This window comes from Achromobacter sp. HNDS-1 (assembly GCF_040084795.1).
GTDB classification, from domain to species: domain Bacteria; phylum Pseudomonadota; class Gammaproteobacteria; order Burkholderiales; family Burkholderiaceae_B; genus Achromobacter; species Achromobacter ruhlandii.
Window position 1 is genome coordinate 4,509,950 of record NZ_CP157584.1, and the last position, 113,801, is coordinate 4,623,750.

Genomic DNA, 113,801 nt, shown 5'->3' on the forward strand with positions numbered 1-113,801 from the left:
AGCATGGCGACAAAGCCGAACGGCTTGCCGAACAGCAGCAGCGCGGCCACCACGCCGATCAGGCCGAGCGGCGCGGTCAGCACCACCATCAGCACGCGGGCGAAGCTCTGCAGCTGCACCATCAGCAGCGTCAGCACCGCCACGATCATGATGGGCATCTGCGCGTTGATGGACGACTGGCCCTTGGCGCTTTCCTCGACCGGGCCGCCGACCTCGATGCGGTAGCCCACCGGCAGTTCGGCGCGCAGCGCGTCCAGCTTCTTGTCGATGGCGTGGGTCACGTCAATGCCCTGCGCGCCGGCCTTGACGTCGGCCTGCACGGTGATGGTGGGCTGGCGGTCGCGTTCCCAGATCACGCCGTATTCCAGGCCGTAGCGCACCTGGCCCAGGCTGCCCAGCGGCACCGGGCCGTTGGGCGTGGGCATGGCCAGCGTGGCCAGGCGGCCCGGATCGACGCGCTCGCTGTCGGGGGCGCGCAGGCTGACGTTGATCAGCTTGTCGCGCTCGCGGTACTGCGTCACGGTGTAGCCGGACAGCGTCATCGCCAGGAAGCTGGAGATGTCGTTGGAGCTTACGCCGACCTCGCGGGCCTTCTGCTGGTCGATGTCAAAGCGCACCGAGCGCTCGGACGGTTCGTCCCAGTCGAACTGCACGTTGACCGAGCGGCTGTCGGCGCGCACTTCGGCGGCCACCTTCTCGGCCACCTGGCGCACCTCGGGGATCTTGTCGCCGCTGACGCGGAACTGCACCTGGAAGCCCACCGGCGGGCCATTTTCCAGCCGCGACAGACGGCTGCGGATCGCCGGGAACTGCTCGCGCAGCACCGGCTCGAGCCAGTGCGCCAGCTTCTCGCGGTCTTCCACCGAGTTGGCGGTGATGACGATCTGCGCGAAATTGGGCGTGGCCAGCTGCTGGTCCAGCGGCAGGTAGAAGCGCGGCGCGCCAGTGCCGACGAAGCTCACCGAATGGGCGATCTCGGGCCGGCCGTCCAGCACTTTTTCAAGCCGTTCGACCTGGCGCAGCGTGGCCGCGAACGAGGCGCCTTCCTGCAGCCGCACGTCCACCAGCAGCTCGGTGCGGTCCGAGCTGGGGAAGAATTGCTGCGGCACCAGGCCGAAGCCGGCCATCGACAGGATGAACACCAGCACCGTTGCCAGCAGCACGCGCCAGCGGCGGTCCACGCACCACGCCACCCAGCCGCGCAGGCGCTGGTAGAAGCGGGTGTTGTAGATGTCATGCTCGTGGTCATCGGGCAGGTGCGCCTCGCGCTTGCGCTCGGGCAGCATGCGGTAGCCCAGCAGCGGGATCAGCACCACCGCGGCGAACCACGAGGTGATCAGCGCGATCGCCGACACCTGGAAGATCGAGCGGGTGTATTCGCCGGTGCTGGACTTGGCCAGCGCGATCGGCAGGAAGCCGGCGACCGTCACCAGCGTGCCGGTCAGCATCGGGAAGGCGGTGCTGGTGTAGGCGAAGGCGGCGGCGCGCGCGCGGCTCCAGCCCTGTTCCAGCTTCACCGCCATCATCTCGACCGCGATGATGGCGTCGTCCACCAGCAGGCCCAGCGCCAGCACCAGCGTGCCCAGCGAGACCTTGTGCAGGCCGATGCCGAACATGTCCATGAACAGCGCGGTCACCGCCAGCACCACCGGAATCGAGATCACCACCACCATGCCGGTGCGCAGCCCCAGCGACACCAGGCTGACGATCAGCACGATGGCCACGGCCTCGGCCACCGAGCGCAGGAATTCGTCCACCGAGAACGACACCGCCTTGGGCATGCTCGACACCTCGGTCAGCGTCAGGCCGGCCGGCAGCCGCGCCTTGAGCTCGCCGAACTTGGCCTCCAGGGCCTTGCCCAGGTGCACCACGTCCTGACCTGGCTGCATGGTGATGCCGATGCCCAGCACCGGCTGGCCGCGCGTGCGCATCTGCTCGGCCGGGGGATCGTCGTAGCCGCGATGGATGGTGGCGATGTCGCCCAGCCTGATCGACTTGCCGTTGACGCGGATCAGCGTCTCGGCCAGCGCCCGGGTGTCCTGGAACTGGCCGCTGGGACGCACGAAGATACGGTCGTCGGCGGTGGTCAGGGTGCCGGCGCTGGACACCGCGTTCTGGCTGTTGATGGCCTCGGCGATCTGCTGCGGCGACACGCCCAGGCGCGTGAGCTGCGTGTTGCTGATCTCGATGTAGACGTGCTCGGGCTGTTCGCCGAAGTAGTCGACCTTGGCCACGCCCGGCACGCGCAGCAGCACCGTGCGCAGATTGTCGGCGTAGTCGCGCAACTGCGCCGGCGAGAAACCGTCGCCGGCCAGGGTGTAGATGTTGGTGTAGACGTCGCCGAACTCGTCATTGAAGAACGGCCCCTGCACGCCTTGCGGCAGGGTGGCGCCGATGTCGCCGACCTTCTTGCGCACCTGGTACCACTCGTTGGCCACCTCGCTGGCCGGGGCCGAGTCCTTCATGGTGAAGAAGATCAGCGACTCGCCGGGGCGCGAGTAGCTGCGCAGGAAGTCGGTGGACGGCGTTTCCTGCAGCTTCTTGGCGATGCGGTCGGTGACCTGTTCCTGCACCTGCTGCGAGGTGGCGCCGGGCCACAGGGTCTTGATGACCATCACGCGGAAGGTGAAGGGCGGGTCTTCCGACTGCGCCAGGCGCGAATACGACAGCACGCCGAACAGCGTCACCAGCGTGATCAGGAAGATTACCAGCGGCTGGTGCCGCAGGGCCCAGGCCGACAGGTTGAACTTGCCTTCCTCGTGGCGGTGCGCGGCGTTCTGATTCTCGGGAACCGGCGCGCTCATGATGCGAAGTCCTCGGGGTGCAGCGGCGGCACCGCGCGGACCTTTTCGCCGGCCGACACGGCGTGCACGCCTTGCCACACCACGCGCTCGCCGGCCTGCACGCCCTGCGACAGGGTGACGCTGCGCGCGTCGTAGCGCAGCACCTGCACGCGGCGTAGCTCCAGGGTGTCTTCCTGCGGCTTGACGATCCAGACGGCGGGCTCGGTGCCGTCATGGAACAGCGCCGTCGCCGGCACCGTGTAGGTGGTGGCGCCGTTGGCCTGGCGGTTGTCGAAGCTGATGTTGGCGGTCATGCCCAGCCGCACCTCGGGCGAGGGCGACTCCAGCGTCAGCTTGGCGCGATAGGTGCGGCTCTGCGGATCGGCGGCCGGCGCGATCTCGCGCAGCACGGCGCTGAAGGTTTTGCCGGGCAGCGGCGCCAGGGTGACGGTGGCGCGCTGGCCGATGGCCAGTCCCGCCAGCACGCTTTCGGGCACGTCGCAGAGCGCGTCGACGTCGCCCGACCAGGCCAGGTTGTAGACCGCCTGGCCGGCCGCCACGTTCTGGCCGGTGTCGGCCTGTTCGGCGGTGATGACGCCGGCATGGTCGGCCACGAGGGTGGTGTAGTTGAGCTGGTCGGCCGACAGCGCGGCTTGTTGCGCCGCTTGGTCGCGTTGCGCCAGCGCCGAGGCGTAGGCGTTGCGCGTCTGTTCGAGCTGGTTGGCGGCGATCAGGTTTTCGCGGGCCTGGGCGCGGTCGCGGTCCAGTTGCTGCTTGGCGTAGTCCAGCTGGTGCTGGGCGGCCGACAGCTGGGCGCGGGCGGCGGCGGCGTTCTTGGTGGCGTCGGCGGGATCGAGCCGGGCGACCACCTGGCCGGGCTTGACCGTGTCGCCCAGGCGCACCTTGCGTTCGATGATCTTGCCGCCCACGCGGAACGACAGCGGCGTGCTGTAGCGCGCCTGCACTTCGCCCGGCAGGGTCCAGGCCGGCAGCGCGGCGTCGGCCTTGGCCGGCATGGCCACCACCGGGCGCGGCGGCGGCGCCTCGGCTTCCTTGCTGCCGCAGCCGGCCAGCGCCAGCGTCAGCGCCAGGGCGAGCGCCGGCCAGCGGCGGCGCGGGGAAAGGCGGGAAGACGCCGCGGCGGCGGCGGGATTGCGCGCGGCGACGGGCGCGCAAGAACCTGAAGAATTCACGAAACACCTCGCGACGCGGGCAGGAGGAGGGGGCGGGACGCGAGGGGGCAGGCCGTTCCAGGCCGGCGGTCACCCTGGCAATCCGATACGGGATGGATTCTAATGCGGCCATGTATTCAAATACAAGTATGAATCTGAAATCGTTCCAGATGATAGAATCGGCGCATGTCAAAAGTCCGCCTTACCCGAGAGCAAAGCCGTGACCAGACGCGCCAGCGTCTGCTCGATGCCGCGCAATCGATCTTCCTGACCAAGGGTTTCGTGGCGGCCAGCGTCGAGGACATCGCCGAGCTGGCCGGCTATACCCGCGGCGCTTTCTATTCCAATTTCGCCAGCAAGTCCGAACTCTTCCTGCAGTTGCTCAAGCGCGACCACGAAAACGTCATGGGCGATATGCGCGCCATCTTCGAGGCCGGCGAAACCCGCCAGCAGATGGAAGACAGCGTGCTGCACTACTACAGCAACCATTTCCGCGACAACGAGTGCTTCCTGCTGTGGATGGAAGCCAAGCTGCAGGCCGCCCGCGACCCCGAGTTCCGGGTCGGGTTCATTGCCTGCATGGGCGAGCTGCGCGACGCCACCACCGAATACATCCGCCAGTTTTCCGAGCGCGTCGGCACGCCACTGCCGCTGCCCGCGCGTGAACTGGCCATCGGCCTCTTGGCGCTGTCCGACGGCATGCAGTTCAGCTTCGCCTTCGACCCGCAGAACGTCAGCGCCGAGACCACCGAATCGGTGCTGGCGGGCTTTTTCCGCCGCGTGGTGTTCGGCGAACGCGACCCCGGCTAGGGCCGCCCGGCCCGACGACGACCCGCGCGGCCGGTCCGGGACCGAATGCCGGGCGCAGCGCGCTCAGGGCCATGCGGGCATTGTCGCCGCCAGCGGCGGCATGATAGTAATAACGGCGGCGCGCCGGCTGGACTGAGGGGGCCAGCGCCGTTGCCTTCGGCATCCCTCGGGCGAAAGGAGCGGCAGCATGTCTTCAGAAACCCGACCATCCACCATCAATCGTCCAGTGTTTTTCACGGCGGCGGTGTTCACACTGCTGCTGGTGGGCTTCGCGATCACCGCGCCCAAGGCCGCGCAGAGCCTGTTCGAAGCCGTCCAGGCCTGGATCCTGGGCAACGCCAGCTGGTTCTACATCCTGGTGGTCGCCATCATCCTGCTGTCGGTGGCGTTCCTGGCCATCAGCCGCTATGGCGACATCAAGCTGGGGCCCGACCACAGCGAGCCCGACTACCGCAACTTCACCTGGTTCGCCATGCTGTTCTCGGCGGGCATGGGCATCGGCCTGATGTTCTTCGGCGTGGCCGAGCCGGTCATGCACTTCATGTCGCCGCCGGTGGGCGAGGGCGCCACCGCGGCCGCCGCGCGCGAGTCCATGAAGATCACCTTCTTCCACTGGGGCCTGCACGCCTGGGCCATCTACGCGGTGGTGGCGCTGACGCTGGCTTTCTTTAGTTTCCGCCACGGCCTGCCGCTGACCCTGCGGTCGGCGTTGTATCCGCTGATCGGCAACCGCATCCACGGCCCCATCGGCCACGCGGTCGACGTGTTCGCCATCATCGGCACGGTGCTGGGCGTGGCCACCTCGCTGGGGCTGGGCGTGGCGCAGATGAATAGCGGCCTGAACCATCTGTTCGGCATTCCCGTGGGCGTGATGCCGCAGATCATCCTGATCGTCATCACCTGCGGACTGGCCACGCTGTCGGTGGCCAGCGGCCTGGACAAGGGCATCCGCATTCTGTCCGAAGCCAACATGGTGCTGGCGGTGATCCTGCTGCTGTTCGTGCTGGTGGCCGGCCCCACCGTGTTCCTGCTGCAGACCTTCGTGCAGAACACCGGCGCCTACCTGTCGGACATCGTCAACAAGACCTTCAACCTGTATGCGTATGAGCCGACCGACTGGATCGGCGGCTGGACCCTGTTCTACTGGGGCTGGTGGATCGCCTGGTCGCCGTTCGTGGGCCTGTTCATCGCCCGCATCTCGCGTGGCCGCACCATCCGCGAATTCGTCAGCGGCGTGCTGCTGGTGCCGGCCGGGTTCACGCTGTTCTGGATGACCGTATTCGGCGACACCGCCATCCACTTCATTCTGGTCGACGGCATCAAGGGGTTCGCCGACACCGTCAAGGACGACAACTCCCTGGCCCTGTTCGCGTTCTTCGAGCTGTTGCCGTGGAGCGGTGTGATATCGATCTTCGCCATTGCCATGGTGGCGGTGTTCTTCGTCACTTCGGCGGATTCGGGCGCGCTGGTGGTGGACCTGCTGGCCTCGGGCGGCGCCGACCGCACGCCCGTGTGGCAGCGCATCTTCTGGTCGCTGTCGATGGGCGCGGTGGCCATCGCGCTGCTGCTGGCCGATGGCCTGACGGCGCTGCAGACGGCCACCATCGCCAGCGCGCTGCCGTTCTCGGTCATCCTGCTGCTGTCGCTGTGGGGGTTGTTCAAGGCCCTCAAGCTCGATGCCACCAAGCGCGGCATCCGCTACCAGTCGCTGACGCTGTCGCGCCCGGCGCGCGGCGGCCAGTCGTGGGAACGGCGGCTGCGCAACATGGTCATGATGCCGCGCCGCGCCCATGTGTTGCGCTTTATCACGGACGTGGTGACCCCGGCCCTGGAAGACGTGGCCGATGAACTGCGCAAGCAGGGCTACGCGGTGGCGGTCAAGGAAGGCGACGGCGAGGGCGGCGTGGTGCTGGAAGTGAACCACGGCGAACACCTGGACTTCTTCTATTCGGTGCAGCCGCAGGCCTTCGTGCGGCCCAGCCTGACGCCCGAGGAGGCCGCCGACGAAGAGGAACGCAAGTACTTCCGCGCCGAGGTCCACCTGCGCGAGGGCGGACAGGACTACGACATCATGGGCTGGAGCCGCGACGCCGTCATCGGCGACATCCTCGACCAGTACGAGCGTCACCGCCACTACCTGCACATGGTGCGCACGTAGACATAGCGCCCGCCTGTCACGTGGCGCCGATCCCTGGCGCTGGCGGTGCGCGATACGCCGCGCCCCAGGCGCCAACCCGTTTTCCCGCAAACCGCCGGCTTTCGCCGGCGGTTTTTTTTCTTGCCCGTTTGCGTCGATAGATTTCCTCAATCCTCAACATTACTTTAGGTTTTTTGACTTCGTCTGATTTTTCTAGGATTATCCAAGCCATTCCTTTGATAAATAGCGAGAGAATCATGAAGGCGAAATCGGGTGCATGGGTCGCCGGGGTGCTGGCCCTGGCGGTGGTGGCGGGGGGTGGGCTGTACTGGAAATTCGGCGGCGCGCAGCACAAGGGCGGCTGGGCCATGGCGCCGGCCAAGGTGGCGGTGGCGCCCGTGTTGCAGGCCGACTTCCCGGCGGCGCTGTCGGGCATCGGCTCGATCGAGGCGACGCGGCAGGTGCTGGTGCCGGCCGAAGTCGATGGCAGGGTGGCGCAGATCCTGTTCACGCCTGGCGAGCGGGTACGCGCCGGGCAGTTGCTGGTGCAACTGAACGACGCGCCCGAGCAGGGCGAACTGGCGCGCCTGCAGGCCCAGGCCAGGAACGCCCGGGCGTTGCTGGAGCGCACCCGCCGCCTGGTGCCGCTGCAGGCCGCGACCCGCGAACAACTGGACCAGGCCCAGGCCGACTACGACCAGGCCGCCGGCGAAATCAAGCGCATCCAGGCGCTGATCGAACAGAAGCGCGTCAAGGCCCCGTTCGACGGCGTGCTCGGCGTGCGCCGCGTCAATCTGGGCCAGTTCGCCCGCGCCGGCGATCCGCTGGTGTCGCTGACCGACGCGGCCAGCGTCTACGCCAACCTCACCCTGCCGGAACAGGCGCTGGGCGCGCTGCGCGCCGGCCAGCCGGTGACCGTGACGGTCGACGCCCACGCCGGACGGGTTTTCGAAGGCGCCGTCACCACCATCGAGCCGCAGGTCGATCCTGGCTCGCGCACCGTGCGCGTGCAGGCCACGCTGGCCAATGCCGACGGCGCGCTGGCGGCGGGCATGTTCGCCCACGGCCAGGTGGTGCTGCCGCCGCGGCCCGGCGTGCTGACCGTGCCGGAAACCGCTGTCAGCTACAGCGCCTACGGCGACTCGGTCTATGTGGTGACGCCGCCCAAGGCCGGCGAAGCATCGGCGCCGCCGACCGTGACCCAGGCCTACGTGCAGACCGCCGAGCGCGCCAGCGGCCGGGTGGTGGTGACCAAGGGCCTCAAGCCCGGCGACCGCGTGGTGACCTCGGGCCAGTTGCGCCTGCACAACGGCGCGCCGGTCGAGATCAGCGCCCAGGACACCGTGGCGCTGGACGCCGCGTCGCACTCCGTGGCGCAAGCCCGCTGAACCCACGGAGCCGATCATGAAGTTCACCGATCTGTTCGTGCGCCGGCCGGTGCTGGCGCTGGTGGTCAGCACACTGCTGCTGCTGATGGGGCTGCGCGCCCTGAGCGGCCTGCCGATCCGCCAGTACCCGCTGACCGAAAGCACCACCATCACCATCACCACGCAGTACCCGGGCGCCTCGCCCGACCTGATGCAGGGCTTCGTCACCCAGCCCATCGCGCAATCCGTCGCCACGGTCGAGGGCATCGACTACCTGTCGTCGTCCTCGACCCAGGGCCGCAGCGTGATCACGGTACGCATGAAGCTCAACGCCGATTCCAACAAGGCCATGACCGAGGTCATGGCCAAGGTCAACGAAGTCAAATACCGCCTGCCGCAGGACGCCTACGACCCGGTGCTGGTCAAGTCCGCCGGCGAGGCGACGGCCGTGGCCTATGTGGGGTTCTCCAGCTCGACCATGTCGCTGCCGGCGCTGACCGACTACCTGTCGCGCGTGGTGCAGCCGCAGCTGTCGTCGATCGACGGCGTGGCCAGCGTGGAACTGTACGGCGGCCAGAAGCTGGCGATGCGGGTCTGGCTCGACCCCGACCGGCTGGCCGCGCGCGGCCTCTCGGCCGGCGAACTGGCCGAGGCCCTGCGCCAGAACAACGTGCAGGCCGCGCCCGGCCAGGCCAAGGGCCTGTACGTGGTGTCCAACATCAAAGTCAACACCGACCTGGTCAACGTGGCCGAGTTCCGCGACATGGTCATCAAGCGCGAGGGCGACGCCATCGTGCGCCTGGGCGACGTGGCGACCGTGGAGTTGGGCGCGGCCTCGACCGACTCCAGCGGCCTGATGGATGGCGAGCCGGCCGTGTACTTCGGCCTGAACGCCACGCCGGTCGGCAACCCGCTGGTGATCGTCAAGCGCCTGAACGAGCTGCTGCCCAACATCAAGCAGAACCTGCCGCCGGGCACCAGCGTGCAGGTGCCGTTCGAGCTGGCGCGCTTCATCAGCGCCTCGATCGACGGCGTGGTGCATACGCTGATGGAAGCCATCGTCATCGTGGTGGCGGTGATCTTCCTGTGCCTGGGCTCGCTGCGCGCGGTGCTGATCCCGGTGATCACCATTCCGCTGTCGATGCTCGGGGGCGCCGCCATCATGGCGCTGTTCGGCTTCAGCGTGAACCTGCTGACGCTGCTGGCCATGGTGCTGGCCATCGGCCTGGTGGTGGACGACGCCATCGTGGTGGTCGAGAACGTGCACCGCCACATCGAGGAAGGCAAGTCGCCGGTGCGCGCGGCCCTGATCGGCGCGCGCGAAGTGGCCGGCCCGGTCATCGCCATGACCATCACGCTGGCGGCGGTGTACGCGCCGATCGGCCTGATGGGCGGCCTGACCGGGTCGCTGTTCAAGGAATTCGCCTTCACGCTGGCGGGGGCGGTGGTGGTGTCGGGCGTCATCGCGCTGACGCTGTCGCCGGTGATGAGTTCGTTCCTGCTCAACAGCCACGTCTCCGAGGGCTGGATGGCGCGCCGCGCCGAACACTTCTTCAATCGCCTGGGCCAGGGCTACGGCCGGCTGCTGGATGTGTCGCTGCATCACCGCTGGGTCACCGGCCTGCTGGCGGTGGCGGTGATGGCCAGCCTGCCGTTCCTGTACAACGCCGCCCAGCGCGAACTGGCGCCGGTCGAGGACCAGTCCACCGTGCTCACCGCGATCAAGTCGCCGCAGCAGGCCAACATCGACTACGTCGAGAAGTTCGGCAAGAAGTGGGACGACGTGATGGCGACGCTGCCCGAGCAGAAGGGCCGCTGGCTCATCAACGGCTCGGACGGCGTCTCCAACAGCATCGGCGGCGTCAATTTCGTCGACTGGCACGAGCGCAAGCGCTCGGCCGACCAGATCCAGGCCGACATGCAGTCGATGGTCAACCAGATCGAGGGCAGCAACATCTTCGCCTTCCAGTTGCCGCCGCTGCCGGGCTCGACCGGCGGCCTGCCGGTGCAGATGGTCATCATGAGCGCGGCCGACTACCCGGTGGTGTACGAGGCCATGGAAAACCTGAAGCAGGCGGCGCGCGCCAGCGGCCTGTTCATGGTGGTCGACAGCGACCTGGACTACAACAACCCGGTGGTGCAACTGAAGGTGGACCGCGCCAAGGCCAACAGCCTGGGGGTCACCATGAAGGCGGTGGGCGACACGCTGGCGGTGCTGGTGGGCGAGAACTACGTCAACCGCTTCGGCATGGACGGCCGCTCGTACGACGTGATCCCACAGAGCCTGCGCCAGCAGCGCATCTCGCCCGAGTCGCTGGCGCGGTACTACGTCAAGAGCGCCAGCGGCGCGCAGGTGCCGCTGTCGAACTTCGTGTCGGTGTCGATGGGCGTCGAGCCCAACAAGCTGACCCAGTTCAACCAGCTCAACGCCGCCACCTTCCAGGCCATCCCGATGCCGGGCGTGACCATGGGCGACGCGGTCCAGTTCCTGACGCGCCAGGCGCAGCAGCTGCCGGCCGGCTTCAGCTACGACTGGCAATCGGACGCGCGCCAGTTCAGCCAGGAAGGCTCGGCGCTGATGATCACCTTCATCTTCGCCATCATCGTCATTTACCTGGTGCTGGCGGCGCAGTACGAAAGCCTGCGCGACCCGTTCATCATCCTGGTGAGCGTGCCGCTGTCGATCTGCGGCGCGCTGATCCCGCTGGCGCTGGGCATGGCGACCATCAACATCTACACCCAGATCGGGCTGGTGACGCTGATCGGGCTGATCAGCAAGCACGGCATCCTGATGGTGGAATTCGCCAACGAGATGCAGGTCAGCCACGGCCTGGACCGGCGCAGCGCCATGGAGCACGCCGCCCGCATCCGCCTGCGCCCGATCCTGATGACCACCGCGGCCATGGTGGTGGGCCTGATTCCGCTGCTGTTCGCCAGCGGCGCCGGCGCCCACAGCCGCTACAGCCTGGGGTTGGTGATCGTGGTCGGCATGCTGGTCGGCACGCTGTTCACGCTGTTCGTGCTGCCCACCGTTTACACCGTGCTGGCGCGCGACCACCGCGCCGCCAACGACACGCCGCGCGCTCGCGAACTGGCGCAGGCCCAGGCCGAGGACACGTTGCCGGTCGCGACCTCGCGGCCCGCCGCCACGCATTGAGGAACCATCATGAAACATCCTGACCTCTCCAAACGCCTGCGCCGCGGCGCCACGGCGCTGCTGGCCGCGCTGGCCACCGCCGGCTGCGCGGTGGGCCCCGACTATCAGAAACCCCAGGCCGCGCCAGTGGCGCTGGCCAGTCCCGAGCAGGCGCTGTTCTCCACCGACCGGCTGCAGCAGGACTGGTGGAAGCAGCTGCAGGACCCGCAGCTGGACCGGCTGATCACGCTGGCGTTGCAACGCAACCACGACATCCGCATCGCCCAGGCCCGCCTGGCCGAGTCGCGCGCGGTGCTGGACGAGAAGGAACTCGACCAGTTCCCCACCGTGACGCTGGGCGGGCGCTTCGAGCGCAGCCTGTCGCAGGCCAACCCCGGCATCGCGGGCGAGCGCAACCTCGCCAAGAGCTACCGCGCCGGCTTTGACGCCGCCTGGGAGATCGACCTGTTCGGCCGCCTGCGGCGCGCGGCCGAGGGCGCGGCGGCGCGCAGCGAGGCCCAGGCCGCCGACCTGGCGCAGGCCCGCATCGTGGTGGTGGCCGAGGTGGCGCGCAACTACTTCGAGCTGCGCGGCGCCGAACAACGCCTGGCGGTGGCGCGCGCCAACCTGGACAGCCAGCGCGACAGCCTGCGCGTGATCCAGGCCATGGTGTCGGCGGGCCGGGGCGACGAGGGCGATCTTGCCAGCGCCCGCGCCGACCTGGAAACCGTGCAGGCCAGCGTACCGCTGCAGGAAACCGCGCGGCGCCTGGCGCTGTACCGCCTGGCGGTGCTGGCAGGCCTGCGGCCGGTGGAGCTGGGCGAACTGGACGCGGCCACGCCGCGGCCGCCGCTGGCGGCGCGCCTGCCGATCGGCGACGTCGGCGCCTTGCTGTCGCGCCGTCCGGACATCCGGGCGGCCGAGCGCAACATGGCGGCGGCCAATGCCGACGTGGGCGTGGCCACCGCCGAGCTGTACCCGCGCATCGACCTGGGCGGCTTCCTCGGCTTCGTGGCCCTGCGCGGCGCCGATTTCGGCAGCGCTTCCAGCCGCGCCTTCAGCGTGGCGCCCGGCGTCAACTGGCCGGCCTTGCACCTGCCCACTGCGCTGGCGCGCAAGCGCGCCGCCCAGGCGCGTTCGCAGGGCGAGGTGGCGCGCTACGAGCAGACCGTGCTGCAGGCGGTGGAGGAACTGGAGGGCGCGCTGACGCAGTACGGCCAGACCCAGCAGCGGCTCGGCAACCTGGCGCAGGCGGCCGCCCACAGCGCCCGGGCGGCGGAACTGGCGCGCCTGCGCTACCGCGAAGGCGGCACGCCGTACCTGACGGTGCTGGACGCGCAGCGCACGCAGCTGCGGGCGCAGGACGCGGTGGCGCAGGCCGAAACGGCCTCCTACACCAGCCTGGTCGCGCTCTACAAGGCGCTGGGCGGCGGCTGGGAGGCGCCGTCGGAAACGGAGCCCCCGCGAGCGCAGTCGCTCGCGCCCGCGCCGGCCGGCTGACTGACGGGCGCGGTTCGTGGCACCATAAGGGCCTGGCGCCTTTCCGACCTTCCATGTCCGACGATACCCTGTCCCATCCCATTTCCTGGCAACCGCACCAGCCGGCGGACCGCGTGCTCATGACGCTCAAGACGCGCGGGCCGCAGTCGGTGGCGGTCATCGCCAAGGCGCTCGAGGTCACGGCCGAGGCGGTGCGCCAGCAGATGGCGCGCCTGCACGCGGACGGCCTGGTGGATTCGGAAAGCCGCAGCGCGGGGCGCGGCCGGCCCACGCAGATCTGGTTCCTGACCGACGCCGGCCAGCGCCGCTTCCCCGACACGCACGCCGACATGACGGTGCAGATGATCAACGCCGTGCGCCAGGTGTTCGGCGACGACGGCGTTGACAAGCTGATTGCGGTGCGCGAGGCCGCCATGCTGGCGACCTACCGGCAGGCGCTGGAAGGCGCCCGCGATCTGCCGCGGCGGCTCGAATGCCTGGCGCGGGTGCGTTCGGCCGAGGGCTACATGGCCGAGATGCGCCGCGACGGCGACGACTTCCTGTTCATCGAGAACCACTGTCCCATCTGTGCGGCGGCCCAGGCCTGCATGGGCTTTTGCCGCAGCGAGCTGGAACTGTTCCGACAAGTGCTGGGCGAAGGCGTGCGGGTCGAGCGCGAAGAGCACATCCTGCTGGGCGCGCGCCGCTGCGCCTACCGCGTCAGCGCGCGCGCCTGATCCTTCCCGCCGACGTACCCCGTAGCGTGAGGGCCGGGCCGCGTCAGGACGCCGGCGATGCGCCGTCGTCCCATCCCCCCAGCGCCTTGTACAGATCCACCGCATTGACCAGCCGGCGCTGCTGCAGCCGGATGTACTCCTGCTCGGATTCGAACAGGCTGCGCTGGGCCTCCAGCGTCTCCAGGTAGTTCGCCACCCCGCGCGCATAGCGCCGCTCGGCCAGCCGCTGGCGCTCGCGGTCGGCGTCGCGCACCTTGCGCTGGGCCTCGATCTGGTCGCGCAGCGCGTCGCGCGCCGACAGGGCGTCGGCCACGTCGCGGAACGCCGCCTGGATGCTGCCCTCGTACTGCGCCACCGCGATGTGCTTGCGGGTCTCGGCCAGCGACAGGTTGGCGCGGTTGCGGCCGGCGTTGAAGATCGGCAGCGTCAGGCGCGGCGCGAAGCTCCAGCCGCCGGTGCCGCCGCTGAACAGGTCCGAGAAGCGGTCGGCGGTGGTGCCGATGTCGGTGGTCAGCTGCACCGACGGGAAGAATGCCGCGCGCGCCGCGCCGATGTCGGCATTGGCCGCGCGCAGCGCCTGTTCCGCCTGGCGCAGATCGGGGCGGCGCGTCAGCAGCTCGGACGGCAGGCCGGCCGCCAGCGGCGTCAGGCTCTGGCTCTCCAGCGGCGCCGGATCGACGCCGAGCGGCAGCGCGAAATCGCCCGCCAGCAGGCCCAGCGCATGCCGCGCGAGGTTGGCCTCGCGGGTCAGCTCGGCGCGCGTGGCGCGCGAGCTTTCGACCAGCATCTGCGCGGTGCGCAGGCCGATGGCGGTCTCCAGTCCGGCGTCGTAGCGGCGCTGGGTCAGCTTGAGCGAGGTCTCGCGCAGCGCCAGCGTGTCGTCGGTCAGGCGCAGTTGCTCGGCCAGCGAACGCTGGTTGAAGTAGGCCGTCGCCGTCTCTGCCACCAGCGCCAGCGTGGCGGCGCGGTGCGCCTCCTCGCTGGCCAGGTAGCGCGCCAGCGCGGCATCCGACAGGCTCCGCACCCGGCCGAAGAAATCCAGTTCGAAGGCGGTAATGCCGACGGCGGCGCGATAACGGCTGGACACCGCCGTGCCGGACTGGCCCGGTTCGGTGGCGCGGCCGCGGCTGAATTCGCCGCTGGCGTCGATCGATGGCAGGCGTTCCGATTGCTGCACGCCGTACAGCGCGCGCGCCTCCTCGATGCGCAATGCCGCCACCCGCAGGTCGCGGTTGTTGGCCAGCGCGGCCGTGATCCAGGCCTGCAGCGCCGGGTCGTTGAAATAGGCGCGCCAGTCCTGTGGCGCGGCCGCCTGGCCGGGCTGCGCCGGCGTGTCGTATTGCGCCGGCACCGGCGCCGCGGGGCGCTCATGGGTGGGCGCCAGCGAGCAGCCGGACAGCGCCAGCGCCAGCAGGGTCATTGCCACGGGTTTCATGGCGTCGTCTCCAGCGATTCGCGGCCCTCGGGGCGCGCGGGGCGGGCGCGCATGCCGACCATGCGCCCCACGATAAGAAAGAACAGCGGCACCAGGAACACCGCCAGCACGGTCGCGGTAATGATCCCGCCCAGCACGCCGGTGCCGATGGCGGCCTGCGCGCCGGAGGCGGCGCCGCTGGCCAGCGCCAGCGGCAGCACGCCCACGCCGAAGGCCAGCGAGGTCATCACGATCGGCCGCAGCCGCAGCCGCGCGGCTTCCAGCGTGGCGGACAGGATGCCCTGGCCATCGCGCACCAGGTCCTTGGCCACTTCCACGATCAGGATCGCGTTCTTGGCCGACAGGCCGATGGTGGCGATCAGGCCGACCTTGAAGTAGATGTCATTGGGCATGCCGCGCACGGTCACGCCCAGCAGCGCGCCGATCACGCCCAGCGGCACCACCAGGATCACCGCCAGCGGAATCGACCAGCTCTCATACAGGGCCGCCAGCGCCAGGAACACGATCAGCACCGACAGCGCGAACAACACCGGCGCCTGGTTGCCGGACAGCCGCTCTTCGTATGACTGGCCCGACCAGTCGAAGCCGATGCCGCGCGGCAGCTCGGCCGCCAGCGCCTCCATGGCGCGCATGGCCTCGCCGCTGCTGTGGCCCGGCGCCGCCGAGCCGTTGATGGTGAACGACGGGAAGCCGTTGTAGCGGTTCAGCTGCGGCGGCCCCATCGACCACTTCAGCGTGGCGAACGCCGACAGCGGCACCATCTGGCCTTGCAGGTTGCGCACGTGCAGGCGCGAGATGTCATCCACGTCCACGCGGCGCTTGCCGTCGGCCTGCACCGTCACGCGCCGCACCTGGCCGTTGAGCATGAAGTCGCCGATGTAGTCCGAGCCATACATCACCGCCAGCGCGGTGTTGATCTCGTCGATCGGCACGCCCATGGCCTGCGCCTTGTCACGGTCGATGCGCAACTGCAGCTGCGGCGCCTCTTCCTGGCCGGCGAACACCACGTCCGTCAGCGCCGGATGCTCGGCCGCCGCCGCCAGCAGTTTTCGCCGCGCCTGCGTCAAGGCCTCATAGCCCAGGCCGCCGCGGTCCTGCAGCCGGAAGTCGAAGCCCGAGGTCGAGCCCAGGTCCGGCAGCGGCGGCGAGTTCAGCGCGAACACCATCAGGTTCTTGCGGTCGGCAAAGGCCTCGTTGATGCGCTTGACCACCGCATCGACGTGCAGCGAGGCATCGCGCCGCGCCTTCCAGTCCTTGAGCGTGACGAAGAACATGGCCGAGTTCGGGCCGCTGCCGTACTGGCTGAAGCCGTTGACCGAATACACGTACTGTACCGGCTCGTGTTCCATCATGTAGCGCTCGACGTCCTTGACCACGGCCATGGTCTCGGCCTGCGGCGAACCTTGCGGCAGGATCACCATGGCCATGAAGCTGCCCTGGTCCTCGTCCGGCAGGAACGACGACGGCAGGCGCGCGAACAGCAGCGCCGCCACGCCGATCACCAGCGCGTAGGCCAGCCCGAAGCGCGCCGGCCGCGCCAGCACGCCGGCCACGCGCGCCGTATAGCGCGTGGTCAGGCGCGCGAAGGCGCGGTTGAACCAGCCGAAGAAGCCGCGCTTCTCGTGGTGGCCCGCCGGGATCGGTTTCAACAGGCTGGCGCACAGCGCCGGCGTCAGCGACAGCGCCAGGAAGGCCGAGAAGGCGATCGACACCGCCAGCGTCACGGCGAACTGGCGGTAGATGTTGCCCACCGCGCCGTCGAAGAACGCCATCGGCACGAACACCGACACCAGCACCACGGTGATGCCGACGATGGCGCCGCTGATCTGGCCCATGGCCTTGACCGTGGCGTCATGCGGCGACAGGCCTTCCTCGGCCATGATGCGCTCGACGTTCTCGACCACCACGATGGCGTCGTCCACCAGGATGCCGATGGCCAGCACCATGCCGAACATCGTCAGCACGTTGATCGAATAGCCCAGTCCCAGCATCACCCCCAGCGTGCCCAGCAGCGCCACCGGCACCACCAGCGTCGGGATCAGCGTGGCGCGCAGGTTCTGCATGAACAGGTACATCACGCAGAACACCAGCGCCACCGCCTCCAGCAGCGTCATCAGCACCTTCTGGATCGAGATCTCGACGAAGGTGGAGGTCTCGTACGGGATGTCCCAGCTCACGCCCGGCGGGAAATACTGCGCCAGTTCGCGCATGGTTTCGCGGATGCGGCGGGTGGTCTCGACCGCGTTGGAGCCGGGCGCCAGCTTGATGCCCAGGCCGGTGCCCGTCATGCCGTTGACGCGCGACAGGTACATGTAGTCGGTGCCGCCCAGCTCCACCCGCGCCACGTCCTTCAGGCGCAGCGTGGCGCCGCCCGGCAGCGCCCGCAACGGGATGTTGGCGAACTGTTCCGGCGTGTGCAGCGATTCCCCCGCCACGATGCTGGCGTTCAGCGGCGCGTCCTTCGGCACGGCCTGGTTGCCCAGTTCGCCGATGGTGACGCGCGCGTTGTGGCTGCGCAGGGCCGAGACGATGTCGCCCGGCGTCAGCGACAGGGCGGTGAGCCTGGCCGGGTCCGGCCAGATGCGCATCGCCGCTTCCGCGCCGAACAACTGCACCTTGCCCACGCCCTCGACCCGCCGCAGTGCCTGCAGCACATTGGAGGCCGCCAGTTCGCCCAGCTGCATGTCATCGAGGCTGCCGTCGGACTTCAACGACACCACCAGCTGGATGTTGTCCGCCGCCTTCTCTACGCGCACGCCGTCGCGCCGCACGGATTCCGGCAGGCGCGGCTCGACCGCCTTCAGGCGGTTCTGCACTTCCACCGCCGCGATGTCGGGGTTGGTGCCTTGCTTGAAGGTCAGGTTGATGCTGGCCCAGCCGGTCGAATCGCTGCTGGACGAGGTGTACATCAGCCCCGGGGCGCCGTTCATCTCGCGTTCGATGATGGCGGTGACGGCTTCCTCGACCACCTTGGCCGAGGCGCCGGGATAGCTGGCGCCGATGTTGACGACGGGCGGAGCGATGTCCGGATACTGCGCCACCGGCAGCGCGCGGATCGACAACAGGCCGATCAGCGCGATCAGCAGCGAGATCACCCACGCGAAAACGGGGCGATCGATAAAGAAACGCGCCATGGCGGTTTACCTTTTTTCGTTATTTCCCGCGGTCGCCGCGGGTGCGGTCGCCGCGGGCGCGCTCGGCGCGGTCCGCTCGACCGGTTTGATTTTCTGGCCGGGGGCCAACTGCGCGGCGTTTTCCACCACCACGCGCTCACCGCCTTTCAGGCCTTCTGTGACGACCCAATTCGGGCCCAGCAGACGATGCGCGGCCACTGGCGCACTGCGCAGTTCGCCGTCGTCGCCAGCCACCAGCAGGTGGGCGCCGTCGGCATTGCGCAGCAGGGCGTCGCGCGGCACCAGGTAGGTGTCGCGGTTGACGGCCTGCTCCAGACGCACTCGCACATACATGCCCGGCAGCAGCGCGCGGTCCGGGTTGTCGAATAGCGCGCGCATGGTCACGTTGTCGGTGCCGGGATCGACCGCCAGGTCGGCGAACGACAGCGTGCCGTCCTGGCCGTACTCGGAACCGTCCGGCAGCAGCAGGCGCACCCGCATCTTGTCGGGCGCGACGCCTTCCACGGCCCCGGCGCGGATCTGCTTCTGCAACTGCATGACCTCAGCCGCGGGTTGGGCGAAATTGACGTAGATCGGGTCGAGCTGCTGCACCACCGTCAGCGGGGTGGCCTGGCCTTCGCCCACCAGCGCGCCCTCGGTGACCAGCGCGCGGCGCGCGCGGCCGTCGATCGGCGAGGTGACCCGGGCGTATTCCAGCCGCAGCCTGGCGCTTTGCAGGTTGGCCTTGGCCAGCGCTACTTCGGCGCGGGCCTGGCGTTCCTCGGCCACGCTTTCGGCGTGGTCGCGTTCGCTGATGGCGCGGTCGGACACCAGGTCGGCGTAGCGGCGCAGCTTGTCGGCGGCGGCGGACAGGTTGGCCTGGGCGCGCGCCAGCGAGGCGGCCTCGGAATCGTAGGCGGCCTGCAGCGGCGCCGGGTCGATCTGGAACAGCGGCGTGCCGCGCGCCACTTCCTGGCCTTCTTCATACAGGCGGCGGGTGACGATGCCGGCCACGCGGGCGCGGACCTCGGCCTCGCGGTAGGGCTCCAGCCGGCCAGGCAGTTCGCTGGCCACGGAAGTGGGCGTGGCCCGGGCCACGATGACGCCGATTTCGGCGGGGACGTTGGCGGCTGCAGGAGGCTCCTGCTTCGAGCATGCGGAAACGAGAACCAATACGGATGCGAATGCGAGCGTTCTGAAGGGAACTTGGTGCGTCATTTTCTAAAAATTATTGTTGGGCGCCCGTTGCGGGCGAGAGAGGGAAAGTCGCGGGTTTTCCCTGTGGGGTCCGCAGTCTATCATTTAATCCGTCATGCTTGATTAATTGTTTTGTTCGAAAGTATGCTGGCGGCTGCACACTTCTTCACAGTGCGCAGACGGCGGCCCCCGCAAGGCGGGCCGCCGTTTTCATATCCATCCCTTCAACCCATTTTCCACAAGGAGATCCCTGTATGGCCCGCAAGACGAAAGAAGAATCCCAACGCACCCGCGACCGCATCCTGGACGCCGCCGAACACGTGTTCCTGTCCAAGGGCGTGGCCAGCACCACCATGAGCGATATCGCCGATTTCGCGGGCGTGTCCCGGGGCGCCGTCTACGGCCATTACAAGAACAAGATCGATGTCTGCATCGCCATGTGCGACCGGGCGCTGGGCGAGGCGGTGTCGCTGACGCGGGTCTCGACCGATGGCGCGGCGCTGGAAGCGCTGTACGCCTCGATGCGTCAGTACGTGCAGATCTACGCGGAGGAAGGCTCGGTGCAGCGCGTGCTGGAAATTCTCTACCTGAAATGCGAGCGCAGCGACGAGAACGCGCCCCTCCTGCGCCGCCGCGACCTGTGGGAACGCCACGCCCTGCGCACGTCTGAAAAACTGCTGCGCGCCGCCGTCAGCCGCGAGGACCTGCCGCCCGCGCTCGACGTGCGCCTGTCCAATGTCTACCTGCACTCCCTGATCGAAGGGGTGTTCGGCACCATCTGTTGGTCCGATCGTCTCAAGGGCGATATCTGGCCGCGCGTCGAGCGCATGCTCCGTGCCGCCATCGATACCCTGCGGCTGTCGCCGCAACTGCGCTTGCCGCAGGCCGCCTGACCCCGTCGACGCGGACGCCGCCGTCACGGCCGTCCGCGTGGCCATGCCGCGCCGGGGGCGCCGCGCGCCCCTACAATCCGGGCATGACCCTCAAGCAACTCGAAGCCTTCTACTGGGCCGCCACCTGCGTCAGTTTCGCCGTGGCGGCCGAGCGCCTGCACCTGTCGGTGTCGTCGCTGTCCAAGCGCATCGCCGAACTCGAGGACGCGCTGGGCCAGCCGCTGTTCGACCGCAGCGGCCACAAGGCGGTCCTGACCGACGCCGGCCAGCGGCTGCTGCCGCAGGCGCGCGACCTGCTGGCCGCCGCCGACCGGATCCGCGCCTCGCTGGCCGAGACGCCCGGCCTGCGCGGCCGATGCCGTTTCGGCGTGGGCGAACTGACCGCGCTGACCTGGCTGCCGCGCCTGATCGGCGTGGTGCGCGCCGCCTATCCCGACCTGGTGCTGGAACCCTACGTCGATATCGGCCAGGTGCTGGAGCAGCGCGTCGCCGACGGCGAGCTGGACTTCGCGGTCATCGCCGGACGTTCATCGCGTCCCGGCATCGCCTCCGCGCCGATCGGAGAAGCCGCGTTCGCCTGGGTCGCGGCGCCGGCCGTGCTCGCGGGCGACACCCGCCTGACGCCGGCATTGCTGGCGCGGCTGCCGCTGGTGACCTTGCCCGCGGGCGCCGGCACCACCCGCATCATCGACGACTGGCTGGCCGGACGCGACGCGGCGGGCGAACGCCTGTGCTGCAACAACTGGGGCGCCATCGCCGGCCTGCTGATCGAAGGCACCGGGGTCGGGCTGCTGCCGCGCCATTGGGCCCAGGCGCTGCAGGCCGAGGGCAGCCTGCGCGTGCTGCACTGCGATCCCGAACCGGCGGCGCTGCCGTATTCCTTCCAGTACCGCCGCGACGATGCCCGGCCGCTGGTCGCCAGGCTGCGCGAGTCGGTGCGGGCGGCGGTGGATTTCTCGGCGCCGTGCCGGCTGCCCTGAGGCATTGACGGCCGGGAATGCGTTCCCGCGTCCGCAAGGCGGTCGTCTGGCGCGTGGTTCGAGCGCCTGACTGCCGCCGCTCTATACAATCGCCGCGCGCCTGGCGCAGAATCCAACAAGAACGTGCGCAACGGGGGGATGGGCCCGGCGATGCAGCACGGCTCGGGGTCTGTTCCCTCACCGCCAGGCGGCGCGCCGTCCGGCGCGGGGGGAAGCAGGCCGCCTGAATCGACGGAGATCATTCATGCGTAAACTCTGCCTCGCCATGGCCATGGCGGGAATGCTGGCCAGCGGGCTGGCCCAAGCCCAGTCGACCCTGCGGGTCGGCCTGCAGGACGACCCGGACGTGCTCGATCCGACCCGCGCCCGCACCTTTGTGGGCCGCATCGTGTTCGCCTCGCTGTGCGACAAGCTGGTCGACATCACGCCGGACCTGAAGTTCGTGCCTCAGTTGGCGCAGTCCTGGAGCACCAGCCCGGACAACAAGACGCTGACCTTCAAGCTGCGCACCGATGCCGTGTTCCATGACGGCACGCCGATCGACGCCGCCGCGGTCAAGGCCAACCTGGATCGCGCCCGCACGCTGCCCGACAGCAACCGCAAGAGCGAGCTGGCCACCGTGGCCAGCGTCGACGCGCCGGACGCCAGCACCGTGGTGCTGCACCTGTCCGAGCCCGACGCCTCGCTGCTGTCGCAGCTGTCCGACCGCGCCGGCATGATGATCTCGCCCGCCTCGTTCGACAAGGATCCCGGCGGCAAGCCGGTATGCTCGGGCCCGTACCAGTTCAAGGAACGGGTGCAGAACGACCGCATCGTGCTGGAGAAATTTCCCAAGTATTGGGACGCCGCCAACTATCACTTCGACCGTGTCGTCTTCACGCCGATCCCCGACAACACCGTGCGCCTGAATAACCTGCGCGCCGGCGACCTCGACATCATCGAGCGCGTGGCGCCCAGCGACGCCAAGGCGGTCAAGGACGACGCCAACCTGCGCCTGGCCCCCGTCACGGGCCTGGGCTTCCAGTCGATCTCGGTCAACCTGGGCAATGGCGCGCGCGCCAACAACCCGCTGGCCAAGGACAAGCGCGTGCGCCAGGCGCTCGACCTGGCCATCGACCGCGACGTGCTCAACCAGGTCATCGGCGAAGGCCAGTACCAGCCGGCCTACCAGCCGTTCCCGCCGGCCAGCTTCGCCTACAACAAGTCGTTCGAGCACGCCGGCCGCGATCCCAAGAAGGCCCAGGCCCTGCTCAAGGAAGCGGGTTTCGACCGCGTCAAGTTCGAGATCACCTTCGGCAACAACACCACCATGCAGCAGGTGTTCGAGCTGGTGCAGGCCATGGGCGCCGAAGCCGGTTTCGACATCACCCTGCGTCCGGTCGAATTCGCCTCGCTGCAATCGTCGCTGGCCCGCGGCGATTTCGAAGTCGGGCAGAGCGGCTGGTCGGGCCGGGTCGATCCCAGCGGCAACATCCACCAGTACCTGAGCTGCAAGGGCAACCTGAATGACGGCAAGTTCTGCGACGCGCAGGCCGACAAGTTGCTCGGCGAGGCTCGCGCCGAGCCGGATACCGCCAAGCGCCGCGCCCTGTACGACCAGGTGCTGTCGGTGATGCAGGAGCAGCGTCCCATCATCTACCTGTTCTACCTGCCGTGGACCTTCGGCACGCAGAAGAAACTGGAAGGCTTCGTGCCGTATCCCGATGGCCTGATCCGCCTGAAGGGCGTCAGCCTCGCCAGGAAGTAGGCATCGAGCCAGACGCGGGACCCGGTGGCGGGTCCCGTTTTTACTTGTCTCTCGCGGCCGCCGGCCTCGCGCCGTCCGCAACAGGATCGCACCATGATGTTTACGACTCGCCCGGAAATCCTCGGCACCTTCGGTGTCGTGACCTCCACCCATTGGCTGGCCAGCTCGGCCGGCATGTCGCTGCTGGAGCGCGGCGGCAACGCCTTCGACGCCTGTGTCGCCGCGGCCTTCGTGCTGCAGGTGGTCGAACCCCACCTGGTCGGCCCGGCCGGCGAAGTGCCGGCGGTGTTCTATTCCGCCCGCACCGGCCGCGTCGACGTGCTGTGCGGCCAGGGCACCACGCCCGCCGCCGCCACCCTCGAGCGCTACCGCGCCGAAGGCCTCGGTCTGATCCCTGGCAACGGTCTGCTGGCCACCGTGATCCCCGGCGCGTTCGACGCCTGGATGCAGTTGCTGCGCGACCACGGCACGATGCGCGTGCGCGACGTGCTGGAACCGGCCATTTACTACGCCGAGCACGGCCACGCGCTGATGCCGCGCATCTCCAACACCATCGCCGGCCTGAAGGACTTTTTCCAGGCCCACTGGCCCACCACCGCGCAGGTCTACCTGCCTGGCGGCAACGTGCCCGAGGCCCGCAAGCTGTTCCGCAACCCGGCGCTGGCCGCCACCTGGACCCGCGTGCTGCGGGAAGCGGAACAGGCCGGCGCCGACCGCGAGCGCCAGATCGAGGCCGCCCGCGACGCCTTCTACCGCGGCTTTGTCGCCGAGGCCATCGACAAGTTCGCGCGCGGCACCGAGGTCATGGACGAGAGCGGCCAGCGCCATCGGGGCGTGATCACCGCCGACGACCTGGCCGGCTGGTCCGCCAGCTACGACCAGCCCGCCACCTATGACTACCACGGCTACACCGTGGCCAAGGCAGGCGCCTGGAGCCAGGGGCCGGTGTTCCTGCAGACCCTGGCGCTGCTCAAGGGCATGGACCTGGCCGGCGTCGGCCCGACCAGCGCCGAGTTCGTGCACCGCGTCACCGAGGCCATGAAGCTGGCCTTCGCTGACCGCGAGGCCTACTACGGCGATCCCGCCTTCGTCGACGTGCCGCTGGCCCAATTGCTGTCGGACGACTACAACGACGCGCGCCGCGCGCTCATCGGCGAGCAGGCCTCGCAGGACCTGCGGCCCGGCGTGATTCCCGGCTTCGAGGCGCAGGTGGCGCGGGTGATGGACACGCTGCAGCGCCTGTCCAAGGTGTCGGCCCCCGGCAGCGCGACCAACGAACCGACGCTGGCCGACATGCGCGCCTCGGTCAAGCGCGGCGACACCACCCACGTCGACGTCATCGACCGCTGGGGCAACATGATCTCGGCCACGCCGTCGGGCGGCTGGTTCCAGTCCTCGCCGGTGATCCCGGAACTGGGTTTCGGCCTGAATACCCGCGCCCAGATGTTCTGGCTGGAAGAGGGCCTGCCGGGCACGCTGGCGCCGGGCAAGCGTCCACGCACCACGCTGACGCCGTCGCTGGCGCTGCGCGAGGGCCGGCCCTATCTCGCCTTCGGCACGCCGGGCGGCGACCAGCAGGAGCAATGGCAACTGCTGTTCTTCCTGCGCCACGCGCACCATGGCCTGAACCTGCAGGAAGCCATCGACCTGCCGATGTCGCACACCATGCATTTCCCCACCTCGTTCTACCCGCGCGACCGCAAGCCGGGACACCTGGCGGTGGAAAGCGGCTTCGGAGCCGACACCATTGCCGCGCTGCGCGCCCGCGGCCACCACATCGAGGAAGTGCCGCAATGGTCGGTAGGCCGCCTGACCGCCGCTTCGCGCGACGCCGACGGCCTGCTGCACGCGGCCGCCACGCCGCGCCTGATGCAGGCCTACGCGGTCGGCCGCTGAGCCGCGTGCCGGCGCGCCCGCCCGGCGCGCGCCGGCACGGTTGCGGCGATTTGCCGCCATGGGCTATCTTTTGCCCATGACGCCTATCCAGCAGAGCCCGGCGACCGGGGCTCGTCCCCTCGCGGGACACGAACCTCTCTTCATCGTCCTGAACACCGGCTCCGGGCGCGGCGACGCGCAAGTGCTGCAGGACATCATCCGCCGCGTGCTCGACGAGGCCGGCCGCCGCTTCCAGCTGATGCCGGTCGACGATCCGTCGCGCCTGGTCGCCACCGCCCGCGAGGCCGTGGCCCTGGCGCGCGAGGCCGGCGGCATCGTGGTCGCGGCCGGCGGCGACGGCACGCTCAATGCCGTCGCCGGCCAGGTGCTGGGGCAGGGCGTGCCATTCGGCATCCTGCCGCAAGGCACCTTCAATTACTTCGGCCGCCGCTACGGTATCTCGCAGGACACCGAGGCCGCGCTGCGCGGCCTGCTGGGCGGCGAGCTGCGGCAGGTGCAGGTCGGCCTGCTCAATGGCCGCCTGTTCCTGGTCAACGCCAGCCTCGGCCTCTACCCGCAGTTGCTGGAAGACCGGGAGGCCTACAAGCAACGCTTCGGCCGCAGCCGCCTGGTGGCGCTGTGGTCCGGACTGGTGACGCTGCTGCGCGCGCCGCGCCAGCTCAGCCTGCGCCTGGACTACGAAGGCCGTCCGCGCGACCTGCGTACCCCGACCCTGGTGGTGGGCAACAACCGCCTGCAGCTGGAGCACATCGGCATCGACCCCACCGAGCTCGATCGCAACCGCCTGGTGGCCATGGCCACCAGACCGGTTGGCACGCTGGCGTTGTATGGCCTGCTGCTGCGCGGCCTGTTCAGCCGCCTCGGCGATGCCGAGCACGTCGTCAGCTTCGCCTTTGATCGCCTGATGGTCTCGATTCGCGGCCGCCGCCGCGTCAAGGTTGCCATGGACGGCGAGATCTCCTGGATGGACACCCCGCTGGAATTCAAGGTGTCCGACACGTCCCTGCCGCTGGTGGTGCCGGTCGATGCCCAAGAGGAGCGCCCATGACGCGCATCCTGCAATTCTCGGACACCCACTTCGGCACCGAGCGCAAGCCGGTGGTCGAGGCCGCGCTGGACCTGGCGCGCGCGCTCGCGCCGGACCTGGTGGTGATCAGCGGCGACATCACCCAGCGCGCCCGCCGCGGCCAGTTCGCCGCCGCCCGCAAGTTCATCGAGCGCCTGTCGCTGCCGGTGCTGGCGGTCCCCGGCAACCATGACATTCCGCTGTTCAATGTGTTCGCGCGCGCACTCAACCCCTACGGCAACTACAAGCGCGCGCTCGGCGCGGTGCTCGAACCGGTCTATGAAACCGCCGGCCTGCTGGCCATCGGCGTCAACACCACGCGGCCCCGCCGCCGCAAGGATGGCGAGATCTCCGACGCCCAGATCGCGCGGGTGGCACAGCGGTTGCGCCAGGCCCGGCCCGGCCAGTTGCGAGTAGTGGTGGCGCACCATCCGGTGCGGGCCAAGGTCGAATCCGACCGCTTCAATCTGCTGATCGGGCGCGAACGGGCGCTGGCGGCCTGGGCCCAGGCCGGGGTCGACCTGATCCTCGGCGGCCACATCCATCTGCCCTACGTGTTGCCGGCCAGCGCCGATCCGGCCGTGGCGGCCGGCTGGGCAGTGCAGGCGGGCACCACCTGCTCGCGGCGGGTGCGCGGCAATATTCCCAATTCGGTCAATGTGATCACGCGCGAGGGCGAAGGCGACACCCGGGTCTGTCATGTCGAGCGCTGGGACTACGCCGCCGCCACCCACGCCTTCGCGCCGGTCGACAAGACCCTGGTCGCTGGGTAGGGCGATGCGGACAGTAAGGGAGCCTGCGCGATGACCGACGCCTGCGCGGCCTGGGTTGCTTCCCACGCGCTGCCGCTGTTCCTGTTGTTGCCGCTGTGCGCGGCGGCGCTGGCGGTGGCCCTGGCGCGCGCCTGGGCGCGCGCCACGCCGGCCTGGCGCCTGGCCGGCGTGGCCGGGAGCATGATCCTGGCTGGCGCGCTGTTCCTGGCGCTGGCCGCCGCCGTGACGCGCCCGGGGAGGGTGGTCGAGTTCGACAGCGCCCTGGCCAGCGCGCTCAGCATGTCGATGGGCGATTCCCTGTTGTGGCTGCTGTCCTGGTTCACCACATTGGGCGACCGCGACTTCCTGGCCGTGATCGCGGTGCTGATGACCGCCACGCTGCTGGCGCGGCGCCAATGGGGGCTGGCGGCCTTCTGCGCGGCCGCCACCGCGGGCGGCGGCCTGCTCAACCGTCTGCTCAAGCACGCCTTCGAGCGCGTGCGGCCCGAGCACGACCATGGTTTCGTCACCGCGCTGGGCTGGAGCTTTCCCAGCGGCCACGCGTCGGCCGCGATGGCGGTCTACGGCGCCGCCTGCTACCTGGCCTGGCGCCTGGCGCCGGCCTCGTGGCGCTTGCCCGGCGTGGCCCTGGCGGCGGCGCTGGTGATGGCGATCGGCCTGAGCCGCGTGCTGTTGCAGGTGCATTTCGCCAGCGACGTGGTGGCGGGCTTCGCCATCAGTTTCGTCTGGCTGGCGCTGTGCGTGGTCGCGGCCGAACGCCTGGGCGGCTCAGCGCGGCGCGATCAGGGCATTCAATAGCCGCGCATCCGGCCCGGCGCCGGCCATTGGCCGCAGCGGCGCGCAGGCGTAGCGTCCGCCGGCGGTGGCGATCGCCTGGTCCAGCCGGCGCGCCCGCTCGGGCGGCGGCGGCTCCAGGTCGACGATCAGCTTGCCCGCCACCGGCGCGGTGACCTCGCCGTCGCTGAAGCGCTCAAGGGTCCGGTCGATTTCGCGTTCGCGCGGCAGGGCCAGCACGATGGTGTCGGACTCCGCCAGCGCTTCGCGCGCCGAGGTTGCCAGGGTGGCGCTGCCGCGGAAGTCCTCGCAGCGGTCCGGGTCGATGTCGTAGACCGTCAGGGCGATGTCCGGCTCGGCCGCGAGCAGCCGCCGCGCCGCCTGGGTGCCGGTGCGGCCCATGCCGACGATGCTGATGCGCAGGCTCATGGCTTCGGCACCGACCAGGTGCTGACGATATGGGCCAGCGGCTCATCCGAACCCGTGGCGGTCAGGGTGACCTCGCCCGCGGACAGGCGGCCCACCTTGAGCAGCCGCGCCTCGGCGTGGATGGCGCCGGCCGGGCTCTTGCGCAGGAAGTTGATGGTCAGGCTGGCGGTCACCGCGTGGGCCTGGCCGGTGGCGCCGACCACGGCCGCGTACATGGCCAGGTCGGCCAGCCCCATCAGCATCGGGCCGGCGACGATGCCGCCGAGCCGCTGGTGGCTGTCGCGGGCGGGCAGCACGGCCAGCGCGGTGCCGCGGCCGATGCGCTCCACTTCGATTCCCAGCAGTAGCGAAAACGGATGCTGCTCGGCCAGCAGCTGGCGGAAATCGGCCAGGCTGATCAGCGGCGCGTCGGTGTCGGCGCAGGGCAGGGTCGTGGCGGTCATCGTTGTTCCAGCGCGTGGCAGTAGTGATCCAACAGGACGTCGGCCTGCTGGCCCAGGGATTTCAGGCGGCGGGTGTGCAACAGCAACAGCAGCCCGATCAGATAGGTGAAGACATTCATCTGCTCGACCCGCGCGGTCTCGGCCGTCCAGGACTTGGTGCGGACCAGGGCCTGGCCTAGCACGTCGACGCACTGCCGCAGCCGGCCGTTGAGCCGCTCGTCCATGTCGCGCCCCAGCCCGCGCGGCCCCAGCCCCTGGAACAGGTACAGCCCCAGCGAGAAATCAGTGCGGCGCTCGGCGTAGTAGCCGAAAAAGGCCAGGATGGCCTGGCGCGCGGCCGACTCGGGGGCGCCGCCCGAGGTCGCGCCCAGCAAGTGGGTGTGCAGGCGCTGCAGCGATTCGTCCAGCAAGGCGCCGTACAGCGCCTCCTTGCCCGCGAACCAGGGGTAGATCGCGCCGGTGGTGCAGCCGGCCTCCTTGGCGATGGCGCGCAGCGTGGTTTTTTCCAGCCCGTCGCGCTCGAATACCCGCTGGGCGGCGTCCAGGATCATCTGCCGGCGCAGCGCGCTCAGGCGTTCGTTGCGGTCGCTGCGAGGAGTGACGGTGACCATGGCCAGGGAAGCAAATGAGTGACTATGTTGCGAAATAATATCGCTGCTTTATTTAAATAACAACGTTATCCAGGCTGACCGGGTCAACGTGGGGAAGGGCGTCCGGACAGGCTCGGGAGCAGCCTCGTCGAGGAGGTTATTCAGTCTGGAAAGGCATATGAAAGAAACCCGGCGCCATCCCTTCAATTATTAGGGCCAGGGCTGAAAGTCGCATGGATACGTGGTCATTCGCAAAACGCAGGGTTAGCCCTATGGGGAGTTGGTCTGATGTTGCAATATCCCAACATGGCTGTCGCAAACCTGCACTTTTCTGGTGTCGACCATAGCCAGCCCCCCTGATTTTTGATGCAATAGCGTCAACTTCCCTTCGCGGAGTTAGGGGGGCGGCAGGCTGGTTTGCTGGATTGCTGCTCTTGTCACTCAAATCAACGGAGATTTCTTAAATGAAAAAGACTCTGCTCGCTGCCGCCCTGCTCGCCGGTTTCGCCGGTGTCGCCCAGGCAGAAACGTCTGTCACCCTGTACGGCATCATCGACACGGGCCTCGGCTACAACAAGATCAGCGGTGGTACCGACGCTCAGAACGGTAGCAAGTTCGGCATGATCAACGGCGTCCAGAACGGTTCGCGCTGGGGTCTGCGTGGTTCGGAAGATCTGGGTGACGGCCTGCGCGCTGTTTTCCAACTGGAATCGGGCTTTGATTCGGGTAACGGCACGTCGGCCCAAGGTGGTCGTCTGTTCGGCCGTCAAGCCACCGTCGGTCTGGCCAGCGACAGCTGGGGTCAACTGGACTTCGGTCGTCAAACCAACATCGCCTCGAAGTACTTCGGTTCGATCGACCCGTTCGGCGCTGGTTTCGGCCAAGCTAACATCGGTATGGGCCTGAGCGCCACGAACACCGTCCGCTACGACAACATGGTCCTGTACCAAACCCCGTCGTTCAGCGGCTTCCAGTTCGGCGTCGGCTACTCGTTCAACGCCAACGACACCAACGCCGCTCAAACCGGCTTCCGCACCGCTGACAACACCCGCGCCATCACGACCGGCCTGCGTTACGTCAACGGCCCGCTGAACGTCGCTCTGTCGTTCGACCAACTGAACGCCTCGAACAAGCTGGCCCAAGGTCAAATTGACGCCACCCCGCGTCAATACACCATCGGCGGTTCGTACGACTTCGAAGTCGTGAAGCTGGCTCTGGCCTACGCTCGCACGACCGACGGCTGGTTCGGTAGCCAAGACGTCAAGACCTCGGCCGGCACCGTCGGCTTCGGCACCAACGCCTTCGCTGATGGCTTCAAGGCCAACTCGTACCTGGTCGGCCTGTCGGCCCCGATCGGCGGCGCTTCGAGCCTGTTCGGTTCGTGGCAGCGCGTTTCGGCCAGCGGCACGCAGCTGACCGGCGACGACGCCACGATGAACGTGTTCAACCTGGGCTACACCTACGACCTGTCCAAGCGTACCAACCTGTACGCCTACGGTTCGTACGCCAAGAACTACGCCTTCATCGATGGTCTGAAGTCGACCGCCGTTGGCCTGGGCATCCGTCACCGCTTCTAATCGAAAGCAGGGCGCAAGTCCTGCCTAGATTTACGCAGTGCATGAGCGGGCCTCGGCTCGCTCATATAAGCCACCCTCAGGGGTGGCTTTTTTTATTTGGGATGTGTCTGTTTTCTTGATGCTGGGAATTTGGTCGCCATGTCAGGCGTGCTTGTCCGGCGATGTTCGTGGCAGGTTCTCCGCGCGATTTATTGAATGGTCTTGCGGTGGCAATCGGGGCGGATATGGCCGCTGTGTGGGCGTTTTTGCGCCTGGCGCGCATGCTTGATGAGCTGTTGCGGTAAGCTGCTCACTCCCCGTCAAAGACTGCGATTGTTCCATCAGAGAAATGCAGTCTTTCACCCGCTGTTCACGCTACAGAGTTCAGCCGGAAGTAACCGCGCGAATGCTACAATCCTAAGGTTTGCGCATTTGACGGACGCCTGAATGAACCTGCAACAGTATTTCCCCGTCCTGCTGTTTATCGTAGTGGCCACCCTTATCGGGTTCGCGCTTCTGACGGCCGGCTCCCTCCTTGGCCCGCGGCGTCCCTACGCCGAGAAGCTATCCCCCTATGAGTGCGGCTTCGAAGCATTCGAAGACGCGCGCATGAAGTTTGACGTGCGCTACTACCTGGTGGCGATTCTGTTCATTCTTTTCGACCTGGAAATCGCGTTCCTGTTCCCGTGGGCCATCGCCCAAGGTACGGTCGGGCTCGTCGGCTTCTGGACGGTCATGGTTTTCCTCGCCGTGTTGACCGTCGGCTTCATCTACGAATGGAAAAAGGGCGCGCTGGACTGGGAATAACCCGCCGGGTTATTTCATCACCGCACGCTATCAGAGACGAATATGGCTATAGACGGCATTCTCAAGCAAGGGTTCATCACAACCAGCGCCGACAAGTTCCTTAACTGGGCGAAAACCGGCTCCATGTGGCCCATGACCTTCGGCCTGGCCTGTTGCGCGGTCGAGATGATGCACGCGGGCGCGGCCCGCTACGACCTGGACCAGTTCGGCATCATCTTCCGCCCCAGCCCGCGCCAGTCCGATCTGATGATCGTCGCCGGCACGCTGTGCAACAAGATGGCGCCGGCGCTGCGCAAGGTCTACGACCAGATGCCCGAACCGCGTTGGGTGGTGTCGATGGGCTCCTGTGCCAACGGTGGCGGTTACTACCACTACTCGTATTCCGTGGTGCGCGGCTGCGATCGCATCGTACCGGTAGACGTCTACGTGCCGGGCTGCCCGCCCACGGCCGAGGCGCTGGTCTACGGCTTGCTGCAGATGCAGAACAAGATCCGTCTGACCAACACGATTGCGCGCTGAGTTTGCGCTCCGGTCCGCGGCCGCCGCAAACGCCGCCGCAGGACCCCGCGAAACAGCGTATCGGTTCACCTAAGCGTACAAGATGATGACCAGGCTCGAAACCCTGAAAAACAATTTGCAGACCACCCTCGGCGCGGACATCGCGCTGACCGAGGCGCTGGGCGAGCTGACGCTCGAAGTGCCCGCGGAGCAGTGGTTCTCCGTCTGCAACAAGCTGCGCACCGAAGCCGGCCTGCGCTTCGAAATCTGTATCGACCTCTGTGGCGTCGACTACCTCACCTGGGGCAACGGCACGCGCCAGCTGCCCGAGGAAACCAACGCCAAGGTGCACCGCGCGCGTTTCGCCGTGGTCGCGCACCTGCTGTCGGTCGAGAACAACTGGCGCCTGCGCGTGCGCACCTGGGCGCCGGACGACGAGTTCCCGATGGTCGCCTCGCTGATGGAATGCTGGCCGGCCGTGGGCTGGTTCGAGCGCGAGGCGTTCGACCTGTACGGCATCGTCTTCGAAGGCCACCCGGACCTGCGCCGCATCCTGACCGACTACGGCTTCATCGGCCACCCGTTCCGCAAGGACTTCCCGCTCTCCGGCACCGTCGAAATGCGCTACGACCCGGAACAGAAGCGCGTCATTTACCAGCCCGTCACGATCGACCCGCGCGAGATCACGCCGCGCGTGGTGCGCGAAGACACCTACGGCTTGGGACGTTGAATCATGGCAGAAATCAAGAACTACACGCTCAACTTCGGCCCGCAGCACCCGGCCGCCCACGGCGTGCTGCGCCTGGTGCTCGAGCTGGACGGCGAAGTCATCCAGCGCGCCGACCCGCACATCGGCCTGCTGCACCGCGCCACTGAAAAGCTGGCCGAGCACAAGACCTACATCCAGGCGCTGCCCTACATGGACCGCCTGGACTACGTGTCCATGATGTGCAACGAGCACGCCTACGTCATGGCCATCGAGAAGCTGCTGGGCGTCGAAGCCCCGCTGCGCGCGCAATACATCCGCGTCATGTTCGACGAGATCACGCGCCTCCTGAACCACCTGATGTCGCTGGGTTCGCACGCGCTCGACGTGGGCGCCATGGCCGTGTTCCTGTATGCCTTCCGTGAACGCGAAGACCTGATGGACTGCTATGAAGCGGTCTCGGGCGCCCGCATGCACGCGGCCTACTATCGTCCGGGCGGCGTCTACCGCGACCTGCCGGACACCATGCCGCAGTACGGCGACACCAGCAAGTATCGCGGCGAGAAGGAAGTGCGCGCCATGAACGACGCGCGTTCGGGCTCGCTGCTGGACTTCATCGAAGACTTCACCAACCGCTTCCCCGCCTGCGTCGACGAGTACGAAACCCTGCTCACCGACAACCGCATCTGGAAGCAGCGCCTGGTCGGCATCGGCGTGGTCGATCCCGACCGCGCCAAGGCGCTGGGTTTCACCGGCCCGATGCTGCGTGGCTCGGGCGTGGCCTGGGACCTGCGCAAGATGCAGCCCTACGAAGTCTACGACCTGCTCGATTTCGACATCCCCGTCGGCGTCAACGGCGACTGCTACGACCGCTACCTGGTCCGCATCGCCGAAATGCGCGAGAGCAACCGCATCATCCGCCAGTGCGTGGAATGGCTGCGCAACAACCCGGGCCCGGTCATGATCGAGAACCACAAGATCGCCCCGCCCAAGCGCACCGCCATGAAGACCAACATGGAAGAGCTGATCCATCACTTCAAGCTCTTCACCGAAGGTTTCCACGTGCCCCCGGGTGAAGCGTTCGCCTCGGTGGAGCACCCCAAGGGCGAGTTCGGCATCTACCTGGTGTCGGACGGTGCCAACAAGCCGTACCGCCTGAAGATTCGGGCCCCCGGCTTCGCCCACCTGCAATCGCTGGACGAAATGTCGCGCGGTCACATGATCGCCGACGCCGTCACCATCATTGGTACGCAGGACATCGTTTTCGGCGAGATCGATCGCTGATCCGCCCAGAACCGTCACGAGCACGCCCGCATAACCCGGATTCAAACTATGCTGCTTTCCGAACAGGCCTACCAGAAAATCGACCGAGAACTCGCCAAGTTCCCGGCCGACCAGCGGCAGTCCGCCATCATGGCCTCTCTTGCCATCGCGCAGGAAGAGAAGGGCTGGTTGGCTACCGACATCATCGAAGATGTGGCCAACTACATCGGCGTCCCGCCCATCGCGGTCCAGGAAGTCGCCACCTTCTACAACATGTTCGACGTCAAGCCCGTCGGCAAGACCAAGATCGCGGTCTGCACCAACCTGCCCTGTGCCTTGCGCGACGGCGAACGCGCCGGCGACTACCTCAAGCGCAAGCTGGGCGTGGACTACCGCGAAACCACCGCTGACGGCCAGTTCACCCTGGTCGAGGGCGAGTGCATGGGCGCCTGCGGCGATTCCCCCGTGCTGATCGTGAACAACAAGCATATGTGCGTGCGCATGACCGAAGAGAAGCTGGACGCGCTGGTCGCGGCCCTCAAGGCGCAAGGAGAGTCGGCATGAACGCGCCCGACATCTACAAGCAGTTCGCGCAGGGCCTGGAGCCCAATCCGCTGAACGACCTGTCCAACTCGATGTGCCTGCACGGCCGCCACATCAAGCCGCAGATCATGGCCGACGTCGACGGCGCCAACTGGCGCCTGGCTGACTACGTCAAGCGCGGCGGCTACGAAGCCCTGCGCAAGATCCTCACCACCGGCATGAAGCCGGAAGACGTCATCGCCGAAGTCAAAGCGTCGGGCCTACGCGGCCGCGGCGGCGCGGGCTTCCCGACCGGCCTGAAGTGGAGCTTCATGCCGCGCGCCTTCCCGGGCCAGAAGTACCTCGTCTGCAACTCGGACGAAGGCGAGCCCGGCACGTTCAAGGATCGCGACATCCTGCGCTTCAACCCGCACATCGTGATCGAAGGCATGGCGATCGCCGCCTACGCGATGGGCATCAGCGTCGGCTACAACTACATCCACGGTGAAATCTTCGAAGTCTACGAGCGCTTCGAAGAGGCCCTGGAAGAGGCGCGCGCCGCCGGCTTCCTGGGCGACAAGATCCTGGGTTCGGAATTCAACTTCCAGCTGCACGCGTTCCACGGCTACGGCGCCTACATCTGTGGCGAGGAAACCGCGCTGCTGGAATCGCTGGAAGGCAAGAAGGGCCAGCCGCGCTTCAAGCCGCCGTTCCCGGCCAGCTTCGGCCTGTACGGCAAGCCCACCACCATCAACAACACCGAAACCTTCGCGGCGGTGCCCTGGATCATCCGCAACAGCGGCCAGGCCTACCTCGAAGTCGGCAAGCCCAACAACGGCGGCACCAAGCTGTTCTCGATCACCGGCGACGTCGAGCGTCCCGGCAACTACGAGATCCCGCTGGGCACCCCGTTCTCGACCCTGCTGGAACTGGCGGGCGGCATGCGCGGCGGCAAGAAGCTCAAGGCCGTGATCCCCGGCGGTTCGAGCGCCCCGGTGCTGCCGGCCGACATCATGATGGAAACCACGATGGACTACGACGCCATCGCCAAGGCGGGTTCCATGCTGGGTTCGGGCGCGGTGATCGTCATGGACGAGACGCGCTGCATGGTCAAGTCGCTGCTGCGCCTGTCGTATTTCTATTTCGAGGAAAGCTGCGGCCAGTGCACGCCGTGCCGCGAAGGCACCGGCTGGCTGTACCGCATGGTGCATCGCATCGAAAACGGCCACGGCCGTCCGGAAGATCTGGACATGCTGGACAACGTGGCCGGCAACATCATGGGCCGCACCATCTGCGCCCTGGGTGACGCCGCCGCCATGCCCGTGCGTGGCTTCCTCAAGCATTTTCGCGACGAATTCGCGCACCACATCGAGCACAAGTCGTGTGTGGTTCCGCAATATCTGTAGGTCTCAGGAACAGCAATGGTTGAACTAACCGTCGACGGCAATACGGTAGAAGTGCCCGAGGGCAGCATGGTGATGCATGCGGCCCAGAAAGTCGGGCTTTACGTGCCGCATTTCTGCTACCACAAGAAACTGTCCATCGCGGCCAACTGCCGCATGTGCCTGGTCGAAGTGGAAAAGGCGCCCAAGGCGCTGCCCGCCTGCGCCACCCCCGTGACGAACGGCATGGTCGTGCACACCTGCTCCGAGAAGGCTCGCGCCGCTCAGAAGTCGGTGATGGAATTCTTGCTCATCAATCACCCGCTCGACTGCCCGATCTGCGATCAGGGCGGCGAATGCCAGCTGCAGGACCTGGCCGTGGGCTACGGCGGCTCTTCCTCGCGTTACCAGGAAGAAAAGCGCGTGGTGTTCCACAAGGACCTGGGCCCGCTGGTTTCCGCCGAGGAAATGAGCCGCTGCATCCACTGCACCCGCTGCGTGCGCTTCGGCCAGGAAATCGCCGGCGTCATGGAACTGGGCATGCTGGGCCGTGGCGAGCACTCCGAGATCACCTCGTTCGTGGGTCGCTCGATCGAGTCCGAGCTCTCGGGCAACATGATCGACATCTGTCCGGTGGGCGCGCTGACCTCCAAGCCCTTCCGCTACAGCGCCCGCACCTGGGAACTGGCCCGTCGCCGTTCGGTCAGCCCGCACGACAGCCTGGGCGCCAACCTGGTGGTCCAGGTCAAGGGCGACCGCGTGATGCGCGTGGTGCCGTTCGAAGACGAAGCCATCAACGAATGCTGGATCAGCGACCGCGACCGCTTCTCGTACGAAGGCCTGAACAGCGAAGACCGCCTGTCCGCCCCGATGATCAAGGGCGCCGACGGCAAGTGGCAGGAAGCCTCCTGGGCCGACGCCCTGGCCGCCGTGGCCCAAGGCCTGTCGCGCGTGCGTGACAGCTTCGGCGCCGGCCAGATCGGCGCCCTGGCGTCCGAATACGCCACCACCGAGGAATACGCGCTGCTGGGCCGCCTGGTCCGCGCGCTGGGTTCCGAGAACATCGATTTCCGCCTGCGCCAGACCGACCCGGCCTTCGACGCCGCGCTGACCGGCGCGCCGTGGCTGGGCATGCCGATCGCCGAACTCGACAACCTGGACCGCGTCCTGGTGGTCGGCTCGTTCCTGCGCAAGGACCACCCGCTGATGGCCCAGCGCCTGCGCCAGGCCGCCAAGCGCGGCACGCAGATCCTGATGGTCGACAGCGCCGCCGACGATCCCCTGATGCCGGTCGCCGGCCGCCTCACCGTGGCCCCGTCCGAGCTGCCGCGCGCCCTGGCCGAAGTGGCCGTGGCCCTGGCGCAAGCCAAGCAAGCCGCGGTGCCGGCCGAGTTCGCCTCGGTCACCCCGGGCGAGAACGCCAAGATCATCGCCGCCAGCCTGGCGTCGGGCGCCAACACCGCCGTGCTGATGGGCAACCTGGCCGTGGCCAGCGCCCAGGCCTCGACCCTGGCCGCCAACGGCCGCGCCGTGGCCGACCTGGCCGGCGGCAAGTTCGGTTTCCTGACCTCCGGCGGCAACACCGTCGGCGGTTACCTGGCCGGCGCCATCCCGGGCAAGGGCGGCAAGAACGCCGCCGCCATGCTGGCCGAGCCGCTCAAGGCCTACGTGGTGCTGCACGCCGAGCCGCTGCTGGATGCCGATAACGGCCAGCAAGCCATCGCCGCGCTGCGCGGCGCGCAATTCGCCGTGGCCCTGACGCCTTACCGTTCGGCCGCGGCCGAATGGGCCGACGTCATGCTGCCGGTGGCGCCGTTCACCGAAACCTCGGGCACCTTCGTCAACGCCCAGGGCCTGGCCCAGAGCTTCAAGGGCACGGTCGCGCCGTTCGGCCAGACCCGTCCGGCCTGGAAGGTCCTGCGCGTGCTGGGCAACGTCCTGCACCTGGCCGGCTTCGATGATGAAACCTCCGAGTCCGTGCGCGATGCCGCGCTGGCCGGCGGCGTCGAAGGCCGCCTGTCCAACGACATCAAGGCCCCGTTGGGCCTGGGCCAGCCCCTGACCGGGCTGGAGCGCGTCGCCGACGTGCCGATCTACCGTACCGACGCCATGGTGCGCCGCTCGGAGCCGCTGCAGGCCGCGCCGGCCTCGAAGCTGCCCGCCGCGCGCATGAACGGCAACACGCTGACCAGCCTCGGCCTGACGGCCGGCGTCAAGGTGCGCGTGACGGGCGGGCAGGGCGCTGTCGAGCTCGAAACCGTGCAGGACGACGCCGTGGCCGATCGCGCCGTGCGCATCGCCGCAGCCTTTGAAAATACCGCAGCCCTGGGTGGCGCATTTGGTCAACTCAGCGTGGAGCGTGCCTGATGGAATGGCTCAATGTTCTTGAAAGCCACGGAACGGCATTGCTCGGTCCGACGGTCTGGATGGTTCTCTGGACGATCATCAAGATCGTGGTCATCGCCGTGCCCATCATCCTGTGCGTCGCCTACCTGACGTACTGGGAGCGCAAGATGATCGGCGCCATGCACGTGCGCATGGGCCCGAACCGCGTCGGTTTCAAGGGGCTGCTGCAGCCGTTCGCCGACGTGTTCAAGCTGCTGACCAAGGAAGTCGTGGTCCCCAGCCAGGCCAACAAGGTGCTGTTCATCGTGGCCCCCGTGGTCACGCTGATGCCGGCGCTGGCCGCCTGGGCGGTGGTGCCGTTCGGTCCCGACGTGGTCCTGGCCAACGTCAACGCCGGCCTGCTGTACATCATGGCCATCACGTCGATCGGCGTGTACGGCGTGATCGTCGCCGGCTGGGCCTCGAACTCGAAGTACGCGTTCCTGGGCGCGCTGCGCGCCTCGGCCCAGATGCTGTCGTATGAACTGGCCATCGGCTTCGTGCTGGTGACGGTGCTGCTGGTGTCCGGCAGCCTGAACATGTCCGAGATCGTGCATGTGCAGAACCGCGGCTGGTTCGCCGACAAGGGTCTGACGTTCCTGTCCTGGAACTGGCTGCCGCTCTTGCCGCTGTTCGTGATCTACGTGATCTCGGCCGTGGCCGAAACCAACCGCCACCCGTTCGACGTGGTGGAAGGCGAATCGGAAATCGTGGCCGGCCACATGGTCGAATACTCGGGCATGGCCTTCGCGCTGTTCTTCCTGGGCGAATACGCCAACATGATCCTGCTGTCGTGCATGGCGTCGATCATGTTCCTGGGCGGCTGGGCTTCGCCGATCGACATCGCGCCGCTGACCTGGATCCCGGGTTGGATCTGGCTCGGTCTCAAGACGTTCGTCGTGGTTTCGTTGTTCGTGTGGTTCCGTGCGTCGTTCCCGCGTTACCGCTACGACCAGATCATGCGTTTGGGCTGGAAGATCTTCATCCCGCTGACCGGCGTTTGGCTGGTCGTTGTGGCGATCTGGATGCAGACGCCCTGGAACATTTGGCGCTAAGCCGCCAGGCAGAGGCAGGATATGGAAGCGATCAAAGATTTCTTCGGCAGCTTGATGCTGGCCGAACTGCTCAAGGGCATGCGCCTGACGGGCAAGTATTTCTTCAAGCGCAAGGTCACCTTGCGCTACCCGCAGGAAAAGACGCCGACCTCGGCGCGATTCCGCGGCCTGCACGCGCTGCGCCGCTACCCCAATGGGGAAGAGCGCTGCATCGCGTGCAAACTGTGTGAAGCCGTGTGCCCCGCGCTGGCCATCACCATCGAGTCGGACCAGCGTGACGACGGCACCCGCCGCACCACGCGCTACGACATCGACCTGACCAAGTGCATTTTCTGCGGCTTCTGTGAGGAAAGCTGCCCCGTGGACTCGATCGTGGAAACGCACATCCACGAATACCACGGTGAAAAGCGCGGCGACCTGTATTTCACCAAAGACATGCTGCTCGCCGTGGGCGACCGCTACGAAGCCGAAATCGCCCGCCGCCGGGCCGAAGACGCTCCCTACCGTTGAGCCCAGGGTCCTGATCCATGACTTTTACCACTGTCCTGTTTTACATACTGGCCGCCGTGCTGGTGATCGCGGCGTTCCGCGTGATCACCGCGCGCAGCCCGGTCACCGCCGTCCTGCACCTGATCCTGGCGTTCGCCAACGCGGCTATGCTGTGGATGCTGCTGGGCGCCGAGTTCCTCGCGCTGCTGCTGGTGCTGGTGTACGTGGGCGCCGTGATGGTGCTGTTCCTGTTCGTCGTCATGATGCTGGACATCCGCATGGATGCCCTGCGCCAGGGCATGAAGACCTACCTGCCGCTGGGCCTGGTGATCGGCCTGGTGATGGTGCTGGAAATGGCCTTCGTGCTGGGCTCGACCTGGTACGGCTCGGGCCCGCAAGCCCCGGTCGCCGGCGACTACAACAACGCCCGCGCGCTCGGTGAAGCGATGTACACGCACTACATCTACGCCATCGAAGTCGGCGCCGCGCTGCTGCTGGTCGGCATGGTCGCCGCCATCGCGCTGACCCTGCGCCGCCGCCGCGACGTGAAGTACAACGACCCGGTCGCCGCGGTTCGCGTGCGCGCCAAGGACCGCTTCCGCATGGTGAGCATGCCCGCCCAGAGCGAGCGCGCCCAGGCCCAGAACGGCACCGCCGCGCCCCAAGGAGAAAAACAATGACGCTGACGCTGGCCCATTATCTGATCCTGGGGGCGATCCTGTTCGCCATCGGGATCTTCGGCATCTTCCTGAACCGCCGCAACCTGATCATTCTGCTGATGTCCATCGAGCTGGTGCTCCTGGCCGTCAACATGAACTTCGTGGCGTTCTCCAGCTGGTTCGGCGACACCGCCGGCCAGGTGTTCGTGTTCTTCATCCTGACCGTGGCCGCCGCCGAAGCGGCGATCGGCCTGGCCATCCTGGTGCTGCTGTTCCGCAACCTGAACACGATCAACGTTGACGAACTCGATCGCCTGAAGGGCTGACGGGGTATTGGAAGAAAATGTCTAGCTCACCCAATCTCTACCTGCTCATCGCGCTGGCGCCGCTGGCCGGAGCAATCCTCGCGGGCCTTTTCGGCACCGGGTTCCTGGGCCGTCCGATCGGCCGCCGCGCCTCGCACGTCATCACCATCCTGGGCGTGCTCATCTCCGCCATCGGTTCGGTGGTGGTACTGGGCGACGTGCTCAACGGCCTGCGCTTTGATGGCGCGGTCTACACCTGGAGCCTGATCGGCCAGACCAAGCTGGAAATCGGCTTCCTGATCGATCCGCTGTCGGCCATGATGATGGTCGTGGTGACCTCGGTGTCGCTGATGGTGCACATCTACACCATCGGCTACATGGCCGACGATCCCGGCTACCAGCGCTTCTTCTCGTACATCTCGCTGTTCACGTTCTCCATGCTGATGCTGGTGATGTCGAACAACATGGTGCAGCTGTTCTTCGGCTGGGAAGCGGTGGGCCTGGTCTCGTACCTGCTGATCGGTTTCTGGTACACCCGCCCGACCGCGATCTTCGCCAACATGAAGGCGTTCCTGATCAACCGCGTCGGCGACTTCGGTTTCGTCCTCGGCATCGGCCTGCTGTTCGCCTACGCCGGCACCATGCACTACGGTGAAGTGTTCGCCCAGGCCGACAAGCTGTCCAAGCTGACGCTGCCCGGTTCGGACTGGATGCTGCTGACCGTGGCCTGCATCTGCCTGTTCATCGGCGCCATGGGCAAGTCGGCGCAGGTTCCCCTGCACGCCTGGCTGCCCGACTCGATGGAAGGCCCGACCCCGATCTCCGCGCTGATCCACGCCGCCACCATGGTGACGGCCGGCATCTTCATGGTCGCGCGCTTCTCGCCGCTGTTCGAGCTGTCGGACACCGCGCTGTCGTTCATCATCGTGATCGGCGCCATCGGCGCGCTGTTCCTGGGCATCCTGGGCATCATCCAGAACGACATCAAGCGCGTGGTGGCGTATTCGACGCTGTCGCAGCTGGGCTACATGACCGTCGCGCTGGGCGCCTCGGCCTACTCGGTGGCGATCTTCCACCTGATGACGCACGCGTTCTTCAAGGCGCTGCTGTTCCTGGGCGCGGGCTCGGTCATCATCGGCATGCATCACGACCAGGACATCCGCAACATGGGCGGCCTGCGCAAGTACATGCCCATCACCTGGATCACCTTCCTCCTGGGCACGCTGGCCCTGGTTGGCACGCCGTTCTTCTCGGGTTTCTACTCGAAGGAACACATCATCGAGGCCGCCGGCGCCGCCCACGTCTGGGGCGCCAGCTTCGCCTACTACGCCACGCTGATCGGCGTGTTCGTGACCTCGCTGTACTCGTTCCGCGTGTACTTCCTGGTCTTCCATGGCAAGGAACGCTTCGACACCAGCGACCACGGTCATGGCCACGGCCACGACGCGCACGGCCATGACGACCACGGTCACGACGACCATGGCCACGGCCACCACGGTGGCAAGCCGCACGAGTCGCCCTGGGTCGTGACCCTGCCGCTGATCCTGCTGGCGATCCCGTCGGTGCTGATCGGCGCCTGGGCGGTGGATCCGATGCTGTTCGGCAAGTTCTTCAACGGCGTGATCACGGTGCTGCCACAGCATCCGGCCATGCACGAACTGCACGAAGAGTGGCACGGCTGGGTCGCCTTCGGCCTGCACGCCTTCCAGACCCTGCCGTTCTGGCTGGTCGTGGCCGGCGCGGTCATCGCCTGGTACTGCTACCTGATCAACCCGAAGGTCCCGGCCGCGATCAAGTCGAGCCTGTCGGGCGTGAACAAGGTGCTTGAGAACAAGTACTACGTCGACTGGGTCAACGAGCAGATCATCGCCCGCGGCCTGCGCTGCCTGGGCCGTGGCCTGTGGCAGACCGGCGACCGCGGCATCATCGACGGCCTGCTGATCAACGGCAGCGCCCGCGTGGTGGGCTGGGTGTCGGCGATCAGCCGCCACCTGCAGTCCGGCTTCATCTATCACTACGCGTTCGCGATGATCATCGGCATCATGGCGCTGGTGACTTTCTTTGTGCTGATTCCCCAATGATGGCAAGCGAGATGGCATCCAACACTTTCCCCTGGCTTACGCTTGCGATCTTTGTCCCGATCGTATTCGGCCTGCTGGTGCTGGCGGTGGGCCGTGACGACCGTCCCGGCCTGACGCGCGGCCTGTCGCTGATCGGCTCGATCGCCGGCTTCCTCGTCACGATCCCGCTGTACACCGGGTTCGACTCCAAGACGGCTGCCATGCAGTTCGTCGAGAAGACCTCCTGGATCGAAGCCTTCAACGTCAACTACCACCTGGGCGTGGACGGCATTTCGCTGTGGTTCGTGCTCCTGACCGCGTTCATCACCATCATCGTGGTGCTGGCCGGCTGGGAAGTCATCACCAGCCGCGTGTCCCAGTACATGGCCGCCTTCCTGATCCTGTCGGGTCTGATGGTGGGCGTGTTCTGCGCGCTGGACGGCATGCTGTTCTACGTGTTCTTCGAAGCCACGCTGATCCCGATGTACATCATCATCGGCGTCTGGGGCGGACCGAACCGGGTGTACGCGGCCTTCAAGTTCTTCCTCTACACCCTGATGGGCTCGCTGCTGACGCTGGTGGCCTTCGTCTACCTGTGGAACGCCTCGGGCGGTTCGTTCGACATCCTGACCTGGCAGCAGACCAAGCTGGGCTACACCCCGCAGATCCTGATCTTCGTGGCGCTGCTGGCGGCCTTCGCCGTCAAGGTGCCGATGTGGCCGGTGCACACCTGGCTGCCGGACGCCCACGTCGAGGCGCCCACGGGCGGCTCCATCGTGCTGGCCGCGATCATGCTGAAGCTGGGCGCCTACGGTTTCCTGCGCTTCTCGCTGCCGATCGCGCCCGACGCCTCGCACAGCCTGGCCGGCCTGATGATCACGCTGTCGCTGATCGCCGTGATCTACATCGGCCTGGTGGCGATCGTGCAGGACGACATGAAGAAGCTGGTGGCCTATTCGTCGGTCGCCCACATGGGCTTCGTCACCCTGGGTTTCTTCATCTTCAACACGGCCGGCGTCGAAGGCGCCATCGTGCAGATGATCTCCCACGGCTTCGTCTCGGGCGCCATGTTCATGTGTATCGGCGTGCTCTACGACCGCATGCACTCGCGCCGCATCGCCGACTACGGCGGCGTGGTCAACGTGATGCCGCGCTTCGCCACGTTCTTCATCCTGTTCTCGATGGCCAACAGCGGCCTGCCGGCCACCAGCGGTTTCGTCGGCGAGTTCATGGTGATCATGGGCGCGGTCGAGCACAACTTCTGGATCGGCCTGCTGGCGGCCACCGCGCTGATCCTGGGCGCTTCGTATTCGCTGTGGATGGTCAAGCGCGTGGTCCTGGGCGATATCGCCAATGATCATGTGCGCGAGCTGACCGATATCAACCGCCGCGAATTCGTGATTCTTGGCGTGATGGCGATCGCCGTGCTGTACATGGGGATCTATCCCAAGCCCTTCACCGACGTGATGCACGTGTCGGTCGAGGCCCTGCTGCAACACGTTGCCGTCTCGAAACTGTAAGACAAGACAATGATGCAATCCCAAATCGATTTCGCCCTGGCGACACCGGAAATCCTCCTGCTGGTTTTCGGCCTGGCTATCCTGCTCGTCGACGCGGTCAGCAATCACCCCGAGCGCAAGCCGACGTTCCTGCTGACCATGCTGGCGCTGGGCGTGCTGACCGTGGTGTCGGCGCTGCAGTGGAAGAACGGCGTCACGGGTTCGACCTTCAACGGCCTGTACGTCACCGACGAGCTGTCGCACCTGCTCAAGATCGCCTCGTACATCGCGGTGGCGGTGACGCTGGTCTACGGCCGCGTCTACGCCCAGCTGCGCGACATGATGCGCGGCGGCGAACTGTACGTGCTGACGCTGTTCGCCCTGCTGGGCCAGATGGTGATGATCTCGTCGGGCAACCTGATCTCGATCTACCTGGGCCTGGAGCTGATGTCGCTGGCGCTGTACGCGCTGATCGCGCTGCGTCGCGACAACGTCGTCGCCACCGAAGCCGCCATGAAGTATTTCGTGCTGGGCGCGCTGGCCTCGGGCTTCCTGCTGTACGGCATGTCGATGGTCTACGGCGCCACCGGTCATCTCGACCTGGCCGAAGTCTCCAAGGTCATCGCCGCCGGCAAGGCCGAGAAGCTGGCCCTGGTGTTCGGCATCGTGTTCCTGGTTTCGGGCCTGGCGTTCAAGCTCGGCGCCGTGCCGTTCCACATGTGGGTGCCCGACGTCTACCAGGGTTCGCCGACCGCGGTCACGCTGATCCTGGGCGGCGCGCCCAAGCTGGCGGCCTTCGCCATCACGCTGCGCCTGCTGGTCGACGGCCTGCACGGCCTGGCGGCCGACTGGCAGCCGATGCTGATGATCCTGGCGGTGCTGTCGCTGGCCATCGGCAACCTGACCGCCATCGCGCAGACCAACTTCAAGCGCATGCTGGCCTACTCGACCATCTCGCACATGGGCTTCGTGCTGCTGGGCCTGATGTCGGGCTCGGTGGTCGGCAAACCGGAACTGGCCTCGTCCGCCTACGGCGCGTCGCTGTTCTACATGCTGACCTACGTGCTGACCACGCTGGCCAGCTTCGGCATCGTGCTGCTGCTGTCGCGCCAGGGTTTCGAGTGCGAGCACATCGACGACCTGAAGGGCCTGAACCGCCGCAGCCCGTGGCATGCCGCCATCGTGCTGCTGCTGATGTTCTCGCTGGCCGGCATCCCGCCGCTGGTGGGCTTCTACGCCAAGCTGGCGGTGCTGCAGGCGCTGGTCAGCGCCGGCCACGTCACGCTGGCGGTGGTCGCGGTGGTGTTCTCGCTGATCGGCGCGTTCTACTACCTGCGCGTGGTCAAGGTCGTGTACTTCGACGAGCCGGCGGCCGATGCCGCGCCGATGGCGGCCACCTGCGGCCAGCGCGGCGTGCTGTCGGTCAACGGCCTGCTGATCCTGGTGCTGGGCCTGTTGCCGGGCGGCCTGATGGCCCTGTGCGTGCAGGCCATCCGCAGCTCGCTCAGCCTGTAAGCGAAGCGGGACATGAACCAGACCCTGGCGGTATGGCTCCTGATCGCGCTGGCCCTGGTCAGCGCGAACCTGCCCTTCCTGACGGAGCGCGTGTTCGCCGTGCTGCCGTGGAAGCAGGGTGGGGCCGAAGCCGTCAAGCCGTTCTGGATGCGCCTGGTCGAAGTGCTGGTGTTCTACCTGATCGTGGGCGCCCTGGGCTTCACGTTCGAGTCCGCGCTGGGCAACCGCTTCGCGCAGACCTGGGAGTTTTACGCCATCACCTTGAGCCTGTACCTGGTGCTGGCCTATCCCGGTTTCGTGTATCGCTATCTGTTCAAGCGGCATCCCCGCCTGCGGACCTGAACCGGCCGCCCCACGCACCGCATAAATGCCCCGCAAGGGGCGTTTTGTTTTGAGGTCGCGTCATCGCCGATTGCGGATTCTGTGGTCAAACGCCATCAAGTCACGGCATCGTTGCGTTATCGCGTCCGATTTCACTGGCGTGGCCGAACCCGATCAACTTTCACGTACAGAATCGCAGGCTGTCATAAACAGGAATGGTTTCCATTCCCGTCCTGGAGAGCCTCATCTTGAAACTCGAAGATTCGTACGCGCTGAATTCATTGGCCGGATCGCTGGCCGCCGCGGTGGCGGTGCCCGCGCTGTTCATCAGTCCTTATGCAATGGCGCAATCGGGCGCCGGCCACGTTCCGCAGCTGGCGCCGGTGCAGGTGGAAGGCGAAAGCTCGCCCTACCAGCCCGACAGCGTCCAGTCCTCCAAGATGACCGCGCCGCTGGTGGACACGCCGCGTTCGGTGCAGGTGGTGCCCAAGCAGGTCATGTCCGACCAGTCCGCGACATCGTTGCAGGATGTGCTGCAGAATTCGCCGGGCATCACCTTCGCCGCAGGGGAGGGCGGACGCGCTGGCGGCGACCTGCCCATCATTCGCGGCCAGAACGCCGCCAGCAGCCTGTTCCTGGATGGCGTGCGCGACGTCAGCATGCAGGCGCGCGATACCTTCAACCTGGAGCAGGTGGAGATCATCAAGGGCCCGGATTCGGTCTACGCCGGCCGTGGCGGCGCGGGCGGCAGCATCAATCTCGTCAGCAAGGCGCCCAAGGCCAAGGATGCGATCGAGGCCACTGGCCAGATCGGCACCGATCACAACTATCGCGGCACCCTGGACAGCAACTGGCGGCTGGGCGAAAAATCGGCGTTTCGCCTGAATGTCATGGGCGCCAAGGGCGACGTGCCGGGCCGCGACAAAGCGGTGAACTTCGAGCGCTGGGGCGTGGCACCGTCGCTGACGCTGGGCATGGGCACGCCGACCCGCATCACGCTGAGCTACTACCACTATCAGAACGACAGCATGCCGGACTACTCCATTCCCTACGACCCGCAGTCGGGTCTGCCGGCCACGGAAACGCTTGGTGTCAGTCGTCACAACTTCTACGGACTCGCCGGCCGCGATTACATGAAGACGCGCGATGGCACGGCCACCGTCGACTTCCAGCATGATTTCTCCGACAGCCTCAAGCTGCGCAACGTGGCGCGGTATGGCCGGGAAACCGCCGATTACCTCGCCACCCAACCCGACCTCACGCTCGCGAACCTGCCCGCCGGGATCGTCAACCGGCCGGCCTATGGTCGCTACTACACCACCCACGCATTCGCGAATCAGACCGACCTGAGCGGCGAATTCCTGACGGGGGTTGTCAAGCATGGGTTCGACCTTGGCTTCGAATACACCAGTGTCAAGCAGACCATGGCCTATACCAACGACCAGGTGCTGGCCTCCGATGGCGTGACCAAGTGCCCGGCCGATCTGACGCAGACGTCGCTGTACGACCCCGATCCGAACGTGGCCTATCCCTGCCGCACCGTCCTCAGTTGGCCGGCGCCCTATGCCACGGACACCCTGGCGCTGTACGGCTTCGATACGCTCAAATTCAGCGAGCAATGGCAGGCCAGTGTCGGCCTGCGCTGGGACAACTATCGCACCAGCGGCCATGACCGAAAGGAGAACAGCTACAGCCGCTCCGACAACCTGTTGAACTACCAGTTGGGCGTGGCTTACAAGCCCGTGCCGCAAGGCACGATCTACGCCTCCTTTGGCACTTCGTCGACGCCCTCCGCGGCCTCGGGTGCCACAGCATCCGACATCCTGCGGAAAAGCTCCGATGAGGAGGCGGCGCCGGAACAGAGCCGCTCGGTCGAGGCGGGCGTCAAATGGCTGGTGTTCGATGAGCGCCTGACGCTCTCCGGCGCGGTTTTCCAGGACACCCGAAAGCACACCAACATCGAGGTGATGCCCAACGAATACGAGCAGGCGGGCGAAACGCGCGTGCGCGGGCTCGAACTGGGCTTCTCCGGCGCCATCACACCCGCCTGGAACGTTTATGGCGGCTACACCTTCCTGAACAGCAAGCTCATCCGCGGCGGGCGCAAGGATAGCGGCTCCGAGGGCCAGGTCTTGCCGAACACGCCGCGCAACGCATTCAGCCTGTGGTCTTCCTACAAGGTGCTGCCTGCTCTGACGCTGGGCGGTGGCGCCTACTATGTCAGCAAGGTCTATGGCAACACGGATGCGGGCGTCGATGCCAGCGGTGCGCCCAAGGCGCGCTGGGTGCCTTCGTATTGGCGCTTCGACGCGATGGCCAAATATAAATTCAGCCCTCGTCTTTCACTACAGCTGAACGTGCTGAACGTGTTTGACACGACCTACTACACCCGGGCCAGGCCGAAGAACCACGCCGCGCTTGGCACGGGCAGGGCAGCGCTGCTGTCAGTGAGAATGCGCTACTGATCGACGCTGGCAGACAGGAAAGCCACCTTCGCGGTGGCTTTCCCGGGTGGCGCGGCTGTGCGGCGATCAGCCTTCGAACCAGTTCAGCACGCCGTCCAGGCCCGAGACGTTCAGCGCGTAGCGCGTCTGCTGCCGCACCAGCGGCTTGGCGTGGTACGCCACCGGGAAGCCGGCGGCGCCCAGCATCTTCAGGTCGTTGGCGCCGTCGCCCATGGCGATGACCTGCTCCTTGGTCGCGCCGTGGGTGCGGGCGAACTCGCGCAGGTAGACGGCCTTGGCGTCGGCGTCCAGGATGTCGCCCAGCACGCGGCCGGTCAGCACGCCGTTGTCGATCTCCAGCGTGTTGGCGTGGGCGCTGTCCAGCTTCAGGCGTTCGCGCAGGCGGTCGGTGAAGAAGGTGAAGCCGCCCGACACCAGCAGCACCTTGATGCCGGCCGCCTGGGCGGTGGTGATCAACCGTTCGGCGCCCGGGTTCAGGCGCAGCTTCTCGGTGTAGACCTGTTCCAGGGCTTCGGCCGGCACGTCCTTGAGCAGCGCCACGCGGCGGCGCAGGCTTTCAGCGAAGTCCTTGATCTCGCCGCGCATCGCGGCCTCGGTGATCTCCGAGACCTTGTCCTTGACGCCGGCCACGCCGGCGATCTCGTCGATGCACTCGATGTTGATGAGCGTCGAGTCCATGTCCATCGCCAGCACCTTGCAGTGCGACAGCTTCAGGCCGGCAGGCACGAAGGCGGTGTCGACGCCATGGCGTTCGGCCCAGGCCACCACGTCGGCGCGGGTGGCATCGTCGTGCTGCACGTCAAGCAGACGGGCCGCGGTGGCGCTGATGCGGGCCACGCCCTGCGCCTGCGCGAGCGCGGCGATCTGTTCGGCGTGTTCGACCGTCAGGCCGGGGGATTGGACGACGAGGTGATGGATAGTCATAAAAATGCGAAGGTCGGGGCGGGTTACTTCAAGGCGCGCAGCACGGCGCGCACGGCGTCGGCGCGGGCCGGGATCTGCGCGGCCTTGATCTCAACCCGCAATTTATCCTGTCCTGCGAGTTTGATGTGGCGTTGCCGCTGCACCAGTTCGATGATTTTCGCCGGATCGACGCTGGTCTTGGGGCCGAACTGCAGCAGCGCCTGGGTTTCGCTGGCGTCGATCTTGACGATGCCCAGCGGTTGCGCGGCCAGGCGCAGGCGGTGCGTGGTCAGCAGCGTCTGCGCCGCTTCGGGCAGCTTGCCGAAGCGGTCGATCAGTTCTTCCTGGATCTGGATCAGGTCGTCCTCGTCGGCGGCGTGGGCCAGGCGCTTGTAGACGCTCAGGCGCGCATGCACGTCCGCGCAGTAGTCGGACGGCAGCAGCGCCGGCGCATGCAGGTTGACCTCGCAGGCCAGGTTGAAGGGGGCGTCCAGGTCCGGCTCTTCGCCGGCGCGCAGGGCGCGCACCGCTTCGTTCAGCATCTCGTTGTACATCGAGAAGCCGACTTCCTGGATGTTGCCGGACTGCGAATCGCCCAGCACTTCGCCGGTGCCGCGGATCTCCAGGTCGTGCATGGCCAGGTAGAAGCCTGATCCCAGTTCCTCCATGGCCTGGATCGCCTCCAGCCGCTTCTTGGCGTTGCTGGTGATGGCGTCCTCGCCCGGCGTCAGCAGGTAGGCGTAGGCCTGGTGGTGCGAGCGACCGACGCGGCCGCGCAGCTGGTGCAGCTGCGCCAGGCCGAAGCGGTCGGCGCGGTGGATCACGATGGTGTTGGCGCTGGGCACGTCGATGCCGGTTTCGATGATGGTGGTGCACAACAGCACGTTGTAGCGCTGCTGGTAGAAGCCCTTCATCACCTGTTCCAGGTCGCGCTCGGGCATCTGGCCGTGGGCCACCGCGATGCGGGCCTCGGGCACCAGCTCTTCGAGACGGGCGCGGCGGTTGTGGATGGTCTCGACCTCGTTGTGCAGGAAGTAGCACTGGCCGCCGCGCTTGAGCTCGCGCAGCAGCGCCTCGCGCAGCGTGCTGCCGTCCTCGCGCCGCACGAACGTCTTGATCGCCAGGCGCTTTTGCGGCGCGGTGGCGATGACCGAGAAATCGCGGATGCCTTCGAGCGACATGCCGAGCGTGCGCGGGATCGGCGTGGCGGTAAGGGTCAGCACGTCGACCTCGGCGCGCAGCGCCTTGAGCGCCTCCTTCTGGCGCACGCCGAAGCGGTGTTCCTCATCGATGATGACCAGCCCGAGGCGCTTGAACTTCACGTCCTTGGACAGGATCTTGTGGGTGCCGATGACGATGTCGACGCGGCCGTCGTTGATGCCCTCGATGGCCGCGGACACTTCCTTGGCCGAGCGGAAACGCGACAGTTCCACCACCCGCACCGGCCAGTCGGCGAAGCGGTCGGAGAAGGTCTGGGCGTGCTGTTCGGCCAGCAGCGTGGTGGGGCAGAGCAGGGCGACCTGCTTGCCGTTGGCCACGGCCAGGAACGCGGCGCGCAGCGCCACCTCGGTCTTGCCGAAGCCGACGTCGCCGCACACCAGACGGTCCATCGGCCGGCCCGAGGTCATGTCGGCGATCACGGCCTCGATGGCGGCGGCCTGATCGGCGGTTTCCTCGAAACCGAAGCCCTCGGCGAAGGCCTGGTAGTCGTTGAGCGGCAGGTTGAAGGCGAAGCCCTCGCGCGCGGCGCGCTGGGCATACAGCGCCAGCAGTTCGGCGGCGGTGTCGCGCACCTGCTTGGCGGCCTTGCGGCGCGCCTTGTCCCACTGGCCCGAGCCGAGCTGGTGCAGCGGCGCGGCTTCCGGATCGGCGCCGCTGTAGCGGGCGATCACGTGCAGTTGCGACACCGGCACATACAGCGTGCTGCCATTGGCGTATTCGAGATGCAGGAACTCCATCTCGCCTTCGCCCATGTCCATGTTGACCAGGCCGTGGTAGCGGCCGATGCCGTGCTGCGCGTGCACCACGGGGTCGCCGGCGCGCAGTTCGGACAGGTCGCGCACCATCGCTTCGACGTTGCTGGCGCGTTCCTGGTCGCGCTTGCCGCGCCGGCCGGTGCTGGCCAGCCCCGGATAGAGGTCGTTCTCGGTCAGGAAGGCCAGGTTGGCCTGCGGCAACTCGAAGCCGGTGGCCAGGGGCGCGGCGACGATGCCGAAGTGGGCGTCTGAAGCCAGGAAGGCTTCGATGCTGTCCGGCTGCGCGTCGGGGGTGACGCCGAACTCGTTCAGCATTTGCACCAGCGTCTCGCGGCGGCCGGCCGAGTCGGCGCACAGCAGCACACGGCCTTGCGGCTTGCCGACATGCGTGCGCAACTTGGCGATCGGGTCTTCGGCGCGGCGCGCCACGCTCACGTCTGGCGCGGCGCGGAAGTCGGGATGGGGCTGGCCCGCGGCCAGCGCCAGGCGGCGGAAATCCTTCAGGCGGGCGTACAGCGTCTGCTCATCCAGGAACAGCGCCGACGGCGGCAGCACCGGACGCTCGCGGTCGCTTTTCAGGAAGCCGTAGCGGCTGCCGGTGTCCTGGTGAAAGCGCATCATGGCGTCGTCGATGTCGCCGACGGTGACGGTGATGGCGTTGTCGGCCAGGTAGTCGAACAGCGTCGCGGTCTCGTCGAAGAACAGCGGCAGGTAGTACTCGACCCCGGCGAAGGGGATGCCGTTGCCGATGTCCTTGTAGGGAAGGGCGCGCGACGGGTCGCCTTCGAACACTTCGCGGAAACGCGCGCGGAAGCGATTACGCGAATCCTCGTCCATGGGGAATTCGCGGCCCGGCAGTAGCTGAACCTCGCGCACCGGATACAGGCTGCGCTGGGTGTCGACGTCGAAGCTGCGAATGGTCTCGATCTCGTCGTCGAACAGGTCCAGCCGGTAGGGCAGCGCCGATCCCATCGGGAACAGGTCGATCAGGCCGCCGCGCAGACAGAACTCGCCGGGCGCGGTGACCTGCGTGACGTGGTTGTAGTTGGCCAGCGTCAGCTGTGCGCGCAGCGCCGCCTCGTTGAGCTTGTCCTTCTGCTTGAAGGAAAAGGTGTAGGCCGCCAGGAACGACGGCGGCGCCAGCCGGTACAGCGCCGTGGTGACCGGCACCGTCAGCACGTCCACCGTCTTCATCATCAGCGAGTGCAGGGTGTGCAGGCGCTCGGAGATCAGATCCTGGTGCGGCGAGAAGGCGTCGTACGGCAGCGTTTCCCAGTCGGGCAGCTGGCGCACGCGCAGGCCGGGCGCGAACAGCGCGATTTCCTCGGCCAGGCGCTGCGCTTCCAGCGGCTCGGCGGTCAGCACCACCAGCGGCGCGCCGGCCTGCCGCGCCAGGTCGGCCAGCAGCCAGGCGTCGCCCGAGCCGGGCGGGCGCGGTTGCGCATAACGCGTGCCGGGCTTGAGCGCGGCGAGAGTGGGGGCGGTCGCGGGAACGGGCGGCGCTGCCGTGGCGGAGGAGGTGGGAGCGGGCATCAGGCTGGGAGCAGGCATCAAGCGGAAGATTATAAAATCACCGCACCATGTCTGACTCAATCATCGCAATCGTTCCCGCCGCCGGCGTCGGCGCCCGTGCCAGCCACCCCGGCGCCGAAAGCGTGCCCAAGCAATACCGTCCGTTGGCCGGACAGCCCATGCTGCGCCACGCCGTGGCTGCCCTGCTCGCGGACGACCGCGTGTCGCAGGTGCGGGTGGCGGTGACGCCGGGCGACGGCTGGGTCGACCAGGCCGTGGCCGGCCTGCCGCGCACGGTCTGGCGCGCCTGCGGCGGCGCCACCCGGGCCGATACCGTGGCCGGGGCGCTGGCCGAAAGCGGGGTGTCCGACGATACCTGGGTGCTGGTGCACGATGCCGCCCGCCCCGGCCTGCCGGCCGCGGCGCTGGCGCGCCTGATCGACGCCTGCCTTGCGGATCCCGTCGGCGGCCTGCTGGCGCTGCCCGTGGCGGACACCGTCAAGGCCGGCCATGAGCGTGTCGAGCGCACCCTGGACCGCAACGGGCTGTGGCTGGCGCAGACGCCGCAGATGTTCCGCGCCGGCGTGCTGCGCGACGCGCTGACGGCCGCCGCTGTGAATGGCATCGCCGTCACCGACGAGGCCTCGGCCCTCGAGGCCGCGGGCTATGCGCCGCTGCTGGTGCCCGGCGCCCTGCGCAATTTCAAGGTGACCTGGCCGGACGATTTCGAACTGATGGAAAAATGGCTATGAGTAGTATTCCTTTCCGTGTCGGACAGGGTTTTGACGTGCATGCGCTGGTCGAAGGCCGGCCGCTGATCATCGGCGGCGTGACCATTCCGCACAGCCACGGCCTGCTGGGCCATTCGGATGCCGACGTGCTGCTGCACGCGATCACGGATGCGCTGCTGGGCGCGGCGGGCCTGGGCGACATCGGCCGCCATTTTCCCGACACCGATCCGGCCTTCAAGGGCGCCGACAGCCGTGTGCTGTTGCGCGAGGCCGTGGCGCGCGTGCGCCAGGCCGGCTGGGCGCCGGTGAACATCGATGCCACCGTGCATGCACAGGCCCCCAAGATCGGCCCGCATGCGCCGGCCATGGTCAGCAATATCGCCGCCGATACCGGCTTGGCCGAGACCGAGGTCAACATCAAGGCCAAGACCAACGAAGGCCTGGGCTACCTGGGCCGCAAGGAAGGCATTTCGGCCACGGTGGTGGCGTTGTTGGCGCGGATCTGACTGCCGCCCCGGGGCCTTTGCCTGAATCGATGGCGCGGGTGTTCACCGCGCCATTTTTTTGGCGTGCCGGCGTTGTTTTATTCGCACGGATACATGTCCACAACTAATTAACAAACCGCAAAATAGGGCGCGGACCGCGTGGCTGCTATGGTTTGGCGCGAATCCCGCGTCATTTGGGGCGCGCAGCCCGAAAATGCCCTGTGTTTTCGTCTTGCCGGGGCATTTGAACTGGAATATTCTGCGGCTACTTAACGTCTGGATAATAGGGACACTAGGATGCATGTACGTGGCGCTGCCTTATTCGTGGCTCTCGTCGCCTTTGGTTCGCCTGCACATGCAGAATTCGAGCAGCAGCTCGGCCCGCTCGCGGGCGCTGTCCGCACGCAGCTGCTGCAGGGCTGGACCGCGGGGGTCGAGGATGGCTGGTTCACGCTGCGCAACAAGGCCACGGCCGGCAGCGAACAGACGCTCTACCTGAACGTCGGACAACCGCCCGAAGGCGGCCGTATCACCGACGTGAACGTGGTCCTGAATTCGAAGAATCCCAAGGCTTCCATCGGCCTGGCGCTGACCAACCGTGCGCGCAAGGGCCTGTGCCTGCTCGAACTCACGGCCGCCAAGCAGACCTTGCTGTTCTGTCTGGATGGCGACAAGCGCCGCGATATCGCCAACGTGCCCAACGTGGCGAAGCTGGACGGCTCCGACCGCATCAAGGTGGTCGAGGTGCCGGGCGCGGCGCGCTTCATCGTCAACGGCCAGAAGATCGGCGATATCGAGAACGAACCCGCGCTGGGCTCCGAACTGGGCATCATGGCCTACGAGGTCGGCACCTTCGGGATCGCGGACTTCACCATCAACACGAACGTCAACGCCAATACCGGGCAGGGTGGCGGGCAACCGCAACAGCAGCCGACGCGCGCGCCGCAGGCCTCGCCGGATTCCGGTGCCAGCAGCGGCCTGCCGGGTTCGGGCCCGTACCCGCGCTTCGGCGGCGACTCGCTGCGCATCGTGGCGGTGTACATCGGCATCATGCGCAGCATTTTCATGCATGAGTTCGGCCACGCCCTGATCGGCGAACTCGAGCTGCCTTCGACCGGCGCCGAGGAAGACGCGGTCGATATCTATTCGGCGCTGCAGATCGTCGAACCCACCATGTACCCGTCCAGCGACAAGGACACCAACGCCATGGCCCAGGGCGCGGCCAAGTACGCGGCCCTGCAGTGGTATTACAGCGGCAAGCTGGCCGAGGCCCAGGGCGCCGGCAATTCGCCCTGGCAGGACGAGCACACCGGCGACCTCAAGCGCTTCCGCAACATGCTGTGCATCATGTACGGCGGCAACCCGGGCGTGTTCGAATCGTTGGTCGAGCAGGTTGGCTTCGAAGACCGCACCAAGTCGCGTTGCGCGGACGAGTTCACCAAGCAGAACCGCGCCTGGCGCCGGATCCTGGCGCCGCATACCCGCGTCGGCACCTGGTCGCCCGACGGCCAGCAGCCGGCGAACGCGCCCGGCGCGCCGGTGAACGTGACGTTCGAGCCGTCTTCGCGCCGCATTGGCAACCTGTTCGCCAACAACCTGTCCGAAGCCATCACCAACAACATCAAGCTGCTGGGCCAGACCTACGTCCTGCCGCGACCGGTCAACGTGGTCTTCAAGGACTGTGGCAAGCTCAACGCCTGGTACAGCCCGCGCGAAGGCTCGATCACGATGTGCTACGAGCTGATCGAGAACATCGCGGTGATGATCTCCGACATCGAGATGGGCACGGTCGGCGGCGAGCCCAAGCAGGGCGGGGCGGCGCCGCAGCGGTCTCCGCAACAGGCGCCGCAACAGCCGCGCCAGCAGCCGCCCGCCGGCCAGCCGCAGCGCGCGCCCGGCAACGGCGGCTTCGACGAACTGCAAGATAGCGGCGTGCCGCCGACGACGCTGCTGTTCTCGGCGCCCTACAAGGGCCCGACGCCCAACACCCATCCGCGCGCCAAGGTGATCACCACCAAGGACGTGGTGGCCCTGCTGACCGATGAAAAGAACAAGAACTTCCTGGTGATCGATACCAGCGGCCTGCGCGAGACCATCCCCGGCGCGTTCCCCCTGAGCGACGCGGGTTCGGACGGCGCCATTACGGACCAGATGCAGGAAGCCTTCGATGGCTGGCTGCACAAGAAGACCGGCACCGAGAAAGAGCACAATGTGCCCTTGATCATCATGGGCGCCGGCATGAATGACCGCTCGTCCTATAACGCCGCGCTGCGCGCCGGCATGATGGGCTGGCCGGTCTACTGGTACCGCGGCGGCATGGAGGCCTGGGTTGCCAATGGCCTGCCGACGACCGCCGTGAAGTCGCAGGGGCAATAAGAAGGATCGCCGGGCGGCGCAACGACCGCCCCGCCAATGCAAAAGCCCGCCTGTTCGCACAGGCGGGCTTTTGCATTGTTTCGCGCGAAGGCGCGCCAGGCTTACTTGCCCTGCGCGGCCAGCGCCAGGGCGGCGGCGTTGACCACCGAGGCGATGCGGCCGGCGTCGCGCAACTGTTCGGTCGACAGGCCGTCCTTCTTCAGGTTCTCGTAGTGCGAGCCGACGCAGAAGTGGCACTTGCCGATGATCGAGGCCACCAGCGCGAACAGCTCGAAGCGCTTCTTGTCGACGCCGCCGTGGGTGGCGTAGGCGTTCATGCGCAATTGGGCCGGCAGGCTCTTGAGCTGGGCGTCGCCGCTCATCTCGACATACGGGTACCAGGTGTTGTTCATGCCCATGAGCGCCGAGGCGGTCAACGCGGCATTGGCGTCGGTTTCGGACAGGCCGCTCTTGAAGGCTTCGATCAGCACCGGGCTGCGCGCGGCGTAGGCGGCCGACAGGGCAGCGCCGACGGCGTCTTCGGGGGCCAGGGTCGAGCGGGCGATCACGGCGTCCAGATTCAGGCGGATGTCCTTGGCCCAATCCGGCAGCTGTTCCTTAATGGTCGTCAGAAATTCCATAGTTTTTACCTATAATCTAGCGCAGTTAAAGCCCGGCGAAGGACCTGCGGACAGGTCCCCGGCCGGGCTGGAAATTACAGCGTGGCGCCGCCAACCGTACGGTTGCACGGGCACAGCTCGTCGGTTTGCAGGCCGTCGAGCAGACGCAGGACTTCTTCCGGGTTACGGCCGACGTTCAGGTTGTTCACCGAAACGTGCTGGATCGTGTTGTCCGGGTCGACGATGAAGGTGGCGCGCAGGGCAACGCCAGCGCCCTTTTCACGCACGCCCAGCTGGTCGATCAGGGCGCCGGTGGTGTCGCCGAACTGGTAGTGACCCAGCTTGTTCAGGTCCGGGTGCTCACGGCGCCAGGCCAGCTTGACGAATTCGTTGTCGCTCGAGCCACCCAGCAGGACGGCGTCGCGGTCTTCGAAATCCTTGGCCAGCTTGTTGAAGCCGACGATTTCGGTCGGGCACACGAACGTGAAGTCCTTCGGGTAGAAGTAGATCACCTTCCACTTGCCGGGGAACGAGCTTTCGGTGATGTCTTCGAAAGCCGAGACGCCGTTTTCTTCGTGCTGGTTGAAGCCGGGCTTGACGCCGGTAACCTTGAAGGGCTCGAGTTTGTCGCCAACAGTTTTCATGTTTACTCCCAGTAGTTGTTGGTGGAATTAAGGCGGTGCCTCAAACCATAAATTCTACGCTATGGATTATCGTTGTCTAATTGATAATTCCTAAACTTCGCTTTGGGCAGCTCTATGCGCGCGGTCAGGCCGCCGCCCTCGCGCGGCAGCATGCGCAGGGCGCCGCCGACGTGCTTGAGCAGGCGCTCGACGATCGCCAGCCCCAGGCCGGCGCCGCTGACGCCGGTGCGCGCGGCTTCCCCGCGGGAAAAGGGACGCAACAGGCGGTCGACGTCTTCGGGAGCGATGCCGGGGCCGCGATCGGACACCTCGATGACGATCATGCCGCCCTCAGCTTGCAATGTCATGACCAGATGGGCCATGCCGTCGGTCGAGCGGCCATAGCGGCGCGCGTTCTCGATCAGGTTGCTGACGATGCGCTTGAGGTCCAGCGCCGTGATGCGGGCCCGCAGGCCGGGTTCGAGGGTGGCCTCCAGCTCGCCGCCCAGCGACGAGGTGTGGCTGCGCTCGCGTTCGTACAGCTCGGCCAGCACGGCGGAAATGTCGGTGGCCAGTTGCGGCAGGGTGCCGGCGGGACGGGCGTACTCCATCAACTGGCCGATGCTGTGGTCGATCTGGCCGAGGTCCTCGTCGATGGCCTGGCGCGCGTCTTCCGACACGCCGCTCAGCTCGATTTCCAGGCGCATGCGCGCCAGCGGCGTTCGCAGGTCATGGGAAATGCCCGCCAGCATCAGCTCGCGGTCGGCCTCGGCCTGCCGCAAGTCCTTGGCCATGCGGTTGAACGAGGCGTTCAGGTCGCGGATTTCCAGCGGGCCCTGCTCGGGAAGCGGCGCCGGGGTCTCGCCGCGCGACAGCACCTGGGCCGCGCGCGCCAGCCGCGACAGCGGCCGGTTCACGAAACCGACGCTGACCGCCGCGCCCACCAGGGACAGCAGTAGCGCCGTGGCGCCCCATCCCAGCCATTCGATGCCGCCCGTCAGCCCGATCTGCTCGCGTTCGAACACCAGCCAATATAGGTCTTTCTCGATCTGGAAACTGACCCAGAAGCCCGGCACCTGGTTCACGCCCCAGGCGATCTGGGTCTCGGGGCCGAAGCGCGTGCGGATGTGCTGCGCCACGCGCTGCCAGTAATCGTCGTCGGGGAGGGCTTCGGCGAAGTCGGTGACCTCGCGCGGATAGACCTGGATGCCTTCATTGGTGGCCAGGTCGAGCAGGAGCTTGCTGCGTTCGCCGTTGTGCGAATAGATCAGCGCGGTGCGCGTGATATTGACGGCCGTGATCACCCGCTGCGCCATCTGATTGGCGCGCGGTCCCAGCTCCATGCTGAAGAAGACTTGTAGCCACGCCCCCAGGCTGACCAGCATGAGCGCGGCCAGCAGCAGGAACGTGCGGCCGAACAAGCCGAGCCGCAAACGTGAAGTCAGGTTCCTGAAGGTTTTGCGCAAGCGGGGCACGAGGCTGCGCTCCTGCCCGGGGCGGGCGTGTCGATCAACTACCACCGTCCGGCACAAACACGTATCCGAGACCCCAGACGGTCTGGATGAATACGGGCTTGGACGGGTTCGGCTCGATCAGCTTGCGCAGGCGCGAGATCTGCACGTCGAGGCTGCGGTCGAAGGCTTCGTATTCGCGGCCGCGGGCCAGTTCCATGAGCTTGTCGCGCGACAGCGGAATCTTCGGGTGGCGGGCAAACACCTTGAGCACCGAGAATTCGCCGGTGGTGATGGGCACCTGTTCGCCGTTGCGCGTGAGCGTGCGGGTCGACAGGTTCAGCACGTAGGGGCCGAAGGCGATGGATTCGTTTTCCTGGCTGGGAGCGCCGGGATGTTCCTCGGTACCGCGGCGGCGCAGGATCGCGTTGATCCGGGCCAGCAGCTCACGAGGGTTGAACGGTTTGGACAGATAGTCGTCCGCGCCCATCTCGAGGCCGACGATGCGGTCGATTTCTTCCGCCTTGGCCGTCAGCATGATGATGGGGGTATTGTCGTGCCCACCGCGCAGCCGGCGACAGATGGACAGGCCATCTTCGCCGGGCAGCATCAGATCCAGCACGAGCAGGTCGAAGTGCTCGCGTTGCCAGAGTTTGCCCATCTCTTTGGCGTCTTCGGCAACGAAAACGTTGAATCCCTGCTCGGACAGATACCGGCGCAGCAGATCGCGCAAGCGCGGATCATCGTCAACGACGAGGATTTTTCGGGTGGGGGTGGTGTTTTGCGTATTCATGGCCGGAAATGTAACAGTGACAAGAACCAGCGGCTAGTGGGCGTTCACAAGATATTACACATTGCGAACCATGGTTGAAATCCCCCTTACATACGGGGCCAATCCCCCGGTATTTCGTACAATCTGCATCTATGGAACTAAACCTGCTGGCTCTGGAAACCTCTGCGTCGCGCTGCGGCGTGGCCCTTTTGCGCGCCTCTGGCGGGCGGCTGGAGGTTGCCGTCCGCGAACATGAAGGCTCCCAGGAGCACGCCGAACGCCTTTTGCCGATGGCCAACGAGCTGCTGGCCGAGGCCGGCCTGGCGCCCGGCGCCCTGCAGGCGGTGGCGTTCGGCCAGGGGCCGGGCGGCTTCACCGGGTTGCGGGTGGCCTGCGGCGTGGCCCAGGGGATGGCGATGGGCCTGGGCATCCCGGTGCTGCCGGTCGTATCGCACCAGGCCGTGGCCGCCCAGGCGGGCGGCACGGCGGACCAGGCCATCGTGGTGGCGCTGGACGCCCGCATGAATGAAGTCTATCTGGCGGTCTATCGGCAGGTGGCGGGCGCCTCCGGCGAGTCCGCCTGGGACACGCTGCAGGCCCCGTTGCTGATCGCGGCGGCCGAAGTGGTGCCCTGGACGGCGCATCATCTGTCCGCCTGGTCGCGCGCCGCAGGCCGCCCGCTGACCCCGCTGCTGGCGGGCGATGCGTGGGAGGCCTACGCGGCCGACATGCCCGTTCCCGCCGACTGGCGCCGCGCCGTCGAGGCGCAGCGGCCCGAGGCGGCCAGCGTGGCGCGGCTGGCCAGCCAGGCCTGGCTGCGGGGGGAGGCGCTGCCGCCGGAGCAGGCCGCGCCGCTCTATGTGCGCGACAAGGTCGCATTCACCACCGCCGAGCGTCAGCGCGGCGAGGGCGGCAATCCCAAGGCCCGCTCGACGCTGGCGCCGCTGGTGCCGCAGGCGCTGACCGACGCCGACCTGGACGACGTGGTGGCGCTGGAAGCCAATGTCCAGTCCTTTCCCTGGACCCGCGGCAATTTCGCCGATGCGCTGGCGGCCGGCTATGGCGCCTGGACATTGCGGCGTGATGGCCGGCTGGCCGGGTTCTGTATCTTGATGTTTGCGCCCGACGTGGCCCATCTGCTGGTGATCGCCGTGGCGCGCGACCTGCACCGCCAGGGCCTGGGCAGCCTGCTGCTGGACTGGTGCGAGCAGCAGGCGCGCGAGCGCGGCCTGGATGGCGTGCTGCTGGAAGTGCGTCCGTCCAATACCTCGGCGGTCGCGTTCTACAAGGACCGCGGCTATCTGCAGATCGGCCTGCGGCGGGGCTACTATCCGGCCGAGAAGGGCGGGCGCGAGGATGCGCTGGTGATGCAGAAGCGCCTGGACACGGCGGCGGCCGCGCCCCTGGGAGCGGCGGCGTGACGGCGCCGCATTCCCCGCCGGCATCGGCCGCGCCCCGCGTCAATCCGCTGCAGCGCCTGTGGCTGCGCGAGCTGGGCATGGAGCGCCTGTGGCTGCGGCCCGCGCCCCAGCCGCAGGCCGCGCCCGCTGCCATGCCCCAAGTGGCTGTTTCCAAACAGGAATCGCCCGCCGCGCCGCCCCAGGTGGCTGTTTCCAAACAGGAGTCTCCGGCACCGGCGATGCCGGCCCGTGATGCCGCTGCGCCGCCGGCGGCCTCGGCGGTTCGCCCGGCCGGCCCTGGCCCGGGCCTGCGCAACGGCCCTCCGCCCAAGCCGGCGCCCAAGGCCGAGGTGGTCACGGACGCCGCCCCGGCGGTGATTCCGGTGGCCGAAGCGGTCAAGAACGCCACCCTGGACGAACTGCGCGAACAGGTGGTGGCGTGCACCGCATGCGGCCTGTGCGGCGGCCGCCGCCACGCGGTGTTCGGCCATGGCGGCCAGCCCACGCGCTGGCTGGTGGTCGGCGAGGCGCCCGGTGAACAGGAAGACAGGCAGGGCCAACCTTTCGTGGGCCGCTCCGGGCAGTTACTGGATTCGATGCTGTCGGCGGTGGGCATGAGCCGCGAGCGCGATGTCTTCATCGCCAACGTCATCAAGTGCCGCCCGCCCGGCAACCGCAATCCCAAGCCCGAGGAAATCGCGGCCTGCAGTCCGTACCTGATGCGCCAGATCGCGCTGCTCAAGCCGGAGCGCATTCTGGTGCTGGGTCGCTTCGCTGCCCAGACGCTGCTGGGCACGGACGCGACCATCGGCAGCCTGCGCGGCCGGGTACACCAGATGAAGACGGAAGAGGGGCGCGAGATCCCGGTGATCGTGAGCTATCACCCGGCCTATCTGTTGCGCAGCCCGGCCGAGAAGGCGAGGGCCTGGCAAGACCTGAAGCTGGCCTCCCGCCAGCTGTAGGCGGGAAAGCCTTTTCCCAACGGCGCCGCCGGACAGGGCCGCGAGGGCGGCCCCGGCGGGCGATCAGCGGGTGTGCGAGTCCAGCGCGTGGCCGTGGCCTTCCTGGCCGATCTGGTCGTGCAGTTCGGGATTGGCCGCCAGGTTGCGCCGGCTCCAGCGCATGAACACCACCATCAGCACGGCCACCACGGTGCCGAAGATCACGATGATGATGTTGATCGGCAGTTGCAGCCACAGCAGCAGCGTGTACATGGCCACCATCAGCAGGATGTTGAGCTGCTCGTTGAAGTTCTGCACCGCGATCGAATGGCCGGCCGACAGCAGCACGTGGCCGCGGTGCTGCAGCAGGGCGTTCATGGGCACCACGAAGAAGCCCGCCAGCCCGCCCGTGATCAGCAGCAGCAGGTAGACGCTCCAGGGCGCATAGACCAGCGGCATCAGCAGCACCACCAGGCCCATGGCGGCGCCCACCGGCAATACCGACAGGGCGCGGCGCAGCGGGATGCGGCCGGCCAGGATCGAGCCCACCACCGTGCCCAGCGCGGCCACGCCCATCAGCATCGAGGCCTTGTCCAGCTGGTAGCCCAGATGGCTGCGGCCCCATTCGATGACGATCAGTTGCAGCGTCGCGCCGGCGCCCCAGAACAGGGTGGTGACGGCCAGCGAGATCTGGCCCAGCTTGTCCTTCCAGAGCACGCGCACGTAGCCCCAGAAGGTGCGCATCAGCTTGACCGGGTTCTTCTGCTGCGGCGGATAGCGCACGTGAGTGTGCGGGATCAGCAGGTTGCACAGCGCCGCCAGCAGGTAGACGAAGGCGATGACCAGGATGGCGGCTTCGGCCGGCGTATGCACCAGCTTGCCGATGAAGGAGTGTTGCAGCAGCGCGGTGGATACCGTGGTCGAGATCAGCAGGCCGCCCAGCACGGTGCCCAGGATGATGGAGAAGACGGTCAGGCCCTCGATCCAGCTGTTGCCCTTGACCAGCATGGTCGGCGGCAGCATTTCCGTGACGATGCCGTACTTGGCCGGCGAGTAGGCGGCGGCGCCGATGCCCACCACGCCGTAGGCGGCGCAGACCAGGTAGGTCTGGTATTCAGGGGCGACGCCGATGCTGGCGTACGAGAACATGAGCAGACAGCCGGCCACTTTCAGGGCGTTGGTCGAGAACATCACCCGGCCCTTGGGGTACGAGTCGGCGATGGCGCCAACGAAGGCGGCCAGCACCACGTAAGCCAGCGCGAAGGACCATTTCATGATCGGGGCCAGCCAGTCCGGGCCGTGCAGTTCCTGTATCAAGGCGATCGCGGCAATGAATAGCGCGTTGTCCGCCAATGACGAGAAGGCCTGCGCGGCCATGACCAGATAGAAACCTCGTTTCAAGAATGTCCCCGTACTTTGACCTGAGCCCGGTCGGTCTGCGTGAAAATTATGCGTCTTGCGAAAAAGTGTCAGCGAGTATAGCCCGTGGCGCGGGTAGGGCTATTCAGCGTTTGCCCGCGGGTTGCGGCAGGTCAGGTGGCGGACGGCAAGGGGGCGGGCTGTCCCCGGCTTGACCGTTGTTCACGTTTGGGGACAGACTGCCTGCGGTATCATACGACCCATCCGCAAGCCGGCCCTCCGTGGGCCGGTTTGCAATGTGTGCGGCAGGTCCGTTAACGCCTTTCGTTCAACCCACCCCGTCGTCATCGTACTGTGCGTCTTACTCAGCTCAAACTCGCCGGCTTCAAGTCCTTCGTCGATCCCACCGTGATTCCCGTGCCCAGCCAGCTGGTGGGCGTGGTGGGACCCAATGGCTGCGGCAAATCGAACATCATCGATGCGGTGCGCTGGGTGCTGGGCGAAGCCAAGGCCTCGGAACTGCGCGGCGAGTCCATGCAGGACGTGATCTTCAACGGCTCGGGCAACCGCAAGCCGGCGGCCCGGGCGTCGGTCGAAATGGTGTTCGACAACAGCGAGGGCCGCGCCGCCGGGCAATGGAGCAGCTACGCCGAGATCGCCGTGCGCCGCGTGCTGACGCGCGACGGCACCAGCAGCTATTTCGTCAACAACCAGCAGGTGCGGCGCCGCGATATTCACGACATCTTCCTGGGCACCGGCCTGGGCGCGCGCGGCTACGCCATCATCGGCCAGGGCATGATCAACCGGCTGATCGAGGCGCGTCCGGAGGAACTGCGGGTGTTCCTGGAAGAGGCCGCCGGCGTGTCGCGCTATAAAGAGCGCCGCCGCGAGACCGAAAACCGCCTCTCCGACACGCGCGAGAACCTGACCCGCGTCGAAGACATCCTGCGCGAACTGAACAGCCAGCTGGAAAAGCTGGAGGCCCAGGCCGAGGTCGCCACCCGCTACCGCGAGCTGCAGGCCGATGGCGAAAAGAAGCAGCACGCGCTGTGGTTCCTGAAGGAAACCGGCGCGCGCGAAGAGCGCGCCAGGAAGGCCCAGGAAATGGCCCAGGCCCAGAACGAGCTGGAAGCCGCCATTGCCGGCCTGCGGGCCGGCGAAGCCGCGCTCGAATCCCGGCGCCAGGCCCACTACGCCGCCAGCGACGCGGTCCACACCGCCCAGGGCGCCCTGTACGAGGCCAACGCCCAGGTCAGCCGCCTGGAAGCCGAAATCCGCCACGTGGTGGATTCCCGCAACCGCCTGCAGGCGCGCCGCGACCAGCTGCAGCAGCAGATTGCCGAATGGAACAGCCAGCGCGAGCACTGCGCCGAGCAGATCGCGCAGGCCGAGGAAGACCTGGCCGCCGGCGCCGCCCGCACCGAAGAGGCGCGGGCCGCCGCCGAGGACGCCCAGGCCGCGCTGCCGTCGGTTGAGCAGCGCGTGCGCGAAGCCGCCTCCGGCCGTGACGAAATGCGTGCCGCCCTGGCCCGCGTGGAACAGAACCTGGCCCTGGTGGCGCAGACCCAGCGCGACGCCGACCGCCAGATGCAGGCGCTGGAGCAGCGCCGTGAGCGCCTGCAACAGGAACTGCGCGAATTGCACAGCCCCGACCCGGTGCGCCTGGAGCAACTGGCCGGCGACCGCGTTGCCGGCGAGGAGCAGCTCGAGGAGGCCCAGGCGGAACTAGCCACTTTGGAAGGCAAGGTGCCGGACGCCGACGCCGAGCGCAGCCGCGCCCAGGCGGCCGCCCAGACCGACGCGCAGAACCTGGCCCGCCTGGAAGCCCGTCTGTCGGCGCTGGTGAAGCTGCAGGAAGACGTGCAGAAGCAGGGCGCGCTGGAACCCTGGCTGGCCAAGCACGAGCTTGCCGGCCTGGCGCGCCTGTGGCAGAAGCTGCATATCGAACCGGGCTGGGAAACCGCCCTGGAAGCCGCCCTGCGTGAACGCATGGCGTCCCTTGAAGTGCGCAGCCTGGACTGGGCCCGCGCCTTTTCCGACGACGCGCCGCCCGCCCGCCTGGCGTTCTACCAGTTGCCGCCCGCGGCGCCCGCGCCGGCGGCGCCGGCGGGGCTGACGCCGCTGGCGAGCCTGCTGCGCATCACCGATCCCGATCTGCGCACGCTGCTCAATGACTGGCTGGCCGGCATCTACACCGCCACCGACCTGGCCCAGGCCCTGGCGACCCGCGCCACGCTGCCCGCCGGCGCCGCCTGCGTGGTCAAGGCCGGCCACCTGGTGGATGCGCACAGCGTGCGCTTCTACGCTCCCGATTCCGAGCAGGCCGGCCTGCTGGCGCGCCAGCAGGAAATCGAGAACCTGCAACGCGAGATCAAGGCGCAGCAGCTGATCACCGACCAGGCTCGGGCCGCGGTTGCCCGCGCCGAAGTGGCCTGGCAGCAGGTGACCCAGGCGATCGCGCCGGCCCGCCAGCGCGTCGCCGAAGTGACCCGCCGGGTGCACGACATCCAGCTGGAACACTCGCGCCTGCAGCAGCAGGCCGAGCAGTCCGGCCAGCACGCCGCGCGCCTGCGCCAGGATCTCGAAGAGATTTCCGCGCACGAAGAAGACCTGCGCGCCACCCGCGAAGAGGCCGAGGCCCGCTTCGAGGCCCTCGACGAGGAACTGGCCGAGCACCAATCGCGTTTCGCCGACGCCGAGATGGACGGCGAGACCCTGGCCGCCCAGGCCGAGGCTGCCCGCGCCCGCCTGCGCGAGCTCGAGCGCGCCGCCCAGGAAGCCGAGTTCGCTGAACGCGGCATCCAGGTCCGCATCACCGACCTGCAGCGCAACCAGCAACTGGCGGCTGACCAGAGCCAGCGCGGCAGCGTCGAACTCGAACAACTGCTGGCCGACCTGGTCGACCTGGACGCCTCGGCCTCCCAGGCTGGCCTGCAGGACGCACTGGAAGTGCGCGCCGAGCGCGAAGAGGCGCTGTCGCGCGCCCGCCAGGAAATGGAAAACCTGTCGGCGCTGCTGCGTGGCGCCGACGAAGACCGCATGCAGCAGGAGCGCACGCTCGAACCGCGCCGCGCCCGCATTACCGAATTGCAGTTGCAGGAACAGGCCGCGCGCCTGGCTGAAGAACAATTCACCGAGCAGCTCAATGCCCGCGAGGTCGACCGCGAGGCCCTGGCCCAGGAACTGGCCAACCAGCCAGACGAATGGCGCCGCGCCAGTTGGCTGCAATCCGAAGTGACCCGCATCTCGCGCCAGATCGAGTCGCTGGGCTCGGTCAACCTGGCCGCGCTGGACGAATTGAACACCTCGCGCGAACGCAAGGGCTTCCTGGACGACCAGCACCAGGACCTGATGACCGCCATCGAAACCCTGGAAGACGCGATCCGCAAGATCGACCGCGAAACCCGCGACCTGCTGCAAGAGACCTTCAACGTCGTCAATGGCCACTTCGGCGAGCTGTTCCCCAAGCTGTTCGGCGGCGGCGAGGCCAAGCTGACCATGACCGGCGAGGAAATCCTCGATGCCGGCGTGCAGGTCATGGCGCAGCCGCCGGGCAAGCGCAACAGCACCATCCACCTGCTGTCGGGCGGCGAAAAGGCGCTGACGGCCACCGCGCTGGTGTTCGCGCTGTTCAAGCTGAACCCCGCGCCGTTCTGCCTGCTGGACGAGGTGGACGCGCCGCTGGATGACGCCAATACCGAACGCTACGCCAACCTGGTCGCCAACATGAGCGAGCAGACCCAGTTCCTGTTCATCTCGCACAACAAGATCGCGATGCAGATGGCCAAGCAACTGATCGGCGTCACCATGCAAGAGCAGGGGGTTTCGCGTATCGTTGCGGTAGACATAGATTCGGCCGTCCAGATGATGGCCTCCGAAGCGGCATAAACCCAATATTCAGAATGGCGCCGGCTTCCTGGCGCGGGATTTACACATGAGTGATTTGCAGATCGGGCTGATTGCCCTGGGCGTCTTGCTGATACTGCTGGTGCTGGGCTTCAACTGGTGGCAGGACCGCCGTGTCCGCCGCAAGATGCAAAGCCATTTCCCCACCTCCGAGCAGGATCCGCTGCTGGGCGCGGGCGCGGTCGGCGCCACGGGGGGCGCGGCCACGCGCCGCGAGCCGGGCATCGGTGATGCGCCCAAGGCGCATCCGGAGCAGCCCAAGCCGGTCGATCCGGGCAGCGACGCCGATGATGCCGAGGAACCCGATCCCGCCTGCGAAGTGGTCATCGAGATCAACTTCGCCGAACCGGTGCGCGGCGCCGACCTGCTGCCCTACATGCAAAGCCTGCGCCACGTGGGCCGCAAGCCCATGCGGGTTTTCGCCGAGACCGACCAGCGCCGCCACCGCGCGCGCGTGCATGCCGGCGAGTCGTATGCCTCGATGCAGCTGGCCGTGCTGCTGGCCAACCGCAGCGGCCCGCTGACCGCCATCGAGTGGTCGCAGGCCTGGGCCCGCGCCCAGGACATGGCAGAGCGCTTCGACGCCACCATCGAGGGCCCCGACCAGCAGGCGGTCCTGGAACAGGCCGCGCGCCTGGACGACACCTGCGCCGCCCTGGACACGCAGGTCGGCCTGACCCTGCTGCTGGGCGCCGCCCAGCCTGCCGCCGAGGTGCTCAACGTGGCCCGCGATGCCGGCTTCGTCGCCGATGGCAACCGCCTGGCCTGGCCGGCCGAGAACGGCGTGGCCCGCTTCACCCTGGCGCGCGCCGACGGCGCCGCCTTCGACGCCGGCATGGGCGGCATCGAACGCCTGTACCTGTTGCTGGACGTGCCTTGCAGCCCGGCCGACAGCCGCGCCTTCGGCCGCATGGTCGACGTGGGCCGTGAACTGGCCGCCCGCCTGCGCGCCGACCTGGTGGATGACCAGGGCAAGCCGTTGGCGGATGGATCGGAAAGCGTCATCGACGAACGGCTGCAGGTGCTGTTCGGCCAGCTCGAGCAGGCCGGCCTGCCCGCTGGCAGCGAGCGCGCCCAGCGGGTGTTTGCATAATGAGCAAGGCCGGAGGGACCCCCGCGGCGGAAACCGCGGCGCGCCTGCGGGCGGAAATCGAGCAGCACAACGTCCGCTACTACGTCTACGACGACCCGTCGATCTCGGATGCCGAGTACGACCGGCTGATGCGTGAGTTGCAGGATCTGGAAGCCGCGCATCCGGAACTGGTCACGCCCGAATCCCCCACGCAGCGGGTCGGCGCGGCGCCGGTTTCGGCCTTCGGCAGCGTGCGCCATGCGGTGCCGATGCTGTCGCTGGGCAACGCCTTCGACGAAGAGGACGTGGTGGCATTCGACCGCCGCGTTACCGACACGCTGCGCGGCGCCGGCCTGCTGGGCCCGGCACAGCAGGCGGAATATTTCTGTGAACTGAAGCTCGACGGCCTGGCGATCAGCCTGCGCTACGAGGACGGCCGGCTGGTCCAGGCTGCCACGCGCGGCGACGGCCAGACCGGCGAGGACGTCACGTCCAACATCCGCACGATCAAGGCGATCCCGCTGCAACTGAGCGGCCCGGCGCCCAAGGTACTGGAGGTGCGCGGCGAAGTGCTGATGAACCGCGCCGATTTCGAGAAGCTCAACGCGGCGCAGGCCAAGCGCGACGAAAAAGTCTTCGTCAACCCGCGCAACGCCGCCGCCGGCAGCCTGCGCCAGCTCGACCCGCGCATCACCGCCAAGCGGCCGCTGCGCTTTTTCGCCTATGGCTGGGGCGAGGTGCGCGGCCTGCCGGGCACGCAGAGCGGCCTGTTCGACGAAGCGTCGGCCGGCGCGGCGGATGCCTCGACCCTGCCCGAGAAATCGCATGGCGCCATGCTCGACTGGCTGGCATCGCTGGGCCTGCCGGTCAACGTGAAGCACAACCACCGTGCCACCGGCGCCGAGGGGCTGATGGCCTTCTACGCCAAGGTGGGCGCCCTGCGGCCCGAACTGCCCTACGACATCGACGGCGTGGTCTACAAGGTGGATTCGCTGCCGGCGCAGAAGCTGCTGGGTTTCGTGGCGCGCGCGCCGCGCTTCGCGCTGGCGCACAAATTCCCGGCCGAAGAGGCCACCACCACGCTGCTGGACATCGAGGTGCAGGTCGGCCGTACCGGCGCCATCACCCCGGTCGCCCGGCTCAAGCCGGTGTTCGTGGGCGGCGTGACCGTCACCAACGCCACGCTGCACAATGAAGACGAGATCCGCCGCAAGGACGTGCGCATCGGTGACACCGTTATCGTGCGTCGCGCCGGCGACGTGATCCCGGAGGTGGTGGGCGCGGTGCTCGAAAAGCGTCCCGCCGACGCGCGCGAGTTCGTCATGCCCAAGGCCTGCCCGGTCTGTGGCTCGGCGATCGAGCGCCTGGAGGATGAAACCATCGCCCGCTGCACCGGCGGCCTGTTCTGCGCCGCGCAGCGCAAGCAGACGCTGTGGCACGCCGCCAGCCGCAAGGCCCTGGATATCGAGGGCCTGGGCGAGAAACTGGTGGAGCAACTGGTGGACAGCGGCCGCGTCAAAACGCTGGCCGATCTGTTCAGCCTGCGCCCGCTCGAGCTGGTCGGGCTGGACCGCATGGGCCAGAAGTCGGCCGACAACCTGGTCGACGCCATCGACAAGGCCCGCGCGCCGGCATTGGGGCGCCTGCTGTTCGCGCTGGGTATCCGCCACGTGGGCGAGACCACGGCGCGCGATGTCGCGCGGCACTTTGGCACCATCGAGTCCATCATGGACGCCGATGAGGACGCTTTGTCCTCGGTGCCCGACGTGGGGCCGGTGGTGGCGGGATCGATCCGCCGCTTCTTCGCCGAGCAGCACAACCGCGATGTGATCGATCAGCTCAAGGCGCAGGGCGTGCAGCCGGTGGCCGAGGCGGTGCCCGAGGACACCACGCTGGCGGGCAAGACGTTCGTGTTGACCGGCACGTTGCCCAACTGGACGCGCGAGGAAGCCTCCATGCGCATCCAGGCCGCGGGCGGCAAGGTCAGTGGGTCGGTGTCCAAGAAGACCGCCTATCTGGTGGCGGGCGAAGACGCCGGCAGCAAGCTCACCAAGGCCCAGGAACTGGGTGTCACGGTACTGGACGAGGACGGGCTCAAGGAACTGCTGGGTTCGTCCTGATCGTGCGGGCCGCGCTGCCGGCCCGCCGCCTGGCCCTGTCGAACAGGCCGTCCGCCCCTGGCGTGCGGCCTGTTTTCATTTCCGGCGCGGCCTTGAGCGCCTCTTGGGCTTGGCGCGCACAAAAAAACTGCCCGCGCAGGGCGGGCAGTTCTTGGAGGCGGGAACCAGATTTACTGGATCTTGGCCTTTTCGCGCAGTTCCTTCTGGTAGTCGGCCAGGGTTTGCTGGCGCAGCATTTCTTCCAGTTGGGTGCGGACCTGGTCCAGCGGCGGGAATTCGACCGGACGGGTGTCGTCGACCATGATGATGTGCCAGCCGAACTGGGTCTGCACCGGCTTGTCGACCAGTTGGCCCTTCTTGAGCTGGGTCACGGCCTGGGCGAACGGCTGGACGTAGTTGGTGGGAGGAGCCCAACCCAGGTCGCCACCCTTTTCGGCGCTGCCGGGGTCCTTCGAGTTCTTCTTGGCCAGGTCGTCGAACTTGCCCTTGTTGCTCTTCAGCTGGGCCAGCAGGTCGTTGGCGGTTTTTTCGTCTTCGACCAGGATGTGACGGACCTTGTATTCCATCTTGCCGGCCTGTTCTTTCTTGATCTTCTCGTACTCGGCCGTGACCTTGGCGTCCGACACCGGGTGCTTGGCCAGGTAGTCGGCCATCAGGGCGCGGACCAGGATGCCTTGGCGGGCCAGTTCGATTTCGGTCTGGACGTCGGCCTGCTTGGCGATGCCGCCGGCTTCGGCCGCTTGCACGAAGACCTGGCGGTTGATCATTTCCTGCTTGACCTGTTCACGCAGTTGGGGCGAATCGGTGGCGCCCTGGCTGACCAGCAGCTTGACGAATTGATCCAGGCTCTTCTGCGGAATGGCCTTGCCATTGACCGTGGCGACGTTCTGGGCGAAAGCGGGCACGGCGATGACGCAGGCGGCGGCCAGCATGACGATGCGTTTCATGAATATCCTTTTACTTTCTATTTGGGAGCCTGGGCGTCGAGCGCCAGCGCATGAATCGGATAGGGGATCAAATCTTGCAGATGATGATACACCAGCCGATGTCGCGCCACGGCAGTCAGTCCTGTAAAACAGGACGCTACGATATGGACGCGATAATGGCCGGCGCCGTTTTTACTGCCTTCGTGACCGGCATGCAAATGCGAGTCGTCCTGGATGTCCAGGGAAACCGGTTCCAGGACGGCCAGGCGCTCCCGGATCAGGGTGATGCGGTCGGTGGTCTCTGACATGGCGTCGATCGTAAAAGTTCCGGCGCGCGCAGGGCGCGCCATGGGGAGAAAGGGCCGGACCCCGTGGCCCGGCCGTGTACGTCAGGCCTTGGGCGGGGTGCCCGCGCCGTCGTCGGCCTGGATGTGCTTGCCGAGCCAGAGAGACTGGCCGATGACGAACACGATCATCAGGCCCATCAGGCCGAAGGCCTTGAAGCTGACCCACTGGGATTCGGTGAAATGCCCCGAGAACGCCACGTAGAGATTGATGGCGCCGGCGAACAGGAAAAAGCCGGCCCAGATCAGGTTGAGCTTGTCCCAGGCGGCGTCCGGCAGCTGGATCTGCTTTTCCATCAGGCGGCGGATCAGGTTGCGGCCGAACAGCAGGCGCGCGAACACCAGCGCGCCGCCGAACAGCCAGTACAGCACCGTGGGCTTCCACTTGATGAAGACGTCGCTGTGCAGCCAGATGGTGGCGCCGCCGAACACCAGGATCACGGTCAGGTTGATCCAGTGCATGGCTTCGGTCGGCCGGCCGGTGACCTTGAGCCAGACGATCTGCAGCACCGCCGCCGCCATGGCCACGCCGGTGGCCACGAAGATGTCCGTGAACCGGTAGGCCAGGAAGAACAGGAACAGCGGAAAGAGGTCGAACAGGAACTTCTTCATTCTTCTGTGGGTTCGAACGTCATCGACAGGGAATTGATGCAATAGCGCAGCCCGGTGGGCTCGGGCCCGTCGGGGAAGACATGCCCCAGGTGCGCGTCACAGACGTTGCACAGCACCTCGGTGCGCACCATGCCGTGGCTGGTGTCGCGTTCTTCGCGCACCAGTTCCGGGTCGAGCGCCTGGAAGTAGCTGGGCCAGCCACAGCCAGCGTCGAACTTCGTGTCGGACGCGAACAGCGCGGTGCCACAGCCCACGCAGCGGTAGATGCCCGGGGTGAAGGTATTCCAGTAGCGCCCGGTGAATGCGCGTTCGGTACCCTTTTCGCGGGTGACGACGTATTCTTCCGGGGACAGCTGGGCCCGCCATTCGGCGTCGGTTTTGCGTACTTTGTCCATATCAGCTCTTGGAGTCCCGATGCCCGAAATGGTTCGGGCATAATCCCGCCCCATGTTAATCGAGTTTGACCAGGCGATTGTATCGACGCCCCAGGCGGAAGTGTTGCGCGGGGTGAGCGTGGCGCTGGCCGGACGCCGGGTCGGCATCGTCGGTCCCAATGGCGCCGGCAAGAGCACGCTGGCGCGGCTGGTCAACGGGCTGGTGCTGCCGACCTCCGGCTGCGTGCGGGTTGGCGGCCTGGATACGCGGCATGAATTGAAGGCGGTGCGCCGCCAGGTCGGTTTCGTATTCCAGAACCCCGAGAACCAGATCGTCTTTCCGATCGTGCGGGAAGATCTGGCGTTCGGCCTGAAGCACCTGGAGCCGGATCGCGTCCAGCGGGAGGCCCGCATCGAGGCCGCGCTGGCGGCCCTGGGCGTGGCGCACCTGGCGGATCGCACCAGCCACACCCTGTCCGGCGGCGAGCGCCAGCTGGTGGCGCTGGCGGCGGTGCTGGTGATGCGGCCGGGGCTGGTGGTGTTCGACGAACCCACCACCCAGCTGGACCTGCGCAACCGCAACCGGGTGCGCGATGCCATTGCCGCCATGCCGCAGGACGCCATCGTGGTCAGCCACGACCTGGCGTTGCTGGAAGACTTCGAGCGGGTGCTGGTGATCCAGGACGGCGCCATTGCCGCCGACGACGAGCCGGCCGCCGCGCTGCGCTGGTACCGGAATCACTGCGCGTGATCGAGCCCCTATATATTCCCGGCGACTCGCCGCTGCACCGGCTGCCCGCCGGCCTGAAGCTGCTGGCGCTGGCCGCGGCTGGCGCCGGATTGTTCCTGCTGCGCGATCCCGCCCTATTGGCGGGCGCCTGCGCGGTCGCCGGCCTGCTGCTGTGGTGCGCCGGCGCCACGCCCGGCGGCGTCTGGCGCCAGGTGCGCGGCCTGGTCTGGGTGTTGCTGGCCGTCGGCGCGTTCACGGCCTGGTTCCAGGGCTGGCGCGAGGCGCTGGCGGTACTCCTGCGTATCGCCGCGATGGTCGGGCTGGCGCTGGCGGTGACGCTGTCGACCCGCAGTTCCGACCTGATCGCCGTGTGCGAGCGGGTGCTCATGCCGTTGCAGCGCATTGGCCTGCTGGACGCCGGCAAGGTGTCGCTGGCGCTGGCGCTGGCCCTGCGCTTCGTGCCCGAGATCTGGCGCAATTTCCACGAGATTCGCGAGGCCCAGGCGGCGCGCGGACTGGGCGCCAACCCGGTGGCGCTGATCGTGCCGCTGGTGGTGCTGACACTGAAGCGGGCGCAGGAAGTGGCCGAGGCCATCGACGCCCGCAGCCTGTGACTGTCCCTCTTCATCCCTGATTCCCTGTCCCACTAGATAGAAAGGGCATTGCCATGAAATCCAACAATACTGTGCTGGTGGCGCTGTTCGCCGCGCTGATCGTGGTGCTGAGCCTGATTCCGCCGATTCCGCTGCCGGGCATCCCGGTGCCGATCACGCTGCAGACGCTCGGTGCCATGCTGGCCGGCGCCATGCTGGGGCCGGGCCGTGGCGCGCTGGCCTGCCTGCTGTACCTGGCGCTGGCGGCCATCGGCCTGCCGGTGCTGCCGGGCGGACGCGGCGGTCTGGGCGCGTTCTTCGGGCCGACCGGGGGCTTCCTGGTCGGGCTGGTGGCCGGGGCATTCGTGACCGGCTGGCTGGCGCGGCGCCTCTCGGGTAGGGCGACGGGTTTCGGCGGCCAACTGGCCGGCGCCGCCATTGCCTGCGTGCTGGGCGGCATCGCGGTGGTCTACGCTTTCGGCGTGCCCTGGCTGGCAACGGTCACCAAGATGGGGCTGGCCAAGGCGGCGACGGCGGTGGTGGTGTTCGTGCCCGGCGACCTGATCAAGGCCGCGCTGGCCGCGTGGGTGGCGACGCGGGTCGAGCGGGTCTGGCCCATGCGCGGTCAGTGAGTTTCGCGCCGGGGCGGGGCCAAGGGAATCCCCCAACTGACGCCCGAAGGGCTTTCAAGTACAAGTTCGCCATTAACGAATGCGTTTGCTGGATCGCGGTTTCCGTAGCACATCAGGGATTTACCGTAGTTGCGCGAAGTCATCTGATACTGTTTTAACCCTATAATATTTTTTTCTGTATAACTTTAACTAGGCTCGCTTCCGCCTCGTCCGGGGCACAAAAGAGCCACCACAGGAGACAAAACATGCGCAAGCACTTCGGCTTGTCCGCGGCCGCCGCCGCCGTTGCCCTGACCCTGCCGCTGCTGGCCAGCGCCCAGGTCAAGGTGGGCGTCACGGTGTCCAGCACCGGCCCCGCCGCGTCGCTGGGCATTCCCGAGCGCAACACGGTCGCGCTGCTGCCCAAGGAAGTGGCCGGCCAGAAGATCGAGTGGATCGTCCTGGACGACGCCACCGATACGACCCAAGCCGTCAAGAACTCGCGCAAGCTGGCCTCCGACGACAAGGTCGACGTGCTGATCGGCACGTCGGTCACGCCGGGCTCGCTGGCCATGGTGGACGTGGCCGCCGAAGCCAAGGTGCCGATGATCAGCGTGGCCGCCAGCGCCAAGATCGTCGAACCCGTGGACGACAAGCGCCGCTGGGTCTTCAAGACCCCGCAGAACGATGCCCTGATGGCCGGCGCGCTGGCCGATGCCATGGCCAAGTCCAAGGTCAAGACGCTGGGCTTCATCGGCTTTGCCGACGCCTACGGCGACGGCTGGCTGGACGTGATGCAGAAGGCCGCCAAGGCCAAGGGCATCGAGATCGTCTCCATCGAGAAATACAGCCGCACCGACACCAGCGTCACGGGCCAGGTGCTCAAGCTGATCGGCGCCAAGCCCGACGCCATCCTGATCGCCGGCGCCGGCACTCCGTCCGCGCTGCCGCAAAAGGAGCTGAAGGCCCGCAACTACGGCGGCACCATCTACCAGACCCACGGCGCCGCCAACAACGACGTGCTGCGCGTCTGCGGCAAGGACTGCGACGGCATGTACCTGCCGGCCGGCCCGCTGCTGGTCGCGGCCCAGCTGCCCGACAGCAACCCGGTCAAGAAGTCGGCCCTGGCCTACGTCGAGACCTACGAGAAGGCTAACGGCGCCGGTTCGACCAACACCTTCGGCGGCCACATGTGGGATGCCGGCCAGTTGGTCGTTGCCGCGCTGCCCGCGGCCCTGAAGACCGGCGCCAAGCCGGGCACGCCGGAGTTCCGCGCCGCCATGCGCGACGCCCTGGAAAACGTCAAGGACCTGGCCGCCTCGCAAGGCGTGTTCAACATGTCGCCGACCGACCACGCCGGCTTCGACGAGCGTTCGCGCGTCATCGTCAAGGTCGAAGGCGGCAAGTGGGTCTACCAGCCCGGCCTGTAATCTCCCTGGATTGCCCGATCCAAGGGCGCCCCTTGCGGGCGCCCCATGCTTCGCACCGGCCTCTCCGGCCGGTGTGTCGTATCAGTGTTCCGGGCGGGGTCGGAACACCAAGAATCAATAAGGTTGTTAGATGGATTCCTCAATTGCGCTGATTCTGCTGCAAGACGGTATCGTCAACGGCGCCATCTATGCCCTGCTGGGCATGGCGCTGGTGCTGGTGTTCGCCGTTACGCGCGTCATTTTCATTCCCCAGGGCGAGTTCGTGGCGTTCGGCGCCCTGACGCTCGCGATGCTGGTGGACGGCAAGGTGCCCGGCACCGCCTATCTCCTGCCGCTGCTGGGCGTGGTGTGCCTGGCGCTCGAGCTGCTGCGCGCGCTGCGGACCCGCAGCGCGGCTGGCCTGCCCAAGGCCGTGTTGACCTGTCTCGTCGTGCCGCTCGCGTTGCTGTGGCTGACGACCACCTATACCGCCGCCGGCAATTCGCTGTGGCTCAACATGCTGCTGACGCTGCTGCTGGTGATCCCGATGGGCCCGATGGTCTATCGCATCGTCTACCAGCCGCTGGCCGAGGCCACCGTGCTTGTGCTGCTGATCGTGTCGGTGGCGGTGCACTTCGCGCTGACCGGCCTGGCCCTGGTGTTCTTCGGCGCCGAAGGCTGGCGCACGCCCGCGTTCGTGAGCGGCCAGGTCGACCTGGGCTTCACCACCTGGTCGGCGCAGAGCCTGTTCGTGGTCGCGACCTGCGCGCTGCTGATCATCGCGCTGTGGCTGTTCTTCGGCAAGACGCTGTACGGCCGCGCGTTGCGCGCCACCGCCGTCAACCGCCGCGGCGCGCGCCTGGTGGGCATCAGCACCACCATGTCGGGCAGCCTGACCTTCACGCTGGCCACCGCCATCGGCGCCATGTCCGGCATGCTGATCGCGCCCATCACCACGGTCTACTACGACACGGGCTTCCTGATCGGCCTGAAGGGCTTTGTCGGCGCCATCATCGGCGGTTTGGCCAGCTACCCCGTGGCGGCCGCCGGCTCGCTGCTGGTGGGCGTGCTGGAATCGTTCTCGTCCTTCTGGGCCAGCGCCTACAAGGAAGTGATCGTCTTCACCTTGATTATCCCGGTTCTGGTCTGGCGTTCGTTCAGCACCCATCACGTGGACGAAGAGGAGTAAACGCCATGAACCGCATTCTGCTTGCCGTCTTTATCGTCGTCCTGGCGGGGCTGCCGCTCTTGCCTGTCACGCCCGAGTTCTGGGTGACGCAATTGAACTACATCGGGCTGGCCAGCCTGGTGGTGCTGGGGCTGGTGCTGCTGACCGGCGTCGGCGGCCTGACCTCGTTCGGCCAGGCCGCGTTCGTCGGCCTGGGCGCGTACACCACCGCCTACCTGACCACGCAATACGATGTGTCGCCGTGGCTGGCGCTGCCCGCCGGCCTGATCCTGACCGCCGTGGTGGCCTACCTGCTGGGCGCGATCACGCTGCGCCTGTCGGGCCACTACCTGCCGCTGGGCACCATCGCCTGGGGCCTGTCGCTGTACTTCCTGTTCGGCAACCTGGACTGGCTGGGCAAGCATGACGGCATCGCCGGCATCGAGCCCATCAGCATCTTCGGCATGTCGCTGGCCAGCGGCCGTCACATCTACTACCTGATCTGGGTGTTCGTGCTGCTGGCGCTGTGGGCGACCCGCAACCTGCTGAACTCGCGTCCGGGCCGCGCCATCCGCGCGCTCAAGAGCGGCGCCGGCATGGCCGAGTCGATGGGCGTGAACACGGCCGCTTACAAGGTCGTGATCTTCGTCTGGGCCGCGCTGCTGGCCTGCGTCTCGGGCTGGCTCTACGCGCACATGCAGCGCGCCGTCAGCCCCAGCCCGTTCGGCATCAACTACGGCATCGAGTACCTGTTCATGGCCGTGGTCGGCGGCGCCGGCTACGTCTGGGGCGCGCTGCTCGGCTCCAGCGTCATCCTGGTGCTGAAGGACCAGCTGCAGAACCTGCTGCCCAAGCTGCTGGACACCAACGCCAACTTCGAGATGATCGTCTTCGGCGTGCTGCTGATCCTGATGCTGCAATACGCCCGCAACGGCCTCTGGCCGATCCTGGCGGGCTGGTGGGGCAGCCTCACCGGCGCCGATGGCTCGCGCCGCCACCTGGCCCCGCCCAAGCCGGCGCCGGCGCTGCCGCTGCGCGCGCGGCCGCAAGCCGGGCAGGTGGTGCTGGAAGTGGATGCCATCCGCAAGGAATTCGGCGGCCTGGTCGCCGTCAACGACATCAGCTTCAAGGTCCGCTCCGGCGAGATCATGGGCCTGATCGGCCCCAACGGCGCCGGCAAGAGCACCACCTTCAACCTGATCAGCGGCGTGTTGCCGGTGACGCGCGGCAAAGTCACCTTCATGGGCGAGCGCATCGACAGCCGTTCGGCGCGCGAGATCGCCAAGCTGGGCGTGGGCCGCACCTTCCAGCACGTGCAGTTGCTGCCGGGCATGACGGTGCTGGAAAACGTCGCGCTGGGCGCACACCTGCGCTCCGACGTGGGCGTGTGGGCGGGCGCCCTGCACACCGACCGCGCACGCGAGGCGCAACTGCTGCACGAGGCCGCCGAGCAGATCAAGCGCGTCGGCCTGGGCGAATACCTGTACGAACAAGCGGGCAACCTGGCGCTGGGCCAGCAACGCATCCTGGAAATCGCGCGGGCCCTGGCCAGCGATCCGGTGCTGCTGTTGCTGGACGAGCCGGCCGCCGGCCTGCGCTACAAGGAAAAGCAGGACCTGGCGCGCGTGCTGGAACAGCTGCGCGCCGAGGGCATGAGCATTCTGCTGGTGGAACACGACATGGATTTTGTGATGCGCCTGACCAACCACCTGGTGGTGATGGATTTCGGCACCAAGCTGGCCGAAGGCGTGCCGGCCGAGGTGCAACAGAACCCGGCGGTGCTGGAAGCTTACCTGGGCGGCATCGACGACGACCTGCCCGAAGCCGACCAGGCCAAGCCGGTGTCCGCGGGAGGCGTGCAATGACGACGTCCAAACCCGTTCTTGAAGTCAGCAACCTGTCGGCCCGCTACGGCAAGGTCGGCGCGCTGGCCGGCGCCACGCTGACGGTTCCGGCCGGCAGCATCGTCACGGTGATCGGCGCCAACGGCGCCGGCAAGTCGACCATGCTGAACGCCATGATGGGATCGCTGCCGCAGACCGGCCACGCGGCCGGCTCCGTGCAATACGCGGGCACCGATGTGTCGAGCTGGCCGGTCGAGCGCCGCGTCGCCGCTGGCATGTCGCTGGTGCCCGAGCGGCGCGAGCTGTTCGGCAGCATGTCGGTCGAAGACAACCTGCTGCTGGGCGGTTTCCGCCGCTACCGCGCCCGCGAAAGCGGCTGGCGCGACACGCTCAACGAAGTCTTCGACCTGTTCCCGCGCCTGCGCGAACGCCGCGCCCAGCAGGCCGGCACGCTCTCGGGCGGCGAGCGCCAGATGCTGGCGGTCGGCCGCGCGCTGATGGCCAAGCCGGCGCTGCTGATGCTGGACGAGCCCAGCCTGGGCCTGGCGCCGCGCATCGTGCGCGAGATCTTCCACATCATCGCGCGCCTGCGCGAGACCGGCGTGGCGATCCTGCTGGTGGAACAGAACGCGCGCGCGGCGCTGCAGGTGGCCGACTACGGCTACGTGCTCGAGACCGGCGAAGTCATCCTGCACGGTCCGGCGCGCGAGCTGGCCGGCGATCCCAAGGTGATCGAGAGCTATCTCGGCCTGGGCAAGGGCGCGGAGCAGGCCGAGGCCTGATCCCCGCCGCGAGGCGGACGTGTCAGTCCGCCTCGCGCTTGAACACCTCGACCACCCGGAAGCGCTCGCACACCAGCAGCATGTCTGGCGCGTAGCCGCCATTGCGGTCGAAGTAATCGATGTGTCCGGATCGCCAGGCGTCGTAAGGGCCTTCGCCCTCGGCCACGGCGAAGGCTTCGTCCACTTCGTCGAAACGCTGGATGACGACGCTGATCGTCTCGATGGCGCAGGCCGGGCGGCCGCGGCCATCCAGCACCACGTCGCGTCGGCCCGGCTCGGGCACCGGTTCCTTCTCGTCAAAGTCGCGCAGCGCGCCGCAGGTCGCGGTCTTGGCGCCCGACAACACCAATGCCAGCAGTTCATCGGCCAGCTCGGGCGAATCGCCGAACTGGAAGGTCACGGCGTTCTCGTAAGGGGCGGGCGGTTTCATGCCGGCAGCGTCCAATGCAGAATCAGTTCCTGGCCCATCGCGGGGTCGGAGGTGGAGGGAGCGCCGGTTTCGATGCGTCCTGCCAGGCGGCGCAGGAAGCCGGGCGCGTCGTCGGCGCGCACGCTGAAGTCGTACCAGCCGCCGCTGGCGGCCAGGTCCCAGGCCAGGGTGGCGCCGACGCCGGGTGCGAGCGCCGGTTCGTGGTGGCCGGCGTAGCCGTAGGCGTTGGCTTCGACCTGGAAGCCGCGCGGCAATGCGCCCGGGTTGTGCAGTTTCAGGCGCAACGTCGGCCCGGCGGCATCGCAGATGGCCTCGACCGATAGCGGCTCGGCGTCCGCGTGCAGCCGGCCCGCGACATGACGATGGAAGCCATTGGGGCCGAGCAGCCAAAGATCGTAGCGGCCGTCGTTGCCCGTCACCGGCCAGCTCGCTTCCAGATGCTTGCCTGCCTCGAGGGTGTAGCGGCGCGGGCCGTCCTCCAGGCGCAGGCGGTCGTACACATGCAGCACGGCGCCGGCGGCGCCGCTGTTGTCCATGCGCAGCGCGATGCTTTCCTTGCCGGCGCTGGCCTGCACCGACAGCGCATAGGGCAGCGCGCGCGACGGGCGGGTGCCGGCCGCCTGCCGCGCCAGGGCGGGCCGTTCGGGCGCGGGCGGGGTGACGGTGCCAGGCAGCGCGGCGGCCTGGGCCGCGCGTGTGGCGGTGGCCGGCAGGCCACGGGTCAGGTCGGCCTCATCGGGCGTGGCGAAATCGAAGATCGAGGTCAGGTCGCCGCAGACCGCGCGGCGCCACGGCGAGATGTTGGGTTCGGCGACGCCGAAGCGGCGCTCGACGAAGCGCAGCACCGAGGTGTGGTCGAACACCTCCGAGTTGACCCAGCCGCCCTTGGTCCAGGGCGACAGCACGTACATCGGCACGCGCGGCCCCAGGCCATAGACGCCGTGCAGGTGGGCGGCCGTATCGTCCTTTTCGGCGCCGGTGACGATCTCGTGGTATTCGCCGGCGGTGTCCACGGTGGACGCGCCCGCCAGCCTGCCGTCAGGGCCGCGCGAGGGGGGCGCCGGCGGCGGCATGTGGTCGAAGAAGCCGTCGTTCTCGTCGAACATCAGCAACAGGACGGTCTTGCTCCAGACCTCGGGATTGGCGGTCAGCGCGTCCAGCACCTTTGCCGTGTAGTCCGCGCCCTGCGCCGGGCTGGAAGGGCTGGGATGCTCGGAGCCGGCTTTGGTGGCGCAGATCCACGACACCTGCGGCAGCGTGCCATCCAGCACGTCCTGGCGCAACTGGTCCAGGCCGCGGGTGGTCAACGCCTTGTCCTTGAGCGCGGCCAGCGAGCCCGGCACGCCGTGGTAGGCGTCGCGGTAGGCCTTGAAGCCCGCGGTCGGATTGAGCGAGTAATTGTCCGCCATGTCCTGGTAGATGCGCCAGCGGATGCCGGCGCGTTCCAGCCGCTCGGGATAAGTGGTCCAGGTGTAGGCGCCGGCGGGATCGCCGCCGCCCAGCTTGTTGTAGGTGTTGCCCAGCGCCGGGCCGTGGCCGCGGCCCAGGCCGTCGTTGGTGCCGCTCCAGACGAACAGGCGGTTGGTGTTGGTGCCGCCGGTGAACGAACAGTGATAGGCGTCGCACACGGTGAAGGCGCGCGCCATGGCGTACTGGAACGGCATGTCCGCTTCGGTGTAGTACGCCATCGAATGGTTCTTCTTGGCGGTCGGCCATTGGCCCATGCGGCCGGCGTCCCAGGCGTCCTGGGCGTTGGACCAGGTGTGCGGCGTGCTGGCCACGCGCATGGCCTCGTAGGCCGCGCCGGTGTCGAGCCGGAATGGCAGCACGCTGCGCGGCGCGCCCTCGTCGGGGCGGCCGTTGTACTGCGCCCAGACCGTGCGGCGTTCGAAGTCGGGACTGGCGGGCACCGGGATCGGAAAGCGGTCGCCGAAGCCGCGCACTCCGGCGAGGCCGCCGAAGTAGTGGTCGAACGATCGGTTTTCCTGCATGAAGATGACGATGTGCTCGACGTCTTCAATCGTGCCCTTGCGGCGGTTGGCGGGAATCGCCAGCGCGCGGCGGATGGAGGCCGGCAGCAGCGCCAGGGCGCTGCTCGCGCCGGCGATCGCGGCGCCGCCGCGCAGGAACTCGCGTCGGGTTTGCATGCGGGATCTTCCTTGTCATGCGGCGCCGCCCGAGATGGGCGGCGTGCTCCGCCGCGCCGCGGCCGGAGGGGTTATTGCTTGCGCGTGCTTTCGGCGTAGTCCATGTACAGCTTGTGCGCGCGGCGCGCCAGCGGGCCGTATTCCAGCTTGCGGTCTTCGACGCGGTTCACGTGCACCACCTTGCCGTAGTTGCCGGACGAGAACACTTCGTCGGCGGCCTCGATGTCGGCGCGCGTCAGGCTGCGTTCCTGCACCACGACGCCGTCGGCCTTGAGCAGCGCCAGCACGCGGCGGCGCGTGATGCCGTTCAGGAAGGTGCCGTTGTCCACCGGGGTCGAGACCACGCCGTCCTTGGCGATCCACAGGTTGCTGGAGGCGAACTCGGCGATGTTGCCGGCGCCGTCCAGCATGATGGCGTTGTCGAAGCCCTTGTCCATCGCCTCGCGGATGGCGCGCTGGCCGTTGGGGTACAGGCAGGAGGCCTTGGCGTCGGTCGGCGCCATGTTGGGCCAGGAACGCGCGAAGCTGGAGAAGCAGGCGGCAAAGCCCTGGTCGCCCGGCATCGGCACCTTGAACACGTGCAGCACGAACTGGGTCTTGTCGGCGTCGGGCAGCAGGAAGCCGTCGGCGCAGAAGAACATCGGCTTGATGTAGAGCTCGCTGCCCTCGGGGAACTTGGCCACCGCCTGCAGGCACAGCGCCTGGATTTCCTGCCAGGTGATCTGCGGCTTCATCAGCATCTTTTCGGCCGAGCGCACCACGCGCTGGCAATGCAGGTCCAGGTCGGGCGTCAAACCGCGGAACGCGCGCGCGCCGTCGAAGACCATGCTGGCCATCCAGAAGGCGTGGTCGGCGGGGCCGAGCAGTTTGGGGTTTTCGGTGGTCCAGTGACCGTTGTGCCAGAACAGGGCATCCATGGTGGTTTCCTTCGCGGGTATCGGGTGGCGCGACAATGGCGCCGAAACGTCAGGATACATTAGGCGCGGACCGTCTCACTCCTTGTCCAGCGCCGCCTGCACGCGTTCGGCCGCATCGGCCGGCATCCATTGCCGCCAGACCGGTCCGTACTGCTTGAGGAAGTAGCGCGCGGCCTCCTCGGGTTCCTTGCCTTCGTTCTCCAGCCAGCCGAGCGTGGCGTCGATGGCGTCGCTGGGAATGGTCAGCTTGGCCAGGAACGCGGCCAGCTGCGGCGCCTCCTTGGCAAAAGCGCTGTTCACGCCAGTCACCACGGGGTTGGGCTTGAACTCGGTGGCCACCGGCTTGGCGCACTTGGGATCGGTCAGGCAGGTATACGCGGTCTGGTCAAAGGCCGGCAGTTCCAGCTTGACCAGGTCTAGCGCGCCGACCAGCGCGGTGGGCGTCCAGTAGTAGAAGACGATGTCGCGCTTGCGCTTGTAGGCCGACAGGATGGCGGCCTTCTGCGCCGCGCCGGAACCGGGCGCGAACAGGCTGTAGTCGCGGTCCAGGCCGAGCGCGCGCAACAGGTTGTCGTTCAGCGTGCCGCAGGCCCAGCCGGCGGGGCAGCCGTAGATGCGGCCGCGGCCCGGGTCTTCCGGATCGGCGAAGACCTGCTTGAAGCGCGCCAGGTCCGCCGCCGATTTCAAGTCGGGATGGCGCTGCACGGTGTAACGCGGCACGTACCAGCCTTCGCCGGCGTCGTAGACATGCCCCAGGCCCTGCACGCGGCCGCTGGCCAGCGCCTTCTTCCAGGCCACCTCGATCTGCCCCGGCCACACCTCCGGCGTGACGTCGACGTCGCCGCGCTGCAGGGCGGCCAGCATGGGCAGCGTCTCGCCGATCTCGACGCTGGTCTTGCAGCCGTAGCCGTGCTCCATCACGTAGCGCTCGATGCCGGCCAGCACCAGGTTGGATTCCCAGTTCAGGCCGCTGAAACGGACCGGGCGGTCGACCTCGCAGACCGGCTTGGCGGCGTGGACCGCGGCGGGCGCCAGCAGGGCGGCGGACAGCGCCAGGGCGCCGGCGAGCAAAGGCTTCATGCGCATGATGGAGCACCTTTCTGATTGCGTGCCGGTCATTGTAAAGGTCCCATGCAATCGGGGCCGCGTTCAGCGGCCCCGAGGGTCAGGCAGGCGATGCGGCCGGCGGCCGCGCGGATCAGGCGCGCGCGGCGCGCCGCTTCTCGATCAGCGCGCCGATCTCGCCGACGATGCCGCGACGGAAGGCCAGCACGCAGATCACGAAGATCAGGCCGATCACGATGGTGACCGACTCGCCCAGGCGCAGGAACCAGTCGACGCCGGTCAGGCTGGCCATCATCTGGCCGAAGTCCCCCACCTTGTTTTCCAGCAGCACCACGATGAAGGCGCCGAGAATCGGTCCGGTCAGCGTGCCGAGCCCGCCGATCAGCGTCATCAGGATCACCAGGCCCGACATCTGCCAGGTCGCGTCGGACAGCGTGGCCGACACGAACACCAGCGTCTTGGTGGCGCCGGCCAGGCCGGCGATGGCGGCCGACAGCACGAAGGCCAGCAGCTTGAAACGGTCGACGTCGTAGCCCAGCGAGACCGCGCGCGGCTCGTTTTCGCGCAGTGCCTGCAGCACCTGGCCGAACGGCGAATGCACCGTGCGCCAGATGATGAAGTAGCCGATGATGAACACGCCCATCACCAGGTAGTACAGGTTCAGGTCTTTCGACAGGTCGATGATGCCCAGCAGCGTGCCGCGCGGCACGCTCTGCAGGCCGTCTTCGCCGCCGGTGAACTTGGCCTGCAGGAAGAAGAAGAACACCATCTGCGCCAGCGCCAGCGTGATCATGGCGAAGTAGATGCCGCTGCGGCGGATCGCCAGCGCGCCCATCGCCAGGCCCAGCAGCGCGGCCACCGCGACGCCGAACAGCAGTCCGATCTCGGTCGGCACGCCCCACACCTTGAGCGCGTGGCCGGTGGCGTAGGCGGCGCTGCCGAGAAAGGCGGCGTGGCCGAACGACAGCAGGCCGGTGAAGCCCAGCAGCAGGTTGAAGGCGCAGGCGAACAGGGCGTAGCACATGATCTTCATGGCGAAGATCGGATACACCCCGACGAAGGGAAGAATGGCCACCACGACGGCCAGGACCGCATAGCCCAGGAATTGACGATTCATTTCTCTTTTCCGAACAGCCCGGCCGGGCGGAGCAACAGGACAATGGCCATGATGATGAAGACGACCGTGCTGGACGCTTCGGGCCAGAACACCTTGGTCAGGCCCTCGATCACGCCCAGGCCCAGGCCGGTGACGATGGCGCCCATGATGGACCCCATGCCGCCGATCACGACCACCGCGAACACCACGATGATGAGGTTGGACCCCATCAGCGGCGAGATCTGCAGCACCGGCGCCGCCAGCACGCCGGCAAAGCCCGCCAGCGCCACGCCGAAGCCGTAGGTCAGCGTGATCATGCGCGGCACGTTGACGCCGAAGGCTTCCACCAGTCGCGGGTTTTCGGTGCCGGCGCGCAGCAGGGCGCCGAGGCGGGTGCGCTCGATCACGAACCAGGTCGCCAGGCACACCACCACGGATGCCGCCACCACCCAGCCTCGGTAGTTCGGCAGCACCATGAAGCCCAGGTTGGTCGCGCCGCGCAGGGCGTCGGGCGTCGGATAGGGCTGGCCCGACACCCCGTAGAAGCTGCGGAACAGGCCCTCGATGAGCAGCGTCAAGCCGAAGGTCAGCAGCAGGCCGTACAGGTGGTCAAGCTTGTAGAGGTGCCTGAGCAACAGTTTTTCGATGATGATGCCGAACAACCCGACCACCAGCGGCGCCAGGATCAGCATGACCCAGTAGTTCAACCCCAGGTACGACAGCCCCATCCAGGCCAGGAAGGCGCCCAGCATGTAGAGCGCGCCGTGCGCGAAGTTGATGACGTTCAGCAGTCCGAAGATAACCGCCAGGCCGAGCGACAGCATGGCGTAGAACGAACCGTTGACCAGTCCCAGCAGCAACTGGCCGAACAAGGCCTGTATGGGGATGCCGAAAATATCAGTCATCTTGTGAAAATCCTGCGCGTACGAAGGGAGGCGGACAAATTCAGGACGCGACCCGGCCGCGCGGGCCAGGTCGCATCAATGGGTCGCATCGACGGGAATTACTTCTTGACCAGCTTGCAGGTCGATTCGGACAGCTTGGTGTAGACCTCGTCGCCCGGCAGCGTGGCCACGACCTTGTAGTAGTCCCACGGGCCCTTGGATTCGGCCGGCGTCTTCACCTGCATCAGGTACATGTCGTGGATCATGCGGCCGTCTTCGCGCACATAGCCGCCCTGGGTGAAGAAGTCGTTGATCTTGTTCGACTTCATCCACTTCATGAGGGTGTCGGCATCGTCGGTGCCGGTGGCCTTCACGCCGTTCAGGTAGAACGTCACCGATGAATAGTCGCCAGCCTGCAGCATCGACGGCTTGCGGCCCACCTTGGCTTCGAACTTCTTGGACCAGGCGCGCGAGGCGTCGGATTGATCCCAGTACCAGCCGTCGGTCAGGTACATGCCCTTGGTGGCTTCCAGGCCGAGCGAGTGCACGTCGTTGATGAACACCAGCAGGCCGGCCATCTTCATGGTCTTGGTGACGCCGAATTCATTGGCGGCCTTGATGGTGTTGATGGTGTCGCCACCGGCGTTGGCCATGCCCAGGATCTGCGCCTTGGACGACTGTGCCTGCAGCAGGAACGACGAGAAGTCGGAGGCGCCCAGCGGAGCGCGCACCTGGCCCTTGATCTCGCCGCCGGCGGCCTTGACCACGGCCATGGTGTCGCGTTCGAGCGCGTGGCCGAAGGCGTAGTCGGCGGTCAGGAAGAACCAGCTCTTGCCGCCATCCTTCACCACCGCCGAACCGGTGCCGCGCGCCAGCGCCACGGTGTCGTAGGCGTAGTGCACGGTGTACGGCGAGCACTGGGCGTTGGTCAGGTCGGAAGCGCCCGCGCCGATGGCGATGAAGGGCTTCTTCTTTTCAGCCGCCACGGCCGCCATGGCCAGGCTGGTGGCCGAGTTGGTGCCGGCGATGATGACATCGACCTTCTGCTGATCGAACCATTCGCGCGCGCGGGCCGAGGCCACGTCTGCCTTGTTCTGGTGGTCCGCGGACAGCACTTCGATCTTCTTGCCGTTGACGTTGCCGCCGAAATCCTCGATCGCCATGCGGACCGCTTCCAGGCCCGCCTTGCCGTCGATGTCGGAATACACGCCGGACATGTCGGTGATGAAGCCGATGCGGATGACATCGTCGGAGATGCCCTGGGCCTGGGCGGCTGCCCCGGCGAATCCCAGGCCCGCCATGGCCAGTGCAGCAGTGATGGTGTGCAGCTTCATGGGATGACTCCTCTTCCCTTCGGTATATGGGATGCCGGGAACCCGGCGGATGACAGGTTTTTCAAACGCCCAACAATTCGTTGAGCGTGTCCTGTTTTTCTGAAAGTTCTGCGGCTTCGAAATGTTCGACGATCTGGCCGTGCTCCATGACGTAGAAGCGATCGGCCAGCGGCGCCGCGAAGCGGAAATTCTGTTCCACCATGACGATGGTGTAGCCACGCTGCTTGAGCGCGGTGATCATGCGGGCCAGGGCCTGCACGATGACGGGCGCCAGGCCTTCGGAGATTTCGTCCAGCAGCAGCAGATTGGCGCCGGTGCGCAGGATGCGCGCCACCGCCAGCATCTGTTGTTCACCGCCCGACAGGCGCGTGCCGGGCGAATGCCGGCGTTCCTGCAGGTTGGGGAACATGTCGTAGATTTCGGCCAGCGACATGCCGCCGCCGAGCGAACCGACCACGGGGGGCAGCAGCAGATTCTCTTCGCACGACAGGCTGGCGAAGATGCCGCGTTCCTCGGGGCAATAGCCCACGCCCAGGTGGGCGATCTTGTAGGTCGGCAGGTCGATGGCTTCGGTGCCATGGATGCGCACCGAGCCCTTGCGCGAGCCGGTCAGGCCGAGGATGGCGCGCAGCGTGGTGGTGCGGCCGGCGCCGTTGCGGCCCAGCAGCGTGACGACCTCGCCTTGCCCCACGCGCATATCCACGCCATGCAGGATATGCGATTCCCCGTACCAGGCCTGCAGGCCCGAGATTTCCAGTGCCGGGGTGCTCATGCGTGCGCTCCTTGGAGTTCGCCGTCGGTGGTGCCCATGTAGGCCTGCATCACGGCGGGATGGCGGGACACTTCGGCGTAGTTGCCCTCGGCCAGCACGGCGCCGCGCGCCAGCACGGTGATGGTGTTGGCGATGGAGGACACCACGTTCATGTTGTGCTCCACCATCAGGATGGTGCGGCCGGCGCTGACGCGCTTGATCAGCTGCGTGACGCGGTCCACGTCCTCGTGGCCCATGCCTTGCGTGGGCTCGTCCAGCAGCATCAGCTCGGGTTCCATCGCCAGCGTGGTGGCAATCTCCAGCGCGCGCTTGCGGCCATATGGCAGGTTCACGGTGGTCTCGTTGGCGAAGGCGCCCAGGTCGACCTGTTCGAGCAGGGCGCGCGCCGGTTCGTCCAGGGCGGCCAGGCGCTTGGTGCTTTGCCAGAAATGGAACGACAGCCCGGTCTTGCGTTGCAGGCCGATGCGCACGTTCTCCAGCACGGTCAGGTGCGGAAACACCGCCGAAATCTGGAACGAGCGGATCACGCCGCGCCGCGCGATCTGCGCCGGACGCTCACCGGTGATGTCGATGCCGTTGAACTTGATGGTTCCCGAGGTGGGAGAGAGAAACTTGGTCAGCAGGTTGAAGCATGTCGTCTTGCCCGCGCCGTTCGGCCCGATCAAGGCATGAATCTCGCCTCGCTTGATACGCAAATCGACCCCATTGACCGCGACAAAACCGCGGAATTCCTTGGTGAGGCCTTTTGTCTCCAGGATCGTGTCGTCCATGTCCGCTGCACCGGCGTTGTATTTATATGGACCCTGCCCGGCGTCATGCGCAGGGCCCCCGCAGGGTAAGGAAAATCATGCGGACGGCATGGTTTTCTATAAGAGTTGCCGGCGAGTATGCGCACCTCTGAATCAAAATTCCATGAGGGTTTGTCATAGGTTTTGCGGTGCGGAAAGGTGAATTGTCGGATAGCGGACAATTCGCATGGAGGCTGGGCGAAAACCCTATGCCGACATGCAATGCGTTGCAGCAAAACCGCATTGATCGTCATCAATCCGTCATCGTCGCGCGCATCGGGGAAAACCCGGTTTTGGCGATGCGCGAAGGAACATGCCGCGTCAATCGCCGCGTACGCGGCGCGTTTTTCAAGCGGGGGTTTTATCCTTGAATTCGCAGAGATCGGAAATGCCGCATTGCGGACATTTCGGTTTGCGAGCCACGCATATATAACGGCCTTGCAGAATCAGCCAGTGGTGCGCGTCCTGCATATATTCGCGCGGCACGAATTTCTCCAGCTTCAGCTCGACTTCCAGCACATTCTTGCCGGGCGCCAGGCCGGTGCGGTTCGAGACCCGGAAGATATGCGTGTCGACCGCCATGGTGGGCTGGCCGAAGGCGGTGTTCAGTACCACGTTGGCCGTCTTGCGGCCGACGCCGGGCAGCGCTTCCAGCGCCTCGCGGGTCCGCGGCACTTCACCGCCGTGTTGCTCGATCAGGATGCGGCAGGTGGCAATGGCGTTCTTGGCCTTGGTGCGATACAGGCCGATGGTCTTGATGTAGTCGGCCAGGCCTTCCTCGCCCAGCGCCAGCAGCGCCTGCGGCGTGCCGTACTTCGGGAAGAACTTGCGGGTGGCGATGTTCACCGACTTGTCGGTGGCCTGCGCCGACAGCAGCACCGCGATCAACAGCTGGAAGGGCGTGTCGTATTCGAGTTCGGTGGTCGGGTGCGGGTTGGCCGCTTGCAGGCGGGCGAAGATCTCTCGGCGTTTGGCGGCGTTCATGGGCGCGGGGCGTTGCGGCGGGCGCGGGCACGGGCCAGCGCGGATTCAATGGCGGCGCGCTTGCGGTCTTCGCCTTGCGCGTCATCGGAAGGGGCGGCGGGCGCCGGCGTGGTGGCGGGCTCGGGCGCCATCAGGCGGGCGTTGTCGGCCGCCAGCCGCTCCATGCGCGCCTGGTGGTGGCGGTGGCGCTGGCGGCCGGCGGCGGCGTCAGCGGCGCTCCAGGCGCGGCCGGCGGGGACCATCTCGATGCAATCCACCGGACAGGGCGCCACGCACAGGTCGCAACCCGTGCACCAGTCGGGCAGCACGGTATGCATATGCTTGTTGGCGCCGACGATGGCATCGACCGGACAGGCCTGGATGCATAGCGTACAGCCGATGCAATGCGCCTCGTCGATGCGCGCCACCAGCAGCGGACCGGGTTCGCCGCGGCTCAGGTCCAGCGGCAGGGCGGGGGTTTCCAGCAGCGCCGCCAACGCGGCGATGCCTTCGTCGCCGCCCGGCGGGCAGCGGTTGATCGGGGCGGTCCCGGCGGCGATGGCCTCGGCATACGGCAGGCAGCCGTCGTAGCCGCACTTGGTGCATTGCGTCTGGGGCAGCAGGGCGTCGATGCGATCGGCGAGGGAGCGACTGGACATGGCGGACAACGAGCAAAAGCAAAGGGGCCCGCGCGGGCCCCCGTGGACGGACGGTGAAAGGCCTCAGGCCGATTGCCGGATGAATTCCGCGATTTTAGGACAGATCATTTCGCGCCAGCGGCGGCCCGAGAAAATCCCGTAGTGGCCGCAGTTGGGGGCGGTGTAGTGCATCTTGCGGTCGGCCGGGATGTTCTTGCACAGCTTGATGGCCGCGCGCGTCTGGCCCTGGCCGGAAATGTCGTCCAGCTCGCCTTCGATGGTGAACAGCGCCACTTTCTTGATGTCGGCCGGGCGCACCGCCTGGCCGTCGACTTCCCAGGTGCCGTTGGGCAGCGCGAACTCCTGGAACACCATGCGGATGGTGTCCAGGTAGAACTCGGCCGGCATGTCCAGCACCGCGTTGTATTCGTCGTAGAAACGGCGGTGGGCCTCGGCGTCGCTGTCGTCGCCGCGCAGCAGGTCCAGGTAGAAGTCGTAGTGCGACTTCATGTGGCGGTCGGGATTCATCGCCATGAAGCCGGCATGCTGCAGGAAGCCCGGGTAGACCTTGCGGCCCGACCCCGGGTAACGCGGCGGCACCGGGTGGATGACCTGGTTCTCGAACCACGAATAGGGTTTGGTGGTGGCCAGGCGGTTCACTTGCGTGGGCGACTGGCGCGGATCGATCGGGCCGCCCATCATGACCATGCTGCGCGGCTGGCAGGGATCGTTGGCCGAGGCCATCAGCGACACGGCGGCCAGCACCGGCACGGTGGGCTGGCAGACCGAGATCACATGCACGTCCGGCCCCAGGTGGCGGATGAAGTCCTGCACGTAGCGCACGTAGTCGTTCAGGTGGAACGGGCCGGCCGACAGCGGCACCATGCGGGCGTCGATCCAGTCGGTGACGTAGACGTCGTGCCCAGGCAGCAGGGCGCGCACGGTATCGCGCAGCAGCGTGGCATGGTGGCCCGACAGCGGCGCCACCAGCAGCACCTTGGGATCGTCCTGCGGCGCCTGCCGCACATCGCGGTGGAAGTGCACCAGGCGGCAGAAGGGCTTGTCCAGCACGACCGATTCAGTGACCCGGACCGACTTGCCGTTGATTTCCGTGGCGGGCAGGTTCCAGGCGGGTTTCTGGTATTCCTTGCCGATGCGCGTCATCAGCTCGTACCCCGCGGCCATCTGGCGCGAGATCGGGGTGTAGGCAAGGGGGCTGTAGGGGCTGGAGAACAGCTGGGAACCGGCATCCGTGAATGCAGCGAACGGAGTCAGGAAGGCGCGCTGCATTTCGTGCAATTGGTACAGCATTTGGGGAAGTCCTTCTGGGTCGTGCGTGTGCCCCGATTATTGCGCCGGGGAGTAACGGTATTTCCAATTCGTCTGACGAAAGCGTCGGAAAACCGGAGTTTGTGTTGCAAAAATGCGACCCGTCATCCCTTGCGCACCAGTTTAGGGCGTAATCAGCGGCTGGCGGGGAAGTAAAACGGCGGATTTTCGGTCTAGGCCGGACGGGCCGGGGCGGTATCCGGGTGGTGAGGCTTACCAGTAGTTTTCCACCGCCAGGTTGCCGGGGATGCCACGGCGGCCGGGCTTGAAACCGCGTTCCCCCAGCAGCTTGCGGGCGTCGGCCAGCATGTCCGGATTGCCGCAGAGCATGATCTTGGCTTGCTCCGGGTCCAGCGGCAGGCCTGCCAGCCGCTCCAGTCCGCCGTCGGCGATCAGGGTGGTCAGGCGCGCCTGCGGCATGCCGGGCAGGGCCTCGCGGGTGGCGATGGGCAGGTACGTAAGCTTGCCTGGTTCGGCCGAGAACAGCTCGGCCAGGGACGGATCATTGCGCCAACCCTCGATTTCCTCGCGGTAGGCCAGCTCCGCCGCGGTGCGCACGCCATGCACCAGGATGATGCGGCGATAGGCGCGCCAGACGGCCGGGTCGCGCAGGATCGACAGGTAGGCCGAGAGCCCGGTGCCGGAGGCCAGCAGCCAGAGGTCGCCGCCGGGCGCGAAGCGTTCCAGCGTCAGGAAACCGTAGGGGGCCTTTTCGACGTACAGGGCGTCGCCCGGCCGCAGCCGCGCCATGCGCGGGCTGAACAGGCCTTCGGGCACCACGATGGAATAGAACTCCAGCCAGGGCTGGCGCGGGGCCGAGACCATCGAGTAGGCGCGCCACAGGGTGGGCGGACCTTCGGGATCCTCGGCGCCTGGCAGGCCGACCCGGGCGAACTGGCCCGGCTGGAAGGCATACGCGTCGTCGCGCGTGACGCGCACCGAGAACAGCTTGTCGGGCACCCAGGTATGGACGTGGGTGACGGTCTGGCGCGTGTATTTGGAATCGTCGGTCATCGGCACATCGCACGGCGCGGGCCGCTGGCGGCCGCGCGCTCGCGGATCATTTTTCCAGGTATTGCAGCTTGTCCTGCTTGCCGTTCCATTCGTCGGCGTCGGGCAGCGGCTTCTTGGCGCGGCTGATACTGGCGAATTCGGGCGACAGTTCGGCGTTCAGGGCGATGAAGTTGAGCTGGTCCTGCGGCACGTCTTCCTCGGCGTAGATGGCGTTGGCCGGGCATTCGGGGATGCACACGGCACAGTCGATGCATTCGTCGGGGTCGATCACCAGGAAGTTCGGACCCTCACGAAAACAGTCCACCGGGCATACGTCGACGCAATCGGTGTATTTGCACTTGATACAGTTTTCGGTGACTACGTGGGTCATTCTCAGGAACTCCGGGCTGGCGGCATATGTGTCTTGTTGGCCGGATTTTACCCAATGCGGCGCCAAACCGCCGCCAATACCCGTGTTGACATCGTGGCGCATTGGGGTATCGCGGGGCCCCGCTATGCTATGGTGTCGCGAAACGATACGCGCAATCATGATAATCACCTCGCTGCTCGACACCGACCTGTACAAATTCAGCATGATGCAGGTGGTGCTGCATCAGTTTCCCGCTGCCCAGGTCGAGTACCGTTACAAATGCCGGACTCCCGGGGTCAACTTGCGCCCCTACCTGGATGAAATCCGCGAAGAAGTGCACCAGCTGTGCCAGCTGCGCTTCACCGAGGACGAACTTAAATATCTGGGCGGCTTGCGTTTCATCAAAAGCGACTTCGTCGATTTTCTCGAACTGTTCCACCTGCCCGAGCGCTGCATCAGCATCCAGGAAGGCGAGGGACCGGGCGAAATCAGCATCGAGGTCAAGGGCCCCTGGCTGCACACCATTCTCTTCGAGATCCCGGTGCTGGCCATCGTCAACGAGGTCTACTTCCGCAACACGCGCAAGAACCCGGATTGGGCCGAGGGCCGCAAGCGCCTGCAATCCAAGATGCACCTGGTGCTGGACGACCCGGCGCTGGCCGATTTCCGCGTGGCCGAATACGGGACCCGGCGCCGCTTCTCCAAGGTCTGGCACGAAGAGATCGTCTCGACCATGAAGGCTCAGATGGGTCCGCATTTCGCCGGCACCAGCAACGTGCTGCTGGCCAAGCAGCACGAGGTGCTGCCGCTGGGCACCATGGGCCACGAATACCTGCAGGCCTGCCAGGCGCTGGGGCCGCGGCTGCGCGATTCGCAGGTGTTCGCGCTGGAGGTGTGGGCCAAGGAATACCGCGGCGACCTCGGCATCGCGCTGTCGGACGTCTATGGCATGGACGCCTTCCTGCGCGACTTCGACATGTATTTCTGCAAGCTGTTCGACGGCGCGCGCCACGACTCGGGCGATCCCTTCGTCTGGGGCGAGCGGCTGCTCGAGCACTACCGCAAGAACCGCGTCGACCCGCGCGCCAAGACCCTGGTGTTCTCGGATTCGTTGACCTTCCCGCGCGCCATCGAACTGGCGCGCCAGTTCGCCGGGCGCTGCAAGGTGTCGTTCGGCATCGGCACCAACCTGACCAACGACCTGGGCCACGAACCGCTGCAGATCGTCATGAAAATGGTCCGCTGCAACGGCCAGCCGGTGGCCAAGGTGTCCGACGCGCCCGAGAAGACCATGTGCGACGATCCCGCCTACCTGGCCTATCTGCGCCAGGTGTTCCAGCTGCCGCCCGCCTAGCGGGCCGTGGTCCGGGCAGGGTAAAGTTCGCCATTCTTCGCATTGTTCAACCCGCAACTCGTCATTAGGGGAATATTCATGAGCAGCATCAAGCGCTTCCACGTCGCCAAGCGCCTGTCGGACATGGCCGTCTACAACGGCGTCGCGTACCTGGCGGGCCAGGTGCCGGACGATTCCACGCTGGACATCACCGGCCAGACCGAGCAAGTGCTCGCCACCATCGACCGCCTGCTGGCCGAAGCCGGCACCGACAAGACCAAGATCCTGATGGCCCAGATCTACGTGGCCAACATGAAGGAATTCGACGGCATGAACAAGGCCTGGGACGCCTGGGTCGCCGACGGCAACTCGCCCCCGCGCGCCACCGTCGAGGCCCGCCTGGCCAACCCCGACTTCAAGGTCGAGATCGTCGTCACCGCCGCCGTCGCCTGATTGGCGCGCGCCTGATGAAAAGCCCTCCGGCATGCCGGAGGGCTTTTTTTGGGTCGTCCCCCGCGTGGCGTCGCGGCGCTCCCTGGCCACGGGGAAGGAGCGCGGGCCCCGCGGGGGAGGGACACGTCAGGCCCGTGTTGACCGGCAGTCGGCGCCGGGCCTGCGTCAACCCGCGGTCAGCAGCAGGCCGGCGAGCAGGCCGCCAACTTCCTCGCAGCGCGCCAGCTCGGCCGGCGCCACCGTCTTGGAGGCGAGGATCTGGTCGGGCGTCTGCGCGCCCAGGTTGACGATCAGGGCCGGCGCCACGGGCCGCAGGCGCCAGCCGGTGCAGATGCGCTCCACCTGGCGCGCCGCGCCGGCGCCGTCGCTGCCGGCGCTGACCAGGCAGGCGTAGGGACGGCCGGCGATGCGGTCCAGCACGCCGTAATAACAGCGGTCGAAGAATTCCTTCATTTCACCGCTCAGGCTGGCCAGGTTCTCCGGCGCGCAGAACAGCAGGCCATCGCTGGCCAGCACCTCGTCCACCCCGGCGTCCGCGGCGCGGCGCAGGGTCACCGCCAGATCGTCCGGTTGCTCCAGCTGCGCCGCCGCCGCGGCCGCTCCCCGGGCGGCGGCCTCGGCCATCTGGCGGGCCGCGCCGGTGCGGGAATGCCACACGATCAGCAGCCGTTTCATGCGTAGCGCGCCAGGGGATCCTGGCGGTAATAGGCCCGCAGCAGGCCGAACCATTCCGGCAATGCCTCGGCCATCGGGTGGGGATCGACGAAGAAGTGCTCGGAGCTGACGGCGAAGAACTCGGCTTCGTCGGTGGCGGCGTAAGGGTCGAGTGGCAAGCGCCCGTACCAGGCGTCGGCCTCGGCGCTTTCCGGATCGACGTCATGCGGGATGGCGGCCTCCACCGCGTCGACCGCGGCGATGAAGCGGTCCAGGCTGTCGTCCAGGATGCGGCGCCATTCGCGCGGCTTGATATCGCCGTGCGCCGCCAGCGACGGCATGCCGTCGGCAAAGCCCGATTGCAGGTCGAGCTTGTGCGCGAACTCGTGGATCACCACGTTGAAGCCGCCTTCGGACAACTGCGTGTCCTCCCAGGACAGCACCAGCGGGCCCCCGTCCCAGGCCTCTCCGGCGGCATCTTCCAGGTATTCGTGCATCACGCCGTCCTCGTCCATCTGCTTGCGCGGGATGCGAAAGCCCGCGGGGTACACGATGATCTCCTCCCAGCCCTCGTACAGCGCGGGCGTCAGGTTCAGGATCGGCAGGCTGGCCTGGGCCGCGATCGACAGCCGCATGAAGTCGGTCACTTCCAGCCCCCGCGCGCCATTGATCGTCTTGCTGGCCAGCAGCCAGGCCGAGCGCGCCAGCAACTGCGCCGACTCGTCGGCGTCCAGCGCCGCCAGGAAAGGGTGGGCGTCCAGCACCTGCCGCCAGAGTTCGGGGGCGATCCGGGCCTGCATCTGCGCCACCTCGGCGGCACGCGCGCCCCGGCCCTTGAGCCAGCGCAACATAAGCTTGGGTTCCTTGTATATGTGCCCGGTGGTTGCCGGGGTTTTCAGTGTGAACAGGCCCTAGTGTAGAGTGTCGGAATCCTCGATTACCGTAACCGCAATACGCCCGCGATGTCCGCCCCGCCCGTTCCTGATGCGCCTTCGACTTTCGACGCTTCCTGGCGACAGGAGGCGGGGGCGGGCCTCGACGCCGACGGCCTTGCGCTTATCGACCAGGCGGTGGCCTGGTCGGTTCCCCGTTTCGAGGGCCAGCAGGCCCTGACGGGCGAGCCGCTGGCCTCGCACGGCGCGGGCGTGGTGCGGATCCTGGCGGGCCTGCATACCGACGCCGCCACGCGCGCCGCGGCCCTGCTGGCCGCCTTGCCGACCGACCTGACCGCGCCGGCCCCGGCGCTGCGCAACGACCCGGTCGCCGCTGCCTTCGGCGCCGAAGTCGCCCGCCTGGTGCAGGGCACGCGCGCCCTGCTGCGGCTGGGCGTGGTGGCGCGCCAGGCCAGCGACGCCGAGGCGGAAACCGGCTCGCAGAAGGAAATGCAGCGCAAGATGCTGCTGGCCATGGCCGCCGACCTGCGCATCGTGCTGATGCGCCTGGCCTCGCGCCTGCGCACCCTGCGCTGGCACGCCGAAAGCAAGACGCCCTGTTCGATCGCCTTCGCCCGTGAAACCCTGGACCTGTACGCGCCCCTGGCCAACCGCCTGGGCATCTGGCAGATCAAGTGGGAAATGGAAGACCTGGCGTTTCGCTTCCTGGAGCCCGACCGCTACAAGCAGATCGCCCGCCTGCTCGAGGAAAAGCGGGTCGAGCGCGAGGCCTTCATCGCCGGCGCCATCGAGCGCCTGCAGACGGCGCTGGCCAAACATGGCATCGAAGCCGAGGTCAGCGGCCGGCCCAAGCACATCTACAGCATCTGGAACAAGATGCGGGTCAAGCGCCTGGATTTCTCGCAGATGTACGATCTGCGCGCGCTGCGCATCATCGTCGACGACGTGCGCGCCTGTTACATGGCGCTGGGCATGGTGCACGAGATGTGGACGCCGCTGTCCGACGAGTTCGACGACTACATTTCGCGGCCCAAGCCCAACGGCTACCGTTCGCTGCACACGGTGGTGGCCGACGATGACGGCCGCCCGTTCGAAGTGCAGATACGCACCCGCGAGATGCACCAGTTCGCCGAGTACGGCATGGCCGCGCATTGGCGCTACAAGGAAGCGGGCGCCAAGGGCGGGCAGGTGGCCGCCTCCAGCGAATACGACCGGCAACTGGCCTGGATGCGGCAACTGCTGGCCTGGAATACGGATGTCGAGGCGGGCGAGGCGCCCGCCGCCGACAAGCAGGATGCGGCCAGACCGGCCGGCAAATCCGGCCCGGGCAAGAGCCGCCATGCCGCCGTCACGCCTGCGCCCACGGACGAACGCATCTACGTGCTGACGCCGCAGGCCCGCGTGATCGAGTTGCCGGCCGGCGCCACGCCGGTCGACTTCGCCTATCACCTGCACACCGACCTGGGCCACCGCTGCCGCGGGGCGCGGGTCGACGGCCAGATGGTGCCTCTGCAGACGCGTCTGGCCACCGGCCAGACGGTCGAGATCATCTCGGCCAAGTCCGGCGGCCCGTCGCGCGACTGGCTCAACCCGCAGCTCGGTTTCCTGGCCAGCCCGCGGGCCCGCGCCAAGGTGCGCATGTGGTTCAACGCCATCGAACTGCAGCAGCGCATCACGCAAGGCCAGGCGCTGGTCGAAAAGGAACTGCAGCGGCTCGGCAAGACCGCGGTCAACCTGGAACAGCTGGCGCAGAACCTCGGTTTCGCCCGCGCCGACGACCTGTACGTGGCCGCCGCCAAGGAAGAGTTCAGCCTGCGCCAGATCGACGCCGTGTTCCAGCAGCCGGCGCCCGCCGCCGAGCCGCAACCGGCCGCCCTGCGCCACGCCAGCGCCGGCAGCGCCGAGAAAAGCGGCAAGAGCGGGGTGTTGGTGGTGGGCGTGGGCTCGCTGCTGACGCAGCTGGCGCGCTGCTGCCGGCCCGCGCCGCCCGATGCCATCGCCGGCTTCGTGACACGCGGGCGCGGCGTGTCGATCCACCGCTGCGACTGCCACAGCTACCTGGCGCTGGCCGCGCGCGAACCCGAGCGGGTGATCGAGGTGGCCTGGGGCGAGACCCCGGCGGACACGTTCTACCCGGTCGACATCAGCGTGCGCGCGCACGACCGCTCCGGCCTGCTGCGCGACCTGTCCGAAGTGTTCGCGCGCCTGCGTTTGAACGTAGTGGGCGTGAACACCCAGAGCCGGCAGTCGCTGGCCCATATGGTGTTCACGGTGGAAGTGCGCGGCGGCGAATCGCTGGCGCGCGCGCTGGATGCGCTGGCCGAGGTGCCGGGCGTGTCGTCGGCGGTGCGCCGCTAGCCCGGCGCGGCATCCTGGAGGGAGAGGTCCCAAGGCAGGCCATCCGGGATGGAGCCCGGATGCAGGCCGCGCGGGACAGAATGCGGACGCGGCTGCCCGGGCCATCGCGGCCCGGGCGCATTCCGGCGAAGTTCAGTGGTCCAGGTTCTCGTGAGCGCGTTCGCGCATGAAGAACGACGCCACCAGCCCCAACGCCACGCCGAACATCACGTAGTAGGCCGGCGCCATCGGCGAACCGGTGGTCTTGATCAGCCAGGTCACGATGAACTGGGCGAAGCCGCCAAAGATCATCACCGCCACGTTATAGGCCAGCGACAGGCCCACCGAGCGCACCCGCGCCGGGAACAGTTCCGCCATGACGGTGCTGAACACGCCGAAGAAGGCCGACACGAAGAAGCACACCACGATCTGCACGGTCAGCAGGCGGCCGATCGACGGCGCGTCCGACAGCCAGTAGTACAGCGGGTACAACACCACCAGGTAGCCGATCAGCGAGCCGATCACGATGGGGCGGCGGCCGGCACGGTCGGACCAGGCGCCCATGAACGGCGTCAGCAGCACCATCAGCGCCGCGCCCGCCATCTGCACCAGGAAGGTCTGGTTCAGCGGCAGCTTCAGGATCTGGGTCGAGTAGGTCACCAGGTAGGTGAAGGTGATGTAGATGGACACCGTTGCCGTCACCACCAGGCCCACGCCGATCAGCGTCTCGCGGGTGTGGGTGCGGACCATCTCGGCCAGGCTCAGCCGCTGCACCTCGCCGCGCGCGGCGGCCTGGCGCTCGTCTTCCTTCATCTGCTTGAAGGCGTCGGTTTCGTCGATGTTGCGGCGGATATAGATGGCGATCGGCACGATCACCAGGCCAAACGCGAACGGCAGGCGCCAGGCCCAGGCCGCGATCTGCTCCTGCGTGAAGAACTCGGTGATCAGCGTGCCGCAGGCTGCGCCGATCAGCAGCGCCAGCATCTGCCCGGCCATCTGCCATGAGCCGTAGAAGCCGCGCTTGCCATTGGGCGCCATCTCGATCAGCAGGGCGGTCGAGGTGCCGAACTCGCCGCCGGCCGAGAAGCCCTGCAGCAGCCGCGCGATCAGGATGAAGATGGGCGCCAGGATGCCGGCCGCGTGATACGTCGGCGCCACGGTGATCAGGGCGATGGACACCGCCATCAGCGACGTGACCAGCACCATGGCCGCCTTGCGGCCCTTCTTGTCGCCATACAGGCCCAGGATGATGCCGCCCACGGGGCGCATGAAGAAACCGACGCCGAAAATCGCCGTGGTCATCAGGATCGCGTTCAGCTCGCTGCCGGGAACGCTGGGATCGGTCGGAAAGAACAGTTTCGAGATGATCGGTGTCATGAACGCGAACACCAGGAAGTCATACCATTCGAGGGCGTTGCCGATGACTGCCGCCACGATATTGCGCGTGGGAACTGCTTTGTGCTGCACGGTTTCTCCTTGGGGGCTTTGCTGCTTGAAGGGCGTCATTCTAGGCCCAGGCACGGCCTGCGTCCGGCCCGGGGCGCGGGACGCGGACGCGTCCTGGCTTTACACTGCTGCTTTTACCCAAGAGAGTTGCTACATGAACGCGCGCACCTGGCTGGAGACGCTGGTCGGTTTCGACACCACCAGCCGCAATTCCAATCTTGCCCTCATCGAGACCGTCCGTGATTGGCTCAAGGGCCAGGGCGTCGATGCGTGGCTGGCGCACAATCCCGAACGCACCAAGGCCAACCTGTTCGCCACCCTGCCGGCGCAGGACGGCAACCAGCAGGGCGGCATCGTCCTGTCGGGCCACACCGACGTGGTGCCGGTCGATGGCCAGGACTGGAGCACCGACCCGTTCCAGCTGATCGAGAAAGACGGCCTGCTGTACGGCCGCGGCAGTTGCGACATGAAGGGTTTCATCGCCGGTTCGCTGGCGCTGGTGCCGGAATTCCTGGCGATGCCGCGCAAGAAGCCGATCCACCTGGCGTTCTCCTACGACGAGGAAGTCGGCTGCGCCGGCGCGCCGTACATGCTGGCCGACCTGCACGAGCGCGGCATCCGCCCCGAAGGCTGCGTGGTGGGCGAACCCACCGGCATGCAGGTGGTGGTGGCGCACAAGGGCATCAACCTGTTCCGCTGCAAGGTGCACGGCAAGGCGGCGCACTCGTCGCTGACCCCGCGCGGCTGCAACGCCATCGAATACGCCGCCCGCCTGATCTGCCGCATCCGCGACCTGGCCGACAGCTTCAAGGCCAACGGCCCGTACGACCAGTTCTACGACGTGCCGTTCTCCACCATGACCACCAACCAGATCCGCGGCGGCATTGCGGTCAACACCATTCCCGAACTGTGCGAATTCACCTATGAATTCCGCAACCTGCCGGGCATGCAACCCGACCAGATCCAGGCGGAAGTCGAAAAATACGTGCGCGATGAGCTTCTGCCGCGCATGAAGGCCGAATTCGACGGCGCCAGCATCGAAATCGAGACCGGCGCCGCCGCGCCCGCCCTGGAGGCCTCCGAAGAGGCCGCCATCACCCAGCTGGTGCGCGCCCTGACCGAAGACCGCGCCACCCGCAAGGTCGCCTATGGCACCGAAGCCGGCCTGTTCCAGGGCATCGGCATTCCCACGGTGGTCTGCGGCCCCGGCCACATCGAGCAGGCGCACAAGCCCAACGAGTTCGTCGCGCTCGACCAGCTCGCCGCCTGCGAGACCTTCCTGCGCCGCATGGGGCAGTCGCTCTGACGCGTCTGGCCGGGCAGGCCCGGCCCGGCAACGCCGGTGCGGGAGCGGGGGGGCGTTGCCCCCGTCCGCGACCGGCGTCAGGTAAAATGACGGGTTGCAAACCGGATTTGCGGGCGGCAGACGCTGGCCGTGATACCGGGGGAGATGCTTGGTGAAACCTTACGATTTTCCGGATGCCCAGGGCCATTTCGGCCCTTATGGCGGTGTTTTCGTGGCGGAAACGCTGATGCACGCGCTCGACGAGCTGCGTGCCGCCTATGACCGCTACCGTGTCGATCCCGCCTTCCTGGAAGAGTTCAACTACGAACTCAAGCATTTCGTCGGCCGTCCCAGCCCGGTCTATCACGCCCGCCGCTGGTCCGACCTGGTGGGCGGCGCCCAGATCTGGTTCAAGCGCGAAGACCTGAACCACACCGGCGCGCACAAGGTCAACAACTGCATCGGCCAGGCGCTTCTGGCCAAGCGCATGGGCAAGCCGCGTGTCATCGCCGAAACCGGCGCCGGCCAGCACGGCGTGGCCACGGCCACGGTGGCGGCCCGCTACGGCATGGAATGCGTGGTCTACATGGGCAGCGAAGACGTCCGCCGCCAGGCCTCCAACGTCTACCGCATGAAGCTGCTGGGCGCCACGGTGGTGCCGGTCACCTCCGGCTCGCGCACCCTGAAGGACGCGCTCAACGAAGCCATGCGCGACTGGGTCACCAACATCGAGAACACCTTCTACATCATCGGCACGGTGGCGGGCCCCGATCCCTACCCCCGCATGGTGCGCGATTTCCAGACCGTCATCGGCAATGAATGCCTGACGCAGATGCCCGAGGCCATCGGCCGCCAGCCCGACTACGTCGTGGCCGCGGTCGGCGGCGGCTCCAACGCCATGGGCATCTTCCATCCCTACATTCCCTACGAGAACGTGCGCCTGATCGGCGTCGAAGCCGCCGGCGAAGGCATGGACAGCGGCAAGCACGCCGCGTCGCTGGCCGCCGGCCAGGTGGGCGTGCTGCACGGCAACCGCACCTACGTCATGCAGGACGCCGACGGCCAGGTCCAGGAAACGCATTCGGTCTCGGCCGGGCTGGACTACCCCGGCGTGGGTCCCGAGCATGCCTGGCTCAAGGACTCCGGCCGCGCCGAATACGTCGGCATCACCGACGATGAAGCGCTCAAGGCCTTCCACGATTGCTGCCGCATCGAAGGCATCATGCCGGCGCTGGAGTCCTCGCACGCCATCGCCCAGGCCGTGAAGATGGCGGCCACGCTGCCGCGCGACGCCGTCATCCTGGTCAATCTGTCGGGCCGCGGCGACAAGGACATGCATACCGTCGCCGAACGTGCCGGTATCGAGCTCTAACATGACGACAACCCGTTCCGATCGCATTGCCGCCGCCTTCGCGCGCACCGCCGAATCCGGCCGCGCCGCGGCGCTCATCCCCTACATCGCGGCCGGCGATCCGTCGCCCGCCGCCACCGTTCCCCTGATGCACGCGCTGGTCGAGGCCGGCGCCGACGTCATCGAACTGGGCGTGCCGTTCTCCGATCCCATGGCCGACGGCCCGGTGATCCAGCGCGCCGCCGAGCGCGCCATCGCGCAGGGCGTGGGCCTGGGCCGCGTGCTCGACCTTGTGGCCGAGTTCCGCCAGCGCGATACCGCCACCCCCGTGGTGCTGATGGGCTATGCCAACCCCATCGAACGCATGGGCCAGGCTGAATTCGCCCGTCGCGCCGAGGCCGCGGGCGTGGATGGCGTCCTGGTGGTCGACTATCCGCCCGAGGAAGTGATCGAATTCGCCAGCACGCTCGGCCGCCATGGCATCGCCCCGATCTTTCTCCTGGCCCCCACCTCGACCGACGCGCGTATCCAGGCCGTGGCCGCCGTGGCGCGCGGTTACGTCTACTATGTGTCGCTCAAGGGCGTGACGGGAGCCGGTTCGCTCAATACCGACGACGTGGCCGAGCGCGTGGCGGTGATCCGCCGCCATGTGCGCGAGATCCCGGTCGGCGTGGGCTTCGGCATCCGCGACGCCGACAGCGCGCAGCGCGTGGCGCGCGTGGCCGACGCGGTCGTCATCGGCAGCAAACTGATTGAAACCATGGAGCAGGCGGTGGCCAACGCCCCCGCTGCCCAGCAAACCGACGCCGCAGTCGCCGCCGCCAGCGGCTGGCTGCGCACCATCCGGCAGGCGCTGGATCAAGTAAAACGACCGAGCGCGTCGGCCTGAGCGGCCTGGCGCGACTTCCTTACGGGATGAACAAACAATGAGCTGGATCGAAAAACTCCTGCCGCCTCGCATCAACAAAACCAGCGACAGCGGCGCCCGCCGCGTGCCCGAAGGCCTGTGGGTGAAATGCCCGTCGTGCGAAACGGTGCTGTACAGCGAAGACCTGGCGGCCAACCTGCACGTCTGCCCCAAGTGCGATCACCACATGCGCATCGGCGCCCGCGCCCGCATCGACTCGCTGCTCGACATGGAAGGCCGCGTCGAGATCGGCCAGAGCACGCGCTCGGTCGATTCGCTGAAATTCAAGGACACCCGCAAGTATCCCGAGCGCCTGGCCGAAGCCGTCAAGCAGACCGGCGAGACCGATGCGCTGGTGGTGGTCAGCGGCTCGATTCGTGGCGTGCCGGCGACGCTGGCCTGCTTTGAATTCGAGTTCATGGGCGGCTCCATGGGCTCGGTGGTCGGCGAGCGCTTCGCGCGCGGCGCCCAGGCCGCGCTGGACAACAAGACGCCCTTCATCTGTGTCGCCGCTTCGGGCGGCGCGCGCATGCAGGAAAGCCTGCTGTCGCTCATGCAGATGGCCAAGACCAACGCCATGCTGACGCGCCTGTCGGCCGCCGGCCTGCCGTTCATCAGTGTGCTGACCGATCCCACCATGGGCGGCGTGTCCGCCAGCTTCGCCTTCATGGGCGACGTGGTCATCGCCGAGCCCAAGGCCCTGATCGGCTTTGCCGGCCCGCGCGTGATCGAACAGACCGTGCGCGAAAAACTGCCGGAGGGCTTCCAGCGCGCCGAGTTCCTGCTGCAGAAGGGCGCCATCGACATGGTGGTCGATCGCCGTCAGTTGCGCGAGGAAATCGCTCGCCTGCTGGCCTTGCTGACCAACCAGCCGGCCGACGTCGTCACCGCGGCCTGATCGCGTTTCCCCGGCTCCTTCGGACCGGGGGCTAAGATGAAAAAGCCGCCGCGCATTCGTGCCGGCGGTTTTTTCATGGCCGTTTGTTCAGCCCTCTGACAGCGTCATTTTTCGTGCGTCGGGCGGAACAGTGTTTTCCATGATTTTTGTTGCCTTATTGCGACATATTGCGAGCCTTCTGGCCCGGTTTTTGCTATGTTCTGTAGTACTGGATAACACTCGTGAATTGCGCCGAGATGTCATCCCAACAAAATACGGAGTTGCTCCCAATGCAGTCGACGAAGAAGAAAATGCTTGTCCGCCTTGTCGGTTTGGCCCTCGCCGGCGCCGCGACCCTCGCCAGCGCCCAGTCGTCCGAGGGTACGCAGGGCGGCGTGAGCCTGCACTATGGCGTGGGCGACCACTATCAGCGCTTCACCCTGAACTACGAAACGCCGTCGGTGTGGACCTATCAGTTCGGCGGCAACTGGGGCCGCCTGGATCTGACGCCCGAACTCGGCGTGTCTTACTGGTGGGCCGACGGCGACCGCTCGCCGAGCAATGTGTGGCAATTGAACGCCATCCCGATGTTCCGCTGGTGGGCGGGTGAGCGCTTCTACCTCGAAGCCGGTATCGGCGCCACCGTGTTCTCGCGCACCCGCTTCGCCAACGAGAACATCAGCACCGCCTTCCAGTTCGGCGACCACGTCGGTCTGGGTTTCCTGCTGACGCCGAACAACCGCATCGGCGTGCGCTATTCGCACTTCTCCAATGCCAGCATCAAGCGCCCAAATCCGGGCCTGGATACGGTGCAGCTGACCTACACGTACCAGTTCTGATCGCGGCGCGATCCGGCCTGACGAAAGAACCCTCGGTGACGAGGGTTTTTTTTCGGCCATGTTCGCGCCCTATCCCGGCGCCATGTTCCGCCGGCGTGTTCCGGCGCCATACCCGGGCGGCGTGGTCGACTGACAAATAAAAAAGCCCCCATCATTCGATGGGGGCTTTTGCTTGCGCGGCTTGCCTTTAGTGGCGGGTTTCGACCTGAACCAGGGGTTCGTTCGAAACCGGGGCCACCGGCTTGCGCTCGCGGCCCAGGCGGGCCGGCGTGTGCGCCGCGGCGATGCGCAGTTGCGTCTGCGCGTGGCGCTCGGGGTCGGTTTCCACCCACTGCAGGCCGGCGGCGTTGACCACTTCGTGCAGGGCCTGCGCCTTGGCCGAGGGGGCCGTCGCCGGCACCACGATGGGCTGGGCGCTGGCGGGCGCCGCTGCCACAGGCGCGGCGGCCACGGGGGCCGGCGCCGGCGCGGCTTCCGGTTCGACCGGCGCGGCCGTCACGGCAGGTTCCACCACCGGTTCGACCGCGGCGGCTTCCACCGGGGCCGCGACAGGCGCGACCGGCTCGGAAACCTGGCTGGCCGGTTCGACGGTCACCGGGGCGATCGCCTCGGGGGCCGCGGCCGGTACGGGCTGCTGGGCCTGCGGTTCCTGCGCGGCGGCGGGTGCCTGTTCGACCTGGGCCGGTGCCGGCGCGGTCTCAGCCTGGACGGCTTCGGCCTGCCGTACCGGCGCCTCGGCTTGCGGGGCGGGGGCGGGGACTTCAGCCGGAACGGCGGTCACCGGGGCGGCGACTGGCGCGGGCGCGGCGGTCACGTTCTCGGCCGGCTCGCCGGCGTCTTCCTCGGCGCCGTCTTCCAGTTGCTCGTCGCTGCCTGCCACGCCTGCCTCGTCCGGGCTGCGGCGGCCACGACGACTACGGCGGCGGCGGCGCTTGCGTTCCGGGTCGGCGCCGGCTTCGGCGCCTTCGACGGCGGGCACGCCATCGGCGGTCTGCTCGACGGCTTCGGCCGCTTCGGCCTGGCCGTCGGCGGGCTGCTTGGCTTCAGGCAGCGCGGTGGCGACCGACTGGGCCAGCGCGGCGACCATGCTTTCCTGCTCGCTCATCGGCGCGTCGGCCTGGCCTTCCTCGCGGCGGTTGCGGCCACGGCCGCGACGGCGGTTGCGACCGGCGCCGGCATCATCGCCAGCGGCTTCCGGCGCGATGTCGGGGCGGTTCGAGGCTTGCGCGGCCTGATCGCGATCGCCGCGCTCGTTGCGGTTGTGGCGCTCGCCGCGTTCCTGGCGCTCGCCGCGTTCGCCTTCGGGGCGACGGTTGCCACGGATATGCGGACGGCCGCCTTCGCTGCCCTCGGCGCCTTCGGCGCGGGACTCACCGCGACGGTTGCGGTTGCGGTCGGAACCGTGGCGTTCGCCGCGGCGTTCCTGGCCATCGTGGCCGCTGCGGCCCTTGCCGCGGGCCGGCGACGCAGCGCGCTTGGCGCTGGTCTCTTCCTGGGCGGCGGGCGCGGCCTTGGCGGGCTCGCTGTTGCCGGTCAGCCAGCCGAACAGGCGCTTGAGCAGGCTGGGGCCGCCCGATTGCGCCGGCGCGGCCGCGGGGGCGGGCGCCGGGGCAGGGGTCGACATGGGAGCCGGCTGCGAAGGCGTGATGCCCTTGACCAGCGCCTCCGGACGGGCCTTGATCTCGCTTTCGCGCGGCTGCCAGGGGGCGTCGGTGGCGGGAGCCTCGACCAGCTCGAAGCTGGTCTTCACTTCTTCCAGGCGCGGATCGTCGTGGCGCAGGCGCTCGATGTGGTGGTGCGGCGTTTCCAGGTGCTTGTTGGGGATCAGCACCAGGTTGACCTTCAGGCGGGCTTCCATCTTGGTGATGTCGGCGCGCTTTTCGTTCAGCAGGTAGGTCGCCACGTCGACCGGCACCTGGGCGTGGACCGCCGCGGTGTTTTCCTTCATGGCTTCTTCCTGCAGCAGGCGCAGGACGTGCAGGGCGCTCGATTCGGCGTCGCGGATCACACCGGTGCCGTTGCAGCGCGGGCAGGTGATGTGCGAGCCTTCGTTCAGGGCCGGACGCAGGCGCTGGCGCGACAGTTCCATCAGGCCGAAGCGCGAGATCTTGCCCATCTGGACGCGGGCGCGGTCGAAATGGAGGGCGTCACGCAGGCGCTGTTCGACGGCGCGCTGGTTCTTGCTGTCTTCCATGTCGATGAAGTCGATGACGATCAGGCCGCCCAGGTCGCGCAAGCGCAGCTGGCGGGCCACTTCGTCGGCGGCTTCCGAGTTGGTCCGCAGGGCGGTTTCCTCGATGTCGGCGCCGCGGGTCGAGCGGGCCGAGTTGACGTCCACGGACACCAGCGCTTCGGTGTGGTCGATGACGATGGCGCCGCCCGAGGGCAGCGTGACCGTGCGCGAGTAGGCCGTTTCGATCTGGTGTTCGATCTGGAAGCGCGAGAACAGCGGGATGTCGTCGCGGTAGCGCTTCACGCGCTGGACGTTGTCCGGCATCACCACGCTCATGAACGCGGTGGCCTGGTCGGCGATTTCGTCCGTGTCGATCAGGATCTCGCCGATCTCGGGCGAGAAGTAATCGCGGATGGCGCGAATGACCAGGCTCGATTCCAGGTAGATCAGGATGGGCGCGGAGTTGTCACGCGCGGCGCCGTCGATGGCGGTCCAGAGCTGCAACAGGTACGACAAGTCCCATTGCAGTTCCTCGACGTTGCGGCCGATGCCGGCGGTGCGGGCGATGATGCTCATGCCCTGGGGCAGCTCGAGCTGCTCCATCGTGTCGCGCAGTTCCTGGCGGTCCTCGCCCTCGACGCGGCGCGAAACGCCACCGCCACGGGGGTTGTTGGGCATCAGGACCAGGTAGCGGCCGGCCAGCGAGATGAACGTGGTCAGGGCGGCGCCCTTGTTGCCGCGCTCTTCCTTTTCAACCTGGACGATCAGTTCCTGGCCTTCGCGCAGGGCGTCCTGGATGCGGGCGGTGCGGACGTCGACGCCTTCCTTGAAGAAGCTGCGAGCCACTTCCTTGAAGGGAAGAAAGCCGTGGCGGTCTTCGCCGTAGTTGACGAAGCAAGCTTCGAGGCCGGGTTCGATCCGGGTGATGACACCTTTGTAGATGTTGCCTTTGCGTTGTTCGCGGCCGGCAGTCTCGATGTCGAGGTCGATGAGTTTTTGCCCATCGACGATAGCGACGCGTAATTCTTCCTGGTGCGTCGCATTGAACAGCATGCGCTTCATGAGAGGGTTTCTCCGTTGTCATGACGCGCCGATATCGGCGCGTGACCTCGGGCCACTCGGGCTGCGGCTGAAGCGGGCAAGAAGATGCGGACCGTACCTGGGCGGCGCCCAGGCGTATCCGCCGCGGGTCAGGCGGGCACGTCGTGCCGTGGGGCACGGGGTTCTTTCAGCAGGAGGGTCAGCTTCACTGAATGTGGTTTGACGGAAATGTGCTGTGAACGGCAGTTGCGGCCGGATTGGTTGCCGACGCGCAGCTGGTGCTTTAAATATGCGACGATTCTTGCAGTGCTTCAAGCCGCTTGCGGCAGGCAACGGACCTGCTGGGACAGCGGGCAAGATGAATGCCACACCACTATCCGGCAGGGCGCGGTTGCGCCGGCGACCAAATGACCCAGGGGTTGAATGAGCAGGCAGTACAATGGCGGCCCACGCGCTCGACGGAGTTGCGTACTTGAGTTGCATCTCTACGCCAGCGGCTGATTCAGCCCCTTAAGGCTGTCCCGATTATATGTCGCTTTCCGCAATGCGCAAAGAAACTTCCTCCCCTATGGCCACCCCCTCCGTCCGCATGGTGGAAGTGGGGGCCGAGCACGCCGGCCAGCGCCTGGATAATTACCTGATGCGCCTGTGCAAGGGTGTCCCCAAAACCCACATCTACAAGGCCATCCGCGGCGGCGAGGTCCGGGTAAACAAGGGACGTATCTCGGTCGACTATCGGGTCGCGGAAGGCGATATGGTCCGTATTCCGCCGCTGCGCCTGCCCGACCCGGGCAAGCCCAAGCCGGTGCCGGCCGCCGAGTTTCCGGTGGTGTTCGAGGACGACGCCATGCTGGTGGTGGACAAACCGGCTGGCGTGGCCGTCCACGGCGGCAGCGGCGTGTCCTTCGGCGTCATCGAGCAATTGCGCGCCGCGCGTCCCGAGGCCAAGTTTCTGGAACTGGTGCACCGGCTCGACCGCGAGACCTCCGGTCTGCTGATGGTGGCCAAGAAGCGCAGCGCGCTGCTGGCCCTGCACGCCATGCTGCGCGAGGGGCGCAGCGACAAGCACTATTACGCGCTGGTCGAGGGCGACTGGGTCAACGACCGCCAGCACATCAAGCTGTCGCTGTCCAAGTGGACCACCCAGTCGGGCGAGCGCCGCGTCAAGGTCGATCCCGACGGCCAGACCGCCCACACCATCATCACGCTCAAGCAGCGCTTCGGCCGCTACAGCCTGGTGGACGCCGAGCTGCGCACCGGACGTACCCACCAGATCCGCGTGCACCTGGCGGCGAGCGGCTTTCCCATCGTCGGCGACGACAAATACGGCCACGATGAAGTGCGCGCCGAGTTCTCCCGCATGGGCTTCGGCCGCATGTTCCTTCACGCGCACCAATTGACCCTGAACCATCCGCTGACGGGCGAACCGATGACGCTGACGGCCGAATTGCCGCCTGCTTGCCGGAAAATACTGAAACAACTGGAGTCGGTCTGATATGTCGTATTCGCTGGTCGTTTTTGACTGGGATGGAACCCTCATGGATTCCACGCACAGCATCGTGGCCGCCATCCAGGGTGCCTGTCGCGACCTGGAGCTGCCGGTGCCATCGGCCTCCGACGCCAGCTGGGTGATCGGGCTGTCGCTGGAAAGCGCGCTGCGCCGCGCCGTGCCGCAACTGACCCAGGCGATGCTGCCGCGTTTCCTGGAGCGCTACCGAACCCATTACCTGCTGCGCGATCCAGAACTGCGTCTGTTCGAGGGCATTCCCGAGCTGTTGACGGCGCTGGCCGAGCGCGACGTGCGCCTGGCCGTGGCCACGGGCAAGAGCCGGGTCGGCCTGACCCGCGCCCTGGCGGCGACCGGCCTGGGGCCGATGTTCGACGCCACCCGCACCGCCGACGAGACCTTCAGCAAGCCGCATCCGGCCATGCTGCACGAGCTGATGACCGAACTGGACGTCGATCCGGCCCGGGTGGTGATGGTGGGCGACACCTCCCATGATCTGCAGATGGCCGCCAATGCCGGCGTGCATGGCCTGGGCGTCACCTACGGTGCGCACACCCTGAAGGAACTCGAAGGTTGTGGCCCGCAGGCCATCCTGGACAGCGTGCCGCGGGTGCGCGAATGGCTGCTTGGCCGCACGCTGGCGGCGGCCGCCTGAGCCGTCCCCGGCGTCCGGGCGGGGCAATCGGGCGGGAACGCCGGCAGCCCGATTGGGTCTATCGCTGATCTGCGCCGCCGCTGTCGGCGGAATATCATGGGGGCGCGCAACGTCCACACGCTGTGCAAGGTGGTCGAAAGCCGTCCCCACGCGCCGGCCCTTCCAGGAGAATCCCATGCTGATACGCAAGCCCGACGACATCATTCCGTCCGATATCACTAGCGAGGCGGTCTGGCGGTCACGCCGCGACCTGATTCTGCGCGCGGGCGTCGCGGCTGCGGGGTTGGGGTTGCCGGGCTGGGCAGCGCGCGGCGCCTTTGCCCAGGGGGCCGCTGCCGGCACCCTGGCGGGCCAGCCCAATGCGGCCTTCAGCGTCATGGACAAGCAGACTTCCTTCGCTGATATCACGTCCTACAACAACTACTACGAATTCGGTGTCGACAAGGGCGAGCCCGCGTCCAACGCAGGCAAGCTGCGAACCCGTCCGTGGACGGTCAGCGTCGAAGGCGAAGTCGGCAAGCCGCGCACCTTCGACATCGACGAGCTGCTCAAGCTGGCGCCTATGGAAGAGCGCGTGTACCGGCTGCGCTGCGTCGAGGGGTGGTCCATGGTGATCCCCTGGGTCGGCTATTCGCTATCGGCGCTGCTCAAGCAGGTCGAGCCCACGGGCAATGCCAAGTACGTGGAATTCGTCACGGCGGTGCAGCGCGAGAACATGCCGGGCGTGCGCGCCGCCATCCTCGATTGGCCCTATGTCGAGGGCCTGCGCATCGACGAGGCCATGCACCCGCTGGCGATGTTGGTGTTCGGCGTCTATGGCAAGGTGCTGCCCAACCAGAATGGCGCGCCGTTGCGGCTGGCCGTGCCCTGGAAGTACGGCTTCAAGTCGGGCAAGTCGCTGGTCAAGATCCGCCTGGTGGAAAAGCAGCCGGTGTCCTCGTGGATCAAGGCCGCGCCGCAGGAATACGGCTTCTATGCCAACGTCAATCCCACGGTGCCGCACCCGCGCTGGAGCCAGGCCACCGAGCGCCGCATCGGCGAGGACGGCCTGTTCACGCCTAAGCGCAAGACCCTGATGTTCAACGGTTATGCCGATCAGGTCGCGTCGCTCTACCAGGGCATGGACCTGAAGGCCAACTATTGAAGCCGCCCGTGGCCGAAAGGACCGGCGCGGCCGTGGCGCGCAAGCCGCAGTGGTCGGCGCGGGCCGTCGGGCGCGCCAAGCCCTGGCTGTTCCTGCTGGGCCTGGCGCCGTTCGCGCGCTGGATCTGGCTGGGATTCAATAACGGCCTGACCGCCAATCCGGTGGAATTCCTGACGCGCTCGTCGGGCACCTGGACGCTGGTGTGCCTGCTCGTGACCCTGGCGATCACGCCCTTGCGGCGCCTGACCGGGCAGCCGGCGCTGGTGCGACTGCGCCGCATGTGCGGCCTGTTCGCGTTCTTCTATGGCGCCATGCATTTCATGGCCTGGGTCTGGTGGGACCGGGGCCTTGATCCGGCGGCCATGCTGCAGGACATCGGCGAGCGGCCCTTCATCACGGTGGGATTCGCCGCCTTCGTGCTGATGACGGCGCTGGCGGCCACCTCCACGCAGTGGGCCATGCGCAAGTTGGGCCGGCGCTGGCAGCAACTGCACCGTGCCATCTATCTGATCGGCCTGCTGGCGATACTGCACTACTGGTGGCATAAGGCCGGCAAGAACGACCTGTCGCAGCCAATCCTGTATGCCGCGGTGCTGGCGTTGCTGCTGGGCTGGCGGCTGGCCGTCTGGTGGCGCCGCCGCGCGGGGTGAGTGGCGCGCCGTCCGGCTAAGGCATGGCCAGCATGATCGCCGCGGTCTCGGCGTCGGGCTGGCCGTCGTGCAGGGCGGGGCGGTAGTGCATCTGGAACGCCGCCAGCACATTGAGGGTAGCCCGATCCAGCGTGCCGTTCTGCGGGACGGTGTAGCCCAGTCGTTGCAACTGCTGCTGGAACCAGGCGACGTCGGGCGTGCCCTGGGCCTGCAGGCGCGCCAGATGCGAGGCGGCGCCGGCTTCGTCGTACCAGCGGCCGATGCCGGCCGCCGCCAGTTGCTTCCACGGGAACAGCGGGCCGGGGTCGACCTTGCGCTGGGGCGCGATGTCGCTGTGGCCCACCACGTTCTCGGGGGCGATGCCGTTGCGCTGGATGATGTCGCGCAGCAGGATGGTCAGTGTGCGGATCTGGCGGTCGCCATAGGCGTGCCACTGCGGCTTGCCATCATTGCCGTCGGTCCAGCCC

96 protein-coding genes (2 of these 96 running past the window's edge) are annotated in these 113,801 nt (G+C 67.3%); 57 read left to right on the top strand and 39 right to left on the bottom strand.

Annotation, left to right across the window (positions count from 1 at the left end; genetic code table 11):
* On the bottom strand, positions 1 to 2,804 hold the 5' portion of the coding sequence (locus ABFG95_RS20875; protein ID WP_175144289.1) for an efflux RND transporter permease subunit. Its footprint begins 370 nt before the window's first position; only the first 2,804 of its 3,174 coding nucleotides appear in the window; its start codon is at positions 2,802 to 2,804; its stop codon lies off the left edge, out of view.
* The gene (locus ABFG95_RS20880) at positions 2,801 to 3,874 is read right to left on the bottom strand and encodes an efflux RND transporter periplasmic adaptor subunit (protein WP_063584820.1); all 1,074 of its coding nucleotides are present in this window, start codon (positions 3,872 to 3,874) and stop codon (positions 2,801 to 2,803) included. Before ABFG95_RS20880 ends, ABFG95_RS20875 begins: the two co-directional genes overlap by 4 nt.
* 267 nt (positions 3,875 to 4,141) lie before the next feature.
* Between ABFG95_RS20880 and ABFG95_RS20885 the strand changes: the two genes are divergently transcribed.
* The gene (locus ABFG95_RS20885; protein ID WP_049072001.1) at positions 4,142 to 4,765 is read left to right on the top strand and encodes a TetR/AcrR family transcriptional regulator; all 624 of its coding nucleotides are present in this window, start codon (positions 4,142 to 4,144) and stop codon (positions 4,763 to 4,765) included.
* Positions 4,766 to 4,952: 187 nt separating this feature from the next.
* On the top strand, positions 4,953 to 6,923 hold the full coding sequence (betT, locus tag ABFG95_RS20890) for a choline BCCT transporter BetT (RefSeq protein WP_348994890.1): 1,971 nt from the start codon (positions 4,953 to 4,955) through the stop codon (positions 6,921 to 6,923).
* A gap of 16 nt (positions 6,924 to 6,939) precedes the next feature.
* Here the strand turns inward: betT and ABFG95_RS20895 are convergent, their stop codons facing one another.
* Positions 6,940 to 7,161, bottom strand: coding sequence for a hypothetical protein (locus ABFG95_RS20895; RefSeq protein WP_238907999.1), 222 nt, complete (start codon positions 7,159 to 7,161; stop codon positions 6,940 to 6,942).
* Here ABFG95_RS20895 and ABFG95_RS20900 point away from each other — a divergent pair.
* From ABFG95_RS20900 to ABFG95_RS20915, 4 genes are read left to right on the top strand one after another with little or no spacing between them, the layout of a single operon-like run.
* A complete protein-coding gene (locus ABFG95_RS20900) occupies positions 7,160 to 8,290 on the top strand; it encodes an efflux RND transporter periplasmic adaptor subunit (protein ID WP_348994891.1) in 1,131 nt (376 codons plus the stop codon). The two genes, ABFG95_RS20895 and ABFG95_RS20900, sit on opposite strands and share 2 nt — an antisense overlap.
* Before the next feature lie 16 nt (positions 8,291 to 8,306).
* Positions 8,307 to 11,426, top strand: a complete 3,120-nt coding sequence (locus ABFG95_RS20905) for a MexW/MexI family multidrug efflux RND transporter permease subunit (RefSeq protein WP_348994892.1) — start codon at positions 8,307 to 8,309, stop codon at positions 11,424 to 11,426.
* A 9-nt stretch (positions 11,427 to 11,435) separates the two neighbouring features.
* Positions 11,436 to 12,905 carry a TolC family protein gene (locus ABFG95_RS20910; RefSeq protein ID WP_348994893.1) on the top strand — a complete coding sequence of 490 codons (1,470 nt, stop codon included), beginning with the start codon at positions 11,436 to 11,438 and terminating at the stop codon, positions 12,903 to 12,905.
* A 53-nt stretch (positions 12,906 to 12,958) separates the two neighbouring features.
* Positions 12,959 to 13,621 (top strand): metalloregulator ArsR/SmtB family transcription factor, encoded by a 663-nt coding sequence (locus ABFG95_RS20915; protein ID WP_348994894.1) that lies wholly within the window; start codon positions 12,959 to 12,961, stop codon positions 13,619 to 13,621.
* Between the two features lie 43 nt (positions 13,622 to 13,664).
* Here the strand turns inward: ABFG95_RS20915 and oprZ are convergent, their stop codons facing one another.
* From oprZ to ABFG95_RS20930, 3 genes are read right to left on the bottom strand one after another with little or no spacing between them, the layout of a single operon-like run.
* Positions 13,665 to 15,056, bottom strand: a complete 1,392-nt coding sequence (gene oprZ / locus ABFG95_RS20920; RefSeq protein WP_348994895.1) for a multidrug efflux RND transporter outer membrane subunit OprZ — start codon at positions 15,054 to 15,056, stop codon at positions 13,665 to 13,667.
* The gene (gene axyY / locus ABFG95_RS20925) at positions 15,053 to 18,190 is read right to left on the bottom strand and encodes a multidrug efflux RND transporter permease subunit AxyY (RefSeq protein WP_175183069.1); all 3,138 of its coding nucleotides are present in this window, start codon (positions 18,188 to 18,190) and stop codon (positions 15,053 to 15,055) included. The genes oprZ and axyY overlap by 4 nt, the downstream gene beginning before the upstream one ends.
* 6 nt (positions 18,191 to 18,196) lie before the next feature.
* Positions 18,197 to 19,387, bottom strand: a complete 1,191-nt coding sequence (locus tag ABFG95_RS20930; RefSeq protein ID WP_348994896.1) for a MexX/AxyX family multidrug efflux RND transporter periplasmic adaptor subunit — start codon at positions 19,385 to 19,387, stop codon at positions 18,197 to 18,199.
* Between the two features lie 233 nt (positions 19,388 to 19,620).
* Between ABFG95_RS20930 and axyZ the strand changes: the two genes are divergently transcribed.
* From axyZ to ABFG95_RS20965, 7 genes are all read left to right on the top strand, one after another.
* The gene (gene axyZ / locus ABFG95_RS20935; protein ID WP_059269501.1) at positions 19,621 to 20,259 is read left to right on the top strand and encodes a multidrug efflux transcriptional repressor AxyZ; all 639 of its coding nucleotides are present in this window, start codon (positions 19,621 to 19,623) and stop codon (positions 20,257 to 20,259) included.
* A gap of 83 nt (positions 20,260 to 20,342) precedes the next feature.
* The gene (locus ABFG95_RS20940; protein WP_238907991.1) at positions 20,343 to 21,239 is read left to right on the top strand and encodes a LysR family transcriptional regulator; all 897 of its coding nucleotides are present in this window, start codon (positions 20,343 to 20,345) and stop codon (positions 21,237 to 21,239) included.
* Between the two features lie 244 nt (positions 21,240 to 21,483).
* Positions 21,484 to 22,986, top strand: coding sequence for an ABC transporter substrate-binding protein (locus ABFG95_RS20945; RefSeq protein ID WP_054419735.1), 1,503 nt, complete (start codon positions 21,484 to 21,486; stop codon positions 22,984 to 22,986).
* A gap of 96 nt (positions 22,987 to 23,082) precedes the next feature.
* Positions 23,083 to 24,882, top strand: coding sequence for a gamma-glutamyltransferase family protein (locus tag ABFG95_RS20950; RefSeq protein ID WP_348996055.1), 1,800 nt, complete (start codon positions 23,083 to 23,085; stop codon positions 24,880 to 24,882).
* A 76-nt stretch (positions 24,883 to 24,958) separates the two neighbouring features.
* Positions 24,959 to 25,930, top strand: a complete 972-nt coding sequence (locus ABFG95_RS20955; RefSeq protein ID WP_348994897.1) for a diacylglycerol kinase family protein — start codon at positions 24,959 to 24,961, stop codon at positions 25,928 to 25,930.
* Positions 25,927 to 26,721 (top strand): metallophosphoesterase, encoded by a 795-nt coding sequence (locus ABFG95_RS20960; protein WP_100505139.1) that lies wholly within the window; start codon positions 25,927 to 25,929, stop codon positions 26,719 to 26,721. Before ABFG95_RS20955 ends, ABFG95_RS20960 begins: the two co-directional genes overlap by 4 nt.
* Before the next feature lie 30 nt (positions 26,722 to 26,751).
* A complete protein-coding gene (locus ABFG95_RS20965; protein ID WP_278993207.1) occupies positions 26,752 to 27,519 on the top strand; it encodes a phosphatase PAP2 family protein in 768 nt (255 codons plus the stop codon).
* Here ABFG95_RS20965 and ABFG95_RS20970 read toward each other — a convergent pair.
* The 3 genes from ABFG95_RS20970 to ABFG95_RS20980 are packed head-to-tail and all read right to left on the bottom strand — an operon-like array spanning position 27,490 to position 28,978.
* Positions 27,490 to 27,924, bottom strand: a complete 435-nt coding sequence (locus tag ABFG95_RS20970) for an NAD(P)-binding domain-containing protein (protein WP_063584803.1) — start codon at positions 27,922 to 27,924, stop codon at positions 27,490 to 27,492. The genes ABFG95_RS20965 and ABFG95_RS20970 overlap by 30 nt on opposite strands.
* Positions 27,921 to 28,367, bottom strand: coding sequence for a PaaI family thioesterase (locus ABFG95_RS20975; protein ID WP_278993205.1), 447 nt, complete (start codon positions 28,365 to 28,367; stop codon positions 27,921 to 27,923). Before ABFG95_RS20975 ends, ABFG95_RS20970 begins: the two co-directional genes overlap by 4 nt.
* A complete protein-coding gene (locus ABFG95_RS20980) occupies positions 28,364 to 28,978 on the bottom strand; it encodes a TetR/AcrR family transcriptional regulator (protein WP_063581981.1) in 615 nt (204 codons plus the stop codon). Before ABFG95_RS20980 ends, ABFG95_RS20975 begins: the two co-directional genes overlap by 4 nt.
* Positions 28,979 to 29,421: 443 nt before the next feature.
* Between ABFG95_RS20980 and ABFG95_RS20985 the strand changes: the two genes are divergently transcribed.
* The 17 genes from ABFG95_RS20985 to ABFG95_RS21065 all read left to right on the top strand — a co-directional run bounded on the left by ABFG95_RS20985 (position 29,422) and on the right by ABFG95_RS21065 (position 48,444).
* Positions 29,422 to 30,534: a porin gene (locus ABFG95_RS20985; RefSeq protein WP_100507206.1), complete on the top strand. Its 1,113-nt coding sequence runs from the start codon at positions 29,422 to 29,424 to the stop codon at positions 30,532 to 30,534.
* 426 nt (positions 30,535 to 30,960) lie between these two features.
* Entirely contained in the window at positions 30,961 to 31,320 is a 360-nt protein-coding gene (locus ABFG95_RS20990) for an NADH-quinone oxidoreductase subunit A (protein ID WP_006217959.1), read from the top strand.
* A 42-nt stretch (positions 31,321 to 31,362) separates the two neighbouring features.
* On the top strand, positions 31,363 to 31,839 hold the full coding sequence (locus tag ABFG95_RS20995) for an NADH-quinone oxidoreductase subunit B (protein WP_006217960.1): 477 nt from the start codon (positions 31,363 to 31,365) through the stop codon (positions 31,837 to 31,839).
* 82 nt (positions 31,840 to 31,921) lie between these two features.
* Complete coding sequence (locus tag ABFG95_RS21000; RefSeq protein ID WP_049072038.1) at positions 31,922 to 32,548, top strand: NADH-quinone oxidoreductase subunit C; 627 nt, start codon at positions 31,922 to 31,924, stop codon at positions 32,546 to 32,548.
* 3 nt (positions 32,549 to 32,551) lie between these two features.
* Positions 32,552 to 33,808 carry an NADH-quinone oxidoreductase subunit D gene (locus ABFG95_RS21005; RefSeq protein ID WP_049072040.1) on the top strand — a complete coding sequence of 419 codons (1,257 nt, stop codon included), beginning with the start codon at positions 32,552 to 32,554 and terminating at the stop codon, positions 33,806 to 33,808.
* Positions 33,809 to 33,856: 48 nt separating this feature from the next.
* The gene (gene nuoE, locus ABFG95_RS21010) at positions 33,857 to 34,351 is read left to right on the top strand and encodes an NADH-quinone oxidoreductase subunit NuoE (RefSeq protein WP_006389212.1); all 495 of its coding nucleotides are present in this window, start codon (positions 33,857 to 33,859) and stop codon (positions 34,349 to 34,351) included.
* Positions 34,348 to 35,715, top strand: a complete 1,368-nt coding sequence (gene nuoF / locus ABFG95_RS21015) for an NADH-quinone oxidoreductase subunit NuoF (protein ID WP_006393405.1) — start codon at positions 34,348 to 34,350, stop codon at positions 35,713 to 35,715. The genes nuoE and nuoF overlap by 4 nt, the downstream gene beginning before the upstream one ends.
* 15 nt (positions 35,716 to 35,730) lie before the next feature.
* On the top strand, positions 35,731 to 38,058 hold the full coding sequence (nuoG, locus tag ABFG95_RS21020) for an NADH-quinone oxidoreductase subunit NuoG (protein ID WP_054419747.1): 2,328 nt from the start codon (positions 35,731 to 35,733) through the stop codon (positions 38,056 to 38,058).
* A complete protein-coding gene (gene nuoH / locus ABFG95_RS21025) occupies positions 38,058 to 39,131 on the top strand; it encodes an NADH-quinone oxidoreductase subunit NuoH (RefSeq protein ID WP_049072044.1) in 1,074 nt (357 codons plus the stop codon). The genes nuoG and nuoH overlap by 1 nt, the downstream gene beginning before the upstream one ends.
* Positions 39,132 to 39,152: 21 nt before the next feature.
* Positions 39,153 to 39,641 (top strand): NADH-quinone oxidoreductase subunit NuoI, encoded by a 489-nt coding sequence (gene nuoI, locus ABFG95_RS21030; RefSeq protein WP_006389216.1) that lies wholly within the window; start codon positions 39,153 to 39,155, stop codon positions 39,639 to 39,641.
* A 17-nt stretch (positions 39,642 to 39,658) separates the two neighbouring features.
* Positions 39,659 to 40,300 (top strand): NADH-quinone oxidoreductase subunit J, encoded by a 642-nt coding sequence (locus ABFG95_RS21035; RefSeq protein WP_049072046.1) that lies wholly within the window; start codon positions 39,659 to 39,661, stop codon positions 40,298 to 40,300.
* A complete protein-coding gene (nuoK, locus tag ABFG95_RS21040; protein ID WP_006217969.1) occupies positions 40,297 to 40,605 on the top strand; it encodes an NADH-quinone oxidoreductase subunit NuoK in 309 nt (102 codons plus the stop codon). The genes ABFG95_RS21035 and nuoK overlap by 4 nt, the downstream gene beginning before the upstream one ends.
* A 17-nt stretch (positions 40,606 to 40,622) precedes the next feature.
* Positions 40,623 to 42,665 (top strand): NADH-quinone oxidoreductase subunit L, encoded by a 2,043-nt coding sequence (gene nuoL / locus ABFG95_RS21045; RefSeq protein WP_049072048.1) that lies wholly within the window; start codon positions 40,623 to 40,625, stop codon positions 42,663 to 42,665.
* A complete protein-coding gene (locus ABFG95_RS21050) occupies positions 42,662 to 44,164 on the top strand; it encodes an NADH-quinone oxidoreductase subunit M (RefSeq protein WP_059269506.1) in 1,503 nt (500 codons plus the stop codon). The genes nuoL and ABFG95_RS21050 overlap by 4 nt, the downstream gene beginning before the upstream one ends.
* A 9-nt stretch (positions 44,165 to 44,173) precedes the next feature.
* Positions 44,174 to 45,658 (top strand): NADH-quinone oxidoreductase subunit NuoN, encoded by a 1,485-nt coding sequence (nuoN, locus tag ABFG95_RS21055; RefSeq protein ID WP_049072054.1) that lies wholly within the window; start codon positions 44,174 to 44,176, stop codon positions 45,656 to 45,658.
* A 12-nt stretch (positions 45,659 to 45,670) separates the two neighbouring features.
* Positions 45,671 to 46,000 (top strand): DUF2818 family protein, encoded by a 330-nt coding sequence (locus ABFG95_RS21060; RefSeq protein ID WP_049072056.1) that lies wholly within the window; start codon positions 45,671 to 45,673, stop codon positions 45,998 to 46,000.
* Between the two features lie 194 nt (positions 46,001 to 46,194).
* Positions 46,195 to 48,444: a TonB-dependent siderophore receptor gene (locus ABFG95_RS21065; RefSeq protein WP_348994898.1), complete on the top strand. Its 2,250-nt coding sequence runs from the start codon at positions 46,195 to 46,197 to the stop codon at positions 48,442 to 48,444.
* Between the two features lie 66 nt (positions 48,445 to 48,510).
* Here the strand turns inward: ABFG95_RS21065 and serB are convergent, their stop codons facing one another.
* Both serB and mfd read right to left on the bottom strand, forming a co-directional pair.
* Entirely contained in the window at positions 48,511 to 49,368 is an 858-nt protein-coding gene (gene serB, locus ABFG95_RS21070) for a phosphoserine phosphatase SerB (protein WP_063581987.1), read from the bottom strand.
* 23 nt (positions 49,369 to 49,391) lie between these two features.
* Complete coding sequence (gene mfd, locus ABFG95_RS21075; RefSeq protein ID WP_063584801.1) at positions 49,392 to 52,856, bottom strand: transcription-repair coupling factor; 3,465 nt, start codon at positions 52,854 to 52,856, stop codon at positions 49,392 to 49,394.
* Between the two features lie 47 nt (positions 52,857 to 52,903).
* Between mfd and ispD the strand changes: the two genes are divergently transcribed.
* From ispD to ABFG95_RS21090, 3 genes are all read left to right on the top strand, one after another.
* Entirely contained in the window at positions 52,904 to 53,587 is a 684-nt protein-coding gene (ispD, locus tag ABFG95_RS21080; protein WP_049072066.1) for a 2-C-methyl-D-erythritol 4-phosphate cytidylyltransferase, read from the top strand.
* Positions 53,578 to 54,072 (top strand): 2-C-methyl-D-erythritol 2,4-cyclodiphosphate synthase, encoded by a 495-nt coding sequence (gene ispF, locus ABFG95_RS21085; protein WP_049072068.1) that lies wholly within the window; start codon positions 53,578 to 53,580, stop codon positions 54,070 to 54,072. Before ispD ends, ispF begins: the two co-directional genes overlap by 10 nt.
* Before the next feature lie 303 nt (positions 54,073 to 54,375).
* The gene (locus ABFG95_RS21090) at positions 54,376 to 56,427 is read left to right on the top strand and encodes a DUF4344 domain-containing metallopeptidase (protein WP_278991702.1); all 2,052 of its coding nucleotides are present in this window, start codon (positions 54,376 to 54,378) and stop codon (positions 56,425 to 56,427) included.
* Between the two features lie 101 nt (positions 56,428 to 56,528).
* Here the strand turns inward: ABFG95_RS21090 and ABFG95_RS21095 are convergent, their stop codons facing one another.
* From ABFG95_RS21095 to ompR, 4 genes are all read right to left on the bottom strand, one after another.
* Entirely contained in the window at positions 56,529 to 57,047 is a 519-nt protein-coding gene (locus ABFG95_RS21095; RefSeq protein ID WP_049072072.1) for a carboxymuconolactone decarboxylase family protein, read from the bottom strand.
* 74 nt (positions 57,048 to 57,121) lie between these two features.
* Positions 57,122 to 57,670, bottom strand: coding sequence for a peroxiredoxin (locus tag ABFG95_RS21100; RefSeq protein ID WP_006389231.1), 549 nt, complete (start codon positions 57,668 to 57,670; stop codon positions 57,122 to 57,124).
* Positions 57,671 to 57,729: 59 nt separating this feature from the next.
* Positions 57,730 to 59,124 (bottom strand): ATP-binding protein, encoded by a 1,395-nt coding sequence (locus ABFG95_RS21105; protein WP_054419436.1) that lies wholly within the window; start codon positions 59,122 to 59,124, stop codon positions 57,730 to 57,732.
* Positions 59,125 to 59,158: 34 nt separating this feature from the next.
* On the bottom strand, positions 59,159 to 59,893 hold the full coding sequence (ompR, locus tag ABFG95_RS21110; RefSeq protein WP_003813882.1) for a two-component system response regulator OmpR: 735 nt from the start codon (positions 59,891 to 59,893) through the stop codon (positions 59,159 to 59,161).
* A 131-nt stretch (positions 59,894 to 60,024) separates the two neighbouring features.
* On the opposite strand from ompR, the gene tsaB reads away from it, so the two are divergent.
* Complete coding sequence (tsaB, locus tag ABFG95_RS21115; RefSeq protein ID WP_278991698.1) at positions 60,025 to 61,293, top strand: tRNA (adenosine(37)-N6)-threonylcarbamoyltransferase complex dimerization subunit type 1 TsaB; 1,269 nt, start codon at positions 60,025 to 60,027, stop codon at positions 61,291 to 61,293.
* Entirely contained in the window at positions 61,290 to 62,234 is a 945-nt protein-coding gene (locus tag ABFG95_RS21120; RefSeq protein ID WP_278991696.1) for a uracil-DNA glycosylase, read from the top strand. The genes tsaB and ABFG95_RS21120 overlap by 4 nt, the downstream gene beginning before the upstream one ends.
* Positions 62,235 to 62,297: 63 nt before the next feature.
* Here ABFG95_RS21120 and lplT read toward each other — a convergent pair whose 3' ends face one another.
* A complete protein-coding gene (gene lplT, locus ABFG95_RS21125) occupies positions 62,298 to 63,614 on the bottom strand; it encodes a lysophospholipid transporter LplT (RefSeq protein ID WP_049072079.1) in 1,317 nt (438 codons plus the stop codon).
* Between the two features lie 312 nt (positions 63,615 to 63,926).
* On the opposite strand from lplT, the gene smc reads away from it, so the two are divergent.
* From smc to ligA, 3 genes are read left to right on the top strand one after another with little or no spacing between them, the layout of a single operon-like run.
* A complete protein-coding gene (gene smc, locus ABFG95_RS21130) occupies positions 63,927 to 67,460 on the top strand; it encodes a chromosome segregation protein SMC (RefSeq protein ID WP_059269513.1) in 3,534 nt (1,177 codons plus the stop codon).
* A 46-nt stretch (positions 67,461 to 67,506) separates the two neighbouring features.
* On the top strand, positions 67,507 to 68,571 hold the full coding sequence (locus tag ABFG95_RS21135) for a cell division protein ZipA C-terminal FtsZ-binding domain-containing protein (RefSeq protein ID WP_169537705.1): 1,065 nt from the start codon (positions 67,507 to 67,509) through the stop codon (positions 68,569 to 68,571).
* Positions 68,571 to 70,670 carry an NAD-dependent DNA ligase LigA gene (gene ligA, locus ABFG95_RS21140; RefSeq protein WP_348994899.1) on the top strand — a complete coding sequence of 700 codons (2,100 nt, stop codon included), beginning with the start codon at positions 68,571 to 68,573 and terminating at the stop codon, positions 70,668 to 70,670. Before ABFG95_RS21135 ends, ligA begins: the two co-directional genes overlap by 1 nt.
* A 170-nt stretch (positions 70,671 to 70,840) precedes the next feature.
* Here ligA and ABFG95_RS21145 read toward each other — a convergent pair whose 3' ends face one another.
* The 4 genes from ABFG95_RS21145 to msrB form a co-directional block, all read right to left on the bottom strand.
* Entirely contained in the window at positions 70,841 to 71,617 is a 777-nt protein-coding gene (locus ABFG95_RS21145; RefSeq protein ID WP_006389239.1) for a peptidylprolyl isomerase, read from the bottom strand.
* A gap of 17 nt (positions 71,618 to 71,634) precedes the next feature.
* The gene (locus ABFG95_RS21150) at positions 71,635 to 71,904 is read right to left on the bottom strand and encodes a BolA family protein (protein ID WP_054419473.1); all 270 of its coding nucleotides are present in this window, start codon (positions 71,902 to 71,904) and stop codon (positions 71,635 to 71,637) included.
* An 81-nt stretch (positions 71,905 to 71,985) separates the two neighbouring features.
* Positions 71,986 to 72,552 carry a septation protein A gene (locus tag ABFG95_RS21155; protein ID WP_049072089.1) on the bottom strand — a complete coding sequence of 189 codons (567 nt, stop codon included), beginning with the start codon at positions 72,550 to 72,552 and terminating at the stop codon, positions 71,986 to 71,988.
* Positions 72,549 to 72,947, bottom strand: coding sequence for a peptide-methionine (R)-S-oxide reductase MsrB (gene msrB / locus ABFG95_RS21160; protein ID WP_054419447.1), 399 nt, complete (start codon positions 72,945 to 72,947; stop codon positions 72,549 to 72,551). The genes ABFG95_RS21155 and msrB overlap by 4 nt, the downstream gene beginning before the upstream one ends.
* Before the next feature lie 52 nt (positions 72,948 to 72,999).
* Between msrB and ABFG95_RS21165 the strand changes: the two genes are divergently transcribed.
* The 7 genes from ABFG95_RS21165 (at position 73,000) to ABFG95_RS21195 (ending at position 80,063) form a co-directional block, all read left to right on the top strand.
* Positions 73,000 to 73,677, top strand: a complete 678-nt coding sequence (locus ABFG95_RS21165) for an ABC transporter ATP-binding protein (protein WP_063584795.1) — start codon at positions 73,000 to 73,002, stop codon at positions 73,675 to 73,677.
* Positions 73,674 to 74,270 carry an energy-coupling factor transporter transmembrane component T gene (locus ABFG95_RS21170; protein ID WP_054419451.1) on the top strand — a complete coding sequence of 199 codons (597 nt, stop codon included), beginning with the start codon at positions 73,674 to 73,676 and terminating at the stop codon, positions 74,268 to 74,270. Before ABFG95_RS21165 ends, ABFG95_RS21170 begins: the two co-directional genes overlap by 4 nt.
* Positions 74,271 to 74,323: 53 nt before the next feature.
* Complete coding sequence (locus tag ABFG95_RS21175) at positions 74,324 to 74,881, top strand: biotin transporter BioY (RefSeq protein ID WP_175144305.1); 558 nt, start codon at positions 74,324 to 74,326, stop codon at positions 74,879 to 74,881.
* Between the two features lie 245 nt (positions 74,882 to 75,126).
* Positions 75,127 to 76,290, top strand: a complete 1,164-nt coding sequence (locus tag ABFG95_RS21180) for an ABC transporter substrate-binding protein (RefSeq protein WP_049072095.1) — start codon at positions 75,127 to 75,129, stop codon at positions 76,288 to 76,290.
* A gap of 130 nt (positions 76,291 to 76,420) precedes the next feature.
* Positions 76,421 to 77,458, top strand: a complete 1,038-nt coding sequence (locus ABFG95_RS21185; RefSeq protein ID WP_026382592.1) for a branched-chain amino acid ABC transporter permease — start codon at positions 76,421 to 76,423, stop codon at positions 77,456 to 77,458.
* A 5-nt stretch (positions 77,459 to 77,463) separates the two neighbouring features.
* Entirely contained in the window at positions 77,464 to 79,302 is a 1,839-nt protein-coding gene (locus ABFG95_RS21190) for a branched-chain amino acid ABC transporter ATP-binding protein/permease (protein ID WP_238907982.1), read from the top strand.
* Positions 79,299 to 80,063 (top strand): ABC transporter ATP-binding protein, encoded by a 765-nt coding sequence (locus tag ABFG95_RS21195; RefSeq protein WP_006389249.1) that lies wholly within the window; start codon positions 79,299 to 79,301, stop codon positions 80,061 to 80,063. The genes ABFG95_RS21190 and ABFG95_RS21195 overlap by 4 nt, the downstream gene beginning before the upstream one ends.
* Before the next feature lie 22 nt (positions 80,064 to 80,085).
* Here the strand turns inward: ABFG95_RS21195 and ABFG95_RS21200 are convergent, their stop codons facing one another.
* The 14 genes from ABFG95_RS21200 to fdxA all read right to left on the bottom strand — a co-directional run bounded on the left by ABFG95_RS21200 (position 80,086) and on the right by fdxA (position 93,810).
* Positions 80,086 to 80,493, bottom strand: a complete 408-nt coding sequence (locus ABFG95_RS21200) for an ASCH domain-containing protein (RefSeq protein WP_054419457.1) — start codon at positions 80,491 to 80,493, stop codon at positions 80,086 to 80,088.
* Positions 80,490 to 82,640 carry a phospholipase C, phosphocholine-specific gene (locus tag ABFG95_RS21205; protein ID WP_278991684.1) on the bottom strand — a complete coding sequence of 717 codons (2,151 nt, stop codon included), beginning with the start codon at positions 82,638 to 82,640 and terminating at the stop codon, positions 80,490 to 80,492. The genes ABFG95_RS21200 and ABFG95_RS21205 overlap by 4 nt, the downstream gene beginning before the upstream one ends.
* A gap of 71 nt (positions 82,641 to 82,711) precedes the next feature.
* Positions 82,712 to 83,557 carry a branched-chain amino acid aminotransferase gene (locus ABFG95_RS21210; protein WP_278991683.1) on the bottom strand — a complete coding sequence of 282 codons (846 nt, stop codon included), beginning with the start codon at positions 83,555 to 83,557 and terminating at the stop codon, positions 82,712 to 82,714.
* A gap of 75 nt (positions 83,558 to 83,632) precedes the next feature.
* Positions 83,633 to 84,643: an ABC transporter substrate-binding protein gene (locus tag ABFG95_RS21215; RefSeq protein ID WP_049072107.1), complete on the bottom strand. Its 1,011-nt coding sequence runs from the start codon at positions 84,641 to 84,643 to the stop codon at positions 83,633 to 83,635.
* 112 nt (positions 84,644 to 84,755) lie between these two features.
* Positions 84,756 to 85,739 carry a branched-chain amino acid ABC transporter permease gene (locus tag ABFG95_RS21220; protein ID WP_049072110.1) on the bottom strand — a complete coding sequence of 328 codons (984 nt, stop codon included), beginning with the start codon at positions 85,737 to 85,739 and terminating at the stop codon, positions 84,756 to 84,758.
* Positions 85,736 to 86,623, bottom strand: coding sequence for a branched-chain amino acid ABC transporter permease (locus ABFG95_RS21225; RefSeq protein WP_049072112.1), 888 nt, complete (start codon positions 86,621 to 86,623; stop codon positions 85,736 to 85,738). Before ABFG95_RS21225 ends, ABFG95_RS21220 begins: the two co-directional genes overlap by 4 nt.
* A gap of 98 nt (positions 86,624 to 86,721) precedes the next feature.
* The gene (locus ABFG95_RS21230) at positions 86,722 to 87,936 is read right to left on the bottom strand and encodes an ABC transporter substrate-binding protein (RefSeq protein ID WP_059269523.1); all 1,215 of its coding nucleotides are present in this window, start codon (positions 87,934 to 87,936) and stop codon (positions 86,722 to 86,724) included.
* A gap of 61 nt (positions 87,937 to 87,997) precedes the next feature.
* Positions 87,998 to 88,708, bottom strand: coding sequence for an ABC transporter ATP-binding protein (locus tag ABFG95_RS21235; protein WP_006389258.1), 711 nt, complete (start codon positions 88,706 to 88,708; stop codon positions 87,998 to 88,000).
* A complete protein-coding gene (locus ABFG95_RS21240) occupies positions 88,705 to 89,478 on the bottom strand; it encodes an ABC transporter ATP-binding protein (RefSeq protein WP_049072117.1) in 774 nt (257 codons plus the stop codon). Before ABFG95_RS21240 ends, ABFG95_RS21235 begins: the two co-directional genes overlap by 4 nt.
* A gap of 366 nt (positions 89,479 to 89,844) precedes the next feature.
* Entirely contained in the window at positions 89,845 to 90,480 is a 636-nt protein-coding gene (nth, locus tag ABFG95_RS21245) for an endonuclease III (protein WP_049072120.1), read from the bottom strand.
* Complete coding sequence (gene rsxB, locus ABFG95_RS21250) at positions 90,477 to 91,118, bottom strand: electron transport complex subunit RsxB (protein ID WP_049077530.1); 642 nt, start codon at positions 91,116 to 91,118, stop codon at positions 90,477 to 90,479. Before rsxB ends, nth begins: the two co-directional genes overlap by 4 nt.
* Before the next feature lie 63 nt (positions 91,119 to 91,181).
* On the bottom strand, positions 91,182 to 92,408 hold the full coding sequence (phaZ, locus tag ABFG95_RS21255; protein ID WP_049072123.1) for a polyhydroxyalkanoate depolymerase: 1,227 nt from the start codon (positions 92,406 to 92,408) through the stop codon (positions 91,182 to 91,184).
* Positions 92,409 to 92,639: 231 nt separating this feature from the next.
* Complete coding sequence (locus ABFG95_RS21260; RefSeq protein ID WP_049072126.1) at positions 92,640 to 93,440, bottom strand: ferredoxin--NADP reductase; 801 nt, start codon at positions 93,438 to 93,440, stop codon at positions 92,640 to 92,642.
* 46 nt (positions 93,441 to 93,486) lie between these two features.
* Positions 93,487 to 93,810 carry a ferredoxin FdxA gene (gene fdxA, locus ABFG95_RS21265; protein WP_006389264.1) on the bottom strand — a complete coding sequence of 108 codons (324 nt, stop codon included), beginning with the start codon at positions 93,808 to 93,810 and terminating at the stop codon, positions 93,487 to 93,489.
* A gap of 157 nt (positions 93,811 to 93,967) precedes the next feature.
* Here fdxA and pncB point away from each other — a divergent pair, with 157 nt between their 5' ends.
* Both pncB and ABFG95_RS21275 read left to right on the top strand, forming a co-directional pair.
* Positions 93,968 to 95,143 carry a nicotinate phosphoribosyltransferase gene (gene pncB, locus ABFG95_RS21270; RefSeq protein WP_049072128.1) on the top strand — a complete coding sequence of 392 codons (1,176 nt, stop codon included), beginning with the start codon at positions 93,968 to 93,970 and terminating at the stop codon, positions 95,141 to 95,143.
* A 78-nt stretch (positions 95,144 to 95,221) separates the two neighbouring features.
* On the top strand, positions 95,222 to 95,575 hold the full coding sequence (locus tag ABFG95_RS21275; protein WP_006389266.1) for a RidA family protein: 354 nt from the start codon (positions 95,222 to 95,224) through the stop codon (positions 95,573 to 95,575).
* A gap of 165 nt (positions 95,576 to 95,740) precedes the next feature.
* On the opposite strand, the gene ABFG95_RS21280 is transcribed toward ABFG95_RS21275, so the two are convergent.
* Positions 95,741 to 96,250 (bottom strand): NAD(P)H-dependent oxidoreductase, encoded by a 510-nt coding sequence (locus ABFG95_RS21280; protein ID WP_059269525.1) that lies wholly within the window; start codon positions 96,248 to 96,250, stop codon positions 95,741 to 95,743.
* Positions 96,247 to 97,080: a M90 family metallopeptidase gene (locus ABFG95_RS21285; RefSeq protein ID WP_054419465.1), complete on the bottom strand. Its 834-nt coding sequence runs from the start codon at positions 97,078 to 97,080 to the stop codon at positions 96,247 to 96,249. Before ABFG95_RS21285 ends, ABFG95_RS21280 begins: the two co-directional genes overlap by 4 nt.
* Before the next feature lie 111 nt (positions 97,081 to 97,191).
* Here ABFG95_RS21285 and ABFG95_RS21290 point away from each other — a divergent pair, with 111 nt between their 5' ends.
* Positions 97,192 to 99,480: a bifunctional (p)ppGpp synthetase/guanosine-3',5'-bis(diphosphate) 3'-pyrophosphohydrolase gene (locus tag ABFG95_RS21290; protein WP_059269526.1), complete on the top strand. Its 2,289-nt coding sequence runs from the start codon at positions 97,192 to 97,194 to the stop codon at positions 99,478 to 99,480.
* A 132-nt stretch (positions 99,481 to 99,612) separates the two neighbouring features.
* On the opposite strand, the gene ABFG95_RS21295 is transcribed toward ABFG95_RS21290, so the two are convergent.
* Positions 99,613 to 100,926 carry an MFS transporter gene (locus ABFG95_RS21295; protein WP_080977337.1) on the bottom strand — a complete coding sequence of 438 codons (1,314 nt, stop codon included), beginning with the start codon at positions 100,924 to 100,926 and terminating at the stop codon, positions 99,613 to 99,615.
* Between the two features lie 133 nt (positions 100,927 to 101,059).
* On the opposite strand from ABFG95_RS21295, the gene argE reads away from it, so the two are divergent.
* The 5 genes from argE to ABFG95_RS21320 all read left to right on the top strand — a co-directional run bounded on the left by argE (position 101,060) and on the right by ABFG95_RS21320 (position 106,164).
* Complete coding sequence (argE, locus tag ABFG95_RS21300; RefSeq protein WP_049072138.1) at positions 101,060 to 102,211, top strand: acetylornithine deacetylase; 1,152 nt, start codon at positions 101,060 to 101,062, stop codon at positions 102,209 to 102,211.
* A gap of 151 nt (positions 102,212 to 102,362) precedes the next feature.
* Entirely contained in the window at positions 102,363 to 103,562 is a 1,200-nt protein-coding gene (gene trpB / locus ABFG95_RS21305) for a tryptophan synthase subunit beta (protein ID WP_064526737.1), read from the top strand.
* Position 103,563: 1 nt separating this feature from the next.
* Positions 103,564 to 104,430: a tryptophan synthase subunit alpha gene (gene trpA, locus ABFG95_RS21310; RefSeq protein WP_054419895.1), complete on the top strand. Its 867-nt coding sequence runs from the start codon at positions 103,564 to 103,566 to the stop codon at positions 104,428 to 104,430.
* A 37-nt stretch (positions 104,431 to 104,467) separates the two neighbouring features.
* Complete coding sequence (gene accD, locus ABFG95_RS21315) at positions 104,468 to 105,346, top strand: acetyl-CoA carboxylase, carboxyltransferase subunit beta (RefSeq protein ID WP_049072142.1); 879 nt, start codon at positions 104,468 to 104,470, stop codon at positions 105,344 to 105,346.
* Positions 105,347 to 105,615: 269 nt separating this feature from the next.
* Positions 105,616 to 106,164: an acyloxyacyl hydrolase gene (locus ABFG95_RS21320; protein ID WP_049072143.1), complete on the top strand. Its 549-nt coding sequence runs from the start codon at positions 105,616 to 105,618 to the stop codon at positions 106,162 to 106,164.
* Positions 106,165 to 106,351: 187 nt separating this feature from the next.
* On the opposite strand, the gene ABFG95_RS21325 is transcribed toward ABFG95_RS21320, so the two are convergent.
* Positions 106,352 to 109,399, bottom strand: a complete 3,048-nt coding sequence (locus ABFG95_RS21325; protein WP_348994900.1) for an Rne/Rng family ribonuclease — start codon at positions 109,397 to 109,399, stop codon at positions 106,352 to 106,354.
* 508 nt (positions 109,400 to 109,907) lie between these two features.
* Between ABFG95_RS21325 and ABFG95_RS21330 the strand changes: the two genes are divergently transcribed.
* The 4 genes from ABFG95_RS21330 to msrQ all read left to right on the top strand — a co-directional run bounded on the left by ABFG95_RS21330 (position 109,908) and on the right by msrQ (position 113,334).
* Positions 109,908 to 110,873, top strand: coding sequence for an RluA family pseudouridine synthase (locus ABFG95_RS21330; protein ID WP_100505113.1), 966 nt, complete (start codon positions 109,908 to 109,910; stop codon positions 110,871 to 110,873).
* 1 nt (position 110,874) lies between these two features.
* Positions 110,875 to 111,540, top strand: coding sequence for an HAD family hydrolase (locus tag ABFG95_RS21335; protein ID WP_049072147.1), 666 nt, complete (start codon positions 110,875 to 110,877; stop codon positions 111,538 to 111,540).
* Between the two features lie 175 nt (positions 111,541 to 111,715).
* Positions 111,716 to 112,684: a protein-methionine-sulfoxide reductase catalytic subunit MsrP gene (gene msrP, locus ABFG95_RS21340; RefSeq protein ID WP_049072148.1), complete on the top strand. Its 969-nt coding sequence runs from the start codon at positions 111,716 to 111,718 to the stop codon at positions 112,682 to 112,684.
* A complete protein-coding gene (gene msrQ / locus ABFG95_RS21345) occupies positions 112,681 to 113,334 on the top strand; it encodes a protein-methionine-sulfoxide reductase heme-binding subunit MsrQ (protein ID WP_054419891.1) in 654 nt (217 codons plus the stop codon). The genes msrP and msrQ overlap by 4 nt, the downstream gene beginning before the upstream one ends.
* Positions 113,335 to 113,350: 16 nt before the next feature.
* Here the strand turns inward: msrQ and ABFG95_RS21350 are convergent, their stop codons facing one another.
* Positions 113,351 to 113,801: the 3' portion of an N-acetylmuramoyl-L-alanine amidase gene (locus ABFG95_RS21350; protein ID WP_348994901.1), read on the bottom strand. It continues 335 nt past the right edge of the window; only the last 451 of its 786 coding nucleotides appear in the window; its start codon lies off the right edge, out of view; it ends in the stop codon at positions 113,351 to 113,353.

Bases quoted from the DNA above. Each gene is read 5' to 3' on its own strand.
- ABFG95_RS20885 (WP_049072001.1), top strand. From the start codon at position 4,142: ATGTCAAAAGTCCGCCTTACCCGAGAGCAAAGCCGTGACCAGACGCGC.
- betT (WP_348994890.1), top strand. From the start codon at position 4,953: ATGTCTTCAGAAACCCGACCATCCACCATCAATCGTCCAGTGTTTTTC.
- ABFG95_RS20900 (WP_348994891.1), top strand. From the start codon at position 7,160: ATGAAGGCGAAATCGGGTGCATGGGTCGCCGGGGTGCTGGCCCTGGCG.
- ABFG95_RS20895 (WP_238907999.1), bottom strand. From the start codon at position 7,161: ATGATTCTCTCGCTATTTATCAAAGGAATGGCTTGGATAATCCTAGAA.
- ABFG95_RS20905 (WP_348994892.1), top strand. From the start codon at position 8,307: ATGAAGTTCACCGATCTGTTCGTGCGCCGGCCGGTGCTGGCGCTGGTG.
- ABFG95_RS20910 (WP_348994893.1), top strand. From the start codon at position 11,436: ATGAAACATCCTGACCTCTCCAAACGCCTGCGCCGCGGCGCCACGGCG.
- ABFG95_RS20915 (WP_348994894.1), top strand. From the start codon at position 12,959: ATGTCCGACGATACCCTGTCCCATCCCATTTCCTGGCAACCGCACCAG.
- oprZ (WP_348994895.1), bottom strand. From the start codon at position 15,056: ATGAAACCCGTGGCAATGACCCTGCTGGCGCTGGCGCTGTCCGGCTGC.
- axyY (WP_175183069.1), bottom strand. From the start codon at position 18,190: ATGGCGCGTTTCTTTATCGATCGCCCCGTTTTCGCGTGGGTGATCTCG.
- ABFG95_RS20930 (WP_348994896.1), bottom strand. From the start codon at position 19,387: ATGACGCACCAAGTTCCCTTCAGAACGCTCGCATTCGCATCCGTATTG.
- axyZ (WP_059269501.1), top strand. From the start codon at position 19,621: ATGGCCCGCAAGACGAAAGAAGAATCCCAACGCACCCGCGACCGCATC.
- ABFG95_RS20940 (WP_238907991.1), top strand. From the start codon at position 20,343: ATGACCCTCAAGCAACTCGAAGCCTTCTACTGGGCCGCCACCTGCGTC.
- ABFG95_RS20945 (WP_054419735.1), top strand. From the start codon at position 21,484: ATGCGTAAACTCTGCCTCGCCATGGCCATGGCGGGAATGCTGGCCAGC.
- ABFG95_RS20950 (WP_348996055.1), top strand. From the start codon at position 23,083: ATGTTTACGACTCGCCCGGAAATCCTCGGCACCTTCGGTGTCGTGACC.
- ABFG95_RS20955 (WP_348994897.1), top strand. From the start codon at position 24,959: ATGACGCCTATCCAGCAGAGCCCGGCGACCGGGGCTCGTCCCCTCGCG.
- ABFG95_RS20960 (WP_100505139.1), top strand. From the start codon at position 25,927: ATGACGCGCATCCTGCAATTCTCGGACACCCACTTCGGCACCGAGCGC.
- ABFG95_RS20965 (WP_278993207.1), top strand. From the start codon at position 26,752: ATGACCGACGCCTGCGCGGCCTGGGTTGCTTCCCACGCGCTGCCGCTG.
- ABFG95_RS20970 (WP_063584803.1), bottom strand. From the start codon at position 27,924: ATGAGCCTGCGCATCAGCATCGTCGGCATGGGCCGCACCGGCACCCAG.
- ABFG95_RS20975 (WP_278993205.1), bottom strand. From the start codon at position 28,367: ATGACCGCCACGACCCTGCCCTGCGCCGACACCGACGCGCCGCTGATC.
- ABFG95_RS20980 (WP_063581981.1), bottom strand. From the start codon at position 28,978: ATGGTCACCGTCACTCCTCGCAGCGACCGCAACGAACGCCTGAGCGCG.
- ABFG95_RS20985 (WP_100507206.1), top strand. From the start codon at position 29,422: ATGAAAAAGACTCTGCTCGCTGCCGCCCTGCTCGCCGGTTTCGCCGGT.
- ABFG95_RS20990 (WP_006217959.1), top strand. From the start codon at position 30,961: ATGAACCTGCAACAGTATTTCCCCGTCCTGCTGTTTATCGTAGTGGCC.
- ABFG95_RS20995 (WP_006217960.1), top strand. From the start codon at position 31,363: ATGGCTATAGACGGCATTCTCAAGCAAGGGTTCATCACAACCAGCGCC.
- ABFG95_RS21000 (WP_049072038.1), top strand. From the start codon at position 31,922: ATGATGACCAGGCTCGAAACCCTGAAAAACAATTTGCAGACCACCCTC.
- ABFG95_RS21005 (WP_049072040.1), top strand. From the start codon at position 32,552: ATGGCAGAAATCAAGAACTACACGCTCAACTTCGGCCCGCAGCACCCG.
- nuoE (WP_006389212.1), top strand. From the start codon at position 33,857: ATGCTGCTTTCCGAACAGGCCTACCAGAAAATCGACCGAGAACTCGCC.
- nuoF (WP_006393405.1), top strand. From the start codon at position 34,348: ATGAACGCGCCCGACATCTACAAGCAGTTCGCGCAGGGCCTGGAGCCC.
- nuoG (WP_054419747.1), top strand. From the start codon at position 35,731: ATGGTTGAACTAACCGTCGACGGCAATACGGTAGAAGTGCCCGAGGGC.
- nuoH (WP_049072044.1), top strand. From the start codon at position 38,058: ATGGAATGGCTCAATGTTCTTGAAAGCCACGGAACGGCATTGCTCGGT.
- nuoI (WP_006389216.1), top strand. From the start codon at position 39,153: ATGGAAGCGATCAAAGATTTCTTCGGCAGCTTGATGCTGGCCGAACTG.
- ABFG95_RS21035 (WP_049072046.1), top strand. From the start codon at position 39,659: ATGACTTTTACCACTGTCCTGTTTTACATACTGGCCGCCGTGCTGGTG.
- nuoK (WP_006217969.1), top strand. From the start codon at position 40,297: ATGACGCTGACGCTGGCCCATTATCTGATCCTGGGGGCGATCCTGTTC.
- nuoL (WP_049072048.1), top strand. From the start codon at position 40,623: ATGTCTAGCTCACCCAATCTCTACCTGCTCATCGCGCTGGCGCCGCTG.
- ABFG95_RS21050 (WP_059269506.1), top strand. From the start codon at position 42,662: ATGATGGCAAGCGAGATGGCATCCAACACTTTCCCCTGGCTTACGCTT.
- nuoN (WP_049072054.1), top strand. From the start codon at position 44,174: ATGATGCAATCCCAAATCGATTTCGCCCTGGCGACACCGGAAATCCTC.
- ABFG95_RS21060 (WP_049072056.1), top strand. From the start codon at position 45,671: ATGAACCAGACCCTGGCGGTATGGCTCCTGATCGCGCTGGCCCTGGTC.
- ABFG95_RS21065 (WP_348994898.1), top strand. From the start codon at position 46,195: ATGGTTTCCATTCCCGTCCTGGAGAGCCTCATCTTGAAACTCGAAGAT.
- serB (WP_063581987.1), bottom strand. From the start codon at position 49,368: ATGACTATCCATCACCTCGTCGTCCAATCCCCCGGCCTGACGGTCGAA.
- mfd (WP_063584801.1), bottom strand. From the start codon at position 52,856: ATGCCCGCTCCCACCTCCTCCGCCACGGCAGCGCCGCCCGTTCCCGCG.
- ispD (WP_049072066.1), top strand. From the start codon at position 52,904: ATGTCTGACTCAATCATCGCAATCGTTCCCGCCGCCGGCGTCGGCGCC.
- ispF (WP_049072068.1), top strand. From the start codon at position 53,578: ATGGCTATGAGTAGTATTCCTTTCCGTGTCGGACAGGGTTTTGACGTG.
- ABFG95_RS21095 (WP_049072072.1), bottom strand. From the start codon at position 57,047: ATGGAATTTCTGACGACCATTAAGGAACAGCTGCCGGATTGGGCCAAG.
- ABFG95_RS21100 (WP_006389231.1), bottom strand. From the start codon at position 57,670: ATGAAAACTGTTGGCGACAAACTCGAGCCCTTCAAGGTTACCGGCGTC.
- ompR (WP_003813882.1), bottom strand. From the start codon at position 59,893: ATGAATACGCAAAACACCACCCCCACCCGAAAAATCCTCGTCGTTGAC.
- tsaB (WP_278991698.1), top strand. From the start codon at position 60,025: ATGGAACTAAACCTGCTGGCTCTGGAAACCTCTGCGTCGCGCTGCGGC.
- ABFG95_RS21135 (WP_169537705.1), top strand. From the start codon at position 67,507: ATGAGTGATTTGCAGATCGGGCTGATTGCCCTGGGCGTCTTGCTGATA.
- ligA (WP_348994899.1), top strand. From the start codon at position 68,571: ATGAGCAAGGCCGGAGGGACCCCCGCGGCGGAAACCGCGGCGCGCCTG.
- ABFG95_RS21145 (WP_006389239.1), bottom strand. From the start codon at position 71,617: ATGAAACGCATCGTCATGCTGGCCGCCGCCTGCGTCATCGCCGTGCCC.
- ABFG95_RS21150 (WP_054419473.1), bottom strand. From the start codon at position 71,904: ATGTCAGAGACCACCGACCGCATCACCCTGATCCGGGAGCGCCTGGCC.
- ABFG95_RS21155 (WP_049072089.1), bottom strand. From the start codon at position 72,552: ATGAAGAAGTTCCTGTTCGACCTCTTTCCGCTGTTCCTGTTCTTCCTG.
- msrB (WP_054419447.1), bottom strand. From the start codon at position 72,947: ATGGACAAAGTACGCAAAACCGACGCCGAATGGCGGGCCCAGCTGTCC.
- ABFG95_RS21165 (WP_063584795.1), top strand. From the start codon at position 73,000: ATGTTAATCGAGTTTGACCAGGCGATTGTATCGACGCCCCAGGCGGAA.
- ABFG95_RS21175 (WP_175144305.1), top strand. From the start codon at position 74,324: ATGAAATCCAACAATACTGTGCTGGTGGCGCTGTTCGCCGCGCTGATC.
- ABFG95_RS21180 (WP_049072095.1), top strand. From the start codon at position 75,127: ATGCGCAAGCACTTCGGCTTGTCCGCGGCCGCCGCCGCCGTTGCCCTG.
- ABFG95_RS21185 (WP_026382592.1), top strand. From the start codon at position 76,421: ATGGATTCCTCAATTGCGCTGATTCTGCTGCAAGACGGTATCGTCAAC.
- ABFG95_RS21190 (WP_238907982.1), top strand. From the start codon at position 77,464: ATGAACCGCATTCTGCTTGCCGTCTTTATCGTCGTCCTGGCGGGGCTG.
- ABFG95_RS21195 (WP_006389249.1), top strand. From the start codon at position 79,299: ATGACGACGTCCAAACCCGTTCTTGAAGTCAGCAACCTGTCGGCCCGC.
- ABFG95_RS21200 (WP_054419457.1), bottom strand. From the start codon at position 80,493: ATGAAACCGCCCGCCCCTTACGAGAACGCCGTGACCTTCCAGTTCGGC.
- ABFG95_RS21205 (WP_278991684.1), bottom strand. From the start codon at position 82,640: ATGCAAACCCGACGCGAGTTCCTGCGCGGCGGCGCCGCGATCGCCGGC.
- ABFG95_RS21210 (WP_278991683.1), bottom strand. From the start codon at position 83,557: ATGGATGCCCTGTTCTGGCACAACGGTCACTGGACCACCGAAAACCCC.
- ABFG95_RS21215 (WP_049072107.1), bottom strand. From the start codon at position 84,643: ATGCGCATGAAGCCTTTGCTCGCCGGCGCCCTGGCGCTGTCCGCCGCC.
- ABFG95_RS21220 (WP_049072110.1), bottom strand. From the start codon at position 85,739: ATGAATCGTCAATTCCTGGGCTATGCGGTCCTGGCCGTCGTGGTGGCC.
- ABFG95_RS21225 (WP_049072112.1), bottom strand. From the start codon at position 86,623: ATGACTGATATTTTCGGCATCCCCATACAGGCCTTGTTCGGCCAGTTG.
- ABFG95_RS21230 (WP_059269523.1), bottom strand. From the start codon at position 87,936: ATGAAGCTGCACACCATCACTGCTGCACTGGCCATGGCGGGCCTGGGA.
- ABFG95_RS21235 (WP_006389258.1), bottom strand. From the start codon at position 88,708: ATGAGCACCCCGGCACTGGAAATCTCGGGCCTGCAGGCCTGGTACGGG.
- ABFG95_RS21240 (WP_049072117.1), bottom strand. From the start codon at position 89,478: ATGGACGACACGATCCTGGAGACAAAAGGCCTCACCAAGGAATTCCGC.
- nth (WP_049072120.1), bottom strand. From the start codon at position 90,480: ATGAACGCCGCCAAACGCCGAGAGATCTTCGCCCGCCTGCAAGCGGCC.
- rsxB (WP_049077530.1), bottom strand. From the start codon at position 91,118: ATGTCCAGTCGCTCCCTCGCCGATCGCATCGACGCCCTGCTGCCCCAG.
- phaZ (WP_049072123.1), bottom strand. From the start codon at position 92,408: ATGCTGTACCAATTGCACGAAATGCAGCGCGCCTTCCTGACTCCGTTC.
- ABFG95_RS21260 (WP_049072126.1), bottom strand. From the start codon at position 93,440: ATGACCGACGATTCCAAATACACGCGCCAGACCGTCACCCACGTCCAT.
- fdxA (WP_006389264.1), bottom strand. From the start codon at position 93,810: ATGACCCACGTAGTCACCGAAAACTGTATCAAGTGCAAATACACCGAT.
- pncB (WP_049072128.1), top strand. From the start codon at position 93,968: ATGATAATCACCTCGCTGCTCGACACCGACCTGTACAAATTCAGCATG.
- ABFG95_RS21275 (WP_006389266.1), top strand. From the start codon at position 95,222: ATGAGCAGCATCAAGCGCTTCCACGTCGCCAAGCGCCTGTCGGACATG.
- ABFG95_RS21280 (WP_059269525.1), bottom strand. From the start codon at position 96,250: ATGAAACGGCTGCTGATCGTGTGGCATTCCCGCACCGGCGCGGCCCGC.
- ABFG95_RS21285 (WP_054419465.1), bottom strand. From the start codon at position 97,080: ATGTTGCGCTGGCTCAAGGGCCGGGGCGCGCGTGCCGCCGAGGTGGCG.
- ABFG95_RS21290 (WP_059269526.1), top strand. From the start codon at position 97,192: ATGTCCGCCCCGCCCGTTCCTGATGCGCCTTCGACTTTCGACGCTTCC.
- argE (WP_049072138.1), top strand. From the start codon at position 101,060: ATGAACGCGCGCACCTGGCTGGAGACGCTGGTCGGTTTCGACACCACC.
- trpA (WP_054419895.1), top strand. From the start codon at position 103,564: ATGACGACAACCCGTTCCGATCGCATTGCCGCCGCCTTCGCGCGCACC.
- accD (WP_049072142.1), top strand. From the start codon at position 104,468: ATGAGCTGGATCGAAAAACTCCTGCCGCCTCGCATCAACAAAACCAGC.
- ABFG95_RS21320 (WP_049072143.1), top strand. From the start codon at position 105,616: ATGCAGTCGACGAAGAAGAAAATGCTTGTCCGCCTTGTCGGTTTGGCC.
- ABFG95_RS21325 (WP_348994900.1), bottom strand. From the start codon at position 109,399: ATGAAGCGCATGCTGTTCAATGCGACGCACCAGGAAGAATTACGCGTC.
- ABFG95_RS21330 (WP_100505113.1), top strand. From the start codon at position 109,908: ATGTCGCTTTCCGCAATGCGCAAAGAAACTTCCTCCCCTATGGCCACC.
- ABFG95_RS21335 (WP_049072147.1), top strand. From the start codon at position 110,875: ATGTCGTATTCGCTGGTCGTTTTTGACTGGGATGGAACCCTCATGGAT.
- msrP (WP_049072148.1), top strand. From the start codon at position 111,716: ATGCTGATACGCAAGCCCGACGACATCATTCCGTCCGATATCACTAGC.